Source organism: Maricaulis sp. (assembly GCF_017642925.1).
In the GTDB taxonomy this organism is placed as follows: domain Bacteria; phylum Pseudomonadota; class Alphaproteobacteria; order Caulobacterales; family Maricaulaceae; genus Maricaulis.
In genome coordinates, this window is sequence record NZ_JAEPOL010000002.1 from 113969 (window position 1) to 229311 (window position 115343).

Sequence of the window (115343 nt, forward strand, 5' to 3'; positions counted from 1 at the left end):
TTCGCGCTGTCTCGGGGCGAACTGCGATGGAGCCATGCCCGTCATGTGCATCATTTCGCGGTCATGGCGCTGGTGGCGACCGCGCTTTACTATTTCGCCTTCGCCAAGGGCACGGCCTTGCTGCCGTCGAGCATCGCCGGAATGCTGAGCGGGGCGATCCCGCTCTTCACCTTCGTCTGCGCTTTCCTTTTCCTGCGCGAGGAACGCATCACGGCGACAAAGGCGGTCGGCGTCGCCCTCGGCTTTCTCGGCGTGTTGCTGATCGCGCAGCCGTGGTCGGTCGGTGGCGACATCGAGATGGCAGGGGTCGCCTGGATGATCGCGGGCACCTTCAGCGTCGGTTGCTCCTTCGTCTATGCCAGAAAATTCGTCAGCCCGCTGAAGCTGCCAGCCGCCGCCTTGACGACCTACCAGATCGGCATCGCAATGCTTCTGCTGTTCATGGTGATCCCGGTCGAGGGGATTGGCGCGGTCTTCGCCGACGACCGGGCCTGGATCGGCCTTGTCATCGGTCTTGGCCTCTGCGGAACCGGCCTTGCCTATGTCGCCTATTATCACATCGTCGAAAACCTCGGTGCGCTGGCGGCTTCGAGCGTTACCTACATTCCTCCGGTCGTGGCCCTGGTGATCGGCGTCGTGTTCGTCGGCGAGGCGATCCAGCTGATCGGCTACCTGGCGATGTGCCTCATCCTCGCGGGGGTCGCTCTGCTTCAGTTCGGGTCGCGGAAGGTGGCACCGGAGGTCGAGCCAGATGCCGGTGTCGGCCTTGCTCCTGCCGGAAAAGCACCATGAAGCAGGCATTGCTCCATGATGTCTGGCTGGTGCTGGCCGATGCGGTCAAACAGCGAACGCCCTTTACGCTGATGCAACTCGCGACCGTCGGCGAGGACGGTGCGCCGAAGATCCGAACCATCGTGCTGCGCAGCTTCAACGAGGCATCTACGAGTCTGTCCTTCATCACCGACCTGCGTTCGCCCAAGGTTCGGGAGATCACGGCCAATCCGTGCGTATCGCTTGCCGGCTTCGACAATGAGAGGGTCGTTCAACTGCGCATCGACGGTCGGGCGGAGATCATCGAAGACGAGACGAGGCGGCGGGACTTCTGGAACGCGCTGCGCCCGCATACACATATCCTCTTTCGGTCGGCACTGCCGCCGGGGACAGTGCTGGCCTCGCCGAATGAAATGGAAACCGACGATAGCGATCCGGCGACCGCCTATGCGCGGTTCTGCCTGGTCGAGATCGTCATAAGCCATGTGGAACGATTGGATCTTTCCTCGGAGCCGCACAGGCGATGCAGCTTTAGGCAAGGGCTCCACGGCTGGGAAGGACGCTGGATCGTGCCCTAAGAACGGTTTTGCGATAGTTGTAGCGTTCGCCTCCGTCGCGCCATCGCCGCGAAAAAGCAGTTTACGGGATCGGCATTAATGCAAGCACTCCGCCTGACGATCTATTCGTCCGCTGCCGCTACATCCTCGGTAATCTCCTGCCGCAGCTTCGGTCCCTGTGCGAGGCGTCGGCCGAGCGCAGTGATGAACGCCTCGTATCGCTCGGCCGATTTGGCCTTTGCCGCCTTTGCCGCCGGCTCGGGCAAGGCTGGCGTCGTCATCAGCCAGAAACGAATGAATACCGCCAGGCTCTCGACGGCGATGCCGACATCACGCTCTACCCGCGTCATGCGGCGGTCGATCTGGTCGAGTCGCTTGGCGACGATCGCCTCGCGGCGCTCAGCATCATCCGGCGACACGAAGGATGCGATGGCAGCCTCGGCGATCATGGATTGCGACCGATCCCGGCGTGCGGCGAAGTCGGCCAGCGCCGCAGTGAGGTCTGGATCGAGATAGATCGTGACCTTTGATTTCTTCTTGCGTTGCATCATGGTCCTATAGGTCCATGCCGTCGTTCGGGTCCATGGCAACCTGCCGGGCAATCCCCTGGACCTGCCGGATCATCCGCCGGTTCTGGACAGCCTCCTCGTCGACATCATCGGGCGGGGCGAACTCAAACTCGTTCTCGATGGGCTTTTTCTTCTCCACCGGCTTCACCCGGCTGAGTTCTGGCTGCAAGCGGCGTTCGGATTCGGTCGTATCCTCGTCATCCGTCGTGGGGTTGTCCTCATCCACGGCGGCTTCCGGCCGCGCCGGGAGCGGAAGCGTGGTCCAGTCGTCGGGCCGGGCTCCCTCAGGGCGCTGCAATTCAGGTGGTGACAGAACACGCTCGCGAAACCGGGCGTCCTCGTAGTAGCGCGCCTTCGTCGCCCGGATCGGGGGGATGCCCGCCACCATGACGATCTCCTCATGCGGGGGAAGCTGCATGATCTCGCCCGGCGTCAGCAACTGGCGGGCGGTTTCCGAGCGCGAAACCATGAGGTGCCCGAGCCAGGGCGACAGCCGGTGCCCGGCGTAGTTCTTCATCGCCTTCATCTCGGTAGCAGTGCCGAGCGCGTCCGAGACTCGCTTGGCGGTGCGTTCGTCATTCGTCGCAAAGCTCACCCGCACATGGCAGTTGTCGAGGATAGAGTTGTTTGGGCCATAGGCTTTCTCGATCTGGTTCAGCGACTGCGCGATCAGGAAGCTCTTGAGACCATAGCCCGCCATGAAGGCCAGGGCCGTCTCGAAGAAGTCGAGCCTGCCCAACGCCGGAAACTCGTCGAGCATCAAGAGCAGCCGATGCCGCCCCGTGTTCGCCTGCAGATCCTCGGTCAGGCGGCGGCCGACCTGATTCAGCAGCAGTCGCATCAAGGGCTTGGTGCGGTTGATGTCGGAGGGCGGCACGACGAGGTAGAGCGTGGTCGGCTGATCGCCTCCCACAATGTCGCTGATGCGCCAGTCTGAGCGGCGCGTGACCTCGGCCACGACCGGATCTCGATAGAGGCCGAGAAACGACATCGCCGTCGACAACACGCCGGACCGCTCGTTCTCGGATTTGTTGCGCAGCTCCCGCGCGGCGCTGGCGATGACGGGGTGCGGTCCTGCGTCACCGAGATGCGCGGTTTCCATCATGGCGCGCAGGGTGGAATCCACCGGGCGCTTCGGATCGGAGAGGAATCGTGCCACGCCGGCGAGGGTCTTGTCGGGCTCCGCATAGAGGACATGAAGGATGGCGCCGACGAGGAGCGAATGGCTGGTTTTTTCCCAGTGATTCCTTTTGTCCAACGAGCCTTCGGGGTCGACGAGGATGTCGGCAATGTTCTGGACGTCGCGCACCTCCCACTCGCCGCGGCGCACCTCGAGCAGCGGATTGTAGGCCGAGGACTTTGGGTTGGTTGGGTCGAAGAGCAGCACGCGGCCATGGCGTGCCCGGAAACCCGAGGTAAGCTGCCAGTTCTCGCCCTTGATGTCGTGGACGATGGCCGAGCCGGGCCAGGTCAACAGCGTCGGCACCACCAGGCCGACGCCCTTGCCCGAACGTGTCGGGGCAAAGCACAGCACATGCTCCGGTCCATCATGGCGCAGATACTCGCGATCATACCGGCCAAGGACGACACCATCGGGATCGAGCAGGCCGGCCGCCTTCACCTCGGGTTTCTCCGCCCATCGCGCCGAGCCATAGGTGGCGACGTTCTTCGCCTCGCGCGCGCGCCAGACTGACATGCCGATGGCGACCGCGATGGCGATGAAGCCGCCCGAGGCCGCGATGATCCCGCCCTTGGCGAAGATCGGCGGCGCATAGGCTTCATAGAAATACCACCACCAGAAGAGTGCGGGCGGATAGTAGATCGGGGTGCCGAACAGCTCGAACCAGGGCGGCCCGAGTTGCGCCTGATAGGCAAGGCTCCAGGCGACATATTGGGTGGCGCCCCAGGTGGTGGCGAGGATGATGAGGAAGACGACGCTGATCTGTCCCCAGAGGATCTTGGTGGCGGACATGGGGTTGGTTCCTTTCCGATTGAGGTCAGAGGCCGAGGCCGCGCTTGCGCCCGAAGTCCCAATCGACACCGCCGTCGTCGCGGGCGATGCCGGAGACGTGACGGCCGATCTGCTTCTCAATGGAGGGCGACCAGGGCACGAGCTGGAAGCCGAGGCCATCGTCGATCATGGCGAAGCGGCCTGAGGCGAGCGCGAAGCGCTGGCGATAGGAGCCGGCGACATATTCGCCGCTGGCGGCGCGCTCGAAGGACATGCCGGTCTCGGCCGCGAGCTTCTCGCCGAGACTGTCGAGTTCGCGCCTGCGCAGCGTGTTCAATAGCCGGCGAGCGAAGACGACGCGCCCGCCTTGCCGCTCCGCGAGATCCTCGCCGATCAGATGCTCCGCCCGCTCGTCCAGTGCCTGACGGACCTCGGCGCCGAAGCCGCTATCCGAGAGAGGAACCGGCTCGCGGGCGATGGCCTGGCGGTCGAGCCAGGTCGCGCCCGAGGCCCCCACCTGCGCACCGAGATCAAGATCGGAGCGGACAGCGAGCGCGACGCGGCGCGCACCTTGCGCATCTTCATAGGCGCGCAACTCGACGATTGAGCCGGGCGGGCTGTCACCGGCGGCATCGAGATGAGGGAGCTTGATGTGGTGGGTGCGTCCGTCGACGCCATCGACGACGGCATAGGCCGTGCCCTTCAACTCGTCGTCAAGGCCGCGCTCGACCAGGCGGCCGATGACGGGAACGTCGAGGCTTTCGCCGGCGAGGACATAGCTGGCCGAGCCGCGTTCGATGCCGCGCGCGATCAGGGCACGGTGCATGCGCTTGATGATGTCGCCGCGCTCGCCGAGTTCGCGCAAGACCGTCTCGGCCTCGGGCTTGATGAACCATTGCGAATGGCCGATCTGCCCGGCGACGCCGAGGATTTCGAGGGTGCGCAGCCGCCCGACCTTCAGCGTATGGAACTCGTCCTGCGGTCGGCTGGCGAGCGGGGCAAGATCGACGATGCCGGATTTTCCCGCATCACGGACAAGCTGCCGGTCGAGCTGGGTCCAGCGTTCCGCCTCGATCTGGGCCTCTAGCGCACGGTGAATGTCGAGATCGGTGCGCGGCCCCAGCTCCTGGGTGATGAGATCGCGCGCCCGGTCCCGCATCCCCTCCTTGATGTAGTCGCGGGAGATCACGAGGTCCTGCCCATCGTCGCGAACACCGCGCACGATCAGATGGACATGCGGATGCGCGGTGTTCCAGTGATCGACCGCCACCCAGTCGAGGCGCGTCCCGAGATCCTTTTCCATCTGGCCGACAAGATCGCGCGTGAATGATCGGAGGTCGGAAATATCCGGCGCGTCGTCGGGCGAGACGATGAACCGGAAATGATGCCGGTCATCGCCGCACCGCTCCGCGAAGGCGCGACCATCGGCATCCTCCGTTCCCGGCCCGAACAGCCGTGCCTTCTCGCCATCTCGGGTCACGCCGTCACGGCGGAGATAATCGAGATGCGTTCCGAGCGGCGCGGACCATGCCATGTTGCGCACCACGCGCGCCTTGACGACGGCGCCGCGTGTGCGGGTGGTGATGAGACGATTGGCCTGGACGCTGGCGCGCTGGCCGCGCCCGAAGCGGGAGCGATTGCCGGAAGTCACGCGGCCGGATCGAGAGACGCCACCGCCGGCCTTCTTCGCGGCGGCGAGCGCCTGCGCGATGAAGGGCCGGGTCTGCTGAGCGCGGGTCGAGCGGATGCGCCCCGGCCTTATGCGGAACTCGTGTTCATCGGACATGACACAGCCCCGCACGGTGCAAGACAGTAAGGAAATTCAGGAGGATGGGCGCGAGGCGCACGGTGCGCGAATGCGCGGCACGGTGCGGAACGCGCCGAAAACATGAACAAAAACAACCGACCGACCGAGCCGCACCGTGCGCGCTTTTATCCTGCCATCTTCCGGTCGTGGTGCCTGCCGCCACCCCCCGCGCCCTCCATGACACGCCAGCGGTCGACAGGATGCGAAACCGCACGGAGCCGCTCATGGCTGGTCCTCACCGGCACTGCGAGCGACGAACAGCCCCTCCGGCTGCAAGGCCGTGAGCGTTTCCGGTGCTGCCGGGACGAATGAAGGGGTGTCGCGAGGCGTGGGGTCGGGTGAAGCCGGATCGGAAGCGGTAGCGCCGATTTCTCCCGCCACGAAGATCGCCGCCTCGCGCCAATCGAGCGGTGGAACAACCGACGAGCTGCCCCCCGACGGTCGCTCGCCGAGCAGGATCGGTGTCAGCGCGGCGACGTAGGCGCGTGTCTCGGCCGGAAGCGGACGAGCCGTCGCGCGGTATTCGTCGTAACGGCCGGGACCGGCATTGTAGGCCGCGAGCATCGCGGCCACATTGCCGTAGCGATCCCACATCTCGCGGAGATAGGCCGTGCCCGCGAGGATGTTGTCGCGCGGCTCGAAGGGGTCGCGGCCGAGAGCATGGCGGATGCGCAGATCCGCCCAGGTGTCGGGCATGACCTGCATCAGTCCCATCGCACCGGCGGACGAAATTGCGCGCACGTCGCCCGCGCTCTCAGTGCGCATCACGGCGATGATCCATGTCGTCGGGATGCCGAAGCGTTGCGAGGCTTCCGCAATGTGGGCGTCGTGCGGATGCGCGGCAACCACATGACCGGGCATCGCAGCTTGGGCTAGGACGGGCGGCGTGGTGATGGCTGAAACGAACAGGCCGGAAAGAAGAGAGAGGATGATGCGGCGGCGGACGCCGCATCTCCCGGAGGCGAGACGAATGCAGGAGATGAGCATGGTCATTCCTGCTCGTCGCGCTTCTTTTGGCGGGTCCAGTGCAAGCCCCAGTCGCGTCCGTCCTCGTCCGCCTGGAACAGGCGGGCGCGGATCGGCTGCTGGAAGACGGGATCGTCGAGCAGGACCGAAACGAACGGCCCGGCGCGTTCCCCGGAATGTTTCCAGCCCGCGCCGACTTCCGGTCCGTCCTCGTCGCCGAGGTGGATGCGGTAGGCGGGCGCATTCTCCGCCTCGGCGTTCTCTGCTGGAACGAAGGTCAACTCCGCGTCGAGCGTGAGGGTGCGGACATGCCCGGAATAGCCGGACGGGGTGCGGGTAAATTGGCCGATCTGTGCCATGGGAGGTTTCCTTTGCTATGCGGTGGAGAAGACGCGGGCCGTTCGCACGCCCCGCAGCGGACGCGCCGTCACCGCATCGGCGCGCGCCAGACAAAGCGGCCATCGCCGTCTTCGTCGGTGAAAAGCGGGATCGCGCGGCCGATCACCGCCGAGGCGGGGAACGGGCCGAAATAGCGGCCGTCGAGGCTGTCGCCGACGTCCGGGTTCATCAGGAAGACTTCGCCCTCGGCGATGACGCGGCAGCCCTGCCAGACCGGCAGGTCTCGGCCGAGGCTGTCGCGGTCGCGTGCTTCGCCGAGCGGAACACCATCGACGGCGATGGCGCGGCCGGCGCGGCAGACGCGCTGTCCGGGCAGGCCGATCACGCGCTTCAGAAGCGGCACGTCGCGCGCGACGTAGCCGCGGTCCACCATGTAGGACGCGAACGGCTCAGGTGGCATGACGGCGACCAGATCGGGCATCTCGATCCGATCAGCGGGCGCGACGGTGTAGAACCCGATCGGCACGCTGGCCGATGCGTTCCAGAGCAGCCTTGGCGCGGTCGGAACGAATCCGGCGATGGCGATCCCCAGCGTGGCCGCCGCCGTCACCATGACATAGCGAAAGCGCGTCATGGGGCGATCTCCCGGCGCCGGAGCCATGCCTGATGGCGCTCGGCGGTGTAAGGACGCGGCGCTTCGCCTGCGTTCATCCAGTGGGCGACATGCCGCCAGTGATCGGGATCGACCTGGGCGGGATCGACGCCAATGGCCTCGATCCCGTCGACATGGCGAAGGACGGCCTCAACCTTCGGCCAGCCTTCGATCTTCAGCAGGATTTCGCCGCCCGGACGGACGAAGGGCAGCGTCTGATAGGATTCGCCCGGCGCAACCGCGCGCAGGATGTCGAGGCGCGAAATGATCGTGCCGTGGTCGTTCGCCGCCCAGCGGACGAACGCGAACACCGAACCAGGACCGAAAGAAACGACGCGCCGGTTGCGGTCGAGGATCTGCGTTCCCGCCTCATGGCCGAACCTGATCCAGTATTCGGTCCTGCCCTCCACCCAGGTCAGTTCCACGCGGGTCAGATCGCCATCATGGGCATCGATACCGATCATGGGCGGTCTCCCGCTGTGTCGGGAAACTCGCGCGCAAGCAGGTCACGCAGCATGTCCGCGACGGTGGTGCCGCGCCCGAACGCGGCGATCTTGATCCGCCCGCGAAGCTCGGGCGTGATGTCGATCGTCAGCCGGGCGGAATGGGCGGCTGCGGCGCCATCGCGCGCTGGCCGTCCATCGCCAGCCTTGATCCAGCCATCGGGATCGGCTGGGCGCGTAGCGAAGCCGCGCTTGTCCGTGCCGGCCGTCATGACGGGGCTCCGTCATGGAACGGCAGCACGGTGGCGATGCGGGCGCGGGCGAGATCGGCCATGTCGGCGTCGATCTCGCAGCCGAGATAGCTCCGGCCGGAAAGCCGACAGGCTTCCCCGGCTGCGCCGGAACCGGCGAACCAGTCACCGACAAGTCCGCCTTCCGGGCAGCTCGTGCGGATCAGGATTTCCAGGAGCGCCGACGGTTTCTCGGTCGGATGGATGGCGCGGCCGTGGCAGTTGCGCAGGTAGATGACCGAGCGCATGAGGCGCGGTCCGCCGTCATGGCTAATGTAATGGCCGGCGTCGATCTGGCCGGTATGGGGTGGACGCTGCTTGCGCCGCACCGTGCGGGCCGTTGCGTCGGGCGTGGTCTGGACGTCGTTGTAGATGTCGCGCCAGGCGGTCTCTGCCGGATAGAACTGGACGGCCAGCTCATGCACCCGCTTGAAGCGATCATTGTGAAAGCCGGTGCCGTTCTGCTTCTCCCAGATCACCTCCTGCGCGATGCGCAGACCCGCATTGGCGAAGTGGTCGGCGGTCGCCATGAAGGAACGAAGTGAACCGAAAACCCAGAGCGAGCCGGTCGGCTTGAGGGCGGCGCGCGCCAGCGCGACCCAGCCCTCGACGCGCCGGTCCCAGGCGAGCGAGGTGTCGCCATAGGGCGGATCGGCGAGGATCATGTCGTAGGGAGCGTGCCAGGGCATTTCTTCGCGGCAGTCGCCGGTCAGGATGGTCATTGGCCGACCCTCCCGATGCCCAGCCGCGCAATCTCATCGGTGAGCGCTGCGACTTCACGCGCGGCAGGAGATTGGCGGTCGATCTCGCCTGCGAGACGACCTGACTGTGCAGCGTCGGCGAAGACGACGCGCTGCCCGACAGTGGTGGCAAGGACGGGCGGGTCGTGATCTGCAAGGCTTTCGGCCGTTTCGCGGGCGATGACGGTGCGCGCGCCGCAGCGGTTGAGCGCGAAGCGGGCGACGAGTTGGGGCCGATAGATGCGGGCCTCTGCGAGGAGGGCCAGCATTTCGGCCGAGGCCCAGCCATCGAGGGGCGACGGCTGCACCGGGATCAGCACCAGGTCGGCGGCGAGGAGCGCGGAGCGCATGAGGCTGGCGACACGCGGCGGTCCGTCGATGACGACGTGATCGACATCGCGGGCGATCTCCGGTGCCTCGCGGTGCAGTGTGTCCCGTGCGAGGCCGACGGTGCCGAACAGTCGAGGCAGGCCCTCGCGTGCGCGTTGCTGTGACCAGTCGAGCGCCGAACCCTGCGGGTCGGCATCGAGAAGTGTGACGCGCTTTCCGCCCTGCGCCAGTTCTCCGGCGAGATGCAGCGCCAGCGTGGTCTTGCCGACACCGCCCTTCTGGTTGAGGAGTGCGATGATCATTGGCCGCCTCCCGGCAAGTCGAGAGGAAGGCGGGGTGTGTCGGAACCTTCGGAAGCCTCGGTTCCGCCGGGCTGAGGGGCCGGCTGGGAAGCGCGTGGCGTGGCAGATGCGCCGTTCCTAGCGGCTCTGCTGAGGCTTCTGGCGGTGTCGCGGATGAGGTTTTCCACATCGCGCACGCGCTCTTCAAGGTTAGAGTCTTTGTTAGACTCTAAGTTAAGGGCGCGATTTTGCGAGTGGTCTTCGGGCGTTAAGCCCGATTTCGGTTCCCGATAGCACGAGCCTTGGGTTCCCGATAGCACGATAGTCCGGGTTCCCGATAGCACGAGGCCATTCACAGGTTTTCCACAGGCCGGTGTCGGCTCGAAGGCGAGCAGCATGCGCCCGCCGATCTCGGCTTCCAGAAAGAGCCGGTAGCCCGGCAAGGGCTGGCGTCGGATGATGTCGCGCAACTCAAAAGCGAAGCGTTTGAATGGCGACATGCTGCCGGACTTCTGATGGAGGTGGCGGAAGTCGAAGCGCCAACCCTCACGCTGGCGGCCGCCGTGCTTACGCACTAGGCGGTAGAGCCATCGGTCGAGTCCGCCGGTCAGGTCGAAATAGGTCCGGTCGATGGTCAGCACGAGCGCGTCGTCGAGGACGGCCTGATAGAACCAGTCCGGCACGATCATCTCGATACCATCGGGGCGGCCGTTGCGGTCGGTGCGCTCCTGCCATTCGTTGATCCAGGAGAAGCGATGCCGGCGGCCTTCAGCTGGTTGCCGGATCGAGGTGGAAATGGTGGTCGATTGCAGCCGGTCGAGTGCGGCCTTCAGGCGCTGGTAGTCGCGCAGCGACGTGCCGCGCCCGACATAGGTGAGGATTTCGTAAGGCGTGGCGGCCATCAGCCGGGACGTCCGAAGCCCGGTATCACGGGCTTCGACGATCTGGCTGGCGGCCCAGATCAGGATGTCCGCATCCCAGATCGTCGCCATGCCATGATCGGGGACCGCCTCGACCCGGATCGTCACATTGCCGGCGGCGAAGTCGATGGGCGCGACACGTTTTGACTTGCCGAGGGAGAAGAAGGGATAGGCCATGAGATCCTGCGCGTCTCGTGGCGCGAAGTCGCCGGGGAGCGCCCTGAACAGGTCGAGCTGCCCGCGCTCGGAAAGGGATCGACGTCGCGCCACCATGAAGGGAACTGGGTGCGATCAGCGGGCGGAGCGCCCGACCTGCGGGCCGGTCGGAAGGGCGTGGCGCTTGGCGGGCAGCACGGAGCCACGGGGATCGGAGGTGGAGGTTACCGCACCGCGCTCGGTCCAGGCTTCGAGATCGTCGATGGCATAGACAACCCGGCCGCCGAGCTTGCGATAGGCAGGGCCGGTCCCGTAGGTGCGGTGTTTTTCGAGCGTCCGGGCCGAAAGGCTGAGAAAATCCGCAGCCTCCTTGGTGCGCAGGAAGCGCGGCGGCAAAACGACGGGTTCATGTGGCATGATCGGGCCTCCGGGCTGTTGGGAACGGCCACTGCGAGTCAGCGGCGGGACAACGACCACGGTGGCGGAGGGAGGCCGGCGAGTTGCAGGGCGAAGTTGATGGGTATCGAAATCGCCCACCAGCCCAGGCGTCGAACTACGCTAGCGTTGGCGACGATGACGCAGGAGTTTTCGATAGCCGCCCGCGACCATGGAATGGGCGTCGCGCAGAAGCGCCTTGATCGTGTGGCGGGCCGAAGACGCCTGCCATTCATCGCGGTCGAGCGGCCCGATCTTCAGGATGACTTGCGCGATTTCCTGCTGTGTGGCGCCCGCCCTGTGTCCGTCAAAGGCGCGAAGCATCCGTCGCAGGCGTATGCGCTGCTGCCGGGTCAGCCGCGTATCGGGAGGAATGGCGCGGCCATGTAGGGCGGAGAGGAAGCGGCGGACGGCTTCGATCCGGTCGAAGCCGTCCAGGCCGAGCGGAACGATGGCGACGGCGATCCTGTCGTCGCCGGCCGTGCAGTCGAGGATCTGCAGATGCTGTCCGTTGCCAATATCGAGCCGGTAGTCCTCATCCGTAGGTTGCGAGCGAGGATGGGCGCGCCAGATCACGGTAGCTGCGAGACCGATTTGCTCGTCAAATTCCGATGGCGCGTTCGCCAGTATGACGACGCTCGTGTCCTCCTGCGGAAGCCATAATACCTTGGCGTCAGGTGGCGCAGCCAGCGGATCGACGGGGAAATCGGAGTCCCCACCGCTGCCGGATTCGTTCGGTCAGCGGTTCGGGATCTCCCTGGCCAGAGGCCGATGCCTCAAAATCAGCGTCATAGGCATCGTTGCGGCGGAGCCACTCCCAAGCCAGATCGGATGGCGTCAGCACATCCAGATGCTCGTAGTCTGCCGAAGAACGCCAGGTAGATGCGTTGGGTGTCATCGGAGCCTCCCACGTCACAGCTCAGGAAGTTGGAGAGACTCTACGATTCCCGTTCGGGTTGAATTGAGGAAGCTGGGTCGGGATCAACAGGTGATGCGTCCCGCGCATCGCTATGATGTTCGGTGCTGACTTTCGCGGACCAGTTCGCGATAGCCGCGCTCGGTCATCCAACGCGCTCGTGCGAGATGCGCGTCATGAACGCGGCGGCTACGCTCGGGATCACGCTCTGGATCGAGATTGAAGAGGATTCGAACCGCTTCGCGCCAGTCGGCGCCATCGCGCGCTGCGTCGAGCAGGCGCATATAGAGCTTCATGTGTTCTCGATCATATGGTGTCAGCGTTTGGCTGGACGGTGGTTCGTCAAGAAATGTCTGTGTCGCTTGTCCCATCAGTCGCTCACGATCGGATAACGTATTTGTTAACCATCTCCGGCGGGAGATAGCCATTCTTTTTATGGGCAACGGGTCAATGCGCAGGCCACGACGCTAACCCGGCGTCGGGCTCCGCTCGTGCAGGAGCAAGACGCCTTCGCCCTTATCCGTTGACAGGAAAACGATGCCGGCCGCTTCGAGAGCGCGGCGAACCTGATCGCGAGTCGTCTCGAACACCTCAAGCCCATTTTGGGATTCGAGGCGTTTGAGTGCGGTCAATGCGACCTGGGCCTTGTCAGCGAGCGTCTCCTGTGTCCAACCCAGCAACGCGCGTGCGGCCCGTGATTGGCGAGCGGTGATCATACATGATCACCTCCCACCGAGACCTGCACGCACTCCAGAACTACGACTATAATAGTCGCTCTGCCTTCAAATTCCACTCGAAATTCGGCTGGAATCGTCGTGATCAACCTCGCAGTGGCGGGATAGGCAGCCATCTGATTCGGTCGGACATACGACAGCGTATCGGCGCGGCCAGAATGGCCTGGCCCAGGGAGAGGAGGATGGGTTTGGGAAGGAGGGCGAGGGAACCGTCGCCTCCTTCCCATGGGAGGGTTCAAGGGAGGGGCTTCAGCCCTTCCCTTGGGGAGGATGTTTGAAGGAGGGGGCTTGCCCCTTCCTTCATGGGAGAGCGTTGAGAGGGGCGTGCCCCTTTCATCAGCCCTGCGGGCCGGTCGATCCGGCCGGCAGGGCTTTGACGACGAAGCAAAGACGAGAGGCGGCTTTCGCCGCCTCTCGTCGAAGGGTCAGTCGGTATCCGGTCCCCAGAGCGGATTGCTCTCCGGGTCCTCGATGTGCCCGTAGTCCGGTTCGAAACCGCGAACCACAGCCCCGATCTCGTGACCGCCGATGCTCGTGCGCCCCTGCGCAACGAGGATGCTCACCGCAGTCGGATCGGCCTCGATGGCCCAGATCGCGTCCTCCATATCGTCGTGGGGACCGAGGTTTTCGATGGGGATAACGTCGCCATCCTCGTCGTAGCCGCCGTGCAGATACATCGGCGCCTCGGCCAGACGCTTTGCGGCAAGCTCGGCATCGCGGATAAGCCCGAAAGCCTGCTTGCGATCGCGCCAGTATTCGGCGCTGCCCCCGTCGATACGGATGATCTTTTGTTCGGTCATGTCATGCTCCTTTCTCTCGCTGACGGGAGGGTCGGGCACCGTAGCCGCGAGGGGTCAGGGATCGCGCAGCGACCGCCAGCGGCGGCGAGCGGGGGAGCCGATTTTCTGACGATGCCCTTGGGTATCGGCTGAAAATTGGGGGGACCGTGAAGTCCTTGACGCCGGAGTGGCTGGTGCATGATCCGAAGTCAGAGAGAGAAGAGCCCGCGGCCCCGACTAGGGGCCGCGACAATATTCGGTGGAACCGAAGGGGAGGTTTGGAGGGGTTTCCCCTCCATGGGTGGGGGAGTTTGAGGGGGCGGGGCTTTGCCCTGCACCTTCATGGGGTGAGTTTGAGAGGGGCGGCTTGCCCCCCTTTCATAAGCCCTGCCGAGCGGTCGATCCGGTCGGTATGGCTATTACGACAGGGGAAAAGGTGGCGAGCGGCTTCCGCCGCCCGCCACCTCGCTATCGGTATCGGTATCGGAAGTTGCTGACCGGGCGCTCGTAGATCTCGGGGTCGAGTTGCCCCGCGCCATCGGGGCCAATGCTGGCATCGCAGAGATAGGTGGTGAAGCGGATACCTGTCTGGGCAGCGATCTGCCGGAGGATGGGACCAAGGCCGGACAGATGCTTGTCCTCGACGGTCATCCATTCCGGGATCGGGCCATTGCACCACATGGCCGCAACGGGGTGGTGGTATCCGCCGAAGTCCGGGTCACCATCGACGGCATCCAGCAGATGCCAAGGATAGAACCCCCGGCCGCCGGATTCGAGATCGCCCATGCAGTCGCCGAGGGTCTGTTCAAGGGACTCGCGCACCGTCGGATCGCTTTCGTTCCGTAGCCGCCGCTGGACCTTTGCGCCCTCGCGGCAAGTCTTGAGATGGCCGTTGAGGGCAAGAAGCAGCTTTTCATGGAGGGACTGCGAAAAGCGAGTGTCGCACCTGAAGTAGTTCTTGCGCACCCTGGTTCTGATGCGGCCAAGCTTTCTTGAGAGATTGAGGAAATCGAGATCAGACATTTGTTTCTCCTTTCGTTCTGACGGGAGGAGCCTGCACTGTTGCCGCGAGGGGTCAGGGATCGCGTAAGCCGACCGCCAGCGGCGGCGAGTGGTGGAGCCGATTTTCTGACGATGTTCTTGGGCGTCGGCTGAAAATTGGGGGACCGCGAAGTCCTTGACGCCGGAGTGGCTGGTGCATGATCCGAAGTCAGAGAGAGAGGAGCCCGCGGCCCCGACCAGGGGTCGCGACATTATTCAGCGCAACGCCAAAGGGGAGGTTTGGAGGGGTCTCCCCTCCATGGGTAGGGAGTTGGAGGGGGCGGGGCGTAGCCCTGCACCTTCATGGGGCGAGTTTGAGAGGGGCGGCTTGCCCCCTACTCATTCGGGGAGCATCGGACCAAAAAGTGGTTTCCTGTTTTTGGAAATGATCCGATGCTCCGGCAAGGAAATCGGAGCGCCGGGCGCGAAGGCGCATGGCGTTCCGGTGGGGAATCTTGCGCTGAGCCGGCGGGCGCGACCCACCGTAAACATGGAAGGCCCGGCGGCTTGCGCCGCCGGGCCTCTGGCTTCCCGCTCAGAACGGGATGTCATCGTCGTCGATGAACTTGCCGTCGTCGTTCTCGGTCTGCTTCGCCCGGCTCAGGAAATCGACGGTCTCGGCGATGATCTCGCAGCCGTAGCGGTCGTTGCCCTCCGCATCCTTCCACTTCGTGTAGTGGATGCGGCCGCGAACCAGAACCTTCATGCCCGTGTCGCAATACTGCTGGACCGTCTTGCCGAGGCCGTTGAAGCAGGTGATGCGGTGCCATTCCGTGTCCTGAACCCGATAGCCCTTCTCGTCACGGACCACGCGGCCTTCCGAGTATTTGGGGCGCGACGTGGCGAGGCTGAAGTGGGTGATCGAGGTGCCGCCCTGGGTGGTGCGGGTTTCGGGGGCCTGACCGATGTTGCCGGCGAGGATGACGATGTTCTGCATTGTAAGTCTCCGTTGCTCCTCGGAGGGACCATCCCTCCGACGAGACCCGGCCAAGGCCGTCGGGAGACTCCCGCAACTGCCGCCCTTGCGGCAGCTCGCCCCTAAGGCCCGGAGTGGGGCGGGCAGCCGCGCTCGCGCGGCAACACGGTCCGGAGCCGCCGGGGTTGCTGGTGGAAACCGAACGGACTTAGGGGATCAGTCAGTCGGAGGGATTGGTGCCTTCGAGAGCCAATCGGGGACGCGCAGCAGAACTGGCATCCCTGCCGGTAGCAGCAGCGTGCTGGCCCTTGGAACCCGTATCCATGCCACCGGGCATCCCGATCTAACCCACTTCCCCGTCATGTTCACGCCCCGCTGGAAGGCTGTGTGGCCCGTGACGAGAAGGGCTATCGGGTCTGGAGCGCGGAACCGGCATCGCATCACCTGCATCAATGGCACGAGGTCAGGTCCGGCAGTATTGCGGCAAGGGTTTGAAGGTGATTGCGGCTGTGTTCACGAAATGAAGTGGAAGGATGCGGCTGGCCATCGACTGCACGGCGTCAGCGGGATTCACGCCGATGACCGGCTTCCAGAGCCGGGCAAAGCAGGTCGAGAAAGACGGCAGCGTGACCGCGATGACATGATTTCCCATTCTGAGCAGGAAGCCCGGAGCCCGGTGGTCCAGCCGTCGGGTTTCCATGAGACTGCGGGATCGCGCGCGCCGGCTCAGCGCGAGAACACCGACTCGCCGAGCGCGTTCAGATTGATGATGGCCGAGACGCCGATGACCAGGCCGCCCACGCCGCCCAGAAGGTTGAGCGCGAGGGTCGAGTCTATGGCGTTCTTCGTGACGCCATAGACGAGCGCGTAGCCAGCTATGACGGCGGGCACCGCGAAGAGGGCAAGCGCGATGAGGCGAAGAACAGGGTTCTTGGCAAAGCCCAGGACCGCGATCACCAAGACGATGGACAGCAGGGCCGCACCGAGCGCAGCGAAACCGGACATCAGGACGCCGGCTCCCGCGCCCCACGCGTATTGCGCGGCAGTAATGGCCGACATGACGGGCAAAGCGTAGATCGCGAGATTGTAGGCGATCACGCAGGCCGTGATGGTCAAAGAGATGGCGAGCAGGATCAACGTCATGGAAACCTCCAGCGAACGGTTGAGGATCACGACAGGCTGCCGGGAGATGCGCTCCGCCTGCGACTATTCTGCTTCGCCGGTTCTACAAGGATGCTCCAATAGAGGCTCGACCTCGCTTCCTGTCAAGGTTTGGCGGCTGAAAGCCGCCGAACGGCGGCGCTTACGCGCCGCCGTCGAACTTCATGACCGGGATGCCGAGCTTGCGGGCCTTGTCGGCGAGATTCTCCTGAATCCCGGTGCCGGGGAAGACGAGGATGCCGACCGGCAGCACATCCAGCATCGCGTCGTTGCGCTTGAAGGGTGCGGCCTTGCCGTGCTTCGTCCAGTCGGGCCGGAAGGCGACCTGCGGCACCTTGCGGTGGTCTGCCCAGCGGGAGGCGATCAGTTCCGCGCCTTTCGGGGTGCCGCCGTGCAGCAAGACCATCTCCGGGTGCTTGGCATGGACCTGATCGAGCCGCCCCCAGATCAGCCGGTGATCGTTGAAACCGGCGCCGCCGGTCACGGCCACCTTGGGACCGGCAGGCAGCATCACCTCGGTCTCGGCGCGGCGTTTCGCGGCAAGGAAGTCGCGGCTGTCGATCATCGCGGCGGTCAGGTTGCGATGGTTGACCATCGAGCCGCTGCGCGGCCGCCAGGCGCTGCCGGTGTGGTGTTCGAAAGCCTCGGCGGCGAGATCGCGGAAGAGTTCCATGCTGTTGCGCCGTTCGATGAGGGTCTGTCCCTCTGCCGTGAGGCGTTCGAGTTCGACCGACTTCACCTCGCTGCCGTCCTGTTCCCGCTGCATCCGGCGCTGCGCCTGCTCGTTGTCGTCGAGATCGCGTTCCACCCGGCTGGCGGCGCGGTGAAAGAGATTGACCGTCCCCCAGAGCAGCTCTTCGAGATCGGGCTCTAAGCGGGTGTCGCCGAGCGTCGCGACGAGGGCGTCGAAGATGTCGGTGACGGCACTGGCGACGGTATTGCCTTCGGGCAGCGGCCTGGGATCGGGTTCGTCCTGGAAAGGACGCCAGCCGTAGAGCTGGAGTTCGGTGAGGGCGTGATCGGTCTGGGAGGAGGTGTGGACCGGCTCGTCGCCTGCGGAATAGGTTTCGTTCGTCATCGGGAGCGTCCTTTGTCTGGAGACCGCGCCCATCGCGGCCTTCGCAGGCGTCGACGCGCACGGGCGGGACGGGTTGGCAGCCCTCGCCCACTCCGCGAGGGCCTCGATGGCCGGGTTCGGACTATTTTGACTTTCGCGATGCAAAGGCGGGGCTCGTCCCCGCCGGCGGAAAATAGTCCGAAAGCGGCCATTGCCTGCCCGGCCCGTTTGTGCGCCGATCGCCCTCTCAGAAGGCCGTGGGTGCGGGCCTCTCCGACGAAGGATGCGCCTGCCGATGGCCAGCGAACGAAACCGGCAGGCGACGAGTTGGGCCGCGCCTCCGAGAACGATTACATCCTCACCGCTCCATGAAACGGCGGATGTCCTCGGGATGAAGCTGATCCTTCAGGGCCGCCCTGAGGGCATCGGCGCCACGGCGTCGCAGATCATCGTTGAAGTCGCCCTCGACCGGCGTGAGCGTGACCGCCTCGATCCCGAAGCTCGCTGCTCTGGAGGCGAGGCTGTCTCTTGCGCCGTCCCCGGCCGGGTCGCGATCGCGCAGGACATAGAGCCGGCGCAGGGACGGCGGGAACAGGATGGCAGCGAGGTGAGCGGCTGAAAGCGCCGCCAGCATCGGCATGTGGGGCAGAACCTGACGGGGCGACAGCACGGTCTCGATGCCCTCGCCGGCTACGAGAACCTCAGCGGCAGTGTCGAAGCGGACTGCGTGGCCGAGAAGGTCGCCCATCGCCCGCCGCGGTGTTTCGACAGGTGCCTTGCCGGAACCGTCCGGGGCGAGCCAGGTGCGATGCGCGCCGGTCTGGTGGCCGGAGAGATCGGTGACGGCGGCGACGAGTGCCGGCCTGATCTCGGTGGGCGAATGCTCATCGGGCCTGTAATAGCACCGGGGATGGTAGCGCAGCGCGGCGGTGCCCGAGAGGCGGGTGATCGCCCGCCCGCGCAGGTAGATCTCCGCAAGCGTGCCGCCGATCGGCTGCGCCATGGCGAAGAGGCGGCGAGACGCTTCAGGCGAACCGGACGCCACGCTGGACGTGCTGCCGGTCGGCGTCTTCGTCTTCTCCGGTTCGGGATGCGGGAGAGCGAGGAAACGGCGCGCTTCCTCGGCCACGTCCTTGAAGTCGACGAGGCCAAGCGATTGCCGGATGATGTCGAGCAGATCGCCATGCTCCCCAGTGGCCATGTCGGTCCACTTCCCCGCCGCGCCCTTGCCGGATTCAGGCCCGGTGAGGCGGACAAACATGGATCGCCCAGGCGTGTTTTGCACATCGCCGACCAGCCAGTATCGTCCGGCGCGCTGGCCGGACGACAGATAATGGCGGCAGACCGCCTCGGCCTCCCGACCGAGACGGATCGCCAGTTCCGAGACATCGTGACGGGGCATCATGCTGCCTCCCGCTCGCCGATGCGCTCGACCGGCCAGCGGTCGAGAACCTTGCCGAGAACGGCAGGGCCAGTCCCATCGACCGGAACGAACATGCGCAGCTTCCATGAGATGATTTCGTGGAAGAGGCCATAGGCCGAGAGGCGCTGACGCATCATGTCGGTAAAGCCGGAGAGTTCGATCCGGTTCGCGCCCATGACGCGGACCCGCCGAAGCTGAAGGCCCTCGGCGAGATCGAGGATCGTCCGACCTTCCATCAGCGCCGCAAAGGCATCATCCGGCGTGACCGATGCGGTTCCGGTCTTGGTCGCGTTCGCGGCCCAGGCTGGAGAGACCTTCCGGCCGATGATGCGCTCGCCGGCGTCAGACTGGAGCCGATAGACGCGGGTGGAGTCATTGGGCAACCGCTTCCAGATCGGCAGCAACAAGCCCGTGACCATATGCAGGGTGCTGTCGGCAAACTCCGGCACTTCTGCAACCTCGGCCTCCCAAGCCGATGCGAAGACGTCCCGGTCGGCCTCGACCCAATGGGTTTCGCCCATCATTCTGACCGGGACGTTATGGGCCTCCATCGGCCGGATCAGGCGGACGCGGCGCTCGATCTCGCCATCATCCAGCATGACGCTCGTGCTGGGGATCTGCACCGCCGCGCGACCCGAGCGCTCGTTGATCAGCAGCTTCGCACGCGGATCATCGAGTTCGGCCAAGGCGGCGTCGAGCGTCACCGGCCGGTTGCGCTTGCGTTCGGTGATAGTCAGCAGGCTGGTCTCGGCCCCGGTGCGCGGATGAGTGTAGATCACCTGCCGGTCCGCCACCACGAAGCTTTCGGCGCGCAGCGTCTCCAGTCCGGCATCATAGGTGCCCGAGGCGATGGCGCCCTCAATCCGCGCGGTCAGAAGCTGCTCGAAGGCGGTGAACAGCACGCCCTGAAGCTCAATGGTCAGGGCGAGCAAACGGTTGAGAAACGTGGTGATCGCCGGCAAATCATCCTTGATGCCGTTCGAGTCCATCAGCTTCAGCCCCGTTGCGGCCTCGAACCGCTCCAAGCTGCATCCCTCGACCTTGCCCCGCACCAGCAGGAGATAGAGCTGGCGCAGCGCGTCGCGGGCGTAGTGGCTCTCCAGATTGTCTTCCGGGCGGAACAGGCCCTGACCGCCGGTCTGGCGCTGGCCGCGCGTGATCGCACCCAAGGTGTCGAGGCGGCGGGCGATGGTCGAGAGAAATCGCTTCTCGGCTTTCACATTGGTCGAGATCGGCCGGAACAGCGGCGGTTGCGCCTGATTGGTGCGGTGCGTGCGGCCAAGCCCTTGGATGGCGGCATCGGCCTTCCAGCCCGCTTCGAGGAGATAGTGGACGCGCAGCCGGGTGTTCTTCGCCGAGAGTTCGGCGTGGTAGCTGCGCCCGGTGCCGCCGGCGTCGCTGAACACCAGCACACGCTTGCCATCATCCATGAACGCCTGGGTCTCGGCGAGATTGGCCGAACCGGCGCGATTCTCCACGACCAGCCGGTCGATGGTCACGCTGCGCTTGCGAACGATCCGGCGCGAGCGGCCAGTGACCTCGGCCACGGTGTCAGTGCCGAAATGCTGGATGATCTGGTCGAGCGCGCCGGGGACCGGCGGCAGGCTGGCGAGGCTTGCGATCATCTCGTCGCGCCGCGCCACGGCCTCCCGGCTTTCGACTGGCTGGCCGTCGCGATAGACCGGGCGAGACGACAGGTTGCCCTCCGAATCCGTGAACGGCTCGTAGAGCTGGACCGGGAAGGAATGGGCGAGGTAGTCGAGGACATATTCGCGCGGCGACAGGTCCATTTTCAGGTCGCCCCATTCCTCGGTGGGGATCTCGGCGAGCCTCCGTTCCATCAGCGCCTCGCCGGTCGAAACGATCTGGATGACGGAGGAATGGCCCGCCTCCAGATCGCTGGTGATCGAGCGGATCAGCGTCGGGGTTTTCATCGACGTGAGCAGGTGCCCGAAAAAGCGCTGCTTGGCGCTCTCGAAGGCCGAGCGGGCGGCGGATTTGGCCTGCCGGTTCAGCGTGCCGGAGCCGCCGTCGCCGCCGGTGATGTTGGCGGCCTGCATCGCGGCATCCAGGTTGTTGTGGATGATGGCGAAGGCATCGGCGTAGCTGTCGTAGATGCGGATCTGCTCCGGGGTCAGCTCATGGTCGAGCAGCTCGTATTCCACGCCTTTGAATGACAGCGAACGGGCGGTGTAGAGGCCGAGGGCGCGCAGGTCGCGGGCCAGCACCTCCATTGCCGCGACGCCACCGGCCTCGATCGCCTCGACGAATTCCGCCCTGGTCGAGAACGGGAAATCCTCGCCGCCCCAGAGGCCCAGGCGCTGCGCATAGGCGAGGTTGTGGACGGTGGTGGCGCCGGTGGCCGAGACATAGACGACGCGGGCCTGCGGCAGGGCATGCTGGAGGCGCAGCCCGGCGCGACCCTGCTGGCTGGCGGCGACATCACCGCGTTCTCCCTTGCCGCCGGCGGCGTTGGCCATGGCATGCGCCTCGTCGAAGATGATGACCCCATCGAAGTCGGAGCCCAACCATTCGACGATCTGTTTGACGCGCGAAACCCTTTCGCCGCGGTCGTCGGAGCGCAGCGTGGCATAGGTTAAAAATAGGACGCCTTCGCCCAGAGTGATCGGCTTGCCTTGTAGGAAGCGCGACAGCGGCGTGACCAGCAGCCGCTCCATGCCGAGGGCGCTCCAGTCCCTTTGGGCGTCCTCCAGCAGCTTGTCCGACTTCGATATCCAGACCGCCTTACGCCGCCCTTGCATCCAGTTGTCGAGGATGATGGCAGCGGATTCCCGGCCCTTGCCGACACCAGTGCCGTCGCCGACCATGAACCCTTGGCGGAAACGGATGGCACCCTCGGCCTCCTCCGGCGCGGCGGACAGGCTGTCGAGCGTGTCATCGACCGTCCAGGCCCCGGCGAGGAAGCCCGTATGGGCCTCGCCGGCATAGATCACGGTTTCCAGTTGCGCCTCGGACAGCTTGCCGAGAATGTCGGCTGGCAGCATCGGCCGGTAGCTCGGCTTCGGCGGCGCGATGCTCGCCATCGACGCCGATTGCACGAGCTGGGTCGGATGCGCCTGCGCGCCGGCGATGCGGATGGTCTGGAGACCGTATTCCTCATAGATCGCATCGGAGAGGCGGCCGTCTTCGGCCGGTGCCCAATCGACGGTCTCATAGGCGAGCGGCACCCCCTCCGGCTCGGCCAGCGGCGCGGCGGGCGCAGCCCTCGCCGTTCGGTTGACATAGCCGCGCACGGTGCGGGGGACGGCAGGCCGCGCGATCGGCACGGCAACGCCGGGATCGACCGGCAGCCGCGCGGGCAACTGATCCGCCAGCCAGCCCATCAGCGTCGCCACGTCCGGCGCGACTCCGATTGCTGTCGGAAACACCGCAGGGTCGTCGGCGGGCAGCTTGTCGATGACGGTCAGCCGGGTTGGGATCGTGGTGCCATGCTTGGCATAGACCGACCCATCGACTGCGGCGGAAAAGGTGACGCGGCCGCGCTCCTGCAGCCGGGTCCAGGAGGCGGTCCATGCCGGATTGTCGGCGGCGAAGCTCGCCCCGGTGATGGTCACAAGCCGCCCGCCGGGCGCAAGGCGCGCCAGCGCCGAGGCGACATGGCGGAAGGCGGCATCGGCCATGCGGCCCTCGACATTCACCATGACCGAGAACGGCGGGTTCATCAGCACGACGGTCGGGACCAGGCCGGGATCGAGGTGATCGTCGATCTGGGCGGCGTCGAAGCGGGTCACGGAGAGGGCCGGAAAGAGAGAGGAAAGCAGGCCGGCGCGCATCTCGGCGAGTTCGTTGAGGAGCAGCGTGCCGCCGGCGATCTCGGCCAGAATGGCGAGGAGCCCGGTGCCGGCCGAGGGCTCCAGCACCCGGTCGGCAGGAGTGATCGCCGCCGCCGTCACCGCCGCAAAGCCAAGCGGGATCGGGGTGGAGAACTGCTGGAAGGTCTGGGCTTCCTCCGACCGGCGTGTATGCGTCGGCAGGAGCCCGGCGATCTTGCCGAGCTGCGGCAGGATAGCCGCCGATGACCCGGCTCTGCGGAAAAGCGCAGCGCCGTATTTGCGCAGGAAGAGGACGGTCGCCGCCTCGCAGGCATCATAGGCGGTCTTCCAGTTCCAGGCGCCGGTGGCATCGGAAGCGCCGAAGGCCGCTTCCATGGCGCCGCGCAGGGTTGCGGCATCGACACGCTGACCGCGTTCGAGATGCGGCAGCAGGAAACCGGCAGCGGTGAAGGTGGAAGCAGCCGTCTCGGCGTCATGGTCGAGTGGAAGCGGCGCGGCGGCGGAGGCCGCCGCGGAAGCAGAGATCATGTTCATCGGAGATTCCTTGGGAGAGCGGAATAGGACCGAGCCGCACGGCGCTCTCTCTCGACCGCACCGGCTCAAATCCCTTCCGGTCGCTCTCTCCCTCTCAAGCCGTGGCGTAAGCAGGCATGAAACAAGCGCCCGGCCGAGAGGCGGAGCGCTTGTCGGGGTCAGCCAAAACGGCGTCCGGCTTTGGTGAAGGTATATTCGTTGGCGGTGATGGTCTCATCCACCGCCTCATCCGAGGAGAGGTAGTCGTATTCGCGCTCAAGCTGGCGGTAGAGCCAACGGGCCAGATCGCGCAGCGCCTCAATCACGATCTCCTCGGCATCGGCGGTCATGTCCTGATATGTCTGGCTGTCGCGTTCGACGGAAATCGCCATGCAATACTCATGGTAGTAGCGACCACGATGGCTGGCCTCGGCGCGAAGCTGGTAGAAATTGCGTCGCTGGATTGCCTGAAGGGCATCGGCGATACCGTGCAGGGCCGTATCCTGCGGTGCATGGGATCGAATCTCGGCCGAGGCGTTCTTCCCATAGGAGTAGAACCCTTCCCAACAAGCGCCATCGCCTTGTGACCAGAAGCCTGAGAAGAAGATGCGCGGCTCCCGCCGCGAGCCGCCGCCATACAGGCGCACGGTGCGGGTCTTGAAGCGGATGCCGAGGATTTCCGCGATCCGCTGGAAATCCTCATAGACCGCATCATACCAGTCGTAGTCGAACCCGCCTTCGCGATACCAGGCGCGGGCCTTGTCCTTCGCCGTGTCGGAAAGCTCGTCGAGCCGATAGACCGTGGTTTCGATGATCTCAGGCATAGGGATCACCTCCGTCCAGGACGATCTCCAGCCAGCTGCCGCTATAGATCCAGTCCACGGTCTCGCCGGTGGCGAGATCGAGGGCATGCGCGCCACCACCGAAGGCGTTGACCCTGGCTTGCGAGCAGGCGGTCGCATACTGGAAGCCCCAGAGGCCCGACAGGCCGAACGCGGCCGCGCAGCGTTTTACGAACTGGATCACATGCTCGGGATCGCCGGTCTCATCGTCGCGCATCCAGAGCTGGGTGCCGCCATGCTCAGGCTGGATCGACAGAATGAATCCTTCCGAGGGAGGGTCTTCGGCAGCGTTTTCCTCTGAAAGTGCGTTGTAGAGGTCGAGCGCGCGGGCGGCGTTTTCCGGGGTGCCTACGTCGAGCAGGCAGGAGAAATGGGTGAAATAGTTAGCCATGTCGGACTCCTGAAACGAGAAAGCCCGGCGCGCGGCCGGGCGAAGATGTGGAAGAAGGTGTCAGGCGGCCTGGGGCAGATGGAGAAGCTCCGCCGCGGTCTCGCGCCAGTAGGGATCGACCAGTCGGGCCTCGAGCAGGCTGGCGCGATAACGATGATCGCGGGCTGCGCTGTGATCGACCCGACCGGAGGCGGCGAAGGCCAGCCCGCGCAAGCGGCTGGCTTCGGTGATGATGCGGCGGGCCTCCACGTCGGAGACGACGGGCTGCTGCCAGAGGACGATTCCTGCCCGGATCTCGCCACCGAGAACCAGGCCGAGATCGCCGTCCTGAATGACGACGATACGCGGGTGAAAGCGCAGCGTGTCGTCCGCGCTGACACGAATGTCGCCGCGCGCGACGCGCTGGCTGGCAAGGATCATGGCTTCTTCGGCGGATGCGGATTGACCGATGACGACCGTGCGGTCGAATTCATCGGCCTCGTCGAGGCCCTCGTAACCGGCCGTGCCCATGCAGGAGAGGCGCAACGGCAGCTTTTGGGCGTAGCGCAGCCGGGGCAACACCTCGCGCGTGATGACGTCGCCGACCAGGGTAAAACCGGGGTGGTGGGAAAGGGTCATGGGGTTTGCTCCACGACGGGCGGCGGAAGCCTCTCTTCCACCTGCAACCCGTCACGGCCAACCGACCCACCCTCTCACTCTCCTGTTGTCGGGGTGGATCAGCACCACGGTTCGCGGCGTCCCGCCCAGGTTCGGGCCAGTCCCTCGCTGACGAGAATGTCTCCGACGTCTCGTCCCTCGACGCGGATCGCCGCCAGGGTCCGGCCATAGCGGTCGGTTCCCTGGTGCAGGATTTCGATCCGCTGGCCTTTCAGAAGCTCGGCCAGCCTGATCTTCGATTGCAGCGCGAGGTCGGTTTCATACGCGCATTGCCCCTCGATCTCGGGGGCGTCGATGTTGAAGATCCGGACGGCCTCAGATTGCCGCGTCGTGCCCAAGCGAATGGAATCGCCGTCCCAGACGCGGATTTCGGCCGGTTCGCATGACGCCGTGCAGAGCAGAATGGAAACGACAATATGGCTGAGCATGGCGAATGGCTTTCATCTTGATGGAGCGAAATCGGCGTGATCGCCGACGGTTCTTTCCGATGCGGGTCGAGATCGCAATGCCGTCCGGCACGCAAGCGGCAATCGGCGGCGATTGTCGGGAGAAGGCCCGACTGCGCTTGGGCACCGGGCCTTGGGAGTGAGGCGCTTTCGCGCCTCAGCTCCACGGATCGAGTTCCAGCTTCACCATCTCCTCGTCGCCGTCGAACTCGTCGGCCGGCATGGCGGAGTGGGTTCCATCTCCGGCCTGAAACACGACGATGGAAACCATCAGCGTGGTGGCGAGGCTGGCGGCGAAGGCGGTGGCATCTGCATAGGACATGGGTTCCGGCTCCTGTCTTGGGAGGCGGGGGACCATCCCCCGCGCGACAGGCGCCCGAAGTGTCCGACCGGATCTGCAATCACCCTCGCGCGTTCGGCTCGTCCGAATCCGCGAGGGCGGCACGCTCGCGTAAGCCGACCCCTCGTGGGTTGATTGACAAAGAGACGGTCGGACCAAGGTTCGCGAATGGAAGCGGGGGTGGTGCTTCGCCTCTGACAGGATGCCGGGAATCCCGTCATAGATGCCCCGCCGCGCCAGCCTCGTTGCCGGGCTGATCTTCAGGATGTGTTTCAGGCTGGAGATGGAATCCGCTGTCCCGCTGCGAGAAGCTGACGGCGCAATGGTGACGCTGGACCTCGATCCGTCGCTGGCTGCGCGGCGATACCCCGATGGCCCGGTCTGCGCCAGGCACAGGCGTAAGGGCTGCTCAGTCCCATAGCCCATCGGCGATCTCGCGGGCGATAATTGCCCGAGCCTCCATCATCACGTCGTCGCCGGACGTGTCGATATGACCGTAGAACCGTGTCCGGGCGCCGTGCGCGCTCCAGTCCGCATAGCGGCAATATTCGCACCTATCGAGCCGGAAGGCGCGCATGTCCTCGGCCCAATGAGGCTTCGGCTCCACGAAGACGGTGACGCCGCCGCGCGTTTCCTCCCACGGAAGCGATCGCTCCATGGGAGGGTTGCGGCGGTCGTCAGCGAAGATTTCATCAACCGTCATGATCATGCGCCACCACCATCGGCGCTTGGAACGGGGCTGTCCGGATCGGTGGAATCAGGAGGATCGCGTTTGATTTCACACGCCTTCGTCCAAAAGAACTCGTCGCGCTCCAACATGCGCTCGAAATACACGTCGCCGATCTGGTCGTCGGGCGGCAGATCGTCATCGAAGGCGTCAGTCCACCATTCTTTGGCGATCTCTGTGCGCCAGTGCATCGCCTCTTCGCTGTCGAGAAAAGCGCGCACATCGGTTCCATAGCGATGTTCATAAAGGGCGACATGAACAGTCTGAGGAATGGGCTGGCCGGGGTTGGGATGGTTGTCGGATGGCATGATCCTGTCTCCTGAAAAAAAAGGCCCGGCCGGGGCCGAGCCTATATGGGGTGGGGAGTAAGCGGGGCGACCGAGACCGCCCCGCTGGTGCGCGTCACTCGGCGGCGACCAAGGCCACCGGATCGTCGGCGGCATCGGCCGCGTTCTCATCGTCACCGGCGAGGAAATCGGGCAACGCCATGCCATTCTCGTCCTGATCGGCTGAGCCATCCACGGCCTGCGCGTCCACGGTGGGGCGCAGCGGCTCCGGCAGCCAGCCGGTATCGGCCAGAAGCCGCTCGGCCTCCTTCGCCATGTCGCCCTTCTTGAGATGCGCGATGAGATCGGCCGCGCGATCGCCGGCGCCTTCACGCACCGCTTCGAGGATGCGAGTCTTGGTCACGCGGCCGAGGTAGTTCTCGACCGTGGGTTTCCAGCCGGCTTCGACAAGATCGAGGCCGGTGGCCTGCGCCAGCCGTTCGGCCTCGGCCATGCGGCGGTCGAGACCGTGCTGCGAGATGCCATTCCCCGAATAGGGGTTCGGCCGCTCATAGAGCGCGTTGACGCCGAAGCTGACGCAATGGGCGAGCAGCGCCAGGCGGCTGGCATCGTCGAGGCCGTCGATCCAGCCCCAGAGCCTGTCGTCATCACCGGAGGGAATGTCGCCCCGCCAGGCGTCCGCGCGTTCGTCGATCATCTTCGCGGCGGCACTGTCCGCGAGCCCGGTCGCATCGGCCGGGAGATAGATGTGACGCACGGCGGCATAAAGGCTCGTTCCCGAGGTGGACGTGCGCTCGAAGGTATCGAGAACCAGCTTGTGCAGCAGGGCCGTCATGGCGACGTGCGGATTCTCGGCGAGCGCATTGCGCAGCGCCAGCGTCCGCCATGCGGTCAGGTCCGTCACCAGCCGCTCGGGCAGCGGTTTGACAGCATCGTCCTCTTCCTCGTCGGCGTCCGGGACCGGCTCGCCGCCGACAGTGATGACGGCGCGCTGCACGGCATCAGGGTCGGACGGGTCCGCGCCCTCTCCGGCATCCTCGCCATCGACCGTCTCGGGTTGCTCATCCTCGCGGCGGACGTAGCCGCTGCTGACGATCAACTCGCCCTCGCGGCCGATACTGACGAAAACACCGGCACGGGCGATGTCTTCCGGCGCGAAGGTGACGGGCCGGTTCTCGAAGGCTTCCAGCTCGGCCTCGATCTCCCCGAGACGCTGATCGGCCTCATCGGGGAGGTCGTCGGCTTCGGCATACTTGGCTTCGAGTTCGTCATACTCGTCGCGCAGCGCCTCGCGCGTGGCGCGCTCCTCTTCGGTCAGTTCCTGGGTCACACCGGCCAGCTTGCGCAGGCCGTTGGTGTGGCCGTAGGGCAGCTCGACCGCCGCGTCGATCCACTTCCAGCCTTGACCGGCGATCTCGTCGGCAATGGCGCGCAGCTTCTCGTCGACCAGGCGGTCGAGGAGCGTGACGTCCTGCAACCAGCCGCCGTTTTCCTCGGAGAAGAGGTCGCGCAGCACCGGGCCGCCCGCTGTCTCATAGGCTTCGACGCCGATAAAGCGGGCGCGCTTATCGGCGGCCGGAACCGTGGTCTCGGTCAGCATATTGCGGATCTGCCAGGGCTCCTTCTGCCACGACGTGCTGATGCGCTCCCAGACCTGATGCTGGCGCTCGTGGTCGGGGTTGACGGTGAAGGCTTCCAGCATCGCCAGCGTCATCTCGTTGCGCGCATAGGCATCGTGTAGTGTCGGCGCGACGGTGGCGAGGCGCAGACGCTGCATGATGTAGCGCGGCGTGGTCCGCCAGGCGTCGGCGATCTCCTCCTTCGACATGCCCATGTCGAACATCCGCTTGAACGCCTTGAACTGGTCGAGCGGATGCAGGGCGAGGCGCAGCAGGTTCTCGGCCAGCGAGTCGTCGACGGCCGAGGTCTTGGCGTCGGCCTTCTTGACGATGCAAGGCACAAGCCCTTCGGCCGGGAAGCGACCGGCTTCCACAAGGCGCGCGATGGACCTGTAGCGGCGGCCGCCTGCGGGTGTCTCGAAATCGCCGGTCTCATTGCCGTCCTCGTCGAATACGGCGCGGACATTGAGACCTTGCACGAGATCTTCCCGCCGGTCGATGTCATGGGTCAGGTCGTCCAGGCCGGCCTCCACGTCGATCTCGCGGACGTTGCTATCCGACAGTCGGATGCGGTTGAACGGAATATCGCGCGCCCGCGAGAACTCGATCATCTGAAGGGCGGGCTTCTTTTTCTTGGCAGCTCGGGCCATGGTGGTCATCTCCGCGACGGGCGGTCGTGAGCCTCTCTCTCGACCTCCAACCCGTCACGAAGCGAAGCGCCGCCCTCTTACTCTAAGAGGGCAGCGCTGTCGCAAGGACACGGGCTATTCAGCTTTGGAACAGCTCGTCAGTCGGCCTCGGCAACATTCGCGTTCGGGTATTCCCGCCGGTCGAAGACCGTGGCGGGGCCATGATCAGCGTGTTGAAGGGCGCCCTCTATGAAGAAGTGCTGCGGATCGAACCCTTGGTAGAAGGCATCGACCGCGGCATCCTCATCCTCTGCTTCGACCTCCTGGACGAAGCAGACCCACATCGCCCGCCGCTGGCGGACGAAGTAGCGGTTCATGGCGGGGACGCACTCGAATACCTCGTTGATGTCGCCGTCCGTCGCGGCGGCTTCAAACTGCTCGACGGCATGATTCCGGTCCGCGGCCTTGCACAGCCAGAACTCGTTCTCGGCGCCATGGCAGATGAGGAAGGTTTTCAGGGGCGTGGGTGACTGAATAGCAGGCATCTGCGTTCTCCGTGGCGGGCCGCCGGGAGCCTCTCTCCCGGCACCCAACCCGCCACGACCCAAAGCGCCGCCCTCTGTCTCCAGAAGGGCGGCGCTGCGAGCCGGAAAATCGCAAAGCCGGAAATCCGGCTATGTGCATCGGCGAGTTTCAGCAGTCACACCCCGCACATGCCCTCGCATTCGTTCGGCCAGAGGTCGAGCTGGCCATGATCGGCGGCTGTCGAAAGATCGGCCAGATCGAGCGGGACGGCGGAACGGTGAAGATAGACCTCGCCGCGAATGCCCCGGAAGCCCGTGCGGATGGCGGCATCGACCGACACGGCATCGGTCCACCCTTCGGGATCGTGGTCACGCATATGCCGCCAATAGGCATTGGAATGGAACGGGCAGCCGATGCAGGCGCTCTTGGGCGGGAGAGGATAGCCATGCCGCTCCAGCCAGCGCAGGCAGTCCTGGCGGGTCATGCCCCGTTCGATCAGGGGCCAGCGGTTGACCTGCCAGTCCTCAAACGAGGGCTTCATGCGCAACGCCTCGTCGAGAGAAATCCCGATCCATTGCTCGGCGACTGGCGATCCGGGCGAGCGGCGCCCCGCAATGCCAAGGAGTTCGCGCACCTTCCGCCGGATTGGGGTGATCTTGTAGTCCTTGGTGCATTGGCGGCGGATCATGCCAATGCTGATCCGCTCACCTGCCAGGACGCGGGAACCGACAATGACGGGTTCGCCGTTCTCGTCTTCATCATAGACGGGTAGTTCAGTCCCAGCGGGCGCGACCGTGCGTGTGAAGGCGGGGATCGAGGCCCACCGCTCGCCGCGTGCGCCGGTGAGCAGATCGGCGCGGATATCCCCGGCCGAGACGATATGGATGGGGAATGGCAGGACATTCGGCGATCCCAGCCAGGCAAGATGCTCATAGACCGCGTTCGGCTCCCAGCCGGTGTCCGCGAAGATCGCGCAATCCGGCATCGGGCCGATCTCGCCATGGGCAGCCATGAGGGCGAGCGTGGTCGACTGGACGCCGGCGCCGAGGCTGAGGACACGCAGGCGGATCTCGGCCGCCTGCGCAGGATCGGGGATCGAGCCGGGAAAGGCGAGCGCGTTCATCATGCTGCCTCCCGCTCATCGTCGGCCGCACCGAGCCCGTCCGCATCTGGCAGGAAGGACAAAATCCAGTCGGCCGCTTTGCTCGCCTGCGAGGCAGCGCGGACGACGGCCCGGTTGTCCTCGCGCAGCACTTCGAGCCAGGAGGCGATGTAATCCGCATGGCGGACGGTCGGCACAATGCCGAGGGAGGCACAGCAGAAGGCGGCCGAGATTTCCGCCACCAGCTCCTCGAAAGCGTATTTCCTGGTGCCGAAGGAACCGGAAAAATCGCGGTTCAGCCGGGACGCATGGCCTGTCGCATGACCCAGCTCATGCAGGGCCGTCCGGTGCCAGTTGATCGGCTCGAAATAGGCTTGCGGCGGCGGAACGACCACATGGTCGAGGGCCGGGACGTAGTAGGCGCGGTCGCCGCCGATGCGGAAGTCGATGCCGGTCGCCTTGATGAGCGCCTCGACCCTCGGCTCGACCAGTCCGGATGGCGGAGGCGGCATGGCCACGGCAATGTCCTCGGGCAGGCCCTCGCACTGCGCGGTGTTGAACACCGTGAACCGCTTCAGGAACGGGATCTTCCCCGGTTCCTCGCCGGTCTCTCGCGCCCGCCGCTTCTCGTCCTCGGGCGTGAAGCGATCGGCATAGACGACGGTTGTGCCGCACTCGCCCTTGCGGACATTGCCGCCGAGCGAAAGCGCCTGGCGGAAGGTGAGCCAGCCCTGTCCGGGGAAGCCGTGCTGGACGACGGCGCCCCACAGGATGAGGATATTGATGCCGCTATAGGCGCGGCCGGTGCTGGCGTTCTGCGGCAGGCCGAGCGGGGCCTGGGCCGTGGCCTTGCCCCAGGGCTGGACCCAAGGAAAGCGCCCGGCCTCAAGCTCGGCGATGATCTTGTCGGTGATCTCGTCGTAAAGGTTCGCCCGATCCGCGCCGGAACGGGGGGTATGGTCGTATCTGGACATCGCGGTTCTCCGCGACGGGCGCCGGAGACCTCTTCTCCAGCCCTCAACCCGTCACGGCAAACCCCGTCTGCACTCTCACTCTAAAGCGGCGCTGCCGCCGATCACGGCGGCGCGGTGCCGTGCCCAACCGCAAGTTCGTCCGTGGTCGGCGGTTCGAACATCTTCGACCAAGCGAGAAGATCGTTCGGATCGACAGCCGCATCGGCAGGCGCATCGCGGTTGCGGGCGATGATCCGACGCTGCAACTCCTCGACGGGGACGTCGAGATAGTGAAGCCGGGTCTCGCAGCCGAGCGACTGCGCAACCGCCCGGTAGGAATCGCGCTCCTCTCTTGACCAGAAGCCGTTCTCCAGAATGACGTCGTTTCCGGCGGCCAGAAGGCGTTGGGCCAGACGCCATTGCAACTGCTCGACACGCGCGCGGCCGCCCTCGTCGTAGAGCTGGAATCCGAGCGTGGACATCCATTCATCGGGAGAGAGGCGAAGCCCCTTTCCCTGATTCTCAAGCTGCCGTGCCAATGTGGTCTTGCCCGAGCCGGGAAGCCCACAGATGAGATGAAGTATAGGCATTGGGACAGTGTATCGCGAGGCGAGCGCGTCCACCACATCACTGAGTCCGGCTGAGACCTACCCAGGGGGCGTTGCGGGGTCTCCCCGCAGAAGGGGGTGTGCCGGCAACGCAGTGCCGGCCAGGGGGAAGGCTTTCCCCCGCAAGAACCGACAACCGCAAAAGCGTAGAAGTGCAAGTAAGCAATACCTGACTTCACCTGCCGCTATAGCCAAACGAGCAACCTGCTTTCGACGTTCGACCATCTTGGCATATCCCCTACAGGGGGATAGGATATGACGATGACCAAGCCATCCCAAACTCACCAATCCCACCCGGAGATCGTCAAGCGGCTGAAGCGCGCCGATGGTCATCTTCGCGGCGTCATCGAGATGATCGAGGGCGGGCGGCCGTGCCTCGACATCGCCCAGCAGCTCCATGCCGTCGAGAAGGCTATCGCCCAGGCCAAGAAGACACTGATTCAGGATCACCTCGACCATTGCCTCGAAGAAGTGGTCGGGCCGCTCGGGCGTGATCGGCGGCAGTCGATCGACGAGTTCAAGGAAATAGCGAAGTATCTGTGATGTTGGCGATCCTCGAAAACCGGACCTATCGCCACCTCTTTCTGGCACAGGTCATCGCACTGGTGGGAACCGGCCTTGCGACGGTGGCGCTGGGCCTGCTGGCTTTCGAACTGGCGGGGGCGGAGGCCGGCGCGGTGCTGGGGACCGCGCTCGCCATCAAGATGATCGCCTATGTCGGTGTCGCGCCGGTCGCATCGGCATTCGCCGAGCGTGTGCCGCGGCGCGCCATGCTGGTGGCGCTCGATCTCGTCCGCGCCGCCGTTGCCGTTTTCCTGCCTTTCGTCACCGAGATTTGGCAGGTCTATGTTCTGATCTTCGTGCTGCAATCGGCCTCGGCCGCCTTCACGCCGACCTTCCAGGCGACGATCCCCGACATCCTGCCGGACGAGAAGGAATACACGCGCGCGCTGTCGCTCTCCCGGCTGGCCTACGATCTGGAAAGCGTCGTCAGTCCGATGCTGGCGGCGGCACTTCTCGCCTTCATCTCGTTCCATAGCCTATTCGCCGGCACGGTGATCGGCTTCCTCGTCTCGGCGGCTCTGGTGATCTCGGTCGTCCTGCCGAGTCCGAAACCGTCGAAACCTCGTGGTATCTACGACCGCACGACGCGCGGCATCCGCATCTATCTGGCGACGCCGCGCCTGCGCGGGCTGCTGGCGATCAACCTCGCAGTCGCCTCGGCGGGCGCGCTGGTGATCGTGAATACGGTCGTTTACGTGCAGGCTGTCTATGGCCTCGACAACCAGGCGATGGCCCTGGCCCTCGCGGCGTTCGGTGGCGGCTCGATGGTCGCGGCGCTTGCGCTGCCGAAGCTGCTGGACTCGATTCCAGATCGAACGGCGATGCTCGGTGGCGCATCGCTGCTGGCGGTGGGAACACTGGCGGCGGCGGCGCTGCCGGGCTACGGCTGGCTGTTGCCGCTGTGGTTCCTGCTCGGTGTCGGCTATTCCACGGCACAGACGCCATCCGGCCGGCTGCTCCGGCGCTCGGCCAATCCCGAAGACCGGCCGGCGCTGTTCGCCGCGCAGTTCGCGCTTTCCCATGCCTGCTGGCTGATCGCCTATCCGCTTGCCGGGTGGGCCGGCGCGACGCTCGGCCTGCCGATGACGGCGATCATTCTGGCCGCGCTGGCCGCTGTCGCGATCGGCATCGGCTTCGCCGTCTGGCCTGCCGACGATCCAGAGGTGCTTGAACACGGTCATGCCGATCTGTCGGCCGACCATCCGCATCTCGCAGAAGCTGGGCATGGTCGACGCCATGCCCATGCCTATGTGATCGACGACATGCACGCGGCTTGGCCGCGTGAGCGCTGATCGCGCTCCCGTCAGGTTCTCTGGTCCGGCTCCGAGGGGAGCGCATATCGGATAACACGCAGATGGTCATCGTCCTCCAGCGTGACTTCAAGCACCTGGTTCACAAGGTCTGGATCGGCGTCAAGTTCGAGCAGGGCTTGCTCGAACAACTCCAACTGGAGGGCTCGCGTCATACCCTCGGGGCCATTGAGGCAGACCAGGCCGGCATGCAGATCGACACGGGCATATTGCCCTTTCTCGCCGGGGCGCGAGGCTGCGCCCCGGAAATCGACGGAATTGCGGGTCACGAAGGTCCAGTCGTCCTCGATGATGAGGGGGATGAGATCCCAGTCCTTCGCGCCCGAGCGGCCCAGCCAGACGACATGGGACGATTCCCCATGCCCCCTCTGGTGAGCCAGCTCGGTCAGCTTCGGGCTGAGGCATTCGTCGATCAGGAACTTCATCCGGCTCGCCTGCGCGGCACGCGATGATCCGAGAGGATGCGCGCACCTTCGGGCAGTCTGGCGATGAGCGGCTTCGGCCGTCCGCGAAGGGGGTTGGCCTCCGCATAGAGCGCGGCCAATTCCAGCCTGTCCTCGGTCAGAGACGGATAATCCTCAAGGATCTCCTTGGCGGGGACGCCCGCCGCCAATGCGGCCGCGACGTCGTGAACCGGAACGCGCGTGCCGCTGATGACCGGGGTGCCGCCCATGATGTCATCGGAGATGGTGACCACCTCGCGCGCGGCGTCCAGCCGTTCCAGCCGTGCGACGGAACGCTCGAAGAAGGGCAGAAGGTCGATGGTCAGGAAGTCGTGGCGAACGGTCCAGTCGGCTTTCAGCATGGCCTCGGTGGCTGCGCGGTTCCAGCGCCGCAACCGTGGCTCGGCGGAGCGGATGGCGAACAGGCGTTCCTCCGAGGTCAGCCGTTTGGCGCTCTCGAAATAGAAGGCGATCAGGGTGCAGGCGGCCCCTAGCACGAAACGTCCGTTTTCGACCGAGACCAGCGTTTCGGGCAGGATGCGCTCGTCGATGACGCGATTGACATCGCGCAGGCTGACGCGGGCGACCACGGCCGCCTCCGTGGCCTTCAGCATTTCAGTCGCGGGCATGGACGCCTCCAACCAATAAATCTTCCGATGTGTCGGAATATATATTGGAGGCGCCCCAATTTCAAGGCTGACCCACGATCCGCCAGCCGTTTCCGCCATCCTCAAGCCGCCAGAGGCTGCGCCACGTCGGCGGTTCTGTCGTCGTTGCCTGCTGCCTTCTGAAGGAAGCGCGCGAGCGACGTCTTCCGGGAGTCCCGATCCAGCGCGTAGGCGGTCTGCTTGAACTCGATGCCATCGAGCAGGCCCTGAATGTAGCCAGCAATCGTGTCGGCCGCCATGATGAGGGCCGTGTCGACGGTGTGGATGTAATTGCTCGTGACAGACCCCTTGGCGTGACCGACGAGAGCGGCGATGGTGATCTCCGTGAACCCGAGATCATTCGCTATGCTCGCGAAGCTATGGCGAAGAACGTGGGGAGTGACATCGGCAAGCGGGGAGTCCGTGAAGATCTTCTTCCAGTGATTGGGGAAGCTGCCGAACGCTCTGTCCTCATCACGGCCGGGAAACACATAAGTGCCGATACGCGACTTGGCGCGCTCTTCCAGATACTCCACGACAGGCAGCCCGATGGGCCGAATGGAATAGCCTTCCTTGCTGTCTTCAAGGCGCAGGCAACTGGCTTGGGCGTCAACTTCGCTCCAGCTTAGCCCGATCATTTCCGATCGGCGGCAACCCGTCATGGTGATCTGGCGGATGATCTCGACGGTCATGGCATAATTCTCGTTCTGCGCTGCTTTGCGCAGCAAGACACCAAGTAGGCGATACTCCGCCTCGGACAGCCGACGCTTGCGGACGTTATCCTTCGGTTTCTTGATGCCATGCGCCGGGTTCCGCTCGATGATCCCAGCATCGACGGCATAGGTAAGAATACCGCCGAGAAGGCTGACGGTTCGAGCGGCAGTCCCAGGACCGCCGCGGACAATGGCCCTGCCTCTAAGCTTATCGGTCTTGACCGAAATCCGAGTTTTACCCGCCATGACGTCTTTGAGGAGCTTGTTGACGTCGGATTTGGTCAAGTCACGCACCCGCCGACTGCCCAAGAGCGGGATGATGTGCCGGTTGATCCGCCCGGTATCGGTCACAATCGTGCTGTGCTTCTTTGGACGGCCGCCTTTCCCCATGATGAGACCGGCGTTCATGTCATTCAGATAAAGAGTGCAGAGTTCCTTGACCGACATGGACTTGCGATCGAGCTGCTTTTCCTCGGCCGGGTCTTCGCCGCGCGCGATCCTGCCAAGTTGGACCTTGGCCTCCTGGCGGGCCAGTTCTGGCGTCCAGATACCATGCAGGCCGATGGTGTAGCGCCGCGACCGTCCTCCCTGGCGATACTGGATCACATAGCTGCGCTTGCCTGATGTGAAGACACGAAGCCCGAAACCGGGTAGCTCATCGTCCCAGATCACGTAATCACTGCGACGGCTTTCCGCCGCATCGACGACGCGTTTTGTAAGTTTAGCCATGGACTTCCTCCGTCACATGCCCGAAAACCCGCGTAAGCACCACGTAAGCAGCAGGGCGAAAACCGTGGCGAACAGAAGGATAGGCTTGTCGGCGAAGGAAATCAAATTCCTTTTTATTTACAGTAACATAGCGCATCATGGCGTGCCCCTTTCGGTAATCGACGGAGCTAGTCGTAATCCCTCCGAAGGCAGAGGTCAGAGGTTCGAATCCTCTTGGGTGCGCCATTATTTACAGCGCTCTACCACCGCATCCACCCGGACCGCGGCAAAACTTTCCAGCACATATTCAGCACATGCCTGCGAATAGACCCTTCGTCGTTTCTGGCATTAGCGCCCGCCAGAGCCTCTTAACCATTACGTGTTGGCGGACATAGGCGGTTGGACGAAGTCCCAGAAGTTTGGACAGATCAAGCTCCAAAAAGTCCAGAGCGACCGAGAAATATGTGTCGCGTGATGGCACGCCCGCTTTGGCGCAGGAGGAGACATCGCGATGCGCACGGCTCTAGGGTTTAGCGATGCTGCTCAATCCTGAGACAGGACGCCATGTAGCCAAGTGGGTACAAGACTTTGTTCGCCGGCATCACCGGGGCAAAATCAAGTGATGCTTTGTGGTGCTGCCGTACACGTCCGTTCTGATCTGTATTCGCGGTCGGACCTGCTCTCCAGATCCCTATCAAAACGGCAACCGCAACCCCAGTCGCGGCCCCAGCCACGTCATCGCGAGATACAGCCCCACGGTGACCACACAGCCCAGCATCAGGGACGGCCAGAAGCCGACGCCGCGACGCAGGAGAGTCGGGATCAGCAGGAACATGGGCAGGGACGGCAAGACAAACCAGAAGGTGGCCTCGGCGTGGTCGGCGAGCCGGTTCGTGTCTTTCGTCTCTTGCCATAGCCAGACCATGCCCAGGACGGAGACGATGGGCAGGGAAGCGACCAACGCTCCCATGGCCGCGCTGCGCTTGGCGGCTTCCGAAACGATGCCGACCAGGACACCGGAGATGAGGGATTTGATGACCAGCCAAAGCATTGTGTGCTCCGTTCGAATGGTGGTGAAAATCGGTCTGCCGGGCTCTTCAGCCGGCCCCTGATCTGAACAGCCGCCCCGACAACCGCAATGCAGGCTTCTCCACGAAGTGCCATGACAAGGCGGCCACCGCCGTCGATATCGGGACGCCTATCATCGCGAGCTGTAGCGGCGATGTTGCCCAGCCCCAATGCCAGATCAGTTGGAAGAGTGGGTAATGCCAGATGTACAGGCCGTAAGACCAATCCGGCAGGCCAGAACCGGTCGGCACTTGATCGAGCCACGCCAACCCAGCCCACAGGATCAGCGTCGCCAGAACGAGGTTCCAGACGACCGGTGCGGCAGGGTGTTCGCCCAGTAGCCAAGCCATCGGCAAGACCACGGCTAGAGGGATCAGCGTCAGCGGGATGCGATCTCGCATTGTATATGCCGCCGCACCCAGCAGGAAGGCTGCTGCCAGCCGACTTCCCTCAATGAAGACGGCCGGTACTTCCGGGTGCCGGAGGGCCAAATAGGCAGCCAGGGCTGACATGCCGATCCACAGCAGGCTGATCGTGAGCGGTCTCCACAGCGCCCGCGTGAAGAACAGCAATGCCGCAGCCGCATAGGCCAGGACTTCATAGCGCAGGGTCCACAGCGAGGCTGAGAACTCACCCGGTGCCGGATTGCCGGTGAAGACACCCGCCGGGCCACCAGAGGTGTCGGCAAAGAAGACTATGTTCGGGATGAAGAGCCAGGTCTGCGCAGACTGCCAGTAGGCCGCGGGAGACAGGCCGGTTGCGACCGGGCCGATGATCAGGACGGCCGCGAGCGCAAGCACGATGAGAGCAGGCCAGAGCCGCAACGCCCGCGCCACCACGAAGCGAAACAGGTTCCGCCGCCGCTCCAGACTCCCGGCAATGAGAAAGCCGGAGAGAATGAAGAAGCCATTCACGGCCAGATAGCCGAGCGACCAGCCCTGCAGACTGACAAGGGACTGGCTGCCCGTTCCCATCGCCACCACGAACACATGTTCGAGGATGACCAGGCTCGCCAAGACGACCCGGATCGGGGTGAAACGATTGTCGCGGCCCTGAAAGGCCTCGCCGATACGGATCATGCCGCTCTCCAGGAACCCGATTGACGGCCCGGCCAGGCGACCGGGCCATCATCCATCAGAACAGCCGGTTGAATTCGCTGTAGGCCCCCCGCGTGCGCAGGGTGACTGTCACGGCGACCTCGGAACGGTTGCGCCAGAACCAGCCATGAGCGCCGTCGAACTCGGCAGTGAACTCGCCGCTGTCGCCGGGCTCATTGCGACCCTGGCGGTAGGAGATGAAGGCATCCTGCGGGTTGTCACCGTGCAGGTCGGAGTTCAGACCGGCCTGATCGGTCGTCCACTCATAGATGGCGACCTCCCCTTGCCGCATGGTCAGCTTGACCTCCGTGGCCTCGCCCGGCTGCAGGGTGATGGAGATCGTGTCGCGCCATTCCGGGGCGGCTGGCTCGGCCGGAGCTTCATCGGCCGGTGCGGCTTCCTCCGGTACCGCCGTTTCAACAGGCGTGTCCTGCGGGATGGCAGCGGCAGACGAGACGACTGCCTCCTGCGGTGCCGGTGTCTCGGTCTGCGGGGCAGTGCTGGTTTCACGGTCAACAGCGGCTTCCTCGGCCAGCTGCATCTTAATCTCGCCCATCTGGGTCAGGCCGAGGACGCGACCGATCCGGGTCGGGTCGATGCCGTATTCGGCGGGCAGGACGATGGTCACCAGGATGACGATGGCGGCCAACAGCGCCACCAGGGTGGATTTCAGAAGGCTCTCGCTGGACGGAAGATCGTCGCGGGACGGGAGTTGGGAATTGAACATGGGTAGTCTCCGAAAGTCTGTGTCTACGCGACGAAATAGCCGGTGAGCTGATAGCCCATCAGGATGAAGCCGGCGCACATAAGGGCGGTGTTGGCGAGGTAAGCATGACGGGCAAAGCTCGCCGTGCGCCGCCAGAAGCCCATCGCGATCAGGATGGCTGCCAGGGCCAGGAGCTGGCCGATCTCGACCCCGACATTGAAGGCCAGCAGATTGGGCAGAAGCCCGTCCGGCGCGATGTCGTAGTCGATCAGCTTGGTCGACAGGCCGAAGCCGTGGAACAGGCCGAAGACCAGCGTGGCAGCCTTGGTGGAGGGTTGAACGCCGAACCAGCGCTGGAAAGCCCCCAGATTGTCCAGCGCCTTGTAGACGACGGACAGGCCGATAATGGCGTCGATCAGATAGGCGTTCAGCCCGATATTGAAGAAGACGCCGGCCAGCATGGTGGTGGAATGGCCGATGGCGAACAGGCTGACATAGATGCCGACATGCTTGAGCCGGTAGAGGAAGAAGACCACGCCGAACAGGAAGAGGAGGTGGTCATACCCCGTCACCATGTGTTTGGCGCCCAGATAGAGAAAGGGGATCAGATTGATGCCCGTGATCTCCTGGATATAGCCCTTGTCGCCCTCCGTGACCCCGTGGGCCAGCGCATCGCCGCCCACCAGAAAACACGCAGCGAGAGCTGCGAAGACCGCCCAGAGCGGTCGGTTTGAGCCCGAAACGGGCGGGAATGAAAACATGTGATACTCCGAAGTGAAGTCGGGTCGTTGACCCGGTCCGGGCATTAAGCCCGAACCGGGTCACAAGGGATCAGGCGAGTTCCTCGCGTGCGGGTTGGGTTTGCGTGCCTGCCTTGCCGCCCAGGAAGCCCCGGACGATGCGCAAGAGGGCCGGAAGCACCAGCAGGGTCAGCAAGGTCGACGAGGTAATGCCACCAATGACGACCGTTGCCAGAGGCCGCTGGACCTCTGCACCGGCACCGACATTAAGCGCCATCGGCACGAAGCCCAGACTGGCGACCAACGCGGTCATCAAAACCGGACGTAGGCGGGTCAGCGCCCCTTCCCGGATCGCCTCCTCAAGCGGTTTGCCTTCATCCATCAGGCTGCGGATGAAGCTCACCATTACAACACCGTTGAGCACTGCCACCCCGGACAGAGCGATAAAGCCCACCCCGGCCGAGATCGACAGGGGCAGGTCCCGCAGGAGCAGCGCGGCAACCCCGCCGGTCAGCGCCAGAGGCACGCCGGAGAAGACCACAGCCGCATCCGCCACCGAGCGGAACAGGGCCAGCAGCAGGAGGAAGATCAGGGCCAGGGCGACCGGCACGACGAGGCTGAGCCGGTTGGCGGCGGAGATCAGCTGCTCGAATGTGCCGCCATACTCCACCCAATAGCCCGCAGGCACCTCGGCCTCATTTCGCACCAGCTCGCGCACCTCGGTCACGAAGGACCCCAGATCGCGGCCACGGACATTGGCGGTGACGACGATGCGCCGCTTGCCATTCTCGCGGCTGATCTGGTTGGGACCGATGATCAGTGAGATGTCGGCCAGCTCGCGCAGCGGGATGGTTTCCACGCGCCCGTCTTCCGTCGCCGGAAGCGGGACGTTCAGCCGCTCCAGAAGCGCGACATTGGCCCGCAAATCCTCCGGCAGACGGACGATGACATCGAACCTTCGGTCGCCTTCGAAGATTTGTCCGGCCCGTGTCCCGGCCAAAGAGGTGCGGATCACGGACTGCACGTCATCGACGGACAGGCCGTATCGGGCCAGCGCCTCACGGCGGGGCTCGATCTGCATCATGGGAAGACCGGTGGCCTGTTCCAGGGAAATGTCCCGGGCGCCTTCGACCTGTCCCATCAGCCCCTCGATCCGCTGACCGATGGCCAGCAGTTCGTCCAGATCATCGCCGAACACCTTTACCGCGACATCCGCCCGCACACCGGAGAGAAGCTCATTGAACCGCATCTCGATGGGCTGGGTGAATTCATAGCGATTGCCCGGCACCTGCTGGACAACCTCGTTGAGCTGGGCGACGAGGTCTTCACGGGGCAGGCGCGGATCGGGCCAGTCCTCGCGCGGATGCAGGAGGATGAAGGTGTCCGCCACGCTGGGAGGCATCGGGTCGGTGGCCACATCGGCGGTGCCGATCTTGGATACGATCCGCTCGATCTGCGGGAAGTCCCGTAGCTGTTCCTCCAGATGGGTCTGCATCTCCAGCGCCTGGCTCAGACTGGTGCCGGGAATGCGCAGGGCATGCAGAGCGATATCGCCTTCCTCAAGCTGCGGAATGAATTCCGAGCCCATGCGAGAGGCAGCCATCCCGGCCACGACGACCAGGGCCACGGCCCCCGCCACCACCAGCCAGCGCAATTTCAGCGCCATGCCCAGAACCGGGGCATAGAGCTTCGCGGCACCGCGCATCAGGATGTTCGGCTTTTCCTGCACCTTGCCCGTAACGATCATCGCAACCGCAGCCGGGACGAAGGTCAGAGAGAGGATCATCGCCGACGTGAGGGCGAAAACCACGGTGAAGGCCATCGGGTGGAACATTTTCCCTTCCACGCCTGTCAGGGCGAAGATCGGGACATAGACCAGGGTGATAATCAGCACGCCGAAGAGCGAGGGACGGATCACCTCGGCCGCAGCCTCGGCGGTCTCCTTGAAGCGCTCCTCACGGGTCAGCAGGCGGCCATATTCATGCTGCCGCAAACCGAGCCGCCTCAGGCAGTTCTCGATAATGATCACCGCCCCGTCGACAATCAGACCGAAGTCCAGCGCCCCCAGGCTCATCAGATTGCCGGAAACCCGGTTCTCCACCATGCCGGTGATGGTCATCAGCATGGAGAGCGGAATGACCAGCGCCGTCAGGATGGCGGCCCGGACATTCCCTAGGAGCAGGAAGAGCACGACGATGACCAGAAGCGCCCCTTCGACGAGGTTCTTCTCAACGGTCTCGATGGTGCGGTCGACCAGTTCGGTGCGGTTGTAGATCGCATCGGCCCGAATACCCGCCGGCAGCGCCTCGGCGGCCTCTTCCAGACGGATGGCCACATCATGTGCGACCTGACGACTGTTCTCGCCCATCAGCATGAAGACCGTCCCCAGGACGACCTCGCGACCATTCTCGGTGGCCGCCCCGGTGCGCAGTTCCTCACCCATGATCACGTCGGCCACATCCCGGATCAGGATGGGCTGGCCATTGCGATTGGTGATGACGGCCGCTTCCAGATCGGCGATGGAACCGGCCTGCCCGGTCGAGCGGATCAGCAGCTGTTCGCCATTGTGCTCGACATAGCCCGCGCCGGCATTGGCATTATTGCGGGCCAGGGCCTCGACCACATCGTCCAGCGTCAGCCCGTAGGCGGCCAGCTGGTCCGGGTGCGGCGTGACATGATACTGGCGGACATAGCCGCCAATTGTATTCACCTCGACCACGCCGGGTGTGCGCAGGAGCTGCGGACGGATGACCCAGTCCTGCAGGGTGCGCAGGTCTTCGGCTGTCCAGTCCGACCCGTCATCGCGTGTCGCGCCCGGTTCGATCTCCAGCGTGTACATGAAGATCTCGCCCAGACCCGTGGCGATGGGACCCATTTCCGGGGTCACCCCTTCGGGCAGCTGGTCGCGAACGGCCTGCAGCCGCTCATTCACCAATTGCCGCGCGAAATAGATATCGGTTCCGTCCTGGAAGACCACCGTGACCTGGGACAGGCCGTAGCGGGAAACCGAACGGGTATAGTCCAGCCCCGGAATGCCGGAGATGGCGGTCTCGATGGGAAAGGTGATCCTCTGTTCCGCTTCGAGTGGTGAGAAGCCTTCGGCCTCCGAATTGATCTGCACCTGGACATTCGTGATGTCCGGCGTGGCATCGATCGGCAGTCGCTGGAAGTTCCACACCCCGAGCGCTCCGAGGGCGAGCACGAGGAAGAGAACCAGCCAGCGATAGCGGATCGACTGGTAGATAATCGATTTCAGCATGATCCGCTCCTAGTGATCGTGGCTCGCGCCGGACTTCATGATGTCGGCGGTGATCAGGAAGGCGTTCTCGCTGACATAGGTCACACCTGGATCAATGCCGCCCAGGATTTCCGTCCATTCCGGTGTCTGGCGACCCAGGTCCAGCATGCGGACCTCATAGGTGTTCCCGACCTGGGCATAGACGACCGTGAAGTCGCGGAAGCGCTGCAAGGCATCCGTGCGGACGGCGAGCGGCACATCGAATTCACCCACTTCGATACGGGCGCGGATGCGTTCACCGGGTCGCCATTGGCCATCCTCATTGGGGATTTCCACATGGGCGATGGCCCGCTGGCTGGCCGGATCGATCATCGGGGAGAGGAATTCGATCTCGCTCTCCACACTGCGTCCACCATCAAAGCTGGTCACATGAACCGGCTGACCAGTCGCCACAGAGCCCAGATCGCCGGGATAGATGAAGAGTTCGGCATGCAGCTGGCTGGGATCGGCGACGACATAGAGCGGCTCGCTGCCGGTCGGACCGTTCAACGTCGCCCCGCGTTCCACCACGACACCGCTGATTGGCGAGGTGACGGAATAGGTCTGCAGACTGTCCGTGGCCGTGATGCGGGCCAGGGTCTGACCGGCTTCAACACGATCCCCGATGCTGGCATTGAGGGCGACGACACGCCCCGGCAGCCAGCCGCGCAGCTCGGCGCGACCTTCCGGCATCAGTTCGATCTCGCCATAGACCTCGACCGTCTCGTCCAGCGTCGCCGGCCCGGTGACGGATACGGCAATGCCGCCTGCTTCGGCCTGTTCGGCGGAGATGGTGGTGCGGCCCTCATACGACTCATACTGCCAGCGTCCGTTCACGCCCGGCATGGAAGCTGTGACCGCCACATCGAAGGAGTGGGGTTCGGTCACCACACCATCACCGCGCAGGAAGTCTTCCTGGGGGGCAAAGGCAAAACGGTCGACCTGTCCGCCCAGACGCGTCAGTTCGATGGTGGCATTGACGCGCGAGGGATCAACCGACTGTCCGTTGAGATAAGGGAAAAGGCGGAATTCGGGATCGACCCCGTCCTCGAAAATGGTGAGTTCCAGAGCGAAATCGCCCTGGCGCAGCATGCGGCCGCGATGCGGGCCACGCTCATACTCTTCGGCTGCGGCTTCACCATGGCCTCCCCCTTCGGAGGCTTCCGGGGTGCTAGGGGAACAGGCGATCAGCATAAGTGCCGTGGAGCCGCACAGGGCGGCCGTGAAAATGTTTCGGATGGTCATTACTGGTCTCCCATGCCCTGCGGCATGTTCGGGCTGCCGCCGGTCAGGCGTCGTAGCTGGATGTCGGACTGATGGATGGCGAACAGGGCATCGACCGAGCGCAGCCGCGCATCGATCAGGGCCTGCTGCACATCATAGATTTCCAGGAAGGAGAAACTGCCGCGGGCAAAGCCGGTCTGGGCCTGTTCCAGGGCGGTCTGCAGAGGCGGGATCACCGTCTCTTCCAGGGCCGCCAGTTCGCCGGCTGCAGCCTGACGGCGCAGGATCAGGGCCTGGACCTGTCGCTGGACGACCCGTTCGCGGGCAGCCAGGTCGGCATCAATCGCCGCCGCTTCAGACCGGGCCGAGGCGATATTGGCCTGATTGGCATTCCACACCTGCAGCGGAATGGAGAAACGAACCCCCAGCGCCACATCATTGGAGGACTGGAAGTGACGCAGCTCCAGACCGACATTGGCGTCCGGCACGGCGCGGGCCGTTTCCAGACCGATCTCCGCATCACTGCGGGCTCTCTGGGCTCGCAGGAGGGCAATTTCCGGCGTGTCCCGGTCCGCCGGGCTGGCACCCAGATCACCCGGAGACAGGAAGCTCTGCGTGTCCACCGTGAAGTCCGGCAGGCCGCCCCAATAGGAGGCCAGGATGGTGGCACTTGTCGCGACACGACGGCGGGCCAATCCGGCCTCGATCCGGGCTTCGGCCAATCGGGCCTCTATCCGGTCCCGCGCCATGCGCGGGTCACGGGCGGCCTGCACGCGGCGGTCGACAATGGCGGCCAGGGCTTCCAGCGAAGCAATCCGGTCTTCCGCGATGGCATGGCGCATGCGCTCGGCCTGGGTGTCGAGATAGGCCAGCTCGACCTGTTGCATCAGATCGCGCCGGGCAATCTCGGCCTCCACGACCCGAAGATCGCGGTCCCGTTCGGCCAGGGTTGAGCGGGCTTCACGGTCACCCCCACGCTCCCAGGGCTGCATGACGCCGACAGCGGCTTCCGCCTCGTTAAAAAGATTACGGTCCCCGGTTCCCAGCACGCCTTCGGAGGTGAAATCGAGGGTCGGATTGAGCCGCCGGGCCGCACCGTCAATGCGCTGGGCACTGGCATCGATACGGGCATCGGCAGCGGTTAGTTCAGGAGCTTCGACGAGGGCTCGCGCCAACGCCTCGTCCAGGCTCAGCACGGACGGCTGAGCGCTTTGGGCCACCGCATTTGCGGGTGCCACAAGGATTTGCATCGCGACCAGCGCGAGCAAACATGATGAGGTTCGCATGGAAAGTTGTCCTGTAAACGAATAGCAACGCGCAGCCGGTCGTGCCGACTGCCAGTTCAGGTCGTTACAGGATCGATTTGGGAGGCCGTCTCAGCCCGTCCAATCCAGGATCAGGCTCCGGTACGACATGACTCAGGGACCGCACCGGTCCCGTCGTTTCAGTGGCTTGCAGGTTCATGGACGCGGCCATCGGCGCACCATCCATGTGGACATGGGCATGCAGGATCACGTCCCCGGTTTCATCCGCATCGACATCCGCCGCCTTGCGCATCTTGGCCAGATCAATCTCACGATCCGATCCCCGATGATGATGCGCGTCCTCATGATCATGATCGACCGCCACATCCGTATGATGATGCTCCGCCCCGACCTCATGCGCATGCGCCTCCGTCCCGGACGCAGGCCCGAGCCAGGCAAGCATGGCAATCAGCAGAAATGTCAGAGCGTGCCGCATAGGCCCCCGAACGGAAATCAACACACCATTAGTGCTGCCATGAGCGGAAAAGGTCAAGAATGATGGTCGGGATCGGTTGAAGCGGACCGACGACACACACCGCCTTGACCCCGGCACCGGCAGCGCACCACGATTTGGTACATGGAAATCAACAACGCGCCATGTGCCTAGTGAACACACCCAACGTAAAATATTGAAATTTAACCACGTTAAAGAACGCAAAAAATTCGCCCGCGTTCTTTGCCTTGGCACCATGTTTGATGTGGTCGGAAGTCGCCCGGGATGATTCGGGCGAAGCTTCATGACAGAAGAGGCTAGCCGGGTTCGATCCAACCGACGCCGGTTAGCTCGCTAGAAAACTCGTCAAAAAGACGGACCTCATCGGCTGTGAGCTTCCCATCTGCTGCGATCAATTGATGTGCGGTCACGAGAAATTTCTCAAGAATGATCGGAGTTTCTGCCCGGATCATCTCTATAGCCTCCATCATCTGCTCGGTAGTTGGCCTCAAGCGGCGGTAGCTTGTTCCAAGCTCGTTGCATTCATCCAGTGTGAGATCGTCGCAAAGCTGTTCGCAATGCTGGCAGAGAATCGCGAATTCGTCGGGGTGCATATAGCCATCGCAGCGCGACAAACAGGCCAGGAGGATTGCATGTGGGCGTGCCCGCTCACGGGCGACATTGACTCTGCTCGCACGGGGGCTGTTCACGGGCCTGGGCAGTTCCGCGTCAAAGCCTAGAGTTTCCACTAAGAATGGCTTGGTCTCATGCACGACCCCGTCGAAGTCTATACAGCACTCGATTCTATCAAGCAGAAAGTGGCGTGGGGCATTTCGTTGGTGACAATGAGCGGACAAATAGGGGTTGCCTTTGGCATTGTACTTTACTGAGTGCACCGTGATGCTGCGGCATGACATATCGTTCTTTGAATCGAGATACTCGATCATGAAGGACTGACCCTCACACTCAATTTCCCCGCCACGTGAGTCACCGATAGGCCTATCATCGACTTCAGGAATTACCGATGGGCGAGGCTCCGGCGCACCGGATCCTCCGCGTCGCCAGGCAGACAGGAAAGAGTGGCCATCCATCGAGCACCGCCTCCAGTAGTCGAACTTGTTTCTACCTATTCGCGCAAAAGTTATTTTGTGTCCACACGCTTGCTGCGGTGGTTGGCGACTTAAATCGCTTTGTGCTGGGCCGTGCCTTGAAGGATGGGGCTGTTTGAGGGGGCTCTATTTCGCTTTCAACCACAATTGTGAACGCTCGGATCTCTTCGGCGCACGGTAACAGAGGCTGGAGGCGTGGGCCGGCTACCGACGGCCCGAGGTCGGATTGGTCCGCTTCTTCCTTGGTTCTTCGTGCAATCGATAAAGCGCACGATCATAAAACGCTTTCCGCATCACCCTTAGGTTGGCTAAGGTTTACGCGGGAGGCGTAGGGGTTAAATGGGAAGCGCTTCAGCTCGGGCTGTATTCAAGGTGTTCGATCGTGGCGAAGAGGGGGCAAATTCGCCATGAAGTCGAGGGCCACTTTCTTCATCGTCTTTAGTGTTGTGTTGCTGGCGGTATTGCCGGGGAGCATGCCGCTTGACGCCCGCCTTTTCCTATCGCTGGTCATTCCAGGCCTAGTTGTTTGGCTATTTGGGGGGAATCGCGGTGACAGGAAGTCACGCCGAACGAACAAGAGGCCAGCGTCAGCCTCTGATAACCTTTCATCGAGCACCTTTCGACAAAGATCGCCCGACAGGGCTAGCTTCAAACCGATGCAAGAACAGTCTGGCGAGAGGCCGCACTCCGTATACAAGCGCCCAACTCCGCCGGCAGACTACCGCCCTCCAAAACAAGATTATGCTGCGATAATCCGTGCCGTGCGGCGGAGCGACGCCCCACAAGACCAAACTCACGTCGCTCGCAAGCAAGCAGGCCCGATAACACGGCATCAGGGCTGGGTGCCAGCCGGTGAAACCGTTTCAGTTGGCGGACGCGATCTGGGCGGAATGATCTATGTAGGCACGCCACCATCCCTCAACACCTATGGATATCGTGATGTGTGCCGGGCATATATTGACCCATCCCTGCCAGTGTCGCCCTATGGTTCGGATCGCGATGGTTTTAATTTGCCATATTGGCCAGGGTACTCGGCCATCCCGCCAAACTGCCGCGGAACCTATCTGGACTGGCTGGCGACCGGGCGATCTGATCCGGCCTACGATCCCGGGTATATGTTCCTCTACTTTTATGGCCTCGAACGCCGCTTTTTCCTTGATGCCCCTCCCAAGAGCGAGAAGGCCGAGTTGCTTGAGGAAGTCAGGCGGTTGGCACTGCTTTATCCTGAGAACCGTTCAGTCCAACGATATCTGGGAGAGTTCATTGAGGTTGCTGAAGTCGCGGTCTTCGGCTGCGAGAACATAACGCCGAGCCATGACAACCCAGGCTGGGAACTCCCATTTTCTCTCAAGATGGGGCTTGGCGCCAAAATCGAAACCGGGAAACCTCTCAACTCCGACTGGATCCTGAGTTGGTTGGTCTGTCATCCAGAATATGGCCTGAGAACCCCTGCGAAGCGCTGTTCGGAAGAGTTCCGTGTCCTTTTCAGACTTCGCTTCGACGATCGCTATCCTGATGGTTACAAAGTCACCAAGCCAAGAAAGTCCCTAGATGCACGCTATCGCGCCGCATCAGGCGAGTTTGATGTGAAACTTGTTACCACGCTTGATGGAAAACCGCTTCCGGATGTCTCCAATCTCCGCAAGCCCCTGGACATCGCGAAAGATCTTGCCGAACGGGCGATGGATGATCTCGACAAATACAGCCGGTATCTCGGACGAGAGCCTGACGGGCGCGGAAGTCTTGAGGCTCATGCTTTGCTACCTGCGGAGTTGCGCCCCCTTTTCCCATCTAGCGAAGTGGAGGCACTTGGATTGTGGGCAGGGGAAATCGCTGCCGCCGGAGGTCTGGTCCCCATTGCCGATGTTGTTGAGCGCTTGCAGGGAAGACGTCCCGAGAAAATATCTAAACGGGTGCTGACAAGTGCAGCTGATGCTCTAGCACGGTTGGGCTTCGGCTTGGCTCCTGATCCACGATACGCGCTACGCTCGCCGAAGTTGGACGAGCCCGCTGTGATTTTCGAATTTGGCGGTCCAATTGAAAGTTTGGAAGACGTCTCGCCTAGATATCGATCAGCCCTGATGGAGCTGGCCGTCGCGACTTTCGTGGCTCATGCAGACGGTCGTGTCGTGGAGTTGGAACGCCAGTCCCTTGCAGACCAAGTTTTATCGGTGGAGGGGTTGAAAGATGAGGAAAGGGCACGCCTGCAAGCCAATCTAGATTGGTTTCTTGCGGTTCCGCCCGATTTGAGTCTGCTTCGGCGGCGGCTGAAGGACATGGATGAAGAGCACCACGCTGCGTTGCGCGCATCGGTGGTTTCTGCCGCCTATGCGGACGGTATTGTCGTGTCAGAAGAGGTTTCTGGAATTGAAAAGATCTACAAGGCACTGGGGCTCGACCCAGCGCTGGCGTATTCTGATCTGCACGCCGGAAACATCGATGATCGGCCAAAAACAGTAAAAGCAGCACGGCCGGCCCTGCCAGGTGAACAGATCCCCACTGTGAATGAGATGCGTGGGGCGGCCCTCAATGCTTCGCGGATTGCGAAGATACGTTCAGACACCGAGCGCGTTTCTACTGTTCTCGGAAACATATTTTCTGATGATGAAAATGACGAAGACGCTGCCATTTCGCATTCGCCTTCAGCTCTCGCGGGGCTTGATGTCAAGCACTCTGAGCTGATCCGCGACCTGGTGCAAAAGACTCATTGGTCAGACGAGGGCTTCCAGCAGCTTTGTGAGCGCCGCGACCTTCTTGTCGCAGGCGCCTTGGAAGCCGTGAATGAGTGGGCGTTCGAGGCACATGGCGAAGCTCTACTTGATGAGTACGATGGCTATGACGTCGCGCCGGATGTTGCTCAAGCCGTAAAGGCAGTTTTTAGGGAGGCCCAACATGCCGAAACCGAAACCGCGTGAACGTGATGCCATTATGCAAGCCCTCCGCGCTGGTGTTGTCCCTAAACTGGGATTGCGTCACATCCAAGTTGGGCGCGCCCGAGAGATCGAAGAGATGATACGAGACATGAACCGTATTGCTGATCGTGGTTCGGCAATACGGTTCATCATCGGCGAATATGGCTCGGGCAAGACCTTCTTTATGAATCTGGTCAGGCTTATTGCTCTGGAGAAGGGCTTGGTCGTCATGTTCGCCGACTTGGCACCCGATCGTCGCCTGCATGCGACTGGCGGCCAGGCGCGTGGGCTATATGCTGAGATGGCGCGGAACCTGTCGACACGCACAAAGCCCGACGGTGGTGCACTTGCCAGTGTCGTGGAACGATTTGTTTCGCAGGCCCATCGTAGCGCTGAAGAACGAAGTGTACCCACGGGGCAGGTAATTCGGGAACGCCTTGAACATTTTGAAGAGCTAACGGGTGGATTCGAGTTTGCGGAAGTGATCCGGCGGTATTGGGAGGCACACGAAACCCACGACGACGATTTGAAATCCTCTGTTTTGCGCTGGCTGAGGGGCGAGTTTGCGACTCGTACTGACGCTCGCAAAGCACTGGGCGTGAGAACCATAATCGACGACGCAGGTGTCTATGATCATCTCAAACTCATGTCCGCATTTGCGCGGGAGGCAGGCTATAAGGGGCTCCTCGTGGGCCTCGATGAGATGGCAAACCTGTACAAGCTGACCTCGTCACAGGCGCGCAATGCCAACTACGAACAAATACTCCGAATTTTGAACGACGTTCTTCAGGGCTCGGCCGAAGGTATCGGCTTCCTTCTAGGTGGCACACCAGAGTTTTTAATGAACACGCGCCGAGGGCTTTACAGCTATGAAGCGCTTCAGTCCCGTCTCGCTGAGAACTCTTTCGCCAGAGATGGTCTGGTTGATCTTTCTGGTCCGGTTGTGCGGTTGGCCAGCCTGACACCAGAGGATTTGTTTGTGCTTCTCTCGAACATTCGCGCCGTTGTGCAGGAGGATCGGAGCGCCTTACCCGATGAAGCCTTGGAAGGGTTCATGGCGCATTGCTCGCAGCGAATTGGTGAAGCCTATTTCAGAACACCACGAAATACCGTGACGGCGTTCGTCAATTTGCTCTCCGTACTGGAACAAAACCCAGACGTGAAATGGACTGACCTGATTGATCGGCTCGAAGTTGAAGAAGATGGCGGTGAGGACCTGGCTGACGTCGAAGACTCAGCTGGGGTGCATTCAGCACATGGGGATGACCTCGTTAGCTTCAAGCTATGAGGTAATCCAGTGAGCGGAGCGTTCGAAAAGCTTGCGTGGCCAATCCAAAAATGGATTCGCCAACAAGGCTGGCGAGAGTTGCGCGACATACAGGCGCGTACGATCCATGCTGTCTATACAGACTGCGCCAAGGACTTGATTGTCGCGGCTTCAACGGCTGGAGGGAAAACCGAAGCCGCGTTTCTGCCGCTGATCTCCCAAGTCCTCGATACTCCTTCGCAGCGAGTCGGCTTCGACCTCCTCTATGTAGGACCGCTCAAGGCGCTCATTACGGATCAGGCGGATCGCCTAAAGGATATTTGCAGCGAAGCAGAATTGTCAGTGACTCCTTGGCACGGCGACGTCTCCCAATCGATCAAAACACGTGCTTTGAAACGGCCAAGCGGAATACTGCTGATAACACCAGAGTCTCTCGAGGCTCTTTTTCTTCGGCGAGGGATGGAAATTCCGCGTCTTTTTGGGGCTACTCGGGCGGTAGTCGTTGACGAACTTCACAGCATGCTCGACAGCGAGCGTGGTGTGCAGATGAGATCACTTCTCACCCGTCTGGAACTCTCTACCGGGCGAAAGATCCAACGCGTGGGGCTCTCCGCTACACTCGGTGATATGGAACTGGCTCGCAAATATTTGCGCCCAGAGGATCCAGAGAATGTCGCATTGATCGAATCTGAGGGAGGAGAGGCAGAGCTTCAGCTCCAACTACGCGGATATACTCTTGGTGATGGCGATCAGAGCCAGTTGTCCACCACCGACGCTATTGCTGATCACATCTTTGAACATTTGAGAGGTCGCGACAATTTGGTGTTTGCCGGTTCTCGGCAATCTGTGGAGATCTATGCAGATCGGTTGAGGGAACGTTGTGAAAGGGAGCATCTGCCTCAGGAATTCTACCCGCATCATGCGAGCCTATCCCGTGAGCATCGGGACTTTGTGGAACGACGACTAAAGGACCCATCCAAACCCACAACAGCAGTGTGCACGTCGACACTCGAACTCGGAATCGATATCGGGGACATATCGTGTGTCGCGCAGATTGGTGCGCCTTTCAGTGTTTCAGCGCTTCGTCAGCGACTGGGGCGTTCTGGGCGTAGGGAGGGGCAGCCAGCCATTCTGCGCCAGTACGCAATTGAAGCATGCCTTAATTCTGAAAGTAGCTTTGTTGATCGATTGCGTCTTGGATTGGTCCGTTCTGTTGCTATGATTGAGCTGCTTCTCGAGGGGTGGTGCGAGCCGCCAAAACCCCAAGCGTTGCACCTTTCAACCTTAGTGCATCAGGTCCTTTCGGTAATCGCCGAGCGGGGCGGCGCTTCGGCTAGCACTCTCCATCGAATCTTGTGCCAGGCGGGACCGTTTAAACTGGTAAGCTCACCGATCTTTGCTGACTTGTTGCGCGCCCTTGGCGATCCGGATGTAGAGCTGCTCGAGCAAGCCGATGATGGTCAGCTGCTTCTGGGGCGAGCAGGTGAGAAGCTTGTTGAACATTATAGTTTTTATGCCGTTTTCCAGACGCCAGAGGAGTATCGGCTGGTTGCTGAGGGACAGGAGCTCGGCACACTTCCCGTCGATAATGTTCTCGCCCCTGGCACGATGGTCATTTTCTCGGGAAGACGATGGTTGGTTCTTGAGGTGAGCGATCAGGACAAAGTGGTCACGGTAATGCCAGCCGCGGCCGGCACGCCTCCAGTCTTCGGAGGGGACCCAGGCGAAGTTCATGACACCGTCGTCGAGCGAATGTTCGCGCTTCTCGAGAGCGACTGCCAGCCAATCTATATGGACGATGTTTCCACGACGCTTTTGAAAGAAGCTCGGCGTAGCTATGCTGAATTGGGATTTCGTTCCTGCCCGGTTTTCTCGCTTGGCGAAAAGTCCTACGCTATTGCAACGCGCTGCGGTTCGATAAAATCGGCCAGTCTCGCGCTAGCATTGCGCTCCCATGGATTTGATGTGGAGTTGCATGATGGGTTTCTTGTGGCGAAAACACGCCAAGAAGATCACGATATCTATAAAGCGCTTCGTCAGATTGGCTCTGCCAACATCGAGGAATTTGACACGGATGGTGGCCGGCTTGTTTTCGAAAAATTTCACCCATACTTGCCCGTAGCGCTACTCAAGGCCGATGCCCTTTCCTGCAGAATAGATTTTTCCGCGCTTCCTCAGATGTGCGATATGCTTCTGCAGCAACAGGGAGACTGACGCGGACCGGCAGGACGCATGATCAATGCGCTGGCACGCTGGGAAGGTGATCGCGCATCAGACGCCGTTGCCTGGGCGCGAACGCGCCTGGAAAGGGAACGGGACGCGCTGACGGATCCGCAGACAATCACATCCGAGATCGACAGGATCCACGAGTGGACCTATCGCGATTAGTGGGCAATCGAATGCCTCGACGTGCCGGCATTCCATTCGTCACCGATTTGGTGACGAATGGAAGTTTCTGTTTTTACGAGGTGTTTTGGGGTGTTCATGATATATATTCCGAAGAGATGAGGCAATTTCTCCGTCGGAGTGAAAGTCATGGATGAACGCGAGAGAATCCGCTCCAGTGTTGGTGAAATCCTGCGCGAAGAGTTTCTGGCCGAACTCGGTTGGGACGAGACGGAACTGGCGGGGCGGATCGGCGCGCCAGTTCCGGATGTCATAGCATTGCTGGAAGGTGGGCGGCTGACGGAAGCTCTGGCGCACCGTTTGGCCGAGGGCCTGGGCACGACAGTGCGGTTCTGGCTCAATATCCAGGAGAGCCATGAGCGGACCACGCCTTGAAGCGGTCCATGGGCCCGCAGTTAGTGGCTCACCAGTTCGCGCCGGAAGTCGGAGCTGAACAAGTCCTCGTTCGCTTTCGCCGGCGCCGTGCCTTCGTCCGGGTAGAGCCAAGTCCTCGCATTATCAGCGGTAAGGACAAACAGCTCCGACGTTGCCCAGGCCACGCGATCACCAACCGCCGCGGTGAAGGCCGGCTGTACTGCGCCGGGCCTGCGAGGATCGCTCGTCGTGTACCAGTGTGCCGCAGCAAAGAAGATTTCGTTTTCCTTGCAAGCGGCCACCGACTTGTACTGCGCGATGCCTGACGGCGATGTGAGACGTGCGCGATAGCGGATCATCGGAATAAGGGCGCGCTGTTCTGGAAACCAGTCCGCGGTAGGGTCGGGAGCCGCCGGCGGGTTGGATGCTTCAATGCCGATCGGAAGCAGCAGTTTCTCGAGCTGTCCGCCCTTGTTGATGATGACCGGAAAGGCGTTGCCGTACGACACCGTCGTACCCATCCGCCACTCTGCGTGTCCACGGGTATCGAGATCGATATTGCCGGCCAGGCTGAACGCCGACAGCATGACGTGCTCGTCACACATGACGAGGTGCGAAACCTCCATGGGAGATATCCTTATCTTGACAATTTTGGGGGAATGGGTGACACCGCCACCCAACATTATCAGAATGTACACAAGTAATTGAAATTTGCAAGAAAATTATTTTACAGGTCAACCAAACATTTCTGCCGACTACGTCGATTGTCCAAACAGGTCTGATGCGCGTCAACTTTCCACTTCGCGCCCACTCACCAAAATATAGTTTTTATGCAGTTTACCAGAAACCTCTGCCGGCCAACACCCGCCCTCTAAGGTCTACAAATTCCTTAAGAGACTAAACAAACAAGTTAGTTATGCGGCTCGAAAGCCTATATGCGTCCTGCTCGCGAAGGCCCTTAAGTACTCGATCTTGCTGAAGAAGCACTCGACGGGATTACGACATCGACAAAGGAAAGGGCTGAAGCTGGGCGGGCTCTTGCGGCGCGAGACCGGCTTGATGCAGCCCCACGCGCCTTGTGATTTCAGGCTCTCACGCTGGGCGTCTGAGTCATAGGCCAGGTCAGCCAACAGGATCTGGCCTTCGCCGATGTGATCGAGCATGTCGGCCGCGCGCGCCCGTCAGCTGACCAACACAACCACAGCTTCCGGCGGCAACACCCGCATGACCGGAATGGTCCGAGTGACGGGTGGCTCAGCAATGAGAGCTTTCCATTCAACATCCGTCAGCCCACGCTCGTTCCATACATAACCTGTGTCCGCACTCCGCAAGTTGATGCAACGGGTCAATCCCCGATCCTGGAGGTAGGCTGTGGCATTGCGAGCTCGATGGGCAGGGGAACGATCCGGAAGCACGCCTTGACTTTCATCCTCCGCCGCCAACGCCTCCGCCATGACATCCATGGATGTGGGAAGGTCGGCATTATCGAGCAAACGCCCAATGACCCCGAGGTCCAACCGCACCACGTCCAACCGAGTGTCCTCCCATTTCAGCTCGTATGAGAAGGTCCAAACGAGGTTCGCGTTATCAAGTTCGAACATCGGCCGATGTCCATTCTTCGTAACGCGATCGATGCTTAAATCGGACAGATCGATCAAGTTGGCGATCGGCCCCTCCACCGTTACCCTAATATCTCCAGCGCCCCGACCATCTTTCTGAGGACCTACAGGCGTAAGCACAATTCGACTGACGAGTCCGCGAAGCAACTCTTTAGCGCGCGCAGCTTCCGCCTCGTCAGCCTGAAGGTCTGTGGTGAGGCCATCAATGGTGTCAGAGATCGCAGCGATAATCTCATCGGTCTCGCCGAGGGGCATCGGTGGTGGCGTACGCTGGATCCGGGTTTCCAGCTGCCGCTTGTCTGCGCCAAGCTGATCCAGCCTCTTGATTAGCATTTCGCTTGCGTATGAAGTCTCGCGCGCGCTGGAGAGCTGGTCCATCAGATTGCTGATACGAGTTTCAACATCCTGAAGAGAGGCGGTCTGGTTCCTAAGCCTTTCTGCTTGGTCCGCATGCGCGCGCTGGACTTCATCGCGAAAAGCATCAAGCGCCGGCCCGAGCACAACCGCGTCCAGGATATGCTGTTTAATTTTTTGAAAGACGGTTCCCTCGACGACATCTCGGAAGACCCGCCGCGTATTTGTGCATATGCCCTTATCGCGCCGTCCAGTACACAGATACTTCCCATCAGACACGATCGCCGTTGATCCGCACTCGCCACAATACACCATTCCACTGAATGCAAAACGGTTTCGCTTTTTCCGGAAGAATGGCCGATCCAGATGTTCTGCGAGACGCGCCTGGTTTCGATCCCAGAGTTCTTGGTCGATGATTCTTAATTCGGGGTGATTCGAGATCAGCCTTTCCGCTTCGGATTTATACGTCATTTTTACTTCGCCCTTGCGCAGGCGACGGTGGGTTTTTCTGAATTGAAACTGGCCGATGTAGATTGGGTTTCTCAGAATCCCACTCCCGCCCTGGCGATTGCCCAGGAGAGCGCCTGGCCTCCAGAGTTTACCCTTGGGGCTGGGGACGCCTTCAGCATTCAGGGTCTTGCAAATCTCGAACGTAGTTCGGCCTGCGTCGAACTCAATGTGAATTCGCCGAACAATCGAGGCCTTATCAGGGTCTATCTCACGGAGACCATTGATAGGCTCCCCGCGATCGTCAAACCTGGCAACCTTACGGTAACCGTAAGCGACCGAGCCTGACATACGCCCTTGGCTAATAGCGAGCTCCTGACCGCGTTTGGATTTTGCAACGTTCTGCTTGATGAATTGCTGGTTCTGAACGGCCTTAAAGGCGAGTTCGATATCAGAAACGACACCACCGCTGACCGTACACAGAACCACTTCAAGCTCTTCAAGTTGCTTAGCAATAAAGTGCATGTCGGAGGCATCGCGACTGGCGCGATCAATGTCCTCGACGAGGAGAACGTCAAACTCTCCTAGTTCGGCCGCCTGCAACATCTTGAACAAGCCGACCCTACCTTGTGTCGTGGTTCCTGAACGTTCGGCATCGCTATAGCGTCCAGCCTCCCGCCAGCCACGTTCAGCCGCGTAATTTGCGCAAAGGCGCTCCTGGCCCTCAATTGAGCTCTGGCTTTGTCTGTCAGTCGAGTAACGGCTGTAGAACGCGACCCGACTACCGTGTGGCGGCATACTTTTCATAGAATCTAGTCCTTCTCGGGTTCATCGCCCTTAGGGAGAGCGAAGTACGTCCTCGCCGATAGGCGAGCGATTGCGATTGATAGCGGCATCAGACTCGCAGAGAGCGGATCCATAGACCTGCTCAATTCAGCCTCTTGGCGCTGACGACGGTTTTGTTGAAGCGTCTTGAGGATACGGTGGCTGCTGAGCTCAAGATCGGGTGCCATCGTTTTGTCTCCGTACTTTTTATCGGCAAAATCTATTAGTCCGATAAAAAATCGTCAACTTAGATTTTGATATATATCTTCCCTCTGCTAACTGCTTCGTGGTTCAAATGAGAACGAGGGTTTGGCTCTTGTGATTTTACAGTTCGAACAGAGCATCCACGGGCCGGCTCGCATCGCCGAGATGACTGGCCTCTCTATGGACGGACAGAGGAACTGGCGACTGCGCGGCCACCTCCCGCCCAGCGACGGGCCGAGAGGGAAAATGACAAGCTCTGCAGTCGCTGCCTTGGCAGTCCGTTCGTCTGCTGCTGATCTAGGCTTTCCCGCCAAAGACAGCGCGTCCTTAGGCGAAACAGCAGGACCAAGCGTTCTCTACTCAGCGCTCTTGGACTTTCCTCAAGCCGCCATCCAACTGATCGGATCACCCGACAACAAGAAAGCGTTCTGGAAGGCGTTCGAAGACAGTACGCATCATGCCGGACTTATCTCCGGGCTCGGACCTCAACAACCATCGTCGGCGATATGCTGGCACGACAACGATCCACCCAGATTACTACCAAATCCAAACTCAGGCCTCGTTGAAGGCTATGAAGTGACTTTTCGCCAAATCAGTCTTCCAGGGGTGGGGGCGAGGCTTGTCCGGTATGCAGGGCAGCCACTTTTCACCGTCCACATTTCAGACGCTTGATTTAGTCGAGGAATGAACACTCAGACGTAGAGACGCATTTCAGGGCTTCGACCCACTCCAAAAGGTCAACGATATCGTAAGCGACGCGGCGCCCGATCTTGACGAAGCGAGGCCCGCCACCAGTAAGGCGAAGCTTGTTAAGATAGCTGGCGCTGAGATTGAAGCGTTCGGCGACTTGAGCCGTGTTGAGCAAGTTGGGCGTAGAGGCAGTCATTGTTCATCCTATTCCTTGCAATCGCAGGGAACGCGATCGTTAAGGAGGAGTAAGCCAAATTTTCAGACTCTTATTACCCCCTCAATAAACTGCCTTGGGTAATTCCCATTCATGCTCCGAAGGGGGCGCTAGCTTTTTTTCGGCGGACGCCCTGGCTTCCCCTTACGGCTCCGCGCCATAAAACGACCCTCCGATTCCCATTCTAAAAATTTATTGCGAAATTGCTCATACTTAGGGAGTGAGGCAGATAGCTCTCCAGTGCGCTGAGCCTCCATGATCGCGTCATAGATCTTCTCGAGCCCCAGGTTGCGCATTGTCGGCATGTTTTCTGCAAGCCAACTGATAGCGGCGGCATACCAACGGGCCTCCGCTTCCTGCTTACGGAGCTGTCCTTCATAGTCTCCTTTGCGCTGGCGAGTCTCTTGAGTTTGGTCCCACTGTTCAACGTGGGATGCGAAACGACGCGCTACAAACTCTGCTGAAGCTGCACCTGCATCGTACGATGCTCTTAGGGCGTCCAGAACAAAGTCTCTGGCGGAACCACTCCCAATAGCCTCGCGGACTTCTTCCAAAGCGCGCAAGAGCGCGCTCACAGCAAGGGCCCAGTGAATTGGGGCTCCCGGAGGAAAGCGTTCATAGAATTTGGGGTTAAATTTAACACTTCCCCACGTATCGCTGGCCGGCTTTTGATGGGTCTTGCCTTCGGATGAAACCGCACGAGCGACCGTATAAAGCGGATCTCCCGGATAATGAGCCGCAATACAAGCTCCATGTGGCACGTACGCCCAACATAACGCCTCATTCCGCCAAACCCACGCTAAAGCTAGCTCCGTGGATGCATCGCCAAAGCTAGGAAAATTATAAGCTTGGAAGATCGTATTGATCGCGTCTGAAGCTTCGGCGCGGCCTTCCGCGCTCTGAAAGTCTGCGAATTCCCATCGTTGATACATCAATTGTAAAACTTGGGCGCCATCAGCATCGGCGTGGAGACGAGCGCCTACTTGGTCAAAGCCTTTCCCCATAACCAGCGCGTCAGATCGCGACCGAACCTGTTTGAAGTCGTCCAGCAACCAGCCATGCTCGCCTTCATTCAGAGAAAGCTCCGCCCAAGGTGGTGGTGGCATCTCCAGCGTTGTTTCGACGGATGTACGCGTTTCATGCCATGCGGCATCAAACTCGACCTCGCCACCGATTAGGACCCTGGGTGCGTCGTCATCCATTCAATCAATCTCTTTACGCAATCAGTCGATAGATTGACGAGCTAAGCTTTCTTGATGAAGCCGTGCTCAATGTCACCTTCCAGCGAGCGCTGCAGCGGCAGCGTCTGAGGTTGCTAGGGCAGCCTGCCTAACGGGGTCGTCAGCCAAATGAGCATACTGAGCCGTAGTCTTCACATCCTTGTGTCCGAGTAACTTGCCAATCAGAGGCAGAGACTGTCCGTCAGCTGCTGCTAAGCTTGCATATGTGTGCCGCAAGTCATGAAGCCTCACCTCAGGCAAACCCGCCTGTTCACGCACTCGATTCCAAACCTTTGGCGTGCCCACATAGTGTCGATGCTTTTCTCTCGGGTTTTCTATGAGCTGGCGCTCAGCTGGAAAGACAAAAGGTGATGTCGGATCCCGTTCCACACCCTGAAGCACTTCCAGAGCGGCCGGCCCGATAGGAACCACTTTTGCACCTGTCTTAGAGTCCTGCAGCAACAACCGACTTCCAGAGACATCTACCTCACTCCACCGCAAACCCTCGATCTCGCTTTTTCGCGCACCCGTTAGAATTAAGAGCCGAATGATCCCACGCCCTTTGGCGCTAAGGTCCTGCTGAAGCAGCGCTGCGCCTACTCGACCGAGTTCTTCAGATGACAGGTATCGTTGTGAGCTGCCGTCCTTAAAACGCTTAACGCCATGAACCGGATTGTCTGAGCGCATCTTCCGCTTCATCGCGAATGTGAATATCGCTCCCAAAAGCCCCGTCGTTCTGGTGGCCGTACCTTTACCCCCACGGGCAACAGGATCTGAGCGACGTCGGGTGCCTGTTCCTTTGACAGCAGTCTTCCCCTCCGCCACATCTCTAATAAAGCGCTCAATATCGGCGGATGTCACAGTGGAAACAGACTGCTTGCCAAGAAGAGGTTTTATGTGGCGCTCGATCCTCAATCGGTCTGTCGCGAGAGTTGACTCCTTTTTCGTCGCCGCGCCCTCCACAAGGTAGAGATCACAAAGCTGAGAGACCTTAAGCTCGGTTCTAGAACGGCTTCGCTCTTCGCGCGGATCCACACCCAATTGAGCCTGACCAAGGAGACGCTTCGCCTCGCTCCTGGCCTCATCGGGTGTGAGCTTACCATGCTGTCCAATCGTGTATTCCTGCCAAGGAGCACCTCGCCCGCCATGCCCGAGACGATAACCAATGATGTAGACCTTCCTCCCCTTGGGAGACACTCGAAGTCCGAACCCGGAAAGGTCGCTATCCCAGAGCCTGTATGAAGCGGATCCCGGTACGGCTGCATCGATCGTACGTTTTGAAAGCCTCACCTTGCCGGCTGACATCAGCGCCTCCATTATCCAGCACATTTCCAGCACAGCAAGGTGAAACGCAGGAAACCTCCAGCAAAACCATGCCAGCTTTAACCCGTTATTTATAGCAATATTGGACCCCATGGTAGGGAGGGAAACTCCAGGAAACACACTTCTTCTGCCCTCCGAAGGCAGAGGTCAGAGGTTCGAATCCTCTTGGGTGCGCCACTCTTCCTTTGTTCCCGCTCCGCTCGACCCGGGCCTGTCATCGCTTTCAGCGTTGGGGTCGATGCTCACATGGAACGCGCTCAGGGCTGTGGGGTTTGGACTCGATCGCGTCGGGCCCGTCATCTTTCCTTTGTTCCCGCTCCGCTCGACCCGGGCCTGTCATCGCTTTCAGCGTTGGGGTCGATGCTCACATGGAACGCGCTCAGGGCTGCGAACGCGGACCCGCCGGGTTCGGAATTTCGCTTCATTCGTCCGCCGTATCCGACCAAAAAAGAAGCGGCGGGCGCATGGCCCGCCGTTTCCCAGCCCGGTGCCGCCGTCAGGACCGGCGACATCCCCCCGGTCTAGAAGGTCCAGCTCAGCCCGAAGCGGACAGAGCGCGGCGGCTGATAGGTCCGCGGCGCACCATAGTTCGGATCCGGTACGTTGAGGGCCGTTTCGCCGATTTCGCGAATGTCGGTGACGCCCGAGCTGTCGAAGACGTTGAAGATGTCCATCCGCAGCACCGGTTCGCCGCCCAGCGGCAGGTCCACCGGCCGGTAGATGAAGGCCAGATCGACATTGTAGATCCAGTCGCTCTCCAGCTGGCTGCCGCGCGGGGTCGGCTGGCTGTTGCAGAAGAAGGACTCGGACTCATAGGCCTGGGCGAAATCATCCGTCGGGTGGAAGCCGATACAGCCGAAGCGCCGCGGCGAGGTCGCCTGCATTGCCGCACCGACAGAGAACTGGTCGGTGAAGGCGTAATTCCCCCACAGCTTGATCTTGTGGGCGCGGTGGTTGGGCAGCAGTCCATCGGAGTTGTCCGTCAGCCCCGGCTGGTCGAAGGAAGTCGTGATCCCCGCATCGTCCTGGCCATTGTCCGACTTCACGGTCCCTTCGTAATTGCCTTCGCTGCGCGACAGCGTCCAGGACCCGTGCAGATCCCAGCCATTGTCGAAGGCCCGGTCGAAGGTCAGCGTCAGGGCTTCATAGGTCCGCGTCGGCGTGGGGTAGCCGAGATCCGCGGCACTCAGATCCACGGTCTCGTCCAGCTCGGGCAGATAGACCCGCATGTCCTCGCCCGGATTCGTCAGCACATACTGGTGGAAACCCGTCCAGACATCCTCGCAGGGCGTGCCGCCAACCGTGATCCCGTTGGCATTGCAGTAGGCGATAACGGCGGCGTCGATCGCCACGTCTTCCAGCGTCACGCCGAGATCGCGATAGGTGTAGCTGGCGCTGAAGTCCCAGAGATCGTTCATCATCCAGCGCGCGCCGATGATGAATTCATCCACATACATCGGATCGAGATACTGGTCGGTCACCGCTCGCGTGTCCGGCACGGTTCCGTCACCGAACACCTCTTCCAGGAACGGTCCGCCTTCGAGCTGCGGCACGTCGTTCGCATCCAGCCCGGTGAACTGGTACCAGTCCTGGGTGAAGAGTTCGGCGCCTGCCATGCGGATATTCGTATTGGTGGCAACAGGCAGGAAGTAACGGCCATAGAAGCCGAACAGCTCCAGCGAGCCGTCTCCGAAATAGTCGTAGGACACGCCCAGGCGCGGTGCCAGCTGGTCCTCGATCTTGGTGAAGGTATCGCCACTGGCGTTGCGGTTGTCGAAGGTCTCGTTGCGCAGGCCGATATTGACGTTCAGCTGATCCGTGACCTGCCAGGAATCCTGAATGTAGAAAGCCGTCTGGATCGTCTCGAACGAGCCGCCGCGATCAAGCTGCCGGACACGGACGCATTCACGGCCAGCCTGACCGCCCTGGGCTTCGCACGATACGGGGTCATAAAGCCGATAGTAGACGCCGCCCGAGTAGAAGGAGCGGTCTTCAGCCGTCAGCGTCTCCCGGTCGACACCGATGCGGATATTGTGCTCTCCGAAAAAGTTCGCATAGATGTCCGCATCGGCCCGGATCAGTTCGCGCGTGTCATTGCCTTCGGCCGGGACGAGCTCACCCCAATTGCCCAGCTGAATGACCGGACCGCTGGTGTCCCGGGCATCAAGGATCGCCGGATTGCCATCCGTGCTGCCCGCAATGGTCTGGTTGAACGTCTGGCGGCCAGCCGTCAGAGACACGGTAAGCCAGTCGGTCATGGCGCCGGAATAGCGCAGGATGTTGACGTCCCCGCCTTCCAGGAAGTTGGTCTGTGCCACCGGCGTGCGGCTTTCAATTTCGGTCCGGTCAGCATTGAAGGTGACGTCGCTCGCCTCACGCACCGTTGCCCGGTCATCCGAAAAGCTCGTCCAGGCGAAGGTATGCCCTTCAAACAGGTTCACATCGAGACGGAAGCCGAAGAACGGGTCGTCCGTGCGATCGACTTCCTCGCGTCCCGCCTCGGTGATGTTGATTGCCTCGATCAGGCGCGGCGAGTACAGGCCGTAGATGAAGACCCGGTCCTCGATGATCGGCCCGGAAACCCAGAAATCGCTCTCCAGCGTCATGCGCTGATCGAACTGGTTGGCCTGGGCATAGGTCGTCGGCGAATCCTCGCGAAGCTCGTCCGGCGAATAGAAAATATTGAACCCGTAGTGCCATTCATTCGTGCCGGAGCGGGTCACGGCATTCACCACCCCGCCAGTCGAACGCCCGAACTCGGCCTGATAACCGCCGGACTTGATCTCCAGCTGATCATACAGCTGGAAAGGCACGGCCGAGGCACCGAGGAAGTTGCGGAAGTCGGTGATGTTCATGCCGTCGACATAGAAGGCATTCTCGCCCGGCGAGGCCCCGGAGATCGAGGCGAAGCCCGTGCTGAGCCCTTCCTCGAAATCATTGTCGCCGATCACGGTGCCCGGCGCGAGCAGGGTCAGCGACGTGACGTCACGGCCGATCGGCACCTGTTCGAACACGGCCTGGACATCGATGTCCAGCCCGGTCTCGGAGGCCTGGAACACATCGACCTGCACCGCCTGACCCGTCACGGTGATGACGTCTTCGGCCATCCCCGCCGGCAAGACAAACTCGTAGGCTGCCGACGAGCCCACCGAGACCCGGACGCCATCGTCGGACACCGTCTGGTAACCGGCCCCGGCTGCCGTCAGTGTGTAATTGCCAACCTCCAGGCGGCCGATGAAGAAGCGTCCATCGGCGCCGGTCGTGACGGTGCGCGTCGAGCCCCGGTCGCTGGACACGGCAGTGACGGTCGCACCGGACACCGGATTGCCGGCCTCATCCAGAACCGTGCCGCCAACACCCCCTGTGGTGTAGGACTGCGCCAGCGCAGCTGGTGCCGTCATGACGGAGGCTCCGGTCGCGGCCGCAAGGGCGAGCCCGAAGCAGGCGGTGGTGCCCAGAAGAGTTTTCTTGATCGCGTTCATATTATCCCCCGAGGCCGGTCGGGCCGGCACTCTTGTTTGGTGGTCGATGGCCAGCGCGCCGGGGTCCTCTCGGACATGCGGACGGGCGCTGGCGGAGCGATCCGACCAGTGCGGGTGAACACGTCTCAATCTGAATGGGTCGAACGGGAGCGGTGCGTTGCCGGCAACGGGCAAGGTTGCGGATGGGAGGTCAGGCTGACGAAGCGGCCGCCGTGCTATTCAGAGCCGCCATCAACGCCGCGCTTCCGGTCGCGCTGACGGGAAGAACCTGGCCGCTGCGAAGCCGGACCGATGCAATCCGCTCACGGCGCTGTTCGGTCGAAACGACATCTGACGGACGCACAAAGTGCGAGCGGTGCACCTGAACGAAACCCTGGCCGTCGAGCATCTGCGCCATCTCGATCATGGTCGCACGGTGCAACACTTCACGCCCTGAGCGGTCGACAAGGGCTACATAATTGCCCTGTGCGGACACAATAACGATATCATCCAGTGCCACATAATCGGTGCGTCCGGCCGACCGTACGGCCAGGCGCGCCGTCCGGCCTCCCCGCGTCGTGTCGCCACTGCGCTGAACCAGGCCTTTCAGCTGGGCGCCGGCCAGATAGGCCATCCCCGTGAAGGTCGGCAGCATCAGCCAGAACAGGGAGGGTGTGGATGCCACGAGCGTCTGGGCCGGCACGCCTGTGTAGGCAGACAGAGCCAGCACCGTCCAGAAATAGTCGGCCATCGAGAATATCGCGACGACGCCGGCCGCTTCGACACAGCGGCGCCAGGCCGGACTGCCTGCAAGCGCATGACGCAATCCAACCAGGGCACCTGCGATGATCGCAGGCAAGGCAATCGCGGAAAACACGGATTGATGCCGGACGCCCAGCGCGAAGCTGGGCGGGGCGCCGTCGGACACGGCTTCCTTATACTGCACGGCGACGAAGAGAAGCACGAGAACCGCCCAGACGATGCAGCCGCCGGCAACGACCCGCAGCGTCCAGCGCATCGGGATACCCCTGCCATGTGACTCTGGAAACCGCGTCGCCACGCCGTGCCTCCCCACGCCTTCAACCGCCCTGAACACCCCGCAGAGCCTGTCACCCGGAGCATGACGGCGAGCACGCGGGGGACTTACATTTCTGTCACCTCACATGCCCCGCACGTAGCAGGAGAGACGCCGGCCGGCCCGGAATTGCGCCGAAGCACGGCCGCCTGTTGCGAACAGCGTCGGAAAACGACGGACGGCGGCATCTGGGTTTAACCCGCGAGCGGCTGTGACGAACCCGGACACCCGGGAAGCCGTCACTTGCCCGGGCGGGGCATATAGGCATGTCCGAAACGGCGCGGTAGCCAATCCATCACGTTATTCAGTGCCTTATGTGGAGGACCGCCATGCGCTGCCTCATCCTTGAAAGCCGCGAACTCGCCCGGACGCAATTGCAGCGGCAACTGGACCGGTTCGCCGACACCAGCTGTGTCGGCGCCCATCCGGCCGCCGGCCAGGACGATCCCTGGCACGGCACATCGCCGGATGTGGTGTTTCTCGGCAGCGACCAGCCGCGGCTCGAACGTCTTCTGTCGCGCCCGGCGGGCACCGCACAAGATGGCCCGGTCATCGTGATGATGGGCGACTTGCCGATACACGCCCTGACCGCGTTCGAGCTGCAGGTGACCGACTTTCTCCTGCGGCCGGTCGAGACGCTGCGTCTTGAGGAATGCCTGCGTCGCGTGCGGACCGAGTTGCAGCAACGGCGCGACCTGGCGCGGGTCGCCGTCCTCAGCGAAACGCTGGCCGGGATCCGCCAGGGGCACACCACCGATGCGGGAGCGCCGGTCTACCGGGATTTCTGGATCCGCTGCCGCAATGAAACCGTGCGGGTGCCCCAGTCGCAGATCGTCTGGATCGAGGCCGCGCGCAGCTATGTCCATTTCAACCTGCGCAACCGGCAGCTCCTGCACCGGATCTCGTTGCGGGAGCTGGAGGAGCGGCTGGACCCGGCGGACTTCCTGCGCATTCACCGCTCGGCGATCGTCAATGTGCATCACATCGAGCGCACCCATGCCGACCGACATGGCACGCATTCGGTCGAGCTGGCCAATGGAGAGATGGTGCGCGTGGGACGCAAATACCGCCTGCAGCTGGCCGAGTTCATGGCGAGCGGCCGGGTACCGCCGCGTCAGGACGTGGCGGCCTGAAACCGGCCTACCGGCCCGGCTCACTGCGGGATGACACGACCTCGACGCGGTAGCTGTCATGGCAGGCGATGCAGGTATACATCGCCGAAGCCGCCGCGGCCTGGGCCTCAGTAACCGGCGTCTCGTCGGGCAGAGCGGCAATCGCCGCCAGGTCCTGACGCAGCATCTGCCCCATGCCCCGGAAACTGTCCGGCATTCTGGCTCCCATTCCCGGCATCATGGGGCGCGGCGTGGCCATCTCCGCGGCGGCTTCCCGCAGCCGGTCGAGATCGCCCTCGCTGCCCGCCTCCATGATCGCCTGGCTGCCCGAAAGGAAGATGCGCATCGTCTCCACGATATGGCTCTGCTCCTCCGCGGTCAGCCGGATCGGGGTTCTCGGATCGGCGTCTTCCGCCACGCCAACCCCGGTCTGGGCGTGTCCGGACGCCGCAATCGCCATCCCGGCGGCCAGAACGGCGGACCCCAACGTGACGGCAAGAATGGCGCGCATCTCCGCCTCCCTCAGAACGTGAAGAACCGCGTGCGCGGATCTGCCATGATGGTCGCAATTTCCGGCGGGGTCGCCACCCCGATCCCGCTGTGAAGGTCTTCCGCGCTGTGGGGCGAGTTGGGCAGGTAGATCGCACAGACCTGAACCGTCACACCATCCTCGATCAGGGTTTCAAGCAGACCGTGCGGCGACATGTTCCGTGGCGCGAGCGGCCGCGTGGCGGCTTCCGGCGGCTGGGCCAGGGCAAGATCGCCGGCCTTGTCGCACAGGAGAACGCGCACCGGCACGCCCTGCTGGGCGCTGGCGCGTGTCAGGATCAGCGCCATGAGCTGGGTCTGCGGATCCTCGCGGGTCAGCACGGTGAGGACGGGCGCTGCGCCCGGCAGCGGTGCCGCATCCTGCGCGGGAGCGGGCGCGGCCAGGGCCGCCATCAGAACAAGGCCGGACAACACAATCTGCTTCATTGCGACATCTCCTCGATGATCACCCCTGCAGGTGCCGTCCTACCGGCAAGCCTGCGGGAAATTCCGGCGGCATTGTTGAAAGGGATGACCAGCCTGCACCGGTCCGGCGGCTGGCCCGGCCGCCTTGCAGCAGGCCCCCTGCCCGGCGCGGCGGCGCCTCTGTCTCATTCGGCACATTCCAGATCCTCGCAGTCTTCCGCATCCGGCGTGAATTCCAGCCAGAGCGCGTTGAGGATTCCGAAGCCGAGGGCGGCAGCAAGACCCAGTATCCAGGTAAAATACCACATGATTCCAAGACCTCCGGTCAGTAGGAGCCGGGCGAGGTGGCCTGCTCGGACGTCACACGTCCCCACAGCACCTTGAACACCCAGCTGGTGTAGAGAAGGATCAGCGGCACGAAGATCACCGTCATGATCAGCATGAAGAACAGCGTGCCGTGGCTGGACGAGCTGTCCCAAACGGTCAGGCTGGCGTCGGGATTGAGCGAGCTCGGCAGGATGAAGGGGAACATCGACACGCCGGCGGTGGCGACGACGCCGAAGACCGACATGGCCGACCCGGCGAGGCTCGCTGCATTACGCTTCTTGCCCAGGCTGACGGCAGCCAGGAAAGCCCCCGCCACGGCCATCAACGGCGCCAGCACCATCCAGGGATAGCGCACGAAATTGTTGACCCAGGCGCCGGCCTCGACACTGACCGCCTTGCGCATCGGATTGGACGGGCCATCGAGCAGGACATCCGATGTGATCATGTAGCCGGGCAGAACCGTGGCGGCCCAGACACCGGCAATGACGAACAATACGATGGTCAGCATGGCCGCGATCGATCCGAAGCGGGCCGCCCGGTCGCGCACTGGGCCCTTTTCGGCCTTCACCACGATCCAGGACGCACCATGCATAACCAGCATGGCGACCGAGATGAGGCCGGCGAGCAGGGCGAAGGGATTGAGCAGGCCGAACAGGCCGCCTTCATAGGTCGCCCGCAGCATGCTGTCGAAGTCGAACGGGACACCGCGCAGCACATTGCCCACGGCCACACCGAAGATCAGCGCCGGTACGAAGCCGCCGATGAAGAGCGCCCAGTCCCAGCTGTTGCGCCAGGCCGCGCTTTCGCGCTTGGAGCGGTATTTGAAACCGACCGGCCGCAGGATCAGCGCCGACAGCACCACGAACATGGCGAGATAGAAGCCGGAGAAGCTGACGGCATAGACATAGGGCCAGGCGGCAAAGATCGCGCCACCGCCCAGAATGAGCCAGACCTGGTGGCCTTCCCACATCGGGCCGATCGTGTTGATCACGAGCCGGCGTTCGGCATCGGTCTTTGCGACGAAAGGCAGGAGCGTGGCGACGCCGAGGTCGTAGCCATCGGTCAGGGCGAAGCCGATCAGGAGGACGCCCAGAAGGCCCCACCAGATGACGCGGAGCGTCGGATAGTCGAGAGGCAGTTCCATGATATGCGTCTCCTATCGGTCGTAGAGCGGTGCCGGCACGGCTTCGGGGAAGCCGCCGGATGCGGGCTGGTGTGTCGTGACCGCTGTTTCTGACGTCGGCCCCTTGCGGATAGCCCGCACCATCAGCGTCACCTCGATCACGGCAAGCGTGCCGTAGAGAAGGGTGAAGCCGACCATCGTCAGGATCACCTGGCTGGCGGACAGGCTGGACACACCCATGAAGGTCGGCAGCACACCGTCGATCACCCAGGGCTGACGGCCGGTCTCGGCCAGCACCCAGCCAAGCTCCGCGGCAATCCAGGGCAAGGGAATGATCGCCACGGCCAGGCGCAGGAACCAGCGCGGGAAGGGCCGGCGCAGGCTCACCAGGTAGAAGGCCAGGGCAAAGACCGCGATGAAGAAGAAGCCGAGCCCCGCCATGATGCGGAAGGACCAGAAAGCCATGGCGACGTTGGGGACCGTGTCCCAGGCGGCCTGCTGGATCTGGTCCGGCGTCGCCTCGCGCGGATCGTCGACATAGCGCATCAGCAGGAGGGCATAGCCCAGATCCTGCTTGGCCAGCTCGAACTGTTCGCGCGCTGCCACATTCTCCGGATCGGCATTGAGCCGCTGGACCGCATCATAGGCCGTGATCCCGTTCTCGATCCGGTCCTGGGCGATGGCGACGAGCGGCAGGATGCCCTCGACATCGCCGTCGATGCTGCGGGTCGCAATCAGGCCCAGAAGCCAGGGCACCTGGATCTCGTAGCGGGTTTCCTGCGCCTCCTGGTCAGGCAGACCGACCAGTGTCAGCGGCGCCGGTGCCTCTTCGGTGTGCCACATGCCCTCGAGAGCCGCGAGTTTCATGCGCTGGTGATCGGTCAGCGTATAACCGCTCTCATCGCCCAGCACGACAACCGACAGGGCCGAAGCCAGGCCGAAGGAGGCCGCAACCGCGACCGACCGCTTGGCCAGTCCGCGATGACGCCCCTTCAGGAGGTAGAAGGCCGAAATGCCGAGCACGAAAACCGAGGCGGTCACATAGCCGGCCGACACCGTGTGAACGAATTTGGCCTGGGCCACCGGGTTGAAGAGCACCTCCATGAAGTTGGTGATCTCCATGCGCATCGTGTCCGGATTGAATGCGGAACCGACCGGCGCCTGCATCCAGCCGTTCGCGATCAGGATCCACAGGGCCGAGAGGTTCGAACCCAGGGCGACCAGGCCGGTGACGAGCCAGTGGACCGGACGCGACAGCTTGTCCCAGCCGAAGAACATCAGGCCGACAAAGGTCGCTTCCAGGAAGAAGGCCATCAGGCCCTCGATCGCGAGCGGGGCGCCGAAAATGTCGCCGACATAATGCGAGTAGTAGGACCAGTTCGTGCCGAACTGGAATTCCATGGTGATCCCGGTCGCAACCCCGAGCACGAAGTTGATCCCGAACAGGTTCATCCAGAATTTGGTGATGTCTTTCCAGACCTGCTTGCCGGTCAGGACATAGGCGCCTTCCATGATCACCAGGATCATCGACAGGCCGAGGGTCAGGGGAACGAACAGGAAGTGGTACATCGCCGTGAGCGCGAACTGCCATCGCGAAAGGTCCGCGACCAGTAAGTGTTCCATGGTTGAACTCCGGTTCCGACGCGTTAACTTGCACTTGAAATACAAGTTTTATAGACGGGCGCAACGGGCGAAACGTCGCACATGGAATCCGCACGGGCTGCATGACCGCAAAGACCGATACGCAAACGGCGGCCGCTGCCCGCCTGAAAGGCTGGACACGCGCTGCGCAGCGCGATGTGCGGCTGGCCGAACTGGCGATCCTTCTGGACACGCTCGCGGCCATCGCCTTTGCGCTCGGCTTTGCCACGGCGATCTCGGCCCTCGTGGACGGACGCAATGCCCTCCCCGCCCTCCTGGTCGCGGGCGCGGCGCTTGTCGGCCGCGGCGGTTTCAACTGGCTCCGCTCGCAGGCGTCCGAGCGGGCCGGACAGGGACTGGTCGCGGCGGCACGGCAGGATATGGCCCGTCTGGCGGCAGGGATCGGCCCGGCCCTGTTCGACGGTGCGGCCGGCGGTGAACGCACGGCGCAGCTGGTCGATCGCACCGCCATTCTTTCCGGCCATGCCGCCCACTGGCTGCCGGGCCGGACTGCCGCCGTCATTACCCCGGTCCTCGTGGTCATCGCCATCTTCACCCAGAGCTGGCTGGCCGGCGCGCTGATCCTGGCCTCGACCGTGATGCTGCCGGTCTTCATCTGGTTGACGGCGTCGGAAACTGCCGCCCTGGCCCGCGCTCAGCAGGGCGCGCTCGATACGCTCGCCGGAACCTTCGAGAGCCGCGTAAGGATGGCGGGGACGATCCGCGCCTTCAACGGCGTGACGCGTGAAGCCGGCGTCATCGAAACGGCCGCAGACGAGCTGGCGCGCCGCACCATGGCGATCCTGCGGGTCGCCTTCCTCTCGACCGCCGTGCTGGAGTTTTTCGCCTCGATCTCGATCGCGCTGGTGGCCGTCTATGTCGGTTTCAAGCTGCTGGGGGTCTTCCCGTTCGAGACTTTCGAGACCCTGACCTTGCGGGAGGGGCTGGCCGCCCTGGTTCTGGCGCCGGAGTTCTTCGCGCCCGTGCGCCAGTTGTCCGCGCTTCACCATGCGCGCAGCGATGCCCGGGCCGGGGCGGAGTCCCTCGCCCAGCTTGCCGAGATCGGGGATATAGCCCCCATCGTCCGGCTCGACGCGCTCGGCCCGGCACCACGGATCGTCTGGCGGTCCGCCGATCTGGCCCGCAGCGGGCAGACCGTTGTCCGGGATTTCAATGCCGTTGCCGAGCCGGACCGGATCACCCTGCTGTGGGGACCGTCCGGATGCGGCAAGACATCGGTGCTGATGTCGCTGCTGGCGCTGGCCGAGCCGGTTGGCGGGCAAATCCGTATCGACGGCGAGATCCTGCCGGCCGGCCACTCGCTGGCCAGCTCCATCGCCTGGATCGGACAGAAACCCTGGGCACTGGAAGGCACGATCCGCGACAATCTCCGCCTCGCCGCTCCGGACGCGGACGATGCCGCTTGCCTGGCTGCGCTCGATACAGCCGGGTGCGACTTCATTGCGGACCGGCCGGAAGGGCTCGACATGCGGATCGGCCCCGGCGGCAGCGGCCTCTCCGGCGGCGAGCTGCAGCGGCTCGCCCTCGCCCGGGCCTTGCTCGCAGGCGCGCCTGTCCTGCTGCTGGACGAACCTACCGCCCATCTCGACGCCGAACGCCAGGATGCGCTGCTGGCAACCCTTCGCCAGATCGCCTCCGGGCGAACCGTGATCATCGCCAGCCACGACCCTGCCGCGCGCGCCATCGCCGATGCCGTCATTGCGATGGAGCGCCGCTCATGATCGCGCTGTGGACGCGGCTGGGTCGGCCATTCCGCGGCCGGATCGCGCTGGCCTTTCTGCTGGCCACGGCTGGCGGCGCGATGGCCGCGCTGCTGCTGGGCGTATCGGGCTGGTTCCTGACGGCCAGCGCCATCGCCGGCGCAGCGGGCAGTGCCTATGCCTTCAACCATCTCTATCCGAGCGCCACGGTGCGCGGCACCGCGATGGGGCGCATCCTGGCACGCTATGGCGAACAGCTGGTCGGGCACGATGCCACGCTGCGCCTGTCGGCGCGGCTGCGGCGCCACCTGTTCGAGGCTGAGGCGCGCGCCCGCGCCGGTCTGGCAAGACCCGCATCGGACAGTCTGGCCGTTTTCCTGGATGATGTGCGTCTCGCCGAGGGCGCCCTGCTCCGCCTGTGGCTGCCCGCCGCCAGCGCCGCCGCGGCAGCCCTGATTGCGCTGATATTTGCCGGCCTGGCCGGCTGGGCACCGCTCGCGGTCGTCGCCGGCGGACTGATGCTCGCGCTCGCGGCGGGCCGGTTCGGCATCGCCGAGCAACGCCGGATCGATGCGCGGCTGCAGACACTGAACGACCGCTACCGCCGCGAGGCCGCCGGTCTGATCGAAAACCGGATCGAGCTGGAGGCGCTGGGCCGGTTCGGCGCTGCGGCCGGGGCACTTGGATCGCTGTCCGCTGAAACGGCCGGACAGACGCTCACCGCCGGCCAGCGCACACGGCTGGCCGGCGCCTTCATCGCCGTCCTCGGCGGCCTGTCGGCGACGCTGGCAGTCATGCTGGGCAGCGGCGCCACAGTACCGCTTCTCGCCGGAACGGCGCTGTCGGTCCTCGCGGCGCACCAGAGCCTGGCCATCGCGCTGGGCGCGCTGACGGCTTATCCGGCGACCGAGCTGGCCCTGTCGCGGCTGAATACGCGCATTGCGGCGCCGGCGGCGATTGCCGAGCCGGCCGAGCCCGTGCCGGCGCCCGGCACAATCCTGCCCGTCAGAACCCGCCAGTTGCAGATCGGTTTTCCCGGAGCAGCGCCGCTGTGCGAAGTGCCGGATCTCGATCTGGCGGCGGGCAGTGTTACCGAGGTCACCGGCCCGTCCGGCTGCGGCAAGACCACGCTTCTGGAAACCCTCGCCCGCCTCCGCCCGGCCCTGGACGGAAAACTGGACTATGCCGGGCTTGAAGCTGCAGGCCTGCGCGCGGCCGCGGTCCGCCAGCACACGGGCTTTGCCCCGCAAATGCCCGACACGATGTGCGGCACGATCGCGGATGCGCTGCGGCTGGCCCAGCCGGATGCCGACGATGCGCGCCTGCTGGAGGCCTGCGGGACCGCGCTCTTCATGCCGGTGGTGACGCGCTCGCCGGACGGGCTGTATCAGCCGCTCGACGAGGGCGGCAGCAATCTGTCCGGCGGCGAGTTGCGGCGCCTGGCCATCGCCCGGGCCATTCTGCGCGGTCCGGATCTTGTGCTGCTGGACGAGCCCTTCGCGGGCCTGGATGCGCCCATACGCGAGACACTGGCCGCGAATCTCGGCGCTTGGGCGCGCAGCCATGGTGCCGCGATCGTGCTGGCGACCCATATCCCCGACGCGGCCCTCTGGCCGGGCCTCACCTACCGGCAAGTCCCGCTGGCGCCGTCACCGAAGCGTCACACGAGTAGCTGACGCCCGCGAATTGCGGTATGGTTTTTACCGGTATTTCAAGGGCAGGTTATGCGGCTTACCAGTTTCACCAATTATGCCTTGCGGATGTTGCAGTACACGGCGCTGCGCGGCGAGCGCATCAGCCGGGTGACGGACATCGCGATGATCCACCAGGTCTCGGTCCACCACATGGTGAAGATCGCCAACCTGCTGGGCCGCGAGGGCTATCTGGAGACGATCCGGGGCCGCAGCGGCGGGGTTCGCCTGGCCCGGCCCGCCGACACGATCACCGTCGGCGAGGTGGTCCGGCTGACCGAAGCGCCGCTGGAACTGGCCGAGTGTTTCAATGACAAGTCCAACACATGCCCGCTGATCGGCGTGTGCCGGCTGTCGAAGACCTGGCGCAAGGCACTCGACGCCTTTCTGGAGGTGCTCGACGGGGTGACCATCGCCGATATTGCCGGCAATCGCGGTGAACTCACACAGCGGCTCGCACTGGATGCGGACGGCGGCTAGCCGCCGACCAGCCGCTGCAGATAGGCGCCGTATTCCGTCTTCAGCATCGGCTGGGCCAGACGCAGCACCTGCTCGTCATTGATGAAGCCCTGACGCCAGGCGATCTCTTCCAGACAGGCGACTTTCAGGCCCTGCCGGGTCTCGATCGTTTCGACGAACTGGGCCGCCGCCAGCAGTGACTGGTGGGTTCCGGTATCGAGCCAGGCATAGCCCCGGCCCATCAGATGGCCCTTCAGCAGGCCGTCGCGCATGTACATCTCGTTGAGCGTGGTGATTTCCAGCTCGCCACGCGCCGACGGCCGGACCTCGCGCGCCCGGTCGCAGACCGTATTGTCGTAGAAATACAGCCCCGTCACGGCGAAGTTGGACTTCGGCTTGGCCGGCTTTTCCTCGATCGAGACAATGGTCTGGCTGTCGTCGAACTCGGCCACGCCATAACGTTCCGGATCGGCCACCTGATAGGTGAAGACCTCGGCACCGCGCGTCAGGCGGGACGCATCCTTCAGCAACCCCTGCAGGCCGTGTCCGAAGAAGATGTTGTCGCCCAGGACGAGGGCACACGGCTCGCCGCCAATGAAGTCCTCGCCGATAATGAAGGCCTGGGCCAGGCCTTCCGGGCGTGGCTGCACCGCGTAGGAAAAATTCACACCCAGATCGGCGCCATCGCCCAGCAGGCGCTGGAAGGAGGCCTGGTCTTCCGGTGTCGTGATGATCAGGATATCGCGGATACCCGCCAGCATCAGCGCGCTGACCGGATAGTAGATCAGCGGCTTGTCATAGACCGGCAGGAGTTGTTTCGACACGCCCCGGGTCACCGGATACAGGCGCGTCCCCGAGCCCCCGGCCAGCACAATACCTTTCACCGCACGTCTCCCGCTTGCATTTGCCACCGCGACCAGTTCCGGCGGCACGGTTGTCTAGCCCCGGATGCCCGTCTTCCGCAACCATCCGTCCACCTCCTCGTCACAGAATGCCCAAACGGAAAGGGTCTCTGGCGTCATCGACCAGCCGCGTATCGGCGAACACATGGGCCGTTCCGGTGACGACCGGAATGATCCCGCCCGCCGGCGCCGGCCGGTAATGGCCCGAGAACCGGCTGCCAATGATGCTTTCCTGCACCCAGATCTCGTCCGGTGCGAGACGATTGCGGCGCGCCAGGCAGGCCAGTTTGGCACTCGTGCCGGTCCCGCAGGGCGAACGGTCATAGGCACCGCCCGGACAGAGGACGAAGTTGCGGCTGTTGGCCCCGGGCCCGGCGTCTGCCTTCGAGAAGAACTCGATATGGTCGATCTCGGCCCCTCCGAGGCCCGTCAGCCCGTTGGCTGCCAACGCCCGGCGCACCGACCATGCTGCGTGCGTCAGTTCGGGGATGTTTGCGGGTACCAGCGGCAGCGGAGCGTCCTCGGTGAGGAAGAACCAGTTGCCGCCCCAGGCGATATCGCCGCGCACCCGCCCGAGGCCCGGCACATCCAGCTCGACACCTTCGGTCATGCACCGGCTCTCGACATTCTCGAACCGCACGGTATTGGGATCGATCAGTTCGAGCTCGATCACGCCGACCGGCGTGTCGATCCGGTGAAGGCCGGGCGCCATACGGCCCATCCAGGCCAGCGTCGCCGCCAGCCCGATCGTACCGTGGCCGCACATGCCCAGATAGCCGGACGTGTTGAAGAAGATGACCCCCGCCGTACAGTCGGGCGCGTCCGGCTCGCACAACAGTGCACCGACCATGGCATCCGAACAGCGCGGCTCCAGCACAGCCATCGTGCGGTAGTGATCGAACCGGGTCCGGAAGCGCTCCAGCCGGTCCTGCAGCGGTCCGCTACCCAGGTCCGGCCCGCCCTCGACGATCACCCGCGTCGGCTGGCCACCCGTATGGGAATCGATGACCCGCATTGCGGCGGTCCTCAGGACGCGGCGCCGGGCCAGCCGGCCCACCAGGTGCGAAACTGCCGCCAGGCATTGTCGATGAACGCGGTCTGCGAAGCGCTCAGCCGGTCATGAGCATAGAGCTGGTGCTGGTAGGCCTTGTGCCCCTCCAGAACCATCAGGCGCTTGTAGTAGAGAACGAGGTCCGGCCCCTCGTCGAACCGCGCCAGAACATCCAGCGCCTCCGACAATTCCCGGGCCAGACGCCGGCTCTCCGGATCGCCACCGGCTGCGCGGCGGCAAAGCTCGACCAGGCGCAGGACTTCCGCCGGCAGGGCATTGCCGACGCCGGTAATGGCGCCCGTCGCGCCGCAATTTACATAGCCGTGGAAGACCTGGGTATCGACGCCGACCATCAGCGTCAGCGCGTCATTGCCGGAGGTGATGGTTTCCGCGGCATAGCTCAGGGCGCCGGCACCGCCGAATTCCTTGAAGCCGACGAGATTGGGATAGCGGCCGTGCAGTTCGAAGAAGAGGTCGGCCCGCGTCTCGAAGCCGTAGTAGGGGCTATTATAGATCACCGCGGGCAGACCATCGGCCGCTTCGAGGATGGCCGAGAAATGTGCGTGCTGGGCCGCCGGTGAACTTCCACGCGACAGGACGCGGGGTATGACCATCAGGCCGGCCGCCCCGGCCTCGACCGCATGACGTGTGATCTCGACGGCGCGCCGGGTATTCTGTGCGCCGGTGCCGACGACAACGGGCAAGCCTGCCGCGCAAAGGCGCGCCACGCCTTCGCAGCGCTGCGCGTCAGTCAGAAGCGGCCAGTCGCCCATCGAGCCGCAATAGACCACGGCATCCATGCCGGCATCGACAAGACCGCGGCCCGTTTCAACAAGCGCATCCCAGTCTGGGATCCCGTCCGCACTGCACGGTGTCATCAGGGCCGGCATGCAGCCGGAAAAGATCTGCTTGTCGACGCTCATACGGCTCTCCCTCCAAGCCTCGGAGCGGGAAGCCTAGCCCGGAATTTCCTGTGCGAATACGGATTTTGACCGGCGCCGGCAGAAGCGCTTGTCCTGCAGATCATCAGCGAGTATGGTTATGAAAGTTGAGTTGGAGAGCCCGCGTGTCACAGTCCGAGATCGCCGCCCGCCTGAAAGCCCGCATGCGCCTTCCGGCCGTCGTCGCACCCATGTTCCTGGTATCCGGCCCGCAGCTGGTCGCCGCCACGCGGGCCGCCGGGCTGATGGCCTCCTTCCCCTTCCCCAACGCCCGCACCATCGATGTGCTGGAGGAATGGCTGGCCGCGACCCATGCCGACAATGCGCGCGCGCCTTTCGCCGCGAACATGGTGACGCATTCGACCTATGGCCGCTTCGATGCCGAGCTGGAGCTGGTGAAGCAGTACCGGCCCGATGTGGTGATCACCGCACTGGGCGGGCCGGGCCGGGTGGTGGACGCGGTCCACGACTATGACGGCCTGGTCTTTGCCGACGTCAACAATGTCAAATTCGCCCGCAAGGCGATCGAGCAGGGCGCTGACGGTCTCGTTCTCGTCGCTTCGGGCGCGGGCGGACACACCGGCGCCATGTCCAGCTTCGCCTTCGTGACCGCCGTGCGCGAATTCTTCGACGGCCCGGTCATGCTGGGCGGTGCCATCAGCAATGGCCGCTCGGTCCGCGCCGCCGAAGTCCTCGGCGCCGACTTCGCCTATATGGGCACCCGTTTCATCGCGGCCGAGGAGAGCCTGGCGGACACCGAATACCGCGACATGCTGATCGCGGCCGAGTTCGAGGATCTTGTCCTGTCCGACAAGCTGACCGGTGCACCGGCCCACTATCTGCGCGCCAGCCTGGAGAAAATGGGTATCGGCGCGGACGGATCACGCGGCAGCGGGCCGGACTTCGCCGACAGCGAGAACCAGGTGAAGGCCTGGCGCGATGTCTGGTCGGCCGGTCACGGCGTCGGTTCGGTGAAGCGCACCCAGCCGGTCGCAGAGATCGTGGACGAACTCGCGGCGGAATACGCCGCCGCTTGCGCCACACCGGTTCACGACACGAACACCAAGACGACAACGGCGGCCCTGGCAGGCTGACCGGGAGGAGACACCCCATGACCATGATCCAGACCGAATTCGAGCGCGACGAGCTGACCGAACTCAACCGGTTCAACCCCTATCTCAAGGGCATCTATGCCCCGGTCCGCAAGGAAGTGACGGCGCTGGACCTCGAGGTCGAGGGCGAAATCCCGCGCGACCTCTACGGCGCCTATCTGCGCAACGGACCGAATCCGCTGAATGCGCCGGAGGGGATGCACCACTGGTTCGACGGCGACGGCATGGTGCACGGCATCTTCTTCGAGAACGGCAAGGCGGAATACCGCAACCGCTATGTCCATACGCGTGATCACGAGGCCGAACGGGCCGGTACGCTGGATGCCGGCGGCATTCTGGAACCGATCCGCCGCGAACGCAGCGCGCTGACCACCTACAAGGACACGGCCAATACCGACATCCTCATCCATAACGGCACCGCGATGGCGCTCTGGTATGTCTCGGGCCAGCCGGTGCGGATGGATCCACGCACGCTGGAGACCATCCGGACCGAAACCTTCGCAGGCCGCCTTCCCAAGAATGTGTCGGCGCATTCCAAGGTCGATGCCCAGACCGGGGAATTCCTGTTCTTCGACTACGACCTTTACAATCCGGTGATGTCGGCCGGCGTCGTCTCGGCAGACAATGAGCTGAAATGGTTCCGTGAGGTCGAACTGCCCGGCCCGCGCCTGCCGCACGACATGATGATCACCAAGAACTACATGATCCTGATGGACCTGCCGGTCGTGTTCACCGAGGCCGGCCTGCGCAACGGCATGTGGCAGATCCATCAGCCGAAGAACCAGCCCGCCCGTTTCGGCGTCGTGCGCCGCGACGGCACCGGCGACGTCAAATGGTTCGAGACCGAGCCCTGCTACATCTATCACGGCTGCAATGCCTGGGAGGAAGGCGACAAGATCGTCTTCTATGCCTGCAAGATGGTCGATAACGGCCTGCCGCCCAACCCGGAGTTCGGCCCCTATGCGCCGATGGCCGCGGTTCTCGCCCTGCAGGCCGAGCTGCACCGCTGGACCTTCGACATGAAGACCGGCCAGACCACCGTCGAACATCTCGACGACCGCCGCACCGAATTCCCCGTCGTCAATCTCGACCTCATGGGTCACAGGACGAAATACGCCTATCACGTCACCATTCCCAACACGCACACCCAGGTGTTCGACGGGCTGGTGAAGTATGATCTGGAGAGCGGAAACGGTATCGAGCACCGCTTTGCCGACGGTGTTTACGGCGCCGAGCCGGCCTTTGCGCCGCGGGTCGGCGCAACGGAAGAAGACGATGGCTATGTCATCACCTTCCTGACCGACAGTGCGACAGGCCGGTCCGAAGCCCTGATCCTCGATGCGCGCGATTTCGGCGGCCAGCCGCTGGCGCGTGTGAAGCTGCCCCAGCGCGTGCCGGCCGGTTTCCACGGCACCTGGGCGCCGGGCGACCAGATCGCCGCGGCATCCTGACCGGAAAGCCGGGAGATCAGCGGGTGGAGAACACCTGCTGATCGCCACCATCGACGGGCTCAATGGTGAAGTCGACCTCGGTGGGATCGAGCGGCTTGTGGCAGTTCGAACAGGCCATGACCGGCTTGAGCGGTTCGCCGCTGTCGCGATGGAAGAGCAGCAGCGGCGGCCCCTCCGGCGTCAGATACCAGCGGTCGCCCCACACCATCAGCATCACCAGGACCGGGTAGTAGTCGATCCCCGCTTCCGTCAGCCGGTATTCATAGCGCGGCGGCGCATCGGAATAGGCGCGCTTGTGGATCAGCCCCATATCGATCAGCCATTGCAGCCGGTCGGCCAGGATATTGGTCGCGATCGCCGCATCCTTCTGGATCTCGTCATAGCGGCGGAAGCCGGTGAAGATGGAGCGCAGGATCAGCGAGGCCCAGCGGTCGCCCAGCACACGCAGGATGACGTCGAGCAGATTATTGTCCGCGCCCTGTTCCTCGCCGCGCGGCTTGCGCCGGCGGCTGTGCCGCGGCGTCACCCAGCCCATGCCCGGGCCGTGCTTCCAGCTGACATCGCGCGCATTGAATTCGCGGCCGGCCGACAGGCTGAAGGGTACGGGATCGATATGGTCGCCGCCGCAGGCCCGATGCGTCAGGCGCACCTTGAACTTGGCCTTGGCGGCGCCCCATTTCTGCTCCCAGCGCAGCATGGCGAGGGCGACCCAGTAAAGATCGCGCCCCTTCTCCGTCATGATGTACTCGTAACGGGGCGGCCGTTCGCAATAGAGACGCTTTTCCAGCAGGCCGGCCGCCACCATCTGTTTCAGCCGCTGGCTGAGCAGCGCCTTGAGCAGACCGGTGCGCTTCTGAAAGCCGTCGAAACGCCGCTCGCCGAGCCAGACAGCCTCGAGGATCAGCATGGTCGGCACATCGCCGATATCCTCGAGTGCACGCCAGATCGAGCAGCATCGGACGAGTTTCAGATCGGCAGGCGGACGGGTCATCATGTGGGTCATGCGTCACTTATATAGTCAAACTTACTTGGGCGTAACACCGGGTCTGTGCGACAGTTTGCCGGCCGCACGGAAGAATGCACTTGGCAGACGGCGCGGGAATTGGTTTGATTAAGCAAGTAACAAGAACAGACCGAGACGGGAGGAGCCGCAATGACGGCCACGACGCGAGAGGCGCGCCATCGCCAGTACCGTGACAAGGGCTGGTGGGGAGACGAGACGCTCCACACCGCCTTCGACAAGGCTGTCACAGCAGCCCCCGGCCATGTGGCCATTGTCGATCCGCCGGATTGCCGCACACTGATCGGCCGGGATCCGCAACGGCTGAGCTATCAGGACATTTCCAACGCCTCGCACAATCTTGCGGCGCGGCTTGCACAGAGGCGAATTGGCCGCGGCGATGCCGTGCTCGTCCAGCTCCCCAATACGGTCGAGCTGTCAGTGCTCTATCTCGCCCTGTCGCGCCTTGGGGCGATCATCAGCCCGGTGCCCATGCAGTATGGCCGGCACGAGATCGGCCACATGTCGCGCGAGCTCGATGCGAAGGCCTTTGTCGGCATCGAAAGCTTCAAGGGCGAGGCCGCCGCCGCGCGCATGACCGCGGCACTGCCGGACGCCGTGCCCGTCCTGACGTTCGGCGGTTCGGGCGAAGGCGAGACTGCCCTGGCGGTCGACACGTCTGAACCGCGCATGCTGATGCCGTCGGCCGGCGAAGCGGACGATATCTTTACCGTGTGCTGGACATCGGGCACCACAGGCACACCGAAAGGCGTGCCGCGCACGCATAATCACTGGTTCTCCCAGGTCATCGCGATCGAGGACACGGTGCCGCTCGAGCCGGGCTCGGCAATGCTGAACCCCTTCCCGATGACCAATATGGCAGCGCTGTCCGGATTTTTCTTCTACTGGCCGCTGATCCAGGCGACGCTGGTGCTGCACCACCCGTTCGACCTGCCCACCTTCCTGACCCAGCTCACCACCGAAAAGGTCGCCTACACGATCGCACCGCCGGCCGTGCTGAACCTCTTCCTCCAGAACACCGACCTGCACGACAAGTTCGATCTGTCGGCGGTGAAATACATCGCTTCCGGCAGTGCGCCGCTGGACCCCTGGATGGTGAAGGGGTTCCGCGACAAGTTCGGCATCGAGATCATCAATTTCTTCGGCTCGAACGAGGGGATCGGTCTGTGCGGCGGCCCGGCCGAAGTGCCGGACCCGGAACAGCGCGCCACGCTCTTCCCGCGTTTCGGACGCGAGGGCATCGACTGGGACAACCGCTTCGGCCAGCGCTTCGAGACCAAGCTTGTCGACTGGAACGACAATGACCGCGAAATCCTCGAACCCGGCGTGCCCGGCGAAATGCTGATCCGCGGCCCCAATGTCTTCAACGGCTATCTCAACGATGCCGGACAGGATGTCTTCGATGGCGACGGCTATTTCCGCACGGGCGATCTGTTCGAGATTGCCGGCGAGGGCGATCTGTCGCGCTACTACCGCTTCAAGGGCCGCCGCAAGGAGCTGATCATCCGGGGCGGCATGAATATCTCGCCGGAAGAGCTGGACGGTCTCATCAGCGCCCATCCGAAGATCCAGGAAGCCGCCGTCTGCGGTTATCCCGACGCCGTGATGGGCGAGAAGGTCTGCCTCTTTGCCGTGCCCAAGCCGGGCGAGAACCTGACCCTGAAGGACGTTACAAGCTTCCTGGAGGACGAAGGCGTGGCCAAGTTCAAATGGCCGGAAAAACTGGTTCTGGTCGATGCCCTGCCGCGCAATCCGCTGAACAAGGTGGTGCGGTCGGAACTGCGGGAGCAGCTGGAGCCCGCATGACCCGGATCTGCATTGCCGGCACCGCGATGACGGCCATGGGCAAACAGCCGGCCGCCAGTGTGAAGTCGCTGACGGCGCAGGCCGTTTCGGCGGCCCTCGCCGATGCCGGTATCGATGCCGGGCGGATCGAGGCGGCCTGGTTCTCCAACACCCGTCAGCCCATGCTGGAGGGCCAGAACACGATCCGCGGCCAGATCGCGCTGCGCGCTGCGGGGATTGAGGGCATTCCGGTCAGCAATGTCGAGAATGCCTGTGCCAGCGGGTCGACGGCGCTGTGGCAGGCGGCGACGGCGATCCGCGCCGGCCTGTTCGAGACCGTGCTCGTGGTCGGGGCCGAGAAGATGTTCTTCCCGGACCGGCCCGAAGCGGTCGCCGCTGCCTTCATGGGCGGCACGGACATCCACCGGATCGACGACATCCACGCCGCCGTCTCGAACCTCGCCGCCGATCTCATCCCCGAGGACCTGCGCGGGGCAGGCACGGCAGGCCGCAGCTTCTTCATGGACAGCTATGCCGCGCTGGCCCGGCTGCACATGCAGACTTTCGGCACGACCCAGGCCCAGCTGGCCGCCGTCGCCGCCAAGAACCATGACCACTCGGCCCACAACCCCCTCGCCCAGTACCGCACGCCGATGAGCGTCGAGGCCGTGCTGGCCGATCCGCTGGTCGTCTGGCCGCTGACCCGCGCCATGTGCGCCCCGATCAGCGACGGTGCCGCGGCCGTCGTCCTGATGGCCGACAGCGCCCTGCCTTCAGCGGCACGCGCCCGCGCCGTCACCCTGCGGGGCCAGGCCCTCCTGAGCGCGACCACGCGCGACGCGGCGGACTTTGCCAATCATATCGGCGCCCGCACCGCGAAGGCAGCCTATGAACAGGCCGGGATTTCACCGGCCGATATCGATGTCGCCGAAGTTCACGACGCCACGTCCTATGCCGAGATCCAGCAGGTGGAAAATCTCGGTCTCTGCCCGATCGGCGAGGGCGGCCCCTATGCCGAGGCCGGCCATACGCGCCTCGGTGGACACACACCCGTCAATCCCTCGGGCGGGCTTGTGTCCAAGGGCCATCCCGTCGGTGCCACCGGCCTGGCGCAGATCCACGAACTCGTCACGCAATTGCGCGGCGAGGCCGGGACGCGCCAGGTCGAGGGCGCACGCATCGCCGTCGCGGAGAATGGCGGCGGCTTTCTCGATGTCGAGGAAGGCGCGACCGTCGTGTCCGTGCTGGAGCGCGCGGCGTGACGCCGGTCGTCCTCGCCTTTCTGGAACAGGCCCGCCGCACACCGGATGCGGTCGCGGCGTCCGACGATACCGGCGCGACAGAGACCTACGCCTCACTGGCCCGCCGGGGCTGCGCACTCGCCGCCGGGCTGCAGGCCAGGCTGGGCACGGATACCGGCCGCATCGTCGCCATCGCCGCCAAGAACCATGTCGAACACCTCGTCGCCCTGATCGGGGTCTTCCTGTCCGGCCACACCTGGCTGCCGCTCAACCCGCGCAGCGCCCGTCCGCTCAATGACGGTGTGTGCGAGCGCCTGAATCCGGCACTCCTGATCTGCGACACGGCCTGCGCCGACTGTGTGACGACCGATGCCTCGACGCTCTGGTTCGAGGCCGGATCGCCGGATGGCCTGAACGCGCTCTCTGCAGACGCTGACAATTGGCGCCAGCCGGCTTTGGCGCCGGACCATGTGATGAGCGTGAAGCTGACCGGCGGCACCACCGGCACGCCCAAGGCCGTCGCCCAGACACAGGGCATGATTGCGACCGTCGTCAGCGATCTGGTTTCCGTCTTCGCACTTGGCGAGACCGACACCAATCTGGCCGTCGCGCCGCTGTCGCACGGCGCCTTCCATCTCCTGTTTCCCCTGCTGACGACCGGCGGACGGCAGGTCATCCTGTCCACCGCCGACACGACAACCGTGCTCGACACGATGGAGCGCGAAGCGGTCAGCATCGCCTTCATGCCACCCACCCTGATCAACAAGCTGGTCGCCAGCGGCGGGGCCCGCCCGGACCGCTTCCCCGCCCTGCGCCAGTTGATCTACAGCGCCGCACCCATGCCCCCGGCCCAGATCGAGGCGGCACAGGCCGCCTTCGGTCCGCGCATCGCCGCGCTTTACGGCCAGGTCGAGGCGCCGATGGCGATCACCGCCATGACAGCGGCCGACATGCGGCCGGGCATCCGGCTGCAAAGCGCCGGCCGGCCCTGCCCCTCGACACAGGTCCGGATCAAGGATCCCGGCCCGGACGGGACCGGCGCGATCCAGGCGCGCGGTCCGCTGGTCGCCACACGCTATCTGACCGGCGAGCCCTTCCCCCTCGACGAAGGCTGGCTGGACACGGGCGATCGCGGCTTCCTGGACGATGAGGGCTTCCTGCACATACGCGGCCGCAGCCGCGAGATTATCATCACGGGCGGGTTCAACATCTATCCGGTGGAGATCGAACGCGTGCTTGCCGGTCTTTCCGGTGTGCGAGAAGTGTGCGTCTTCGGCGTGGCCGACGATTACTGGGGCGAGCGGATCGAGGCGGCCATCGTCGCCGACCCGCATGTCACCGACACCGCGCTTGGCGATGCCGTGCGGGCCGCCATCGGCGCCGTTGCCGTGCCCAAGGCGTGGCACCGCACCGACGCCCTGCCGCGCAATGCGGTCGGCAAGGTCGTCCGGCGCGAGGTCGCAGAGCGGTTCAGCGCGGCCGCGGCGTGATCATCATGCTCGCCGAAGCGCGAGCATGCACCCGGCCTTCGCCCGTTGTCATCTCGCACTCGGCCACGGCCATGCGCCGCCCCTTGTGGACGATCCGCGCCTCGACGGTCAGCGGACCGGCATCCAGCGGCGCCGCCCTGAGATAGCGGATCTGCAGGTCGGTGGTCGCGAACTGCTCGTCCGGCCCGACCAGCGAGAGGAGCGCGCAGCCGGTCGCGGCATCGGCCAGCCCGGCCATGACACCGCCATGCACGCCCGCCATCAGGTTGGCGTGACGGTCGGACACCGGACATTCAAGACGCACCGTCCCCTCACCGAATGCAACCACCTGGAAGCCCAGCAGCCCGGCAAAGCCGGGCGCCAGCCCCTCATCGATCCAGCGGCGCAGGATTTCCGCACCGTCCAGACCGTTGCGCACGGCCAGGTCGAGGCTCATTCCGCCGCCTCCGCCGGACGCGGTTCGCGGAACTGCACGATCCGGAAACGCTGGGCGACAAAGGCGAGGTCGGCCAGACAGGCATTGCCGGCCGGGTTGAGCCCGGTGACGTGATAGTCCGAATAGGCCGCCGCAAAATTGATCGGCATGCGCTGATCCATGTTGATCCACAGGGAGGCACCGGCATCGGTGAAGGCATCCTGGGCGCGCTCGATGAAGTCGCGATCCGAGGAATAGAGATAGGAGGAGATGGCACCGCGCGTGCGCGCCAGTTCGGCGGCATGGGCCAGTGCCGCATCACGGTCCGGCTCGCGGATCAGGAAACAGACCGGCGCAAACAGCTCCTCACCGAACAGCTCGGTTTGCGAGGCCTCGACCTCGACGACGAGCGGGGTCGCAGTCCGTGCATCCGGGAAGTCCGGATGGGCATAGGCCCGGCTCTCCAGCACCACCCGGCCGCCGGCCGCGAGAACGCGGCTGCGGATGTCTGCCAGGATGTCGAGGGATTGCTGCGCCTGGACCGCGCCGCACAGGGCAGCGGCTCGCGCGGGGTCCGCCGTGCGCGCCGCGATCGTGTCGGCCAGCGCCTGCCCGAAGGCTTGGAAGGACATCGAGCCGCCGTCAGGCAGCGCGACACCGTTAGCGGGGATATGGACGTTTTGCGGGCTGGTACACATCTGGGCCGAGAAGCCGCAGAACCCGTTCGCCAGCCCGCCGATCATGCCGTCAGGATCGGCGAGCGACTCGACCACCACGCCATTGCAGCCCGCCGTTTCGGTATAGACCAGCCGGTCGCGGCAATTCTGCTCGATCCACAGGCCGAAGCGCTGGCTGCCGGTATAGTCGATGATGGCGCAGTCGGGATGCTCCAGCAGGGCGATAGTGACCGGCGCTTCGCGCTCGTCGGCCGCCATCAGCACCATGTCGGGATCGAGACCGGCCTTGACCAATGTCTCGCGCATCCGCGTCACCGCCATCGCGACCGGCAGGATGCCATTGGGGTGCGGCTTCAGGATGACCGGATTGCCCGTCATCAGATTGGCGAACACGGCCGGATAGGCGTTCCAGAGCGGGAAGGTGGCACAGCACACCACGACCGCAACACCGCGGCCGCGTGTGCGGTAGGACTTGTCCAGCGATACCACACCGCCCCGGCCGAAGGATTTGCTCCAGCCCGCGCTGGCCGGCACATCCCGCAGCGCCTTGTAGGCATAGACCAGGGCCTCGACGCCTCGGTCGAGCGCGTTGGCGCCGCTGCCGGAAAACGCCATCAGATAGGCCTGCCCCGCCGTATGCATGGTGGCATGGGCGTTGGCGAAGGCCTGTTCTTCCAGCGCAAAGGCCATCTCGAAGCAGATCCCGGCCCGTTCCTCCGCATCCAGAGCCTGCCAGCCCTTCATCGCCCGGCGCGCCGCGGCGAACAGCACATCCGGATCGCAATCGGGATAATCGATGCCCAGCGGCTTACCGGTATAGGGCGACACTTCGTGGCCGATCCGCCCGGTCTCGCCGGGCTGGTCGAAATCATAGGGTTTGCCCAGCAGGGCCTTGAACCGCGCCAGCCCCTCCTCGGCCCGCCCCGGGGCATGCAGCTTGCCGCTCGGCGACTCGACAAAGGGGCTCCAATAGGCCCGGCTGGCGCACGCGGCCAGCCCGGCTTCGAGATGTGCCTTGTGCTGTTCGTAAAGTGCCCGTGCGGAGGGAGACGCCATCATTCATGTCCTTGCAACCGGACGCCGGAACTCCGCCGCCCAAGTGAGTATGGTTTTGCAAGCAACATATACGGTGGGACCGCCTCTCCGCAAGACTCTGACATCTGAACTAGGGCGTCTCCAGATCCAGGCCGGCCGTGCCGATGCGCGAACGGGCGGTCAGGAGGCGGGAGGCGGTGTAGTCGCGGTCGCGCACCGTGCTGACGCCGACATAGTCCGCCTCGATCTCGTCGCGGCGGGCGGTGATCAGGATGAAGCCGCGCTCGCGCACATTGGTGAAGCGGATATCGCGATTGGTCTCGACCAGCGCGCGCTGGGCAATGGCGTAGATCGTGTCCTTGTCGCCATTGATATAGCTGTAGCCGGTCGGCGAGGTGATGCCCGTCGTGCCGAACTCGACGCCCACCCGTTCGCCATCGGCCGGGTGGTGCAGCTCATTGGCCCAGAACATGTGACTGTCGCCGGACAGCACGACCAGATTGGCGTCCGCCGCCCGGGCTGCGTCATAGAGCCGGGTGCGCGCGGCCGGATAGCCGTCCCAGCTGTCCAGCCCGATCGGCAGGCCGAGCCGCGAACGCTCCAGCCAGGCCGCGGCATAGCCGCCGGCCTGCAGCGTCGCGGTCACCACGTCTTCCGGGAAATGGCGCATATAGTCCGGCGAGCGCATCTGGGCCATCACGGTCTGGTTGGCCAGGATCTGCCAGGCGATACCGCGCTCGCGCGAGGCCCGCATCTGCGCCGCCAGCCAGGCTTCCTGCGGCGCGCCCAGCATGCTGCGTGACGGGTCGGCCAGCACCTCGCGCTCGAAGCGGGCGATATCCGGCTCGCCGTCGCGCACGGGCATGTCGCGGTCATAGCTGAGCTGTTCGTCGCGGCCGGTCAGACGGCTCTCGATCACCAGCACCGTGCCGATCTGACCGAAATCATAGACCCGGTTGAGACGTTCGGCCGCCTGGCCGGCCTCGGGATCGCGCATCGGCATCCATTCGAAATAGGCGGTCAACGCCGCATTGCGGCGAGCCAGCCAGCGGCCCTCGGTTTCCGGATCGTGATTGCCGGCCCCGTCGGCCCAGCTGTTATTGGCCGTCTCGTGATCGTCCCAGATGGTGATGAAGGGCGCGGCGGCATGGGCAGCCTGCAGGTCCGGGTCGCGGCGATAGAGCGCGAAGCGCGCGCGGTAATCGTCCAGCGTGACGATCTCGTGCTGCGGCTCCAGCAGGCGGCCGAGCTCGCGCCCGGTGGCGCCGTCATACCCGTCTTGGCCATACTCGTAGATATAGTCGCCGACATGGATCACGGCATCCAGCTCGCCGGCTTCGGCGATCTCGCGATAGGCGTTGTAGAAACCGGAGACATAGTTGGCACACGAGGCCAGCGCGAGGCGGACCGGCGCATCCCCGCCGGCGGGCAGCGTCCGCGTGCGGCCGACAGCCGACACGGCCCCGCCGGCATGGAAGCGGTAGAAGTAGGTGCGGCCCGCAGCCAGACCGCGCACGTCCAGCTTCACGGTGAAGTCGCGGGCGGCGGAAGTTTCCGCGGCGCCCTGGCGCACGATGCGGGAAAAGCCCTCATCCTCGGCCAGTTCGAACCCGACAGTCAGCGAGCGGACATCGTCTTCCGGCACGGCCCGTGTCCACAGGACGACACTGTCGGAACGCGGATCGCCGCTGGCGACGCCCCAATCGAAGCGGGCCGGGCTGTCGGCCCTTGCCTGTGAGGGCAGGCCGCCGCCCAGCACGGCAAAGCCGCCACCGAGAACACCCAGCACGCCGCGGCGTGTGGCAGACAGGAAGGCAGGAGAGGTCGGGCGGGAGCCGGTCATGGCAGTCTCCGGAAGTCGCAAAAGGCAAAGAGAAAGGCGGGCCGGGCGGCGAACCGCCCGGCCCGGCCGGATCAGAAGTCGTAGCTGAGATTGATGCGGAAGATGCGGGGCAGGCCCGGCATCACGGCCACTTCCTTGTAGACCTCGGCCGACGGCGTGAAGTAGCGCTCGTCGAAGAGGTTATCGATATTGGCCGAGACCGTGAACGCGCCCACTTCCAGGAAGCCGGACATGCGGGCCAGCGTGTAAGCCGGCAGCTCGATATCGCCGGTCATGATGCCGCCGGTCTCGGACACATAGGTCGCGCCGGCCGTGATGCCGGCGAGCATGTCGTGACCGCCATAGCTGAACGGGTCGGTCGTGTAGGTGCCGAACAGGCTGAGCACGGTTTCCGGGATGGTGTTCAGCTCGTAGCCGTCGGCGAGATCGGCAAAATAGCCGGCATTGTTGAAGGCAAAGGTGCCGCCATAGCCGGCCACAGGATCGACGCCGAACAGGTCCGGACGCACCTGCAGGTATTCACCATTGCCGGCGCCGGGCGCATCGACCCGCGTCTGCTGGATGGTGGCCGAGCCGATGAAGGCCAGATTGTCGGTCGCCAGCCAGTGGATCTCGGCCTCGAACCCTTCCGCCGTGGTGCCGTCGACATTGCCGAACATGTCGGCCTGGCGGCGGTGCTGCTCGTAATAGGCCAGCCCGCCGAAGAGATTGCCGTCCAGCAGCGAGAACTTCACGCCGACTTCACGCAGTTCCGATGGCGAGATGTAGAGACCGGCCTCGATGGTCCCGACGCTGACACCGCCGGTCTGGGTGGATTCCAGAGCGCGCGGCTCGGCATAGGTGATGTAGGGCGTGAGACCGAAGGGCGTCTCGTAGCGCACCGACAGCGACCAGGTCATGGCGCCGTCACTGTCCGAGACCAGCGTATTCGCCGTCCCGAACACCGTGGCGCCGGTATTGATCGCCTCGACGTCGAAATGGTCGTAGCGCAGACCGGCCAGGACGCTCAGGCGCTGGAACAGGGTGATGTCGGAGACGGCAAAGACCGCCTGCGAATTCCACTCCATGTCATGGCGCGAGTCCCAGATGATCTCGCCGCTGGCATCGCGCGGCAGCGCAATCCGGTCGGTCGCCGTCGGCCCCTGCGAGAGATCGCGGCGGTCCAGGGCGATATAGCCCGACAGGAAGCTCTCATACTGCTGGGCTTCATGCGTGCGGTAGGCGGCCCCCACCACGCTGTCGGCGCGCAGGTTTTCCCCCATCTCGGAGTGGAAGCTGTAGCTGCCGCGCAGCTCGACTGCCGTCGCTTCGTAGTCGGCGCCGAAGCCGAAACTGTTATAGCGCTGGTTCTCGATGTGATCGCGGAAGATCTCGACGGCGAAGCGGTTGCCATTGTCCGCCTCGTGCGCAAGCGAGGCGTACCCCGTCAGGGTCTCGCTGTCATTATAGTCGCCCGGATCGGCGAAGATGTTGCTGCCGTCCAGCGTCGTCGTGCCGACACCGGTATCGAGCGCAAACTCGGGACGATTGGCGCCGCCGTATTCCTTGATCTGGCGAAGGTTCGACAGTCCCCAGCTGGCACCGACAACCGCATCGATCTCCGAATAGCTCAGATATCCGTCGCCATCGATGTCCTGCAGGTCGGTGTCGCGGCCGGTGATATAGGTGCCATCATCGATCAGCGCCTGGGTGACGCGGTTCCAGCCCGGCGTCTGGATCTGGCCGGACTCGTCGAAGTACATGGCGTTGAGCTCGACGCTCCAGTTGCGGCCCAGATCGGAGACATAGGTCGCCTGGATATTGGTGTGCTCGGGCTCGATGAAATTATAGTAGGAGCCGGAATCCTCGAACTCGCCGAACAGGTGGAAACCGCCCTGGCCGGCCGGGATCGCCACTTCACCCGACACGACACGGCGGTCATGGGACCCACCGGAGACGGTCACCGAACCGGTCACGGCATCGACATAACGCCCGTCAACGCCGTCACGCGCGGTGCGCGGAATGAAGTTGAGCAGGCCACCCACCTTGCCCGGACCATAAATCGGCGAGGACGGACCGCGCAGCACTTCCACATAGGCTGCCGCGCTGAGATTGGACGAGAAATTGCCGCGGTTCTCGATGCGCTTGAAGCCCTGGAAATAGGTATCGGCCAGGGTGCCGCGCACATTCAGATTGCCCGGAACGCCGAAGAAGCTGGCCGTGAACGTGCCCGGCACGGCGGCCAGCAGATCGTCGACATCTTCCATGCCGAAACGGTCGATCGTGATCTCGCTGACCCGGCTCGCCGAGCGCGGCGTTTCCAGCAGGGAGCGGGAAAGACCGGTCAGCGAGTCGGTCGCCTCGGTCTGCAGCTGGTTGAGCGGATCGACGCGGGTGCCGGTGACCTGGATCGCCTCGACCTCGTTCTCGCGGATCGTGCGGGAGGGCTGGGTCGTCAGCGGTTCGATCACCACGGCGCCGTCGGCGGTGACCCGATAGCCCAGATTGGTCCCGCGCAGCAGGATGCCCAGCGCCTCGAACGGCTCGGAGACGCCGGACACGGAGGCCGAGCGCAGCCCGTCCAGCAGCGGCCCGGGCGCGACGATCACGAGGCCGGTCTGCGAGGCCAGTGCATCGATGGCGCTGTCCAGCGGCTGGGCCGCGATACGGATTTCGGCATTGACTGCCGGCGCCTCCTGCGCGGCCGCGCCTGTCGCTGCCAGCAGCGCGGCGGCCAGCGCGGTGGAAAGAAGCCGGACGCGCCGTCCCGTGTGTCCGTTACTCATGGTGAAACCCCTCTCAAAAGGAAGCCCGGCGGGCTTGATCGAAACCAGGCAGACCGGCCTTGCCGTCCGGTCTGCCTCCTTTTGACGGGGAGCCGTGTCAGCTCTTTTCACGTGCGGGAGAAGTTTCGCAAAAACTTCTTATTCAGCGGGCCCGGGACGCCGGATCACGAAGCCGCCATCCCCGGTCCGGACAAGCTCCAGACCATGGCTCAGCGCAATGCCGGACAGGGCTGTTTCCAGCTGGTCGATGCGGAAGGACGACGTCACGCGCAAGGCGCCGAGATCGGCACTGCCCAGGCGCACGCCGCCGGCATGATAGCGGTTCACGTCGGCGACGATGTCGACGAGCGGCGTGTCGCGATAGGCCAGCCGGGTCTGCATCCAGCGGGCGGCCTGGTCCGGCTGCATCTGTTCACGCTGCCAGGGCGCGCCGGCCTCGGCGACAATGCGGTCGCCGGCCTGCAGCACAGCATCGCCGCCACCCTGACCCTGCACCCTGACCCGGCCTTCCACGACGCCCACCGCGGTCGTGCCGGAGGAGCGATTGACCTCGAACACGGTGCCCAGCACCGTCGCCGACAGGGTGCCGGCCTGCACGGTAAAAGGCCGGCTCTCGTCGCGGGCGACGTCGAACAGCGCATCGCCGCCGGATACCAGGCGCACCGCCCGTGCATCGCGGCCGAAATCGACCCGGATCGCGGTGCGCCCGCCCAGCGTGACCCGGCTGCCATCGGCCAGTTCGACCTCGCGGATTTCACCGATCGCGGTGTGATAGACCTGCGTCCGGCCGGCGCCCGGCGCTGTCACAAGCGGATCGCCCGGCAGGGTGAAGAACACGACAAGCGCCAGCGCCGCCGCGGCCAGGCCCGCGCCACCTGCAGCCAAGAGCCCCCGGGAGCCCAGAACCGCCTGCAGCCAGGACCGTATGCCACCGCCGCCACGCACAGCCCGCCGCTCACGCGCCGCAGCGCGGTCCAACGCCTGGGCATTCAGGGTCTCGTCCCAGCCCAGGTCCGACCACAGCGCATCGACCTGCGCAAAGGCGGCGGCATGCGCCGCAGACGCATCGAGCCAGTCGCGCAACGCCCCGGCCTCGGCCGGGGTCAGCCCGGCAAGCTGACGGACGTGCCAGTCGCGCGCCTGCGTGGCGATCGGGGTTTCCTCGGCTGCGCTCATTCTTCCTCATCCGTCGCGAGTGCGGCCTGCAGGGCCGTCAGGGCCCGGGCGATCTCGCGGCTGATACCCGCCTGCGACAGACCCGTCTCCTGCGCAATCTGCCGGTAGCTCAACTCCTCGATACGGCTCATCACGATCAGGGTGCGCTGGCGCTCGGGCAAGGCCCGGATCGCCGCATTGAGACGCGAAAACCGCTCCTTGGAAGATAAGACGTTTTCAGCCGTTCTTTCTTCCACCCGGGCAAGCAGCGGATCGGTTTTCTGCCGTTCGGCATGGCGCTGGCGCACGCCCATCTTGCGCAGCTCGTCGATCATCCAGTTGCGCGCCATGGCGAACAGGAAAGCCCGCGGCCGTTCGACACGCGCCGCCGCGCCCAGTTCGATATATTTTTCGAAAGCGATCTGGATGGCGTCGTCGGGATCGGGCGGGCCGTCTCCGAAACGCCAGCGCAGCGCCTGGCCAAGCGCGGCGCTGTGCTGTGCGTAAAGACGTTCCAGTGCGGCCTTCATGGACAGGGCTCCCGCCGGTCGCGCTGCCCATATCAAGCCGCCGCACCGCCCGCAATGGCGGCGTCAGGGGTATCGCACCGGCGTGCAACCCCCTGATGTCGCGCGGCCGTCGGCCTTACCCGCGCCAGTCGAGCATGATCCGGGCGGTATCGTCCTCGCGCTCGGCTTCGAGCGGATAGATCGTCGTCACGGCCGACAGGAAGTTCTCGACCGAACCCGCCCAGAAGGTGCCGCTGACGCGCAGATCGCCCAGATCCTCGTCCGCAAGAGCGATCTGCTGGCGCGAGTAGCGATTGACTTCGGCGACAGCGGCCGACAGCGGCTCATTCTCGAATACCAGACGCCCGCGCCGCCAGCTCATCGCGCGGTCGAGGCTCTCCGCATCGACCTGTTCGGCGACAACATCGCGGCCGGCCAGGCGCTGGCCCGGCTCCAGCTCGACCACGCGGCCGGCCTCCTCACCGTCGCGGGTGACGACTTCGGCCACCTCGACCCGCCCTTCCAGCAGTGTCACCGACACGTCATCGCCATCGATCCGCACCTCGAACTCGGTGCCGATGGCGGTGATCCGGCGATCGCCGGCCAGCACCACGAAGGGGCGTTCGGGATCGTGGGAGACGTTGAAGACGGCCTGACCGCGCAGCATCACGATCTCGCGTTGTTGCGGGCTGAAGGCGAGGCGAACCTCGGTGGAGGTATTCAGCTCGACCTGCGAACCGTCTTCCAGCGGCACCGTCGAGCGTTCGCCGACAATGGTCTCGATCGTGTGCTCGGGCGGCGGCATGCGGACCGACGCCATCTCCGCGACGACGGTTTCGCCGGCGCTTTCCAGACCGGTTCCCATGCGCCAGCCCGGCTGCACGAAGAGCGCTGCGCCGATCATCATCACCAGACCGGCCGCCAGGGCCATCGCCCAGACCGGCGGGCGCGCACGCCGGCGCCGTACGCTCTCGATCAGCGCATCGCGCCGCAGCGCTTCGAAGGCCGGCGAATGCTCGAGCGCGGCGCTGGCGCTCCAGGCGTGACGCACGGCGTCATAGGCCGAGCGGTTGGCGTCGCTCTCCTCGATCCAGATGCGGAACGCCTTGCGGGTCGCGGCCGAGCAATCGGCCTTGCGCATCTGGACGAGCCAGTAGGAGGCCTGTTCGTGCCGGTCGGCGGCGGGATAATTCACGGCCGTGCTCATACCGTCCGTCCCTTCATGCGACGGGTGATGGCGGCCAGTGCCTTGATCATGTGTTTTTCGACCGTACTCACGGAAAGACCCATTGCATCAGCGATTTCTCGATACTTCAGACCATCCAGACGATGCAACAGAAAGATTGTTCGAGTCTTCTTCGGCAACCTCTGGAGAGCCGCCTCGATCCGGCGCAGATCGTCGCGCACGACGGCCATCCGCTCGGGGGATCCGCCCCCTTCGCCATGGAAGGCCTCGTCGAAGGGTTCGTGCATCTCGCTCTGGCGGACGCGCGCCCGGCGCGCCTTGTCGCGCAGGAGATTGACGGCGATCTGGAAGATATAGGCCTGCGGATTGTCCATCCGCGAGGCGTCCTCCATCTGCGCGAGGCGGGCGAAGACTTCCTGCACCAGGTCCTCGGCATCGGACGGCGATCCGGTGCGGCGCAGGAAGAAGCCGTTCAGCGCGCCGGAATAGTCCACAGCGACGGTTTCCAGCCAGCGCTCGGACGTTCCCGGCAGTGTTTGTGTCAGTCGTGGCGCCTTCATTGCCGCCGTCCCTTTTCCCTGCGCCTGAAAGCGCAAGTCAGCGCGGGCCGGAAAGCCCACGCTGACAGTGCTTGCGACCGTATATCCGGTCTCATGGTCGGTCTCCCGGACCGCATGCGGTCAGAAGGTAGCGCGAACGCCCACCGTGATTGTCCGGCCGCCATTGAACTGCATATTCGCCGGATAGAAGAAGTCCGGAGACCCTTCCCCGCCATAGGAGCCCGTTCCGAGGATCACTTCTCCCTCATCGTAACTGGAAAGCAGGTTGTCGCCTTCCAGGAAGAAGATGTAGCGGGCGCCGCCACGCTCGAGCGTATAGCTGGCCATCAGGTCCAGCGTCTCGAACTCCGGCACAATCGTGTTCAGGTTGAACTCGTCATAGGCCCGCACCAGCTCGGATTGATAGGTATAGAGCAGGCGCCCCGAGAAGCCTCCGGCCTCGTAGCCGACCGACAGGTTGCCGGCCCATTCGGCCTGGTTGGCCAGTGGCCGTTCGAGATTGAGTGCGAAAGTATCGCCGTTTTCGTCGACTGCACTGACATCGGTCCCGAAAGCGGCCTCCGTCCAGGTCACATTGCCCATGATCTGGACATTCTCCAGGAAGCGCGGCCAGCTCGCGGGCAGGAAGTCCAGATTGGTCGCCCCTTCGAACTCGAACCCGTAGATCTCGCCGCCCTCGCCATTCTCCGGGCGCTGCAGATAGTAGCTCGTCGCCGGCGACAGCGCGAGTTCGGGCCGGGTGGCAATCAGCGGCGCCAGAAGCTCCGCGATCCGCCCCTCGATATCGGCAGGATTGGCGACCTGCACGACATTGGTGATGTTGCCGGAGATGTCCTTGTAGAAAATCGCCCCCTTCAGATAAGCTGGCCGGTCGCCGAAATAGCGTTCCAGGCCGATCTCGAAATTGTCGTTGATCTCGGGGTCGAGCTCGGGATTGCCCTCGCGGATCGTCGCCTCTTCCTCTCCGGGGCGCTGGTCGATCACGATGGTCAGCGGACGGTTCACAGCGATCAGGGACGGGCTGAAGATGGTACGGTTATAGGCAAAACGGCCCACCCAGTTGTCGCCCGAGCGGTAGGTCGCGACGAGGCTGGGCAGGAATTTGTCGTTCGTGCCGGAATTGTCGTAATAGCCGATCAGCCCCGCGTCGATGAGTTCCCCACGCTCGACATACACGCCATTCGACTGGCGATAGATCGGGGTGGAAATGGCATTGCCCACGGTTTCCACCTGCTCGAAACGGGCACCCCCGGTAACCGTAAGATCACCGACCTCGACCTCGCCCTGAAGGTAGGCCGCCATGCGCGTCTCTTCAGTCCGCGCCGTCGACAGTGCGCCGGAATTGTCAACCGGATCCGTGCGATTGTCGAACAGCCGATACGAGCCCGGATTGGCGTTCGCATAAGCGGTGACACCATCAAAAATGGTGCGCGCCGCGCCGCTCTGCAAAGAGGGGAGAACCACCTCTCCTGCACCGATCGCACCCAGATCGATGCGATCGAATACGCCGCCGAAATCATTCGCGGTCTGCCGCGTGGCTCCGGTTCTCAAATAATAGAACGCCGTCGGAGCGGACGTCGAAAGCACGTCATCGGAATTCACGCGCTCGGAGTCATCGTACTTGATACCGAATTTCACATTGCTCAGAAAAGTCGATGCAAAATCATACTGGGTATCGAAGGCGACCGTCAGAAAATCCGCCGTGTTGTTTGACTCGATCTCCGACGCCGTGGCGACATAATAGGTCTCCGGGTCGAAGAAGAAGTCGCGACCGGCCTGTGAAAGGGACAGGACCGGGATGCCGTCGCCGGCATAATTGACGACGCCGCCGACCATGCGATCGGTACCGCCGGCGTCCGGATTGATGACATAGTTGGCCGGATCATAGAGCGACGCCACATCCGTGTTCGTGTCGGAGATTATCGAAATGGTCGTTTCGTCGACTTCCCGCGACGTCGTCGAGTAGCCGACCTTGTACTCGAAGGTCCAGCTGTCATAGACGGTGTCGCCGCGGATGCTGAAAACGTCGGTAGTCGTGGTTTCCACCCGGCTGCTGACACCCAGTGTCGGGCGGAAGGCACGGATGTATGTCCGGTGGCGCTCCTCCCCGCCGAGTTCCGGAATCGGCATCGTCGTGGCGCTGGTCAGACTGGAGGCTGAAGTCCGCGACGTGCTGCGTGTGTCTTCATTGGTTATATGCTGGTACTCGGCCCGCAAACGCGTGGAATCGTTGACATCCCACGCTGCGAAGACCGAACCTGTGACATTCTCTACAGAACGGTCGCGCACGAAGGTATTCACACCGGTCACAAGACGGTCGGGCAGCGCGTCGTCGAACGGATAATTGTAGGTATAGGGAAGCTCATAGATGGAGTCGTATCCCGCCGGCAGCACGGGCGCATCGATATCCACGAAACCGATATTGAAGTTGCGGCGATCGGATGTCCGGTACTGGATATTCCCGCCGATCGCAAAATTCTCCCGGAGCTGCGTGACCGCCGACGCATTATACTGGCTCTCATTGCCGAACACGTCGCTATCGGGCATTTCGTGCTCGGCGCCGATGCTGAAATGACGCTCGCCATAGTCCAGCGCGCTGCGCGTCTCGATCTCGATCAGGCCGCCATTGGCGGTGCCCTCGTTTTCCGGCAGCAGGCTCTTCTGGATGGTGATCTGGCTGATATTGTCGGCGAGATAGCCGGTCAGGTCGACAGCGCGTTCGATGCCTGTGCCCTGCAGCTGCAGCCCGTTCAGCTGGATATTGATCGCTTCGGACGTGATGCCGCGCACCGACACCCGGTCGCCCTCGCCCGTTTCGGAATCCCGCTCGAAGGAGATGCCGGGAACGCGGCGCAGGGCCTCGGCGACGGACTCGGCGGGAAATGTGCCCAGCAGGTCGGCCGAGATGACCGTCTGGTTGTTCTCCGCATTGCGCTGCTGGTTCAGGGCCTGCAGAAAACCGCCGCGATTTCCCAGCACGACAATGGTTTCAGTGCCGCTGGGATTGAGCGTGAAATCCTGGTCGACCTCTTCGCCGGAGCCGACCCGGATCATCAGGCTTTCCTGCCCCGCGCCGACATATTCGGCGACGATCTCGTAGTTTCCCGGCGGCACGGCCGGCATGCGGTAGAAGCCGCGCTGATCGGTCACCGTGCGGATCGAGGTATTGGCGAGACGGATCACTGCACCGGCGAGGCCGGTTCCGGTATTGCTGTCGGTCAGGCGGCCCTCGATCGAGCCCGGCGCGCCGGTCTCCTGAAACCTGGCCGCCTCTTCCTGCTCCTCCGGACCGCTCCGTGTGGCATCCGGCGTGCGCGCATTGCCGCCGGTTTCCGGCGGATCGGTCACCACGAAGACATCAGGCCGCGTCTGCTGCACTGCGAGGCCCGTCCCCGCGAGCATTTCCTGCAGCATGGCTTCCGGCGAGGCGCCGGCGGAGACAGAACCCGCGTGCTTGCCCGCAACGACGTCGGGAGAATACAGGATCTCCACATTCTGCGTATTCGCCACACGGTTCAGCGCCGCAGCGAGATCTTCCCCCTCGCGTACGTCCTGACCATAAGCCGGCGACAGCGCGGCCAGCGCCAGCGATCCCGCCAGGGCCGTCGAGGCCAGGAGTTTGTTGAAAGCAGCCATTATCAGTCCCCATTTATCTGTAGCTGACCCCCTGAAACGCGGCGTATGCGGAATACCTCCAATTTTTTTCGCGGCGGCTGCAGGCTTTTTGCACCGGGCGCAGTGTCGATGAAGATTTTGTGGAGGGAAGTACGCGATGCAGCGTCTTGGTGGGCATCCATACTGAAACGACGCTTGTACCCAAGGAGTCCCGATGTCGCCTTCACGATCCCTCGCCGCCCTGCTCGCGGCGACGACGATGCTGACCGCGCCTGCCCTCGCACAGGATGCCTCCGCCGAACGCCCGGGCTTCGCCCATATCGGCAGCGACCTGCCGCACGATCCGCGCATTCATTATGGCGAGCTGGACAATGGCGTGCGCTATGCCGTGATGCAGAATGACAGCCCGTCCGGCACGGCCTCGATCCGCCTGCGCATCGCCGCCGGCTCGCTGGCCGAAGCCGAGGGCGAGGGCGGTATCGCCCACTATCTCGAACACATGGCCTTCAACGGGTCGGAGAATTTCGAGGAAGGCGAGATGGTGCGCACCCTCGAGCGTCACGGCCTGTCCTTCGGCGGCGACACCAACGCCCATACGAGCTTCGACGAGACGGTCTACAAGCTGAACCTGCCCAATACCGACGAAGACACGTTCGACGTCGCCATGATGCTGATGCGCGAGACGGCCGAATACCTGACGCTGGCGGATGAGGCGATCGACCGCGAACGCGGCATCATCCTGTCGGAAATGCGCAGCCGCAACACGCTGCAATACCGCGAGATCCTGGCCAACTGGGCCTTCCTGACGCCGCAGAGCGGGCTGGTGGAAAGCATGCCGATCGGCACGCATGACTCCGTCTCCGGCCTGACTTCGGAACAGATCCGCGGCTTCTACCACACGCACTACCACCCGCAGCGCGCCTTCGTGGTGATCGTCGGCGACCTGCCGGTCGAGCGGGCACAGGCCTATGTCGAGCAATGGTTCGGCGACTGGGAAAGCCCGCGCGAACCCGGCCCGATCGTGCGCACATCCGGACCGTCGGCAATGACGCCCGGCGCCGTGGCGCAATTCGCCGATCCCGACGTCATGCCGTCTGTCTCGATCGCGGTCCAGCACCCCTATGTCGACGAACCGGACAATGCCGCAACGCGCCGCCAGACCCTGGTCGAACAGCTCGGCAACCGTATTCTCTCGCAGCGCTTCCGCGTGCTCTCGCACGAGCCGGACGCCACCGTACAGCGCGGCTTCGTGCGTTCCGGCAAGCTGCAGGGTTCGGTCGAGACCGCCACGATCGAGATCGGCGGGCACCAGGAGAACTGGCAGGCCAATCTCGCCCTCGCCGAGCAGGAGCTGCGCCGCGCCCTGCAGCACGGTTTCAGCGAGGCGGAGCTCGCGCGCGAACTTGTCGAACTGCGCGCCCATTACGAGAGCGAGGCCGATGCGGCCGATTCCGCCGAAACCCATTCGCGCTTCGGCGGCCTGACGCGCGAAATCATCCAGGCCTATGACAGCGACCGGGTGATGATGCACCCGGCCGACCAGCTCGCCTGGTTCGAGACGGCCTCTCAGGATGTCACCGCCGAGGAGGTGACCGAAGCCTTCCGGGCCAACTGGACCGGTTACGAGACCCCGCTGGTCTTCCTCTCCACGACAGAGGAAGTGGAAGATCTGGAGGCGCAGGTTGCCAGCATCCTGGCGGAAAGCCGCACAGTCGCCGTGGAGGCACCCGAGGATGATGGCGATCTGGAGTTTGCCTATACCGATTTCGGCGATCCGGGCACGGTCGTGTCCGATGTCACGCTGGACGAGGAGGATGCCCGCCTCGTGCGCTTTGCCAATAATGTGCATCTCAACATCAAGCGCACTGAGTATACCGAGGGCGAGGTGCAGGTGGTGGCCCGTGTGGGCGATGGCGCCCTCTCGCTGCCGCGTCGCGACGAAGGCCTGCGCCGGCTGGCGCTGAACCTGCTCAACAGCGGCGGCCTGGAGGCCCATACCAGCCTGGAAATCGACCGCATCCTGGCCGGCTCCGGCATCGGATCGCGCCTCTTCTTTGCCGAAGACAGTTCGAATATCCGCCTGTCCGGCACGGCCCCGGTCGACCGCATGCCCGACCTGCTCAACCTGCTCACCGCCTACACCACGGCACCGGGCATGCGCGAGGATGCCGGCGAGCGCTACAAGGACCGGCTGAGCACTTGGTATCCGACCCACGACTCGACACCGATGGGCGTTGCAAGCCGCGAGATCCCGCGCCTCATCCGCTCCGGCGACCGGCGTTTCGGTTTCGACGATCTGGACAATTTCCTCGATGCCGACCACGCCGAAGCGGCGGCCTGGCTGGAGGAACAGCTGACCCAGGGCGCCATCGAACTGACCGTGATCGGCGATGTCGATCCGGACGCCGTCATCGCCGAGGTCGCGCGCACTTTCGGTGCGGTCAACACCCGCCCCGAAGCACGCGGCAGCTATCCCGAGCAGACGGCGCTGGTCTTCCCGGACGGCGACGAAACGCCGGTCACCTTCACCCATACCGGTGAAGCCGACCAGGCGCTGCTGCGGGTCTACTGGCCCACGCCGGACGGAACGGATGTCCAGACCACCCGCGAGATGCGTGTCCTGCGCGGCCTGGTCCGCAACCGCATGGTCGACGAGATCCGCGAGCGCACCGGTGCGGCCTATTCACCGGGCGTCGGCATGTATTCCGATCAGGAATTCCCGGGCTATGGCTACATCTTTGTCCACCTCGAGCTTGAGCCGGAAGGCGTTCCCGGCGTGCTCGACCAGGTCGACATGGTGGCCTCGGAGCTCCGCTCCGGCAGCATCGGCGAGGACGAATTCCAGCGGGCGCTCCGGCCGATCGCGGGCGATCTGGAATCCTCCACCCAGAACAATGGCTATTGGGACTATGTCCTGTCCGACGCCCAGTCCGGCGGCTGGGGTCTGGACGATCACCGCACACGGGTGTCCGGCTATGAGGCGGTGTCGCTGGAAGACGTGCAGACGCTGGCGCGGGAGGTCTTTGCCGAGGGCAATGCCGTGCGCGTGCAGATCCTGCCCGAAGATGCGGCCGGCGATGCCGGCGGCAGCGCCGACGGCGTCTACTAACCCCCACGGCCGTCGCAACGGCCATGGAAAGCCCCTGCCGCACCCTCCGCGGCAGGGGCTTTTTTTCTGGCCGGGCGAACGGGTATCGAGGCCGAAGCTAGTCCGTCCCGGCGGGCTCGCGGACGACCGTGCGGAAGCCGATATGGCTGGCCGAGAAGTCCCATTCCTGGGGCTGGCGGGCGGCCGGGCGGAAGCGGGCACAGAAGTCCGAGGCGCACAGATAGGAGCCGCCGCGGATCGTGCCTGCCGCGCCGCTCGCGTCGAACGGGCTGGCGGTCCACTCCCAGACATTGCCGATCATGTCGAAAGCGCCGAACGGATTGGCGTCATAGCAGGCGACCGGTGACAGTCCGGCAAACCCGTCATCGCCGCGATCGATGACCGGGAAGACGCCCTGCCAGGTGTTGGCCCGCCAGTCCCCGCCCGGCCGGAATTCCTCGCCCCAGGCATAGTCGGTGCCGTGACCGCCGCCGCGCGCCGCGATCTCCCACTCATCCTCGTCCGGCAGATCGGCTCCGGCCCAGTCGGCATAGGCGCGCGCATCGGCATAGGCGACATGGACCACCGGATAGCCCGCGCGGCCCTCGATATCGCTGCCCGGTCCCTCCGGATGACGCCAGCTCGCCCCCGGTACGAAGCGCCACCAATAGCCCGTCCCGGCATCGACGCCGAACACGGCCGAACCCGGCTCCAGCAGGGCCGGATCGATATCGGGATAGTCGGCCGGATCGGGCTGGCGCTCGGCAATGGTGAGATAGCCCGTCGCCTCCACGAAGGCCGCGAACTGGGCATTGGTGACCTCGTGCGCATCGATACCGAAGCCGGCGGTTGTAACGGTGCGCTCGGGCCTTTCCTCCGGATTGCGCACCGGACCGCCGATCAGATAGTCCCCGGCGGGAATGGCGACGCGTTCACCCGGCGTGACCGGGCGGCAGGCTTCGGCGTGCGGCGCGGGCGCGGAGGAGCCACCCGCGCCGCATCCCGCCAACATCCATGCCAGGCCCAGGACTGGCGGCAGGCGGGAGATCATCGCCAATGGGAAAACTCCACAGCCTCCGACCCGGCGGGCAGCCGGATCACATCGCCATCGCGGGCCAGGCGCACCGGCCCGTCGAACCGCGCCCGCGCCTCGCGCAGGAAGGCCGGCTCCATCAGCCGCGACGGCACCGGCGGCACGACATGGGTCAGCACCAGGGCGCGTGTGCCGCTGGCAGTCGCGGCCTCGGCGGCGCCGGCCGGCGTGGTGTGATAATCGAGAATATCCACCGTGATCGTCGCCAGACTGGCCAGGCCGCGATCCGATGCGGCCTGCGTGATCGGCGCGACCATGCGCGGTTCCAGCGCTTCGACGATCAGCACGTCGGCGCCCTCTGACAGGACCGCAAAGCCCGGCGAGCGCCCGGCATGCAGATCGCCGCTGATCACCAGCGAGCGGCCGGCATAATCGAACCGGTAGGCCACGGCCGGATCCGCCGGCGCATGATCGACCCGCACCGCGCGCACGACGAGATCGCCATCCTGATAGACCGTGACAGGCGCGGTACCGTCGCCCGGCTGGAAGACCTGCGCTGCCAGTCCGCGCCCGGCGGGCGGCGCGATGGCGGCTCCGTGATGGCCGGTGCGATAGGTGCTGTCGAGCGCATAGGCGGCGTTGAACCCGTCGACCACGGCCTCGACGCCCGGCGGACCGTGCACCGGCAGCGGCGCTTCGGCGGCGCGGCCGATCCAGCGCTGCAGGCCCAGATCGCCCAGATCGCTGAGATGGTCGGAATGGAAATGCGTCAGGAAGGCCGCCTCGATCGCGCCGGCCGGCAGGCCGGACAGGAGCAGGTTCGCCACCGATCCCGAGCCGCTGTCGACCACGAAGATCCGCTCGCCCGCGATCACGGCGACACAGGCCTGCGCCCGCGTCGGGTCGGGCAGCGGCGAGCCGGTGCCGCAGAACATCACATGCAGCCCGTCAGGCAGTTCGCCCAGCCGGTCGCGGCCCACGCGCTGCGAAACCTGCTGGGCAAAGGCGCGCTCGCCCAGGCCCGGCAGAAAGGCCTTCGCCGACACGGCCAGCAGAGCCAGCACCCCCAGAACCACCGCCGCGATAAGGATCAGACGTTTCATGCGCCTTGCTCCGCCATGTGTTGAAGGGCGTCCTCGACGACCCAGAGCCGGTCCTGGCCCCAGACGGCGCAATCGCCGGCCCGGTAGCTGGGCACGCCCCACAGGCCGAGCCCGGCCAGTTCGGTGCGATGCCGTTCGGCGACCGCCCGCCAGCTCTCGTCCGCCAGGGCGGCATCGACATCGGCGCGGTCCAGCCCGGCGCGTTCGGCCATGATCCGCAGGCCGCGATCGCTGCCGCCATCGAGCCCCTCCGACCAGGCCCCGCGCAGGAAGCTCAGCAGGAAGGCCTCGCCCTTGCCCTGGCCGATCGCGCGATGCAGCACGGCCAGACCGCGCTCGGTGGGCCGCCCCAGCGGATCGGAGATATCGCCGAAGGGCAGGCCGAGCCGCTGCGCCTCGCGGGCGCAATCCTTGAGGAAATAGACGCCCTTGCGGCGCGGCACCGGCAGGCTGCGCATCACCATGGGCAGGACGAAATGGATATCGACCTCGACATTCCAGCGCCGCGCCAGCGCAAACACGCGTTCGGCCGCGAGATAGGTGTAGGGGCTGCGCAGGGAGGGGTAGAAGGTCAGCCGCGCCCCACCGCAATCGCCTGTCCGGCTGCTCTCGTGCAGCACGGGAATTTGTGGCGTGAGGCCCGCATCACCTGCCTCGCCGATCAGCCGCGCCTCGAGATGGTGCAGCCGGTCGGCCGCCCAATACCATTCGCCCTCATACCAGAGCGTCGCCGACTGGAAATGCCCCAGCCGGTCGCGCAAGGCCTCGCCCGCCTGGCGGGCCGCCGCGGCCCTGATCCCGCCCGGCGGCAGATCCCCGCCGCTCCACAGGGCGGTATCGATTGCGGCAATCCGCTCCAGCGCGTCCGGAGCATCGAGACTTTCGGCCGCCGCTGCTTCGGCCGCCGCGATCCGCTCGGCCGTCGGCGGATTGGTGAGGTCCGGCACATCCAGGCCCAGACGCCGGGCCAGCCGGGCGCTGTCGGCGAGGGCGAAGGCGTCGAGCTGGTCCGGTTCCGGCGCGACAGCCGCTTCCGGCAGGCCGACGAGATGGCAGACAATGTCGGCATCGAAACGGTCGGCAAGCGCGCGCACCAGGCCCGGCATCAGCACGCTGGCGGGATCGCCGAAGCGGTGGAAGTAGAGGAATTGCCGGCGCGTGCCCCGGGCCTGCCGCTTGCGCCGGGCCGACAGGCGGGCCGCATCGCGCCGCTTCAGGCTGGTCACCCGGCGATAGACGAGACGTTTGAGCCAGTTACGCATGCCGGTTCTCAATTGGGCCAGTGGACATAGTCATCCTCCGCCGTGCGCGGCTCCAGGAGGTGCCGGTCGATGAAGACAGGCGGCTCGACGAGGCTTGGCCAGATCGGCTCGGCCTGCTCGGCATCCAGAGCCTCCAGCCGTGCCATCATCGCGGCAAGGCGCGCCGGTTCGGCGTCTGCCAGATCGGTCTGCTCGGTCGGATCCTCGGCCAGGTTGAACAGCCAGGTGCGTTGCGGATGTTCGGACACTTGCAGCTTCCAGCCCTCGTGCATGAGCACGCGATAATGGCCGGACCGCCAGAACAGGGCGCGGTCGGGGGCCGGACCGCCCGTGGCGACATCGATCAGGTCGATACCGTCAATGGTCCGGTCGCCCGGCAGGTCGGCCCCGGCCGCGCGCGCCGCCGTGGTGAAGAGATCGACATGAGCGGCGGGCGCCTCGATGACGGTGCCCGGCGTCACCCGCGCCGGCCATTCCACCAGCATGGGCACGCGGATGCCGCCCTCGAAAAAGGTCGCCTTCCAGCCGCGGTAAGGCGCGTTGAGATCGGGAAAGCCGATATAGCCCGGTGCGCCATTGTCCGAGGAGAAGACGATGATCGTGTTCTCCGCCAGCCCCTCTTCCGCCAGGGTCTCGCGCACCCGGCCCACGGCCCGGTCGACCGCCCGGATCATCGCCGCATAGATCCGCAGCCGCTCATCCTCGATATGCGCCAGCGCCTCGACGTCCGAACGCAGCGCCTGCAGCGGCGTGTGCGGGGCATTGAGGGCGAGATAGAGGAAGAAGGGCCGGTTGCGGTTGGCCTGGATGGCGCTGACCGCCTGATCGGCGAAATAGTCGGTCATATAGCCATCCGGCGCAAAGCGCTGCGAGCCGTTCCAGCGCACGGCATAGTTCAGATTGGCCCACAGGAAGGGATCGATCGGATCGAAATCCTGGCGCAGATTGACCGCGTCGGGATGGTCCGGCGGCAGGAAGAGCGCGGCGCCGGGGTAGAAGCCGACCCATTCGTCAAAGCCCTGGTTCTGCGGCTGGAAGGGTTCTGCGGCCCCCAGATGCCACTTGCCGATGAACAGGGTCCGGTAACCGCTGTCGCGCAGGATTTCCGCCATGGTGATCTCTTCCGGCGGCAGGCCCTGCTGGTCGGTCGGGATCGCCTCGGCAACCCGGTCCTCATGGAAGATCGCCTCGCGCGGGCCATAGTCGAACGAGCCGACCAGGCGGTGGAAGGCCACCGGCGCCGGTGTGAATTCAAAACCGAACCGCGTCGCATAGCGGCCGGTCATGATCGCGGCGCGCGAGGGCGCACAGGTGGCATTGCCGGCATAGCCGTTGACGAAGACCGCACCATTGGCGGCGATGGCGTCGATATTCGGGGTCGGCACATCGCCGGCCGCCAGCCCGCCGCCGAATGTGGTGATGTCATTGATGCCCAGATCGTCGACCAGGATGACGATGACATTCGGCGACCGCTCGCCCGGGGCGGTATCGGCCGTCTGCGGCCCCTGATCCCAGACCACCTGTTGCGTCTCGCCGATCGGATCGCGCCAGCGGTCGAGCATGCCGGGCAGCGCAATCCGGTGAGGCCAGGCCAGCGCCAGCGCGCCGGCGAGCAGGACGACAATGCCGCCGAGGATGAAAAGCCAGCGCATCTCAGTCGTCCTTGCCTGTGGTTACGATGGTGCGTGCACCGCGCACGAAGGTCTCGGCCTTGTTCTTCGCCTCGCTGCCGCCCAGCAATTCGGAAATATCGACCGGCACCTTGACGCCCGCCTGCGCGGCGGGCCGGTCCTCGATCTGCGCAATCCAGCGATTGAGATGGGGGAAAGGCTCGCGGTCGACACCGGACCAGAAGGCCGTGCGCGCCCAGCACCAGTTGGCGATGTCGGCGATCGAATAATCCCCGGCCAGATACTCATTCTGCGCCAGCTGGCCGTCGAGCACACCGAACAGGCGCGCCGTCTCGGCCTGGTAGCGCTGGATGGCGGCTTCGATCTTCTCCGGCATATAGCGGTAGAAGACATTCGCCTGGCCCATCATCGGCCCCAGCCCGCCCATCTGGAACATCAGCCATTGCAGCACGGCCATGCGCTGTTTGGTGTCCGACGGCATGAAGCGGCCGGATTTCTCGGCCAGATAGATCAGGATGGCGCCGGATTCGAAGATCGTCAGATCGGCCTCGCGATCGACGATGACCGGGATGCGGCCGTTCGGGTTGAGGGCGAGGAATTCGGGGGTCTTCTGCTGGCCTTTCATCAATTCGATCGGGTGCACCTCATAGGGCAGCCCCGTCTCCTCAAGCATGACCGACACTTTCCAGCCGTTCGGCGTCGGCGCCGTGTAGAGATCGATCATCGCGGTCCTCCCCGGAATTTTGTCCTGCTCCCGCAGGCGATTTGACGTGACGCTAGATTGTGGCATTGTGCGTGTCAATTGTTTGCTTTCGAGCGGGAGACGCCTGGCATGCTGCAACCCATCCTTCGTGCGACGACCGGCCTGGCCGGCGCCGGCCTTGTCTTTCTGGGCCTTCTGGCCCTGCTGGTCCCGATGCGGCTGATGCCCCATATCGGGCTGGAAAGCCCCGAGGCGCTGGGCCTCAACTTCATGCGCGGCGATGTCGCCGCCTCGCTCGGCCTGATCGGGCTTCTCGCCCTGCGCGCCGCGCTGGCGGGCGACGGACGGCGTCTGGATATTCCGCTCGCCTGGGCCGGCCTGGTGATCGCAGGACGCCTCCTCGGACCGGTGCTGGATGCCGGCGCCATGGCGCACGCCTCCGCCCTCGTGCCGGGCCTCCTTCTCTTTGCCCTGATGATGCCGGCCCGTCTGTGGCTGCGCCCGGCCGGAGCGGCCGCATGACCCGTCCCGCTCCCACCGACGGGCGTCATGCCCGGCGCAATGCCAGCCGCGAGAAGATCACGCGCGCCTTCCTGGAATTCGTCCGCGAGGGCGTGAACGAGCCCGGCGCCCAGTCTGTGGCGGAACGCGCCGGGGTCAGCGTGCGCACCGTTTTCCGCTGTTTCGAGGACATGGAAGCGCTCTACCAGGAATTGTCCGAGGCCGTGCGCGCTGAATTCCTGCCGCGCGCCGTGCTGGATCTCAACACGGCCGACCGGATGGAGCGCCTGAAACGCCTCGTGGCCAACCGCGTGGCGATGTTCGGCGAGATGGAGCCCTATCGCCTGGCCGCCGAGGATTATCGCGGCCGCTACGAGACGTTCGAGGACGACTACCACTTCCTGCTCGCCAAAGAGCGCGAGCGCCTCGAGATCGCCATCAATCCGGACGGCGCGCTGTCCACCGAACTCTTCGACGCGCTCACTGCCGTCACCGGCTTCGGCTATTGGCGCCGCCTGCGGTTCGATCTGGATCTCAGCCGGGCCGGCGCCGCCCGCGTGATGGAAATGTCGGCCTGCGCCATCCTGGACACGCTGGACCGCATTCCACCGGTCGATGACGAGGGCGGCGTCCGATGAACGCGCCCCTCACCCTCTATGGCGTACCGGCCTCCTATTACACCGGCAAGGCCCGCGCCTATCTGCGCAAGCAGGGCATTGCCTTCGAGGAGTATTCCAGCGCGCATCCAGGCTACGGCGAACGCATCTTCCCGGCGATCGGGCGGTTCGTCCTGCCGGTGCTGGAAACGCCTGACGGCACGATTGTCCAGGATTCCGACGACATTATCGGCTGGCTGGAGGCCCACGGCGCGCCGCGTCTGAGCTGCCATCCGCCCGGACCGGTCCAGCGCGTGCTGTCGCACTTCTTCAACCTGGCGGGCAGCGAAGGCCTGATCCGCATGGCGATGCATTATCGCTGGAGCTATCTGGACCGGCAGGACCCGTTCATCGCCGCCGGCTTCATCCATGGCATCGCGCCGGAAAGCCCGGCGGAAGAGGCCGATGCCCTCGCCCGCCCCATGATGGGCAAGCTGTCGGGCTATCTCGGCATTCTCGGCGTCAATCCCGACAGTATCGAGCATATCGAGGCCAGCTATCACCGGCTGCTCGACGCCTTCCAGGCCCATCTGGCGCACCATCCCTGCCTGTTCGGCGCCTGGCCGAGCCTGGGCGACTACGGGCTCTACGGTCCGCTCTTCGCCCATCTCGGCCGCGATCCGGTGCCCGCCTTCGAAATGAAGCAGCGCGCCCACCGCGTGTTCCGCTGGACCGAGCGTGTTGCCGCGCCCAATCTGGATATCCTGGAATATCCCAGCTATCCGCATCATGGCTTCCTGCCGGACGATGCCGTGCCGGATACGCTGCTGGCGATCGGGCAGGTTCTGGCCGGCGAGCTTCTGCCGGAGATCACCGATCAGGTCGATGCCTTCAATCGCTGGGCCTCGGAACAGACCGGCAGCGCCGGTACGCGCCTGCTCGACAAGCCGCACAAGCGGGCTGTCGGCACCACGCAGACACGCTGCTACGGCATCGGCTTCACCTCCGGCGTCTCGCCCTACCGCGTCTACCTGCTGCAAAGACTGCAGGACGCGCTGGCCGCTCTTGATGACGGGCCGCGCCAGCGCGCTGCCGGCTGGTTCGAAGCCGCCGGGCTGACACCCCTGTTCGACGCGAAGATCGACCGCCGCATTGCCCGGCACGGCAATGCCGAGGTCTGGGAGAGCGACTGATCATGACCCGCCATATCGTCACCACCGGCCTCGCCGTTCTGGGCCTTCTTGCCGCAAGCACCGGCACGGGCCTCGCCCAGGAAACGGACACGCGGCCGAACATACTGGTCGTGGTGGTGGACGATGCGGCCTTCATGGATTTCGGCGCCTATGGCGGTGAGGCCCGCACTCCGGCCATCGATGCCCTCGCCCGGCGCGGCATGCTGTTCACCGCCCACCGCTCGACACCGCTTTGCGCCCCCTCGCGCGCCATGCTGCTGACCGGTCTGGACGCCCACCGGGCCGGGGTCGGCACGATTCCCGAAGTGATCCCGCCGGAACATCGCGGCGCGCCGGGCTATCGCCTGTCGCTGGATCCGTCGGTCGCCACCATTGCGGAAAGCCTGCAGGAGGCCGGCTATTTCACGGCGATGACCGGCAAGTGGCATCTGGGCCATGGCGCGGGCGAGACGCCGGACGCCCAGGGGTTCGACCGGTCCTTTGCACTCGACGCCTCCGGGGCCGACAACTGGGAACAGAAATCCTACATGCCGTATTATCGCGGCGCGCCCTGGTTCGAGGATGGGCAGCCGGCAACACTGCCGGAGGACTTCTACTCCTCGCGCTTCATCGTCGACCGCATGATCGACTATCTCGACACGCCGGAGCGGGACGGCCGGCCCTTCTTCGCCTATGTCGCCTTCCAGGCCATCCACATCCCGCTGCAGGTCGATCCGGCCTATACCGACGCTTATATCGACACCTATGCCGGCGGCTGGGACGCGCTGCGCGAGGACCGGCTGGACCGCGCCATCGATCTCGGCCTCGTCGCACCGGACACGGTGCTGGCGGAAACGCCCGGCAGGCTGCGGTCCTGGGACAGTCTCACCGACGCGCAACGCACGCTCTACACCCGCTCGATGGCCGTGAATGCCGGCATGCTGGAGGCGATGGACGCCCATCTGGGCCGGCTGATCGATCATCTCGACGCGACCGGTGCGCTGGACAATACGCTGATCGTCATCACCTCCGACAACGGTCCCGAACCGAGCCATCCGGTGGGCGAGCCGGGCTTCCGCTTCTGGATGTTCCGCAACGGTATCAGCTGGGATGTCGAGACGCTGGGCGAGCCGGGTACGACCGCCTTTATCGGGCCGGAATGGGCCTTCGCCGCAGCATCGCCGTTCAACCTGTTCAAATTCTACGCCTCGGAAGGCGGGCTGCGCGTGCCGCTGGTGATGGCCGGACCAGGCATTGCACAGGGCGGGCGGGTCGGCGCCGCGACCAGTGTTGCCGATATCGCCCCCACGCTCGCCGACGTTGCCGGGCTCGATGCCGATCCGGCCCGCTTTACCGGACGGTCGCTGGCCGGCCTGCTGACAGGAGCGCCGGACACGGGTTTCGCCGAAAGGAGTATCGGGTTCGAGGTCTCCGGCAATGCCGCCTTCGTGCAAGGGCGCTGGAAACTCGTGCGCAATCTGGCGCCCTGGGGCAGCGGCGAGTGGCAATTGTTCGACATCGAGGCCGACCCCGGCGAGACCACCGATATGGGGGATATCGAGCCTCTTATCCTCGCCCGCATGATTGCGTCGTATAATGACTGGGCGGAGACCGCCGGCGTCCTGCCCATGCCCGAGGGCTACAGCGTGCACCGGCAGATTTTCCGCAACGCGATCCGCCGTCAGCTGAGCTTCTACTGGCCCTGGCTGGCCGGTATCGCGCTGGTCCTGGCCGGAGGCATCGGCATGATCGTCTTCAGCCGCCGCAAGACGCACAGCAACTGAGCACAAACGGGGTCACAAGGGGGGCGCTATGTCCCTCTTGTGTGCACCTTATGTCATACCAATCGGGCAGGTGTGCACACGGTTCGAGCCACCAAAAGACCCGGGTGCCGAACGGTTTGACACCGTCCGGCACCCGTCAGTCGGAGGGGTGGCGTCTAAAATTGGTCTCCCAGCTGAGCAGTCCGTTCAGGGCCGCGAACAGGATCACGATCAGGATCGCCACAGCGAGCACCAGGCTCCACAGTTTGGCGAACCCGCTCTGCCCGCCCTGCCAGACGGTGAAGGCATTCCACAGAGCTAACGCGAAGGCCGGTGGTGCCAGACCAACGCGGATAGGTCTCGGAATTGGTGTATGTCCGCGTTTTTAGGTGGCTGGCAACCGTGCCGCAACCGTATCCAGTCCGCGCAGGATCCATTCCCGCGTCGAGGCCGGGTCAATAACGTCGTCGATTTCCATAAATTCTGCGACGGTGAGCGCCTTGCCCTCGTCGTAGAGGCCCTGGAGCTTGACATTGAAATAGGCGGCGCGTTCAGCCTCGTCCTCAATGGCTTCCAGCTCGCGGCGGAAGCCGAGACGGACGGCGCCTTCCAGCCCCATCGCCCCGAACTCGCCGGTCGGCCAGGCCACCGCGAAAAAGGGCGAGTGGAAACAGCCTCCGACCATGGCCTGGGCGCCGAGCCCGTAGGCCTTGCGCACGACCACGCTGAACAGCGGGACGGAGAGCTGGGCCCCGGCGATGAACAGCCGGCACGCCTTGCGCACCTGGCCCTTCGCCTCGACATCCGGCCCCACCATGAAACCCGGCGTGTCGCACAACGACAAGACAGGCAGGCCGTGGGCGTCGCACAGGGTGAGGAAATCGGTCATCTTGGAGGCCGCATCGGCGTCGATCGCCCCGGAAATCACCTGCGGGTCGTTGGCGATCAGCCCCATCGGACGCCCGCCGATGCGCACCAGCGCGGTCACCGCGGCCCGGCCGTAATCCGGTTTCAGCTCGAGCACGCTGTCGACATCGGCCAGCTGGTCGATCACCTCACGAATATCGTAGACGCGCATCCGGTTTTCCGGGATCAGGCTGCGTAACCGCCGCGGATCGTGGGCGTCGAAATCGGCGACGGTCCCCTGGAAATAAGACAGGTAGCGCTTGGCGACAGCCACAGCTTCGGCCTCGTCCGCCACGACGATATCGATCACGCCATTGCGCCGCTGCATATCGACGGGACCGACCTCGCCGGGCTTGAACACGCCGAGCCCGCCGCCCTCGATCATCGCCGGCCCGCCCATGCCGATACTGGCATTCTCGGTCGCGATGATGACGTCGGCACAGCCCAGCAGAGCTGCATTGCCGGCAAAACAATAGCCCGACACGATCCCCACCAGCGGGACCTTGCCAGAGAGTTTGGCAAACCGGGCGAAGGTGGGGATGTCCAGGCCCAGGCGTGTATCGGTCTCGCCGGGCCGGCCGCCGCCGCCCTCGGCGAACACGACCAGCGGCACGCCAGCGCGTGCGACCAGGTCGATCATCCGGTCCTTCTTCTTGTGATTATAGGCGCCCTGCGTGCCAGCAAAGACGGTGAAGTCGTAGGCGAAGACACCGCAGCGCGACGTATCCTCGCCGAACGTGTCGCCATTGATGGAACCGAAGCCGGCAATCATGCCGTCGGCCGGACTCTTATCGCGCAGTTCCTCCGGCGCGCGGCGGCTGCGCTGGGCAGCGAGGTTGAAGGCGCCATACTCCATGAAACTGCCCGGGTCGCACAGATCTTCAACGTTCTCGCGCGCCGTGCGCTGGTTGCGGCTGCGCCGCCGCGCCACGGCATCCGGCCGGCTGGCGTCCTCCAGCTCGGCCCGGCGCACGAGCATCTCTTCCAGATCGGGGCGGATGTGATCGGGATCGAGGGCGGCGGCCTCCACGGCCGCATCCTCCAGCCCCTCGACCGGCTCGAACGTGCCCAGGCACTGGTCTTCCGTGACCGGATCGCCGGGACCGACGCGCCAGTTCGCGACGACGCCGTCGGCGGGGGCGGCCACCTCGTGCTCCATCTTCATGGCTTCGATGATGAGCACGGGCTGCCCTGCCCGCATCGTGTCGCCCGCCGCCACCTCGACGGAGACCACCACGCCGGAGGTCGGCGCCCTGACGGCCTGCTGACCCGCGGGCAACGGTGCTTCGGCCGACGGGGGTGAAAGGTCCGCGGCGGCCGTCTGGTCCGCATCCGCCTCCAGAGCCGTAGCCGAGACGACCAGCTCGCTCATCACCCGGTCGGCGAAGGCGGTGTCGGCCGTGCCGTCGAGCACTTCCGGCC

At 64.1% G+C, this 115343-nt stretch carries 103 protein-coding genes (2 of these 103 running past the window's edge); 24 read left to right on the plus strand and 79 right to left on the minus strand.

What is annotated here, in order from left to right; all coding sequences use genetic code 11:
* Together JJ918_RS02125 and JJ918_RS02130 are read left to right on the plus strand one after the other, a co-directional pair.
* Positions 1–792: the 3' portion of a DMT family transporter gene (locus JJ918_RS02125; protein ID WP_080620502.1), read on the plus strand. It extends 147 nt beyond the left edge of the window; only the last 792 of its 939 coding nucleotides appear in the window; the start codon falls outside the window, past its left edge; it ends in the stop codon at positions 790–792.
* Positions 789–1349, plus strand: a complete 561-nt coding sequence (locus JJ918_RS02130) for a pyridoxamine 5'-phosphate oxidase family protein (protein WP_080620501.1) — start codon at positions 789–791, stop codon at positions 1347–1349. Before JJ918_RS02125 ends, JJ918_RS02130 begins: the two co-directional genes overlap by 4 nt.
* 101 nt (positions 1350–1450) lie before the next feature.
* Here JJ918_RS02130 and JJ918_RS02135 read toward each other — a convergent pair whose 3' ends face one another.
* The 36 genes from JJ918_RS02135 to JJ918_RS02310 form a co-directional block, all read right to left on the minus strand.
* On the minus strand, positions 1451–1879 hold the full coding sequence (locus JJ918_RS02135; protein ID WP_080620500.1) for a ribbon-helix-helix protein, CopG family: 429 nt from the start codon (positions 1877–1879) through the stop codon (positions 1451–1453).
* 4 nt (positions 1880–1883) lie between these two features.
* Positions 1884–3869, minus strand: a complete 1986-nt coding sequence (locus JJ918_RS02140; RefSeq protein ID WP_089389005.1) for a conjugal transfer protein TraG — start codon at positions 3867–3869, stop codon at positions 1884–1886.
* A 25-nt stretch (positions 3870–3894) separates the two neighbouring features.
* Positions 3895–5634, minus strand: coding sequence for a VirD2 family relaxase/mobilization nuclease (locus JJ918_RS02145; protein ID WP_080620499.1), 1740 nt, complete (start codon positions 5632–5634; stop codon positions 3895–3897).
* 243 nt (positions 5635–5877) lie between these two features.
* Positions 5878–6642 (minus strand): lytic transglycosylase domain-containing protein, encoded by a 765-nt coding sequence (locus tag JJ918_RS02150; RefSeq protein WP_367277624.1) that lies wholly within the window; start codon positions 6640–6642, stop codon positions 5878–5880.
* Positions 6643–6644: 2 nt separating this feature from the next.
* Entirely contained in the window at positions 6645–6980 is a 336-nt protein-coding gene (locus tag JJ918_RS02155) for a DUF736 domain-containing protein (protein ID WP_080620498.1), read from the minus strand.
* A 68-nt stretch (positions 6981–7048) separates the two neighbouring features.
* A complete protein-coding gene (locus JJ918_RS02160; RefSeq protein WP_080620497.1) occupies positions 7049–7594 on the minus strand; it encodes a S26 family signal peptidase in 546 nt (181 codons plus the stop codon).
* Positions 7591–8076, minus strand: coding sequence for a DUF2840 domain-containing protein (locus JJ918_RS02165; protein ID WP_080620496.1), 486 nt, complete (start codon positions 8074–8076; stop codon positions 7591–7593). Before JJ918_RS02165 ends, JJ918_RS02160 begins: the two co-directional genes overlap by 4 nt.
* Positions 8073–8327, minus strand: coding sequence for a hypothetical protein (locus JJ918_RS02170; RefSeq protein WP_080620495.1), 255 nt, complete (start codon positions 8325–8327; stop codon positions 8073–8075). Before JJ918_RS02170 ends, JJ918_RS02165 begins: the two co-directional genes overlap by 4 nt.
* A complete protein-coding gene (locus JJ918_RS02175) occupies positions 8324–9067 on the minus strand; it encodes a site-specific DNA-methyltransferase (protein ID WP_080620494.1) in 744 nt (247 codons plus the stop codon). The genes JJ918_RS02170 and JJ918_RS02175 overlap by 4 nt, the downstream gene beginning before the upstream one ends.
* The gene (gene parA / locus JJ918_RS02180) at positions 9064–9717 is read right to left on the minus strand and encodes a ParA family partition ATPase (protein WP_080620493.1); all 654 of its coding nucleotides are present in this window, start codon (positions 9715–9717) and stop codon (positions 9064–9066) included. The genes JJ918_RS02175 and parA overlap by 4 nt, the downstream gene beginning before the upstream one ends.
* On the minus strand, positions 9714–10889 hold the full coding sequence (locus tag JJ918_RS02185; protein WP_080620492.1) for a replication initiator protein A: 1176 nt from the start codon (positions 10887–10889) through the stop codon (positions 9714–9716). Before JJ918_RS02185 ends, parA begins: the two co-directional genes overlap by 4 nt.
* Positions 10890–10907: 18 nt before the next feature.
* Positions 10908–11189 carry a helix-turn-helix domain-containing protein gene (locus JJ918_RS02190; protein WP_080620491.1) on the minus strand — a complete coding sequence of 94 codons (282 nt, stop codon included), beginning with the start codon at positions 11187–11189 and terminating at the stop codon, positions 10908–10910.
* A gap of 141 nt (positions 11190–11330) precedes the next feature.
* The gene (locus tag JJ918_RS02195) at positions 11331–11783 is read right to left on the minus strand and encodes a DUF2285 domain-containing protein (RefSeq protein ID WP_226341155.1); all 453 of its coding nucleotides are present in this window, start codon (positions 11781–11783) and stop codon (positions 11331–11333) included.
* A 97-nt stretch (positions 11784–11880) separates the two neighbouring features.
* Positions 11881–12105, minus strand: coding sequence for a DUF6499 domain-containing protein (locus tag JJ918_RS02200; protein ID WP_080620489.1), 225 nt, complete (start codon positions 12103–12105; stop codon positions 11881–11883).
* A gap of 110 nt (positions 12106–12215) precedes the next feature.
* On the minus strand, positions 12216–12494 hold the full coding sequence (locus tag JJ918_RS02205) for a DUF2285 domain-containing protein (protein ID WP_080620488.1): 279 nt from the start codon (positions 12492–12494) through the stop codon (positions 12216–12218).
* Between the two features lie 96 nt (positions 12495–12590).
* On the minus strand, positions 12591–12839 hold the full coding sequence (locus JJ918_RS02210) for a helix-turn-helix transcriptional regulator (RefSeq protein WP_080620487.1): 249 nt from the start codon (positions 12837–12839) through the stop codon (positions 12591–12593).
* Between the two features lie 443 nt (positions 12840–13282).
* Positions 13283–13657 (minus strand): hypothetical protein, encoded by a 375-nt coding sequence (locus JJ918_RS02215; RefSeq protein WP_080620486.1) that lies wholly within the window; start codon positions 13655–13657, stop codon positions 13283–13285.
* Between the two features lie 447 nt (positions 13658–14104).
* On the minus strand, positions 14105–14659 hold the full coding sequence (locus JJ918_RS02220; RefSeq protein WP_080620485.1) for a hypothetical protein: 555 nt from the start codon (positions 14657–14659) through the stop codon (positions 14105–14107).
* A gap of 553 nt (positions 14660–15212) precedes the next feature.
* Positions 15213–15614: a single-stranded DNA-binding protein gene (locus JJ918_RS02225; RefSeq protein ID WP_080620484.1), complete on the minus strand. Its 402-nt coding sequence runs from the start codon at positions 15612–15614 to the stop codon at positions 15213–15215.
* Positions 15615–16056: 442 nt separating this feature from the next.
* Positions 16057–16293, minus strand: a complete 237-nt coding sequence (locus JJ918_RS02230; RefSeq protein ID WP_147097742.1) for a hypothetical protein — start codon at positions 16291–16293, stop codon at positions 16057–16059.
* 26 nt (positions 16294–16319) lie between these two features.
* Complete coding sequence (locus tag JJ918_RS02235) at positions 16320–16736, minus strand: hypothetical protein (protein WP_080622747.1); 417 nt, start codon at positions 16734–16736, stop codon at positions 16320–16322.
* Between the two features lie 160 nt (positions 16737–16896).
* On the minus strand, positions 16897–17832 hold the full coding sequence (locus JJ918_RS02240; protein ID WP_080620483.1) for a DUF2493 domain-containing protein: 936 nt from the start codon (positions 17830–17832) through the stop codon (positions 16897–16899).
* Positions 17833–18169: 337 nt separating this feature from the next.
* Complete coding sequence (locus JJ918_RS02245; protein ID WP_080620482.1) at positions 18170–19213, minus strand: toprim domain-containing protein; 1044 nt, start codon at positions 19211–19213, stop codon at positions 18170–18172.
* Positions 19213–23562 carry a strawberry notch family protein gene (locus JJ918_RS02250; protein ID WP_080620481.1) on the minus strand — a complete coding sequence of 1450 codons (4350 nt, stop codon included), beginning with the start codon at positions 23560–23562 and terminating at the stop codon, positions 19213–19215. Before JJ918_RS02250 ends, JJ918_RS02245 begins: the two co-directional genes overlap by 1 nt.
* Positions 23563–23720: 158 nt before the next feature.
* Positions 23721–24365 (minus strand): antitoxin of toxin-antitoxin stability system, encoded by a 645-nt coding sequence (locus JJ918_RS02255; protein WP_155043633.1) that lies wholly within the window; start codon positions 24363–24365, stop codon positions 23721–23723.
* Entirely contained in the window at positions 24358–24774 is a 417-nt protein-coding gene (locus JJ918_RS02260) for a hypothetical protein (protein WP_080620479.1), read from the minus strand. Before JJ918_RS02260 ends, JJ918_RS02255 begins: the two co-directional genes overlap by 8 nt.
* A 60-nt stretch (positions 24775–24834) precedes the next feature.
* Complete coding sequence (locus tag JJ918_RS02265) at positions 24835–25392, minus strand: hypothetical protein (protein WP_080620478.1); 558 nt, start codon at positions 25390–25392, stop codon at positions 24835–24837.
* A gap of 98 nt (positions 25393–25490) precedes the next feature.
* Positions 25491–25859, minus strand: coding sequence for a thermonuclease family protein (locus tag JJ918_RS02270; RefSeq protein WP_080620477.1), 369 nt, complete (start codon positions 25857–25859; stop codon positions 25491–25493).
* Between the two features lie 175 nt (positions 25860–26034).
* Complete coding sequence (locus JJ918_RS02275; RefSeq protein ID WP_164871400.1) at positions 26035–26199, minus strand: hypothetical protein; 165 nt, start codon at positions 26197–26199, stop codon at positions 26035–26037.
* Between the two features lie 427 nt (positions 26200–26626).
* On the minus strand, positions 26627–26926 hold the full coding sequence (locus JJ918_RS02280; protein WP_080620475.1) for a hypothetical protein: 300 nt from the start codon (positions 26924–26926) through the stop codon (positions 26627–26629).
* Complete coding sequence (locus tag JJ918_RS02285) at positions 26923–27252, minus strand: hypothetical protein (protein ID WP_080620474.1); 330 nt, start codon at positions 27250–27252, stop codon at positions 26923–26925. Before JJ918_RS02285 ends, JJ918_RS02280 begins: the two co-directional genes overlap by 4 nt.
* 94 nt (positions 27253–27346) lie before the next feature.
* Positions 27347–29500 carry a chromosome partitioning protein ParB gene (locus JJ918_RS02290; RefSeq protein WP_080622746.1) on the minus strand — a complete coding sequence of 718 codons (2154 nt, stop codon included), beginning with the start codon at positions 29498–29500 and terminating at the stop codon, positions 27347–27349.
* 137 nt (positions 29501–29637) lie between these two features.
* Positions 29638–30024, minus strand: coding sequence for a hypothetical protein (locus JJ918_RS02295; protein WP_080620473.1), 387 nt, complete (start codon positions 30022–30024; stop codon positions 29638–29640).
* Between the two features lie 155 nt (positions 30025–30179).
* Positions 30180–31127 (minus strand): hypothetical protein, encoded by a 948-nt coding sequence (locus JJ918_RS02300; protein ID WP_080622745.1) that lies wholly within the window; start codon positions 31125–31127, stop codon positions 30180–30182.
* Positions 31127–32080, minus strand: coding sequence for a zincin-like metallopeptidase domain-containing protein (locus JJ918_RS02305; RefSeq protein WP_080620472.1), 954 nt, complete (start codon positions 32078–32080; stop codon positions 31127–31129). Before JJ918_RS02305 ends, JJ918_RS02300 begins: the two co-directional genes overlap by 1 nt.
* 101 nt (positions 32081–32181) lie before the next feature.
* Positions 32182–32649: an ATP-binding protein gene (locus JJ918_RS02310; protein WP_080622744.1), complete on the minus strand. Its 468-nt coding sequence runs from the start codon at positions 32647–32649 to the stop codon at positions 32182–32184.
* Positions 32650–32928: 279 nt separating this feature from the next.
* Here JJ918_RS02310 and JJ918_RS02315 point away from each other — a divergent pair, with 279 nt between their 5' ends.
* Together JJ918_RS02315 and JJ918_RS02320 are read left to right on the plus strand one after the other, a co-directional pair.
* The gene (locus JJ918_RS02315) at positions 32929–33210 is read left to right on the plus strand and encodes a metal-sensing transcriptional repressor (protein ID WP_080622743.1); all 282 of its coding nucleotides are present in this window, start codon (positions 32929–32931) and stop codon (positions 33208–33210) included.
* Positions 33210–34523: an MFS transporter gene (locus JJ918_RS02320; RefSeq protein ID WP_080620471.1), complete on the plus strand. Its 1314-nt coding sequence runs from the start codon at positions 33210–33212 to the stop codon at positions 34521–34523. The genes JJ918_RS02315 and JJ918_RS02320 overlap by 1 nt, the downstream gene beginning before the upstream one ends.
* 11 nt (positions 34524–34534) lie before the next feature.
* Here the strand turns inward: JJ918_RS02320 and JJ918_RS02325 are convergent, their stop codons facing one another.
* The 10 genes from JJ918_RS02325 to JJ918_RS02370 all read right to left on the minus strand — a co-directional run bounded on the left by JJ918_RS02325 (position 34535) and on the right by JJ918_RS02370 (position 46450).
* Complete coding sequence (locus JJ918_RS02325) at positions 34535–34966, minus strand: DUF5615 family PIN-like protein (RefSeq protein WP_147097739.1); 432 nt, start codon at positions 34964–34966, stop codon at positions 34535–34537.
* The gene (locus JJ918_RS02330) at positions 34963–35613 is read right to left on the minus strand and encodes a DUF433 domain-containing protein (protein ID WP_080620467.1); all 651 of its coding nucleotides are present in this window, start codon (positions 35611–35613) and stop codon (positions 34963–34965) included. Before JJ918_RS02330 ends, JJ918_RS02325 begins: the two co-directional genes overlap by 4 nt.
* Before the next feature lie 101 nt (positions 35614–35714).
* Positions 35715–37073 carry a site-specific integrase gene (locus JJ918_RS02335; RefSeq protein WP_080620466.1) on the minus strand — a complete coding sequence of 453 codons (1359 nt, stop codon included), beginning with the start codon at positions 37071–37073 and terminating at the stop codon, positions 35715–35717.
* A gap of 673 nt (positions 37074–37746) precedes the next feature.
* Positions 37747–38103, minus strand: a complete 357-nt coding sequence (locus JJ918_RS02340) for a DUF3147 family protein (protein WP_291882707.1) — start codon at positions 38101–38103, stop codon at positions 37747–37749.
* Positions 38104–38149: 46 nt separating this feature from the next.
* Entirely contained in the window at positions 38150–39199 is a 1050-nt protein-coding gene (locus JJ918_RS02345; RefSeq protein WP_291882710.1) for an acyltransferase, read from the minus strand.
* Positions 39200–39254: 55 nt separating this feature from the next.
* The gene (locus JJ918_RS02350) at positions 39255–39944 is read right to left on the minus strand and encodes a transmembrane anchor protein (protein ID WP_291882713.1); all 690 of its coding nucleotides are present in this window, start codon (positions 39942–39944) and stop codon (positions 39255–39257) included.
* Between the two features lie 23 nt (positions 39945–39967).
* Positions 39968–40684, minus strand: coding sequence for a HupE/UreJ family protein (locus tag JJ918_RS02355; RefSeq protein WP_291882716.1), 717 nt, complete (start codon positions 40682–40684; stop codon positions 39968–39970).
* A 70-nt stretch (positions 40685–40754) separates the two neighbouring features.
* The gene (locus tag JJ918_RS02360; protein WP_291882719.1) at positions 40755–43922 is read right to left on the minus strand and encodes a CusA/CzcA family heavy metal efflux RND transporter; all 3168 of its coding nucleotides are present in this window, start codon (positions 43920–43922) and stop codon (positions 40755–40757) included.
* 9 nt (positions 43923–43931) lie between these two features.
* A complete protein-coding gene (locus JJ918_RS02365; RefSeq protein WP_291882722.1) occupies positions 43932–45185 on the minus strand; it encodes an HlyD family efflux transporter periplasmic adaptor subunit in 1254 nt (417 codons plus the stop codon).
* Positions 45185–46450: a TolC family protein gene (locus JJ918_RS02370; RefSeq protein ID WP_291882724.1), complete on the minus strand. Its 1266-nt coding sequence runs from the start codon at positions 46448–46450 to the stop codon at positions 45185–45187. The genes JJ918_RS02365 and JJ918_RS02370 overlap by 1 nt, the downstream gene beginning before the upstream one ends.
* Positions 46451–46667: 217 nt before the next feature.
* Between JJ918_RS02370 and JJ918_RS02375 the strand changes: the two genes are divergently transcribed.
* Positions 46668–46967, plus strand: a complete 300-nt coding sequence (locus tag JJ918_RS02375) for a hypothetical protein (protein WP_291882726.1) — start codon at positions 46668–46670, stop codon at positions 46965–46967.
* A gap of 251 nt (positions 46968–47218) precedes the next feature.
* On the opposite strand, the gene JJ918_RS02380 is transcribed toward JJ918_RS02375, so the two are convergent.
* Positions 47219–47848: a hypothetical protein gene (locus JJ918_RS02380; protein WP_291882729.1), complete on the minus strand. Its 630-nt coding sequence runs from the start codon at positions 47846–47848 to the stop codon at positions 47219–47221.
* A 569-nt stretch (positions 47849–48417) separates the two neighbouring features.
* On the opposite strand from JJ918_RS02380, the gene JJ918_RS02385 reads away from it, so the two are divergent.
* The 5 genes from JJ918_RS02385 (at position 48418) to JJ918_RS02405 (ending at position 54970) form a co-directional block, all read left to right on the plus strand.
* Entirely contained in the window at positions 48418–50925 is a 2508-nt protein-coding gene (locus JJ918_RS02385) for a TerB N-terminal domain-containing protein (protein WP_367277620.1), read from the plus strand.
* Positions 50903–52210, plus strand: coding sequence for an ATP-binding protein (locus JJ918_RS02390; RefSeq protein ID WP_291882734.1), 1308 nt, complete (start codon positions 50903–50905; stop codon positions 52208–52210). Before JJ918_RS02385 ends, JJ918_RS02390 begins: the two co-directional genes overlap by 23 nt.
* A 9-nt stretch (positions 52211–52219) precedes the next feature.
* On the plus strand, positions 52220–54403 hold the full coding sequence (locus JJ918_RS02395; protein WP_291882736.1) for a DEAD/DEAH box helicase: 2184 nt from the start codon (positions 52220–52222) through the stop codon (positions 54401–54403).
* An 18-nt stretch (positions 54404–54421) separates the two neighbouring features.
* Entirely contained in the window at positions 54422–54577 is a 156-nt protein-coding gene (locus JJ918_RS02400) for a hypothetical protein (protein ID WP_291882739.1), read from the plus strand.
* A gap of 147 nt (positions 54578–54724) precedes the next feature.
* Positions 54725–54970 (plus strand): hypothetical protein, encoded by a 246-nt coding sequence (locus JJ918_RS02405; protein WP_291882742.1) that lies wholly within the window; start codon positions 54725–54727, stop codon positions 54968–54970.
* A gap of 20 nt (positions 54971–54990) precedes the next feature.
* Here the strand turns inward: JJ918_RS02405 and JJ918_RS02410 are convergent, their stop codons facing one another.
* From JJ918_RS02410 to JJ918_RS02440, 8 genes are all read right to left on the minus strand, one after another.
* A complete protein-coding gene (locus tag JJ918_RS02410; protein ID WP_291882744.1) occupies positions 54991–55575 on the minus strand; it encodes a hypothetical protein in 585 nt (194 codons plus the stop codon).
* Positions 55576–55863: 288 nt separating this feature from the next.
* On the minus strand, positions 55864–56112 hold the full coding sequence (locus JJ918_RS02415; RefSeq protein ID WP_291882747.1) for a hypothetical protein: 249 nt from the start codon (positions 56110–56112) through the stop codon (positions 55864–55866).
* Positions 56113–56130: 18 nt separating this feature from the next.
* Positions 56131–58176 (minus strand): recombinase family protein, encoded by a 2046-nt coding sequence (locus JJ918_RS02420; protein WP_291882750.1) that lies wholly within the window; start codon positions 58174–58176, stop codon positions 56131–56133.
* A gap of 895 nt (positions 58177–59071) precedes the next feature.
* Positions 59072–59284 (minus strand): helix-turn-helix transcriptional regulator, encoded by a 213-nt coding sequence (locus JJ918_RS17205; RefSeq protein WP_367277621.1) that lies wholly within the window; start codon positions 59282–59284, stop codon positions 59072–59074.
* A gap of 128 nt (positions 59285–59412) precedes the next feature.
* On the minus strand, positions 59413–60504 hold the full coding sequence (locus JJ918_RS02425; RefSeq protein ID WP_291882753.1) for a hypothetical protein: 1092 nt from the start codon (positions 60502–60504) through the stop codon (positions 59413–59415).
* Between the two features lie 72 nt (positions 60505–60576).
* Positions 60577–61938: a site-specific integrase gene (locus JJ918_RS02430; protein WP_291882756.1), complete on the minus strand. Its 1362-nt coding sequence runs from the start codon at positions 61936–61938 to the stop codon at positions 60577–60579.
* A gap of 428 nt (positions 61939–62366) precedes the next feature.
* Entirely contained in the window at positions 62367–65327 is a 2961-nt protein-coding gene (locus JJ918_RS02435; RefSeq protein WP_291882759.1) for a TonB-dependent receptor, read from the minus strand.
* Between the two features lie 190 nt (positions 65328–65517).
* Positions 65518–66324: a LytTR family DNA-binding domain-containing protein gene (locus JJ918_RS02440; RefSeq protein WP_291882763.1), complete on the minus strand. Its 807-nt coding sequence runs from the start codon at positions 66322–66324 to the stop codon at positions 65518–65520.
* Positions 66325–66710: 386 nt separating this feature from the next.
* Between JJ918_RS02440 and JJ918_RS02445 the strand changes: the two genes are divergently transcribed.
* Positions 66711–67514 (plus strand): LytTR family DNA-binding domain-containing protein, encoded by an 804-nt coding sequence (locus tag JJ918_RS02445; RefSeq protein WP_291882766.1) that lies wholly within the window; start codon positions 66711–66713, stop codon positions 67512–67514.
* A 7-nt stretch (positions 67515–67521) separates the two neighbouring features.
* On the opposite strand, the gene JJ918_RS02450 is transcribed toward JJ918_RS02445, so the two are convergent.
* The 5 genes from JJ918_RS02450 to JJ918_RS02470 form a co-directional block, all read right to left on the minus strand.
* On the minus strand, positions 67522–68004 hold the full coding sequence (locus tag JJ918_RS02450) for a hypothetical protein (RefSeq protein WP_291882768.1): 483 nt from the start codon (positions 68002–68004) through the stop codon (positions 67522–67524).
* A gap of 11 nt (positions 68005–68015) precedes the next feature.
* Positions 68016–68468: a hypothetical protein gene (locus JJ918_RS02455; protein WP_291882771.1), complete on the minus strand. Its 453-nt coding sequence runs from the start codon at positions 68466–68468 to the stop codon at positions 68016–68018.
* Positions 68469–68632: 164 nt separating this feature from the next.
* On the minus strand, positions 68633–68755 hold the full coding sequence (gene cydX / locus JJ918_RS02460) for a cytochrome bd-I oxidase subunit CydX (protein ID WP_271187581.1): 123 nt from the start codon (positions 68753–68755) through the stop codon (positions 68633–68635).
* Positions 68756–68772: 17 nt separating this feature from the next.
* Positions 68773–69918: a cytochrome d ubiquinol oxidase subunit II gene (gene cydB, locus JJ918_RS02465; protein WP_291882778.1), complete on the minus strand. Its 1146-nt coding sequence runs from the start codon at positions 69916–69918 to the stop codon at positions 68773–68775.
* Between the two features lie 12 nt (positions 69919–69930).
* Positions 69931–71520: a cytochrome ubiquinol oxidase subunit I gene (locus tag JJ918_RS02470; protein WP_291882781.1), complete on the minus strand. Its 1590-nt coding sequence runs from the start codon at positions 71518–71520 to the stop codon at positions 69931–69933.
* Between the two features lie 101 nt (positions 71521–71621).
* On the opposite strand from JJ918_RS02470, the gene cydD reads away from it, so the two are divergent.
* From cydD to JJ918_RS02485, 3 genes are read left to right on the plus strand one after another with little or no spacing between them, the layout of a single operon-like run.
* A complete protein-coding gene (cydD, locus tag JJ918_RS02475) occupies positions 71622–73280 on the plus strand; it encodes a thiol reductant ABC exporter subunit CydD (protein WP_291882784.1) in 1659 nt (552 codons plus the stop codon).
* Positions 73277–74935 (plus strand): ATP-binding cassette domain-containing protein, encoded by a 1659-nt coding sequence (locus JJ918_RS02480; protein ID WP_291882786.1) that lies wholly within the window; start codon positions 73277–73279, stop codon positions 74933–74935. Before cydD ends, JJ918_RS02480 begins: the two co-directional genes overlap by 4 nt.
* Positions 74936–74983: 48 nt before the next feature.
* Complete coding sequence (locus JJ918_RS02485) at positions 74984–75430, plus strand: Rrf2 family transcriptional regulator (protein WP_291882788.1); 447 nt, start codon at positions 74984–74986, stop codon at positions 75428–75430.
* Here the strand turns inward: JJ918_RS02485 and rfbA are convergent.
* From rfbA to JJ918_RS02500, 3 genes are all read right to left on the minus strand, one after another.
* A complete protein-coding gene (gene rfbA / locus JJ918_RS02490; RefSeq protein WP_291882792.1) occupies positions 75427–76293 on the minus strand; it encodes a glucose-1-phosphate thymidylyltransferase RfbA in 867 nt (288 codons plus the stop codon). The genes JJ918_RS02485 and rfbA overlap by 4 nt on opposite strands.
* A 100-nt stretch (positions 76294–76393) precedes the next feature.
* Positions 76394–77326, minus strand: a complete 933-nt coding sequence (locus JJ918_RS02495; RefSeq protein ID WP_291882795.1) for a proline racemase family protein — start codon at positions 77324–77326, stop codon at positions 76394–76396.
* 11 nt (positions 77327–77337) lie between these two features.
* Positions 77338–78285 carry a dihydrodipicolinate synthase family protein gene (locus JJ918_RS02500; protein WP_291882798.1) on the minus strand — a complete coding sequence of 316 codons (948 nt, stop codon included), beginning with the start codon at positions 78283–78285 and terminating at the stop codon, positions 77338–77340.
* Between the two features lie 143 nt (positions 78286–78428).
* Between JJ918_RS02500 and JJ918_RS02505 the strand changes: the two genes are divergently transcribed.
* Both JJ918_RS02505 and JJ918_RS02510 read left to right on the plus strand, forming a co-directional pair.
* Positions 78429–79397: a nitronate monooxygenase family protein gene (locus JJ918_RS02505; RefSeq protein ID WP_291882800.1), complete on the plus strand. Its 969-nt coding sequence runs from the start codon at positions 78429–78431 to the stop codon at positions 79395–79397.
* Positions 79398–79414: 17 nt separating this feature from the next.
* Positions 79415–80866: a carotenoid oxygenase family protein gene (locus JJ918_RS02510; protein ID WP_291882803.1), complete on the plus strand. Its 1452-nt coding sequence runs from the start codon at positions 79415–79417 to the stop codon at positions 80864–80866.
* A 16-nt stretch (positions 80867–80882) separates the two neighbouring features.
* Here JJ918_RS02510 and JJ918_RS02515 read toward each other — a convergent pair whose 3' ends face one another.
* Entirely contained in the window at positions 80883–81869 is a 987-nt protein-coding gene (locus JJ918_RS02515; RefSeq protein ID WP_291882805.1) for a helix-turn-helix domain-containing protein, read from the minus strand.
* A gap of 150 nt (positions 81870–82019) precedes the next feature.
* Between JJ918_RS02515 and JJ918_RS02520 the strand changes: the two genes are divergently transcribed.
* From JJ918_RS02520 to JJ918_RS02530, 3 genes are read left to right on the plus strand one after another with little or no spacing between them, the layout of a single operon-like run.
* The gene (locus JJ918_RS02520) at positions 82020–83693 is read left to right on the plus strand and encodes a class I adenylate-forming enzyme family protein (protein ID WP_291882807.1); all 1674 of its coding nucleotides are present in this window, start codon (positions 82020–82022) and stop codon (positions 83691–83693) included.
* The gene (locus tag JJ918_RS02525; protein WP_291882808.1) at positions 83690–84934 is read left to right on the plus strand and encodes a thiolase family protein; all 1245 of its coding nucleotides are present in this window, start codon (positions 83690–83692) and stop codon (positions 84932–84934) included. The genes JJ918_RS02520 and JJ918_RS02525 overlap by 4 nt, the downstream gene beginning before the upstream one ends.
* On the plus strand, positions 84931–86403 hold the full coding sequence (locus JJ918_RS02530) for a class I adenylate-forming enzyme family protein (RefSeq protein WP_291882810.1): 1473 nt from the start codon (positions 84931–84933) through the stop codon (positions 86401–86403). The genes JJ918_RS02525 and JJ918_RS02530 overlap by 4 nt, the downstream gene beginning before the upstream one ends.
* Here the strand turns inward: JJ918_RS02530 and JJ918_RS02535 are convergent.
* From JJ918_RS02535 to JJ918_RS02575, 9 genes are all read right to left on the minus strand, one after another.
* On the minus strand, positions 86384–86839 hold the full coding sequence (locus tag JJ918_RS02535; RefSeq protein WP_291882812.1) for a PaaI family thioesterase: 456 nt from the start codon (positions 86837–86839) through the stop codon (positions 86384–86386). The two genes, JJ918_RS02530 and JJ918_RS02535, sit on opposite strands and share 20 nt — an antisense overlap.
* The gene (locus tag JJ918_RS02540) at positions 86836–88551 is read right to left on the minus strand and encodes an aldehyde dehydrogenase family protein (RefSeq protein ID WP_291882815.1); all 1716 of its coding nucleotides are present in this window, start codon (positions 88549–88551) and stop codon (positions 86836–86838) included. Before JJ918_RS02540 ends, JJ918_RS02535 begins: the two co-directional genes overlap by 4 nt.
* A gap of 109 nt (positions 88552–88660) precedes the next feature.
* The gene (locus JJ918_RS02545; protein ID WP_291882818.1) at positions 88661–90373 is read right to left on the minus strand and encodes an alkaline phosphatase D family protein; all 1713 of its coding nucleotides are present in this window, start codon (positions 90371–90373) and stop codon (positions 88661–88663) included.
* Positions 90374–90444: 71 nt separating this feature from the next.
* Complete coding sequence (locus JJ918_RS02550) at positions 90445–93138, minus strand: TonB-dependent receptor (protein ID WP_291882821.1); 2694 nt, start codon at positions 93136–93138, stop codon at positions 90445–90447.
* A gap of 138 nt (positions 93139–93276) precedes the next feature.
* Positions 93277–94314 (minus strand): FecR family protein, encoded by a 1038-nt coding sequence (locus JJ918_RS02555; protein ID WP_291882823.1) that lies wholly within the window; start codon positions 94312–94314, stop codon positions 93277–93279.
* Complete coding sequence (locus JJ918_RS02560) at positions 94311–94823, minus strand: sigma-70 family RNA polymerase sigma factor (protein WP_271187601.1); 513 nt, start codon at positions 94821–94823, stop codon at positions 94311–94313. The genes JJ918_RS02555 and JJ918_RS02560 overlap by 4 nt, the downstream gene beginning before the upstream one ends.
* A 115-nt stretch (positions 94824–94938) precedes the next feature.
* A complete protein-coding gene (locus JJ918_RS02565) occupies positions 94939–96009 on the minus strand; it encodes a FecR domain-containing protein (RefSeq protein WP_291882826.1) in 1071 nt (356 codons plus the stop codon).
* On the minus strand, positions 96006–96548 hold the full coding sequence (locus tag JJ918_RS02570) for an RNA polymerase sigma factor (protein WP_291882828.1): 543 nt from the start codon (positions 96546–96548) through the stop codon (positions 96006–96008). Before JJ918_RS02570 ends, JJ918_RS02565 begins: the two co-directional genes overlap by 4 nt.
* A gap of 120 nt (positions 96549–96668) precedes the next feature.
* Positions 96669–100184 carry a TonB-dependent receptor gene (locus JJ918_RS02575; protein WP_291882831.1) on the minus strand — a complete coding sequence of 1172 codons (3516 nt, stop codon included), beginning with the start codon at positions 100182–100184 and terminating at the stop codon, positions 96669–96671.
* Between the two features lie 193 nt (positions 100185–100377).
* Between JJ918_RS02575 and JJ918_RS02580 the strand changes: the two genes are divergently transcribed.
* Positions 100378–103272, plus strand: coding sequence for a pitrilysin family protein (locus tag JJ918_RS02580; RefSeq protein ID WP_291882834.1), 2895 nt, complete (start codon positions 100378–100380; stop codon positions 103270–103272).
* Between the two features lie 97 nt (positions 103273–103369).
* Here JJ918_RS02580 and JJ918_RS02585 read toward each other — a convergent pair whose 3' ends face one another.
* Genes JJ918_RS02585 through JJ918_RS02605 form a run of 5 tightly spaced genes read right to left on the minus strand, consistent with a single transcriptional unit; the run spans position 103370 to position 109004 of the window.
* Positions 103370–104308 (minus strand): SUMF1/EgtB/PvdO family nonheme iron enzyme, encoded by a 939-nt coding sequence (locus JJ918_RS02585; protein ID WP_367277622.1) that lies wholly within the window; start codon positions 104306–104308, stop codon positions 103370–103372.
* Positions 104299–105387 (minus strand): MBL fold metallo-hydrolase, encoded by a 1089-nt coding sequence (locus tag JJ918_RS02590; protein WP_291882837.1) that lies wholly within the window; start codon positions 105385–105387, stop codon positions 104299–104301. The genes JJ918_RS02585 and JJ918_RS02590 overlap by 10 nt, the downstream gene beginning before the upstream one ends.
* Positions 105384–106649: a DsbA family protein gene (locus tag JJ918_RS02595; RefSeq protein WP_291882840.1), complete on the minus strand. Its 1266-nt coding sequence runs from the start codon at positions 106647–106649 to the stop codon at positions 105384–105386. The genes JJ918_RS02590 and JJ918_RS02595 overlap by 4 nt, the downstream gene beginning before the upstream one ends.
* An 8-nt stretch (positions 106650–106657) precedes the next feature.
* Complete coding sequence (locus JJ918_RS02600) at positions 106658–108301, minus strand: sulfatase-like hydrolase/transferase (RefSeq protein WP_291882843.1); 1644 nt, start codon at positions 108299–108301, stop codon at positions 106658–106660.
* Position 108302: 1 nt separating this feature from the next.
* Positions 108303–109004, minus strand: coding sequence for a glutathione S-transferase N-terminal domain-containing protein (locus JJ918_RS02605; protein WP_291882846.1), 702 nt, complete (start codon positions 109002–109004; stop codon positions 108303–108305).
* Positions 109005–109112: 108 nt separating this feature from the next.
* Here JJ918_RS02605 and JJ918_RS02610 point away from each other — a divergent pair, with 108 nt between their 5' ends.
* Genes JJ918_RS02610 through JJ918_RS02625 form a run of 4 tightly spaced genes read left to right on the plus strand, consistent with a single transcriptional unit; the run spans position 109113 to position 113036 of the window.
* The gene (locus tag JJ918_RS02610) at positions 109113–109505 is read left to right on the plus strand and encodes a hypothetical protein (RefSeq protein WP_291882848.1); all 393 of its coding nucleotides are present in this window, start codon (positions 109113–109115) and stop codon (positions 109503–109505) included.
* Positions 109502–110122 carry a TetR/AcrR family transcriptional regulator gene (locus JJ918_RS02615; protein WP_291882851.1) on the plus strand — a complete coding sequence of 207 codons (621 nt, stop codon included), beginning with the start codon at positions 109502–109504 and terminating at the stop codon, positions 110120–110122. Before JJ918_RS02610 ends, JJ918_RS02615 begins: the two co-directional genes overlap by 4 nt.
* Positions 110119–111273: a glutathione S-transferase family protein gene (locus tag JJ918_RS02620; protein ID WP_291882854.1), complete on the plus strand. Its 1155-nt coding sequence runs from the start codon at positions 110119–110121 to the stop codon at positions 111271–111273. The genes JJ918_RS02615 and JJ918_RS02620 overlap by 4 nt, the downstream gene beginning before the upstream one ends.
* Before the next feature lie 2 nt (positions 111274–111275).
* A complete protein-coding gene (locus JJ918_RS02625; protein ID WP_291882855.1) occupies positions 111276–113036 on the plus strand; it encodes an arylsulfatase in 1761 nt (586 codons plus the stop codon).
* A gap of 364 nt (positions 113037–113400) precedes the next feature.
* Here JJ918_RS02625 and JJ918_RS02630 read toward each other — a convergent pair whose 3' ends face one another.
* Positions 113401–115343 carry the 3' portion of a carboxyl transferase domain-containing protein gene (locus tag JJ918_RS02630; protein ID WP_291882857.1) on the minus strand. The gene runs 1300 nt beyond the window's last position, so only the last 1943 of its 3243 coding nucleotides appear in the window; its start codon lies off the right edge, out of view — the gene reads right to left on this strand; the stop codon is at positions 113401–113403.

Excerpts from the sequence above, each read along its gene's own strand:
- JJ918_RS02285 (WP_080620474.1), bottom strand. The coding sequence starts at position 27,252 with ATGCCATCCGACAACCATCCCAACCCCGGCCAGCCCATTCCTCAGACT.
- JJ918_RS02200 (WP_080620489.1), bottom strand. The coding sequence starts at position 12,105 with ATGACACCCAACGCATCTACCTGGCGTTCTTCGGCAGACTACGAGCAT.
- JJ918_RS02420 (WP_291882750.1), bottom strand. The coding sequence starts at position 58,176 with ATGAAAAGTATGCCGCCACACGGTAGTCGGGTCGCGTTCTACAGCCGT.
- JJ918_RS02385 (WP_367277620.1), top strand. The coding sequence starts at position 48,418 with ATGAAGTCGAGGGCCACTTTCTTCATCGTCTTTAGTGTTGTGTTGCTG.
- JJ918_RS02305 (WP_080620472.1), bottom strand. The coding sequence starts at position 32,080 with ATGTCCAGATACGACCATACCCCCCGTTCCGGCGCGGATCGGGCGAAC.
- JJ918_RS02250 (WP_080620481.1), bottom strand. The coding sequence starts at position 23,562 with ATGAACATGATCTCTGCTTCCGCGGCGGCCTCCGCCGCCGCGCCGCTT.
- cydX (WP_271187581.1), bottom strand. The coding sequence starts at position 68,755 with ATGTGGTATTTTACCTGGATACTGGGTCTTGCTGCCGCCCTCGGCTTC.
- JJ918_RS02445 (WP_291882766.1), top strand. The coding sequence starts at position 66,711 with ATGCGCTGCCTCATCCTTGAAAGCCGCGAACTCGCCCGGACGCAATTG.
- JJ918_RS02185 (WP_080620492.1), bottom strand. The coding sequence starts at position 10,889 with ATGGTGGCGCGACGTCGATCCCTTTCCGAGCGCGGGCAGCTCGACCTG.
- JJ918_RS02590 (WP_291882837.1), bottom strand. The coding sequence starts at position 105,387 with ATGAAACGTCTGATCCTTATCGCGGCGGTGGTTCTGGGGGTGCTGGCT.
- JJ918_RS02300 (WP_080622745.1), bottom strand. The coding sequence starts at position 31,127 with ATGAACGCGCTCGCCTTTCCCGGCTCGATCCCCGATCCTGCGCAGGCG.
- JJ918_RS02370 (WP_291882724.1), bottom strand. The coding sequence starts at position 46,450 with ATGCGAACCTCATCATGTTTGCTCGCGCTGGTCGCGATGCAAATCCTT.
- JJ918_RS02610 (WP_291882848.1), top strand. The coding sequence starts at position 109,113 with ATGCTGCAACCCATCCTTCGTGCGACGACCGGCCTGGCCGGCGCCGGC.
- JJ918_RS02510 (WP_291882803.1), top strand. The coding sequence starts at position 79,415 with ATGACCATGATCCAGACCGAATTCGAGCGCGACGAGCTGACCGAACTC.
- JJ918_RS02330 (WP_080620467.1), bottom strand. The coding sequence starts at position 35,613 with ATGCCCGCGACTGAAATGCTGAAGGCCACGGAGGCGGCCGTGGTCGCC.
- parA (WP_080620493.1), bottom strand. The coding sequence starts at position 9,717 with ATGATCATCGCACTCCTCAACCAGAAGGGCGGTGTCGGCAAGACCACG.
- JJ918_RS02275 (WP_164871400.1), bottom strand. The coding sequence starts at position 26,199 with ATGTCCTATGCAGATGCCACCGCCTTCGCCGCCAGCCTCGCCACCACG.
- JJ918_RS02410 (WP_291882744.1), bottom strand. The coding sequence starts at position 55,575 with ATGGAGGTTTCGCACCTCGTCATGTGTGACGAGCACGTCATGCTGTCG.
- JJ918_RS02450 (WP_291882768.1), bottom strand. The coding sequence starts at position 68,004 with ATGCGCGCCATTCTTGCCGTCACGTTGGGGTCCGCCGTTCTGGCCGCC.
- JJ918_RS02155 (WP_080620498.1), bottom strand. The coding sequence starts at position 6,980 with ATGGCACAGATCGGCCAATTTACCCGCACCCCGTCCGGCTATTCCGGG.
- JJ918_RS02380 (WP_291882729.1), bottom strand. The coding sequence starts at position 47,848 with ATGATCGAGTATCTCGATTCAAAGAACGATATGTCATGCCGCAGCATC.
- JJ918_RS02145 (WP_080620499.1), bottom strand. The coding sequence starts at position 5,634 with ATGTCCGATGAACACGAGTTCCGCATAAGGCCGGGGCGCATCCGCTCG.
- JJ918_RS02210 (WP_080620487.1), bottom strand. The coding sequence starts at position 12,839 with ATGATCACCGCTCGCCAATCACGGGCCGCACGCGCGTTGCTGGGTTGG.
- JJ918_RS02295 (WP_080620473.1), bottom strand. The coding sequence starts at position 30,024 with ATGCCTGCTATTCAGTCACCCACGCCCCTGAAAACCTTCCTCATCTGC.
- JJ918_RS02520 (WP_291882807.1), top strand. The coding sequence starts at position 82,020 with ATGACGGCCACGACGCGAGAGGCGCGCCATCGCCAGTACCGTGACAAG.
- JJ918_RS02390 (WP_291882734.1), top strand. The coding sequence starts at position 50,903 with ATGCCGAAACCGAAACCGCGTGAACGTGATGCCATTATGCAAGCCCTC.
- JJ918_RS02500 (WP_291882798.1), bottom strand. The coding sequence starts at position 78,285 with ATGAGCGTCGACAAGCAGATCTTTTCCGGCTGCATGCCGGCCCTGATG.
- JJ918_RS02215 (WP_080620486.1), bottom strand. The coding sequence starts at position 13,657 with ATGACCGAACAAAAGATCATCCGTATCGACGGGGGCAGCGCCGAATAC.
- JJ918_RS02160 (WP_080620497.1), bottom strand. The coding sequence starts at position 7,594 with ATGACGCGCTTTCGCTATGTCATGGTGACGGCGGCGGCCACGCTGGGG.
- JJ918_RS02140 (WP_089389005.1), bottom strand. The coding sequence starts at position 3,869 with ATGTCCGCCACCAAGATCCTCTGGGGACAGATCAGCGTCGTCTTCCTC.
- JJ918_RS02470 (WP_291882781.1), bottom strand. The coding sequence starts at position 71,520 with ATGGAACACTTACTGGTCGCGGACCTTTCGCGATGGCAGTTCGCGCTC.
- JJ918_RS02280 (WP_080620475.1), bottom strand. The coding sequence starts at position 26,926 with ATGATCATGACGGTTGATGAAATCTTCGCTGACGACCGCCGCAACCCT.
- JJ918_RS02225 (WP_080620484.1), bottom strand. The coding sequence starts at position 15,614 with ATGCAGAACATCGTCATCCTCGCCGGCAACATCGGTCAGGCCCCCGAA.
- JJ918_RS02405 (WP_291882742.1), top strand. The coding sequence starts at position 54,725 with ATGGATGAACGCGAGAGAATCCGCTCCAGTGTTGGTGAAATCCTGCGC.
- JJ918_RS02545 (WP_291882818.1), bottom strand. The coding sequence starts at position 90,373 with ATGACCGGCTCCCGCCCGACCTCTCCTGCCTTCCTGTCTGCCACACGC.
- JJ918_RS02560 (WP_271187601.1), bottom strand. The coding sequence starts at position 94,823 with ATGAAGGCCGCACTGGAACGTCTTTACGCACAGCACAGCGCCGCGCTT.
- JJ918_RS02165 (WP_080620496.1), bottom strand. The coding sequence starts at position 8,076 with ATGATCGGTATCGATGCCCATGATGGCGATCTGACCCGCGTGGAACTG.
- cydD (WP_291882784.1), top strand. The coding sequence starts at position 71,622 with ATGACCGCAAAGACCGATACGCAAACGGCGGCCGCTGCCCGCCTGAAA.
- JJ918_RS02400 (WP_291882739.1), top strand. The coding sequence starts at position 54,422 with ATGATCAATGCGCTGGCACGCTGGGAAGGTGATCGCGCATCAGACGCC.
- JJ918_RS02310 (WP_080622744.1), bottom strand. The coding sequence starts at position 32,649 with ATGCCTATACTTCATCTCATCTGTGGGCTTCCCGGCTCGGGCAAGACC.
- JJ918_RS02130 (WP_080620501.1), top strand. The coding sequence starts at position 789 with ATGAAGCAGGCATTGCTCCATGATGTCTGGCTGGTGCTGGCCGATGCG.
- JJ918_RS02575 (WP_291882831.1), bottom strand. The coding sequence starts at position 100,184 with ATGGCTGCTTTCAACAAACTCCTGGCCTCGACGGCCCTGGCGGGATCG.
- JJ918_RS02485 (WP_291882788.1), top strand. The coding sequence starts at position 74,984 with ATGCGGCTTACCAGTTTCACCAATTATGCCTTGCGGATGTTGCAGTAC.
- JJ918_RS02620 (WP_291882854.1), top strand. The coding sequence starts at position 110,119 with ATGAACGCGCCCCTCACCCTCTATGGCGTACCGGCCTCCTATTACACC.
- JJ918_RS02255 (WP_155043633.1), bottom strand. The coding sequence starts at position 24,365 with ATGCCTGAGATCATCGAAACCACGGTCTATCGGCTCGACGAGCTTTCC.
- JJ918_RS02320 (WP_080620471.1), top strand. The coding sequence starts at position 33,210 with ATGTTGGCGATCCTCGAAAACCGGACCTATCGCCACCTCTTTCTGGCA.
- JJ918_RS02205 (WP_080620488.1), bottom strand. The coding sequence starts at position 12,494 with ATGGGACAAGCGACACAGACATTTCTTGACGAACCACCGTCCAGCCAA.
- JJ918_RS02325 (WP_147097739.1), bottom strand. The coding sequence starts at position 34,966 with ATGAAGTTCCTGATCGACGAATGCCTCAGCCCGAAGCTGACCGAGCTG.
- JJ918_RS02430 (WP_291882756.1), bottom strand. The coding sequence starts at position 61,938 with ATGGGGTCCAATATTGCTATAAATAACGGGTTAAAGCTGGCATGGTTT.
- JJ918_RS02235 (WP_080622747.1), bottom strand. The coding sequence starts at position 16,736 with ATGACGTTGATCCTGCTCGCCATCTCTTTGACCATCACGGCCTGCGTG.
- JJ918_RS02455 (WP_291882771.1), bottom strand. The coding sequence starts at position 68,468 with ATGAAGCAGATTGTGTTGTCCGGCCTTGTTCTGATGGCGGCCCTGGCC.
- JJ918_RS02535 (WP_291882812.1), bottom strand. The coding sequence starts at position 86,839 with ATGAGCCTCGACCTGGCCGTGCGCAACGGTCTGGACGGTGCGGAAATC.
- JJ918_RS02340 (WP_291882707.1), bottom strand. The coding sequence starts at position 38,103 with ATGCTTTGGCTGGTCATCAAATCCCTCATCTCCGGTGTCCTGGTCGGC.
- cydB (WP_291882778.1), bottom strand. The coding sequence starts at position 69,918 with ATGGAACTGCCTCTCGACTATCCGACGCTCCGCGTCATCTGGTGGGGC.
- JJ918_RS02170 (WP_080620495.1), bottom strand. The coding sequence starts at position 8,327 with ATGACGGCCGGCACGGACAAGCGCGGCTTCGCTACGCGCCCAGCCGAT.
- JJ918_RS02270 (WP_080620477.1), bottom strand. The coding sequence starts at position 25,859 with ATGCTCAGCCATATTGTCGTTTCCATTCTGCTCTGCACGGCGTCATGC.
- JJ918_RS02245 (WP_080620482.1), bottom strand. The coding sequence starts at position 19,213 with ATGCCCCGTCACGATGTCTCGGAACTGGCGATCCGTCTCGGTCGGGAG.
- JJ918_RS02625 (WP_291882855.1), top strand. The coding sequence starts at position 111,276 with ATGACCCGCCATATCGTCACCACCGGCCTCGCCGTTCTGGGCCTTCTT.
- JJ918_RS02230 (WP_147097742.1), bottom strand. The coding sequence starts at position 16,293 with ATGGAAACCCGACGGCTGGACCACCGGGCTCCGGGCTTCCTGCTCAGA.
- JJ918_RS02350 (WP_291882713.1), bottom strand. The coding sequence starts at position 39,944 with ATGTTCAATTCCCAACTCCCGTCCCGCGACGATCTTCCGTCCAGCGAG.
- JJ918_RS02240 (WP_080620483.1), bottom strand. The coding sequence starts at position 17,832 with ATGACGAACGAAACCTATTCCGCAGGCGACGAGCCGGTCCACACCTCC.
- JJ918_RS02565 (WP_291882826.1), bottom strand. The coding sequence starts at position 96,009 with ATGAGCACGGCCGTGAATTATCCCGCCGCCGACCGGCACGAACAGGCC.
- JJ918_RS02495 (WP_291882795.1), bottom strand. The coding sequence starts at position 77,326 with ATGCGGGTCATCGATTCCCATACGGGTGGCCAGCCGACGCGGGTGATC.
- JJ918_RS02175 (WP_080620494.1), bottom strand. The coding sequence starts at position 9,067 with ATGACCATCCTGACCGGCGACTGCCGCGAAGAAATGCCCTGGCACGCT.
- JJ918_RS02550 (WP_291882821.1), bottom strand. The coding sequence starts at position 93,138 with ATGAGTAACGGACACACGGGACGGCGCGTCCGGCTTCTTTCCACCGCG.
- JJ918_RS02260 (WP_080620479.1), bottom strand. The coding sequence starts at position 24,774 with ATGGCTAACTATTTCACCCATTTCTCCTGCCTGCTCGACGTAGGCACC.
- JJ918_RS02375 (WP_291882726.1), top strand. The coding sequence starts at position 46,668 with ATGCAGGATCACGTCCCCGGTTTCATCCGCATCGACATCCGCCGCCTT.
- JJ918_RS02580 (WP_291882834.1), top strand. The coding sequence starts at position 100,378 with ATGTCGCCTTCACGATCCCTCGCCGCCCTGCTCGCGGCGACGACGATG.
- JJ918_RS02190 (WP_080620491.1), bottom strand. The coding sequence starts at position 11,189 with ATGCCACATGAACCCGTCGTTTTGCCGCCGCGCTTCCTGCGCACCAAG.
- JJ918_RS02570 (WP_291882828.1), bottom strand. The coding sequence starts at position 96,548 with ATGAAGGCGCCACGACTGACACAAACACTGCCGGGAACGTCCGAGCGC.
- JJ918_RS02615 (WP_291882851.1), top strand. The coding sequence starts at position 109,502 with ATGACCCGTCCCGCTCCCACCGACGGGCGTCATGCCCGGCGCAATGCC.
- JJ918_RS02440 (WP_291882763.1), bottom strand. The coding sequence starts at position 66,324 with ATGCGCTGGACGCTGCGGGTCGTTGCCGGCGGCTGCATCGTCTGGGCG.
- JJ918_RS02335 (WP_080620466.1), bottom strand. The coding sequence starts at position 37,073 with ATGGCTAAACTTACAAAACGCGTCGTCGATGCGGCGGAAAGCCGTCGC.
- JJ918_RS02355 (WP_291882716.1), bottom strand. The coding sequence starts at position 40,684 with ATGTTTTCATTCCCGCCCGTTTCGGGCTCAAACCGACCGCTCTGGGCG.
- JJ918_RS02360 (WP_291882719.1), bottom strand. The coding sequence starts at position 43,922 with ATGCTGAAATCGATTATCTACCAGTCGATCCGCTATCGCTGGCTGGTT.
- JJ918_RS02220 (WP_080620485.1), bottom strand. The coding sequence starts at position 14,659 with ATGTCTGATCTCGATTTCCTCAATCTCTCAAGAAAGCTTGGCCGCATC.
- JJ918_RS02605 (WP_291882846.1), bottom strand. The coding sequence starts at position 109,004 with ATGATCGATCTCTACACGGCGCCGACGCCGAACGGCTGGAAAGTGTCG.
- JJ918_RS02415 (WP_291882747.1), bottom strand. The coding sequence starts at position 56,112 with ATGCTCGATCACATCGGCGAAGGCCAGATCCTGTTGGCTGACCTGGCC.
- JJ918_RS02540 (WP_291882815.1), bottom strand. The coding sequence starts at position 88,551 with ATGGCGTCTCCCTCCGCACGGGCACTTTACGAACAGCACAAGGCACAT.
- JJ918_RS02480 (WP_291882786.1), top strand. The coding sequence starts at position 73,277 with ATGATCGCGCTGTGGACGCGGCTGGGTCGGCCATTCCGCGGCCGGATC.
- JJ918_RS02265 (WP_080620478.1), bottom strand. The coding sequence starts at position 25,392 with ATGACCCTTTCCCACCACCCCGGTTTTACCCTGGTCGGCGACGTCATC.
- JJ918_RS02600 (WP_291882843.1), bottom strand. The coding sequence starts at position 108,301 with ATGCGCTGGCTTTTCATCCTCGGCGGCATTGTCGTCCTGCTCGCCGGC.
- JJ918_RS02435 (WP_291882759.1), bottom strand. The coding sequence starts at position 65,327 with ATGAACGCGATCAAGAAAACTCTTCTGGGCACCACCGCCTGCTTCGGG.
- JJ918_RS02595 (WP_291882840.1), bottom strand. The coding sequence starts at position 106,649 with ATGCGTAACTGGCTCAAACGTCTCGTCTATCGCCGGGTGACCAGCCTG.
- JJ918_RS02555 (WP_291882823.1), bottom strand. The coding sequence starts at position 94,314 with ATGAGCGCAGCCGAGGAAACCCCGATCGCCACGCAGGCGCGCGACTGG.
- JJ918_RS02425 (WP_291882753.1), bottom strand. The coding sequence starts at position 60,504 with ATGGATGACGACGCACCCAGGGTCCTAATCGGTGGCGAGGTCGAGTTT.
- JJ918_RS02515 (WP_291882805.1), bottom strand. The coding sequence starts at position 81,869 with ATGACCCACATGATGACCCGTCCGCCTGCCGATCTGAAACTCGTCCGA.
- JJ918_RS02135 (WP_080620500.1), bottom strand. The coding sequence starts at position 1,879 with ATGATGCAACGCAAGAAGAAATCAAAGGTCACGATCTATCTCGATCCA.
- JJ918_RS02345 (WP_291882710.1), bottom strand. The coding sequence starts at position 39,199 with ATGATCCGTATCGGCGAGGCCTTTCAGGGCCGCGACAATCGTTTCACC.
- JJ918_RS17205 (WP_367277621.1), bottom strand. The coding sequence starts at position 59,284 with ATGACTGCCTCTACGCCCAACTTGCTCAACACGGCTCAAGTCGCCGAA.
- JJ918_RS02290 (WP_080622746.1), bottom strand. The coding sequence starts at position 29,500 with ATGGCCCGAGCTGCCAAGAAAAAGAAGCCCGCCCTTCAGATGATCGAG.
- JJ918_RS02365 (WP_291882722.1), bottom strand. The coding sequence starts at position 45,185 with ATGACCATCCGAAACATTTTCACGGCCGCCCTGTGCGGCTCCACGGCA.
- JJ918_RS02315 (WP_080622743.1), top strand. The coding sequence starts at position 32,929 with ATGACCAAGCCATCCCAAACTCACCAATCCCACCCGGAGATCGTCAAG.
- JJ918_RS02525 (WP_291882808.1), top strand. The coding sequence starts at position 83,690 with ATGACCCGGATCTGCATTGCCGGCACCGCGATGACGGCCATGGGCAAA.
- JJ918_RS02150 (WP_367277624.1), bottom strand. The coding sequence starts at position 6,642 with ATGCTCATCTCCTGCATTCGTCTCGCCTCCGGGAGATGCGGCGTCCGC.